Genomic DNA, 110796 nt, shown 5'->3' with positions numbered 1-110796 from the left:
CTTCGAGGAGGATGAACGATCATACTTGGTGGCGGATCAAGAATTAAACGGATCGCTTTCAGGCGAAGTCGTGTTTGGCGGCTTAGGAAACGACATCCTGAGAGGATTCGGAGGCAATGATCAATTAAGCGCGTTTTATGGTGATGATTTGCTAGATGGTGGTGATGGCGATGACGTTTTGTCTGGAGGATCTGGACGTAATACGATAGATGGTGGCGCCGGTAATGACACAATTTTGTACTATGGCACTGCCCGGAATTACTTGTCTTATTGGGATGGGTCATCTTTATACATCGTTTCTATCGGGTCAGATGTTCCATTTCTTTCAGACACGATTATCAACGCGGAGAGTATCCAGTTTGAGAACGATGGTTCTGTTTATAGCCTGCTAGATCAAGTCGTTACGGGAACAGCCGGTGACGACTTGCTTGAGGGGGGCTTCGGAAACGACCAAATTGGAGGCGGTGATGGCTCTGACGTCCTCATTGGAGGCCATGGAGATGACTCAATTTCGGGTGGCGATGGTGATGACTTTCTGACCGGAGGGTCGGGATACGACGTGCTGGATGGCGGTGATGGCTACGACACCGCTATATTCTCAGGATCATCAAACGATTATCAAATATATTTCGATGTCACCGGTTCGCTAAACGTAGTTAGCTTCCACAATATATTCGATGGAAATGACATTATTGCAAATGTAGAAGCTCTCTATTTTTCTGAAAACGACGTCACAATTTTGGTTTCTGCCATTCCCGACTTGGGCACGGAAAGCAACGACATCATTTCCGGCAGCAGCAGGCCAGATTACCTTATAGGCCTAGGGGGCGATGACGTCCTCTCAGGCTTAGACGATAACGACACACTTGATGGCGGTGAAGGTGCAGATACCCTCATCGGAGGCCTCGGCGATGACACTTATCTCGTCGATAATGCCGGCGACGTTATTATCGAGCTGTCCGATGAAGGCTACGATTTTGTAACGGCAAGCGCCTCCTACGTCCTCCCTGACAACGTAGAAGACATTGAGCTCGTAGGATCTACTAATTTAAATGCCACTGGTAATAGTCAAGACAACTACATTACAGGAAACGATGGGTCGAATATCCTCTCAGGTTTGGGTGGTAATGATTCAGTTGAAGGGTACGACGGCAATGATACTCTCTTGGGAGGCGACGGAGACGACTATCTATCTGGAGGCGATGGAGATGACATCCTAATTGGTGGCGACGGGAACGACTATATCAATGGTGGTCAAGGATACGATCGAGCCGTATTTTCAGGTTCTTCTGTCAACTACGCGATATCGCGTTCGAATGATGGTGGCATAATTGTTGAAGATCTAAGTACATCGGAAGGATTAAATGCGTTAATTGATGTTGAAGAGATTCATTTTGAGGTGGACGACACGACCATCTTAGTTAGCGATATTCCGGGATCGTTGGAGATGCGGCCAGGCCTCTTCGAGGCCGAACTTGGACGAAGGCAGCGACATATCGAGACATTATCTGATCGTTCCAGCGCTGCTTCTTTTCAAGAGCCCTCTTACGACGCGCAGGAAGAGTCCTCCGTCCCAACCGGTTCTTTGGTCGCCAAGGAATTTGCCGTATCTCGTGATCCAGAATCGAGCTATTCAGCGGCTTATGACGCACTTGACGATTCCTATGACGTTACCATTCACGTTGCTAATGCCAAGCTCGTGCAAGCCTTGGCTAGCTTTGGTGTCCCCGCTGCAATGGGTGCAAACTATGAGCCGAATTTGACCCATTCCCCAGCCAGTAACGATTGGCTTACAGTCGATAAGCTCCCCTCTGTCAGCAGAATGGCAGCATTATAATCGCAACGACGCGCGAGCTGCCGTCATGGCTGAATGGGCTCATTGAATCATAGAGCTAGTCTTGATCGTGAACGTACCCTTTAATTTGGAGCCGAAGTCGATGGCTGGTGGGCCATCGGCTTCTGCCGAGTGGCGAGCTGGGTCGGGGAATTTGCATCGGCTCGTGCGGGGGGAGGGGGATCACCCGGCCTGCACCGACCCCGGTCTAGAACCGGGGGAGGGAAGGTTGGGGATGCCGCCCGCACGACCAAGCGGAGGCGCGCAGCGCCGGAGACGGCCAGGGCGTAGCAAAGGGGGCAGGAACAGGCCCCGGAACGCGCGCAGCGCCCCCAGCACGGCCGTGGCAGCGGCCCCTAGCGTATCGCCGGCATTGTCCGGCGTGCGCACAGAGGATCTTCGGGCATCAAGGCCACGGAACGCAGCGCTCCCCCATAGCTGGCGAAGGGGAGTGGCCTGCCCAGCAACTTCACGCGAGGATCGTCACCCGCATGGGACGAGACGCCGGCACGGTGGCTCGGTCGGAGCGCAGTGGAGATAGAGCCGTGCCCGAAGGGTCGCGCAACCACCAACATAAGTATTTAGAATGTCACAGACCCGGCCTTGCCTTTCCCCACACTCAATGCAATGCATTTATATAAATATACTTGGGGAATTGGGGTTTGTTCTCAGCAAGTAACAATCGCACTGCTTCACGTCCGGGCTTTTTCGACCAGTGTTGACTCGTCGAACTGTTCTGGCCGCAAGTGCCATCGTGGTCTGCATCGCGGTGCCCGGCTGTGATACTCTAATAAGCGTCACATACCGCTATAGGCTGACGGTGGAAGTCGAGACTCCTGACGGGATGCGAACGGGTAGCACTGTCGTGGAAGTGAAACAGTGGGAAGCTCCGGCTTTCCCGAGTCCAGAGGCGGGCGGCCTTCGTAGCAGCTTTCGTGGAGAGGCCGTGGCAGTTGATCTGCCCGGCGGACAAACACTATTCATCCTGTTGAACACCGCGACGACGTTAGCGGAATATGCTTATCAGCCTCTCGTCATTGGCATCAAGGACCCAACAGAAAGAGCCAATGCAATTAAGAACAACAAGTTAATTGCAGAAGTCCCAATCGTTGGACTTACAACAGAGCAGGCGAGTGGCCAATACAGAATGTCTGAGGCGAGCCGATATCCGATCTTTGTGCGCTTCAAAGACATCCGTGACCGCATGACGATCGAGCGGGTAGACCCAGCAAACCTGTCTGCTCCCTTCGGGCAAGGGATTAGCCTTCGGCGAATGACAGTTCAAATAACCCGCGATCCCATATCTACCGACATGATGAAGCGCCTTCCTTGGTTGAAGACGATGCGCCCTGGCTCATTCTCAGAAAAGAACGTCAGGAGCTTCCCATTGCATCTCATAGACATCGTCGACACAGCTAGCTTTAGCACGGAAATCCCCCGATGACTGCGCGCGAAGATCCTCCAGTGGTTCGTCGACTTAGTGCTAGTGAGCCGGAGACAGACGAGTTTCGAGCAACACGGCCTGCGACCGCACGCGGTCATGACGCGCACGTATTGACACAACTGTCCGAACCGCCTTTCGCCTACCTGGCGACGTAGGAGCGCTGTCGACGATATCATTGATGGTCAATCGGTACTCGGGCAGTTCATCGGCCTCGGCGATCCGCTTCAGCGCGTGTTTGAAGCGCGGCGCCGTGTCATTGCTTCCGACTTGATGCCGCAGGGCGTCGATCTCAACCTCCCAGGCGTCGTCCTCTCCACAGTGCGATCGGGCGAGTTCGTAGAGACGGCGCTCGATGGGCCCCAAGGAAAAATAATCGTGGTGATAAGAGAGAATGCGCTGATCCATGCGGATTGCCCTATAGAGCCAATCGCAAAGCCGGACTTTCACCGCCTTAAGCCGACGCTCACCGGCTCGGCCGCGAGTGTAGCTGAGCCGGGCTTCCGGCAGCCATGAAAAATAGCCTTCCTCACCCTCTCCGCCGGTTTCGATGTTGGTCCGGATCTGAGTACCCTGCAACCTCTCGAGAGCCTCGGACAGCCGCTGATAAGAGCGCTTCGATTGGCTCGTACCAGTGACGCGAAAGAAATCGTGCGCGGTAAAGGTAAAGTCCTGACCCACCGGCACGCCGTCCTGAAGCTTAGCGATCATCAAACTCGCGATGTAGAGGACGATTTCCTTATCGTAGATCGTTGCGACGCCCATGGTGCTCGGGCGCACCTCGATCGACACATTGTCCGAGTGGAACTCGATCGGCTTCATCTGTGCGATTTTCGTCAAGGCAAAAAACGGGAAGGCCATGATCGACCGCTCGCCCCGCACATCGCCGTGCAGGGGGCTATCGAAAACGAAGAGGTCTCCTTGTTTTGCAGCCATGATGGAGTTGCCCGTTTAAAATCGCCGAAAACACGAATTAAGGTCGGCACTTCGAGTTTCAGAGTGTCGGTCGAGGCGCGAGGTGTAAACCCGTGACTGACTTTGAATCGGCGAAAGCACGAATCTTTGCGTGCCGTTGGGACCATTAGGCTCAAGAATCCGGTCCAAACTGTCCCAACGAGAGGGGATGAAGTATGCAGATTCGTGCTTTCGCCGATAAATGCTGCTCCTGTGCTGAGCGTTGGTAACGAGCCCACCACCGATTCGATTTGGCTGGGATGGGCGGTTCGTGTTTTCGCCGATTGGGAATTTCCGCTGCTCTCATTCAAACCTTTCTTTCATCATGACCTCGGACTGAGGCGTCATTTTAAGAACGGCGGGTGCCGCTTGCTCCCATTGGGGAGCATTCCGGCGGCGTAGCCGTCGGTTCTGACCTTCAGTGTTGGTTTTAGGGTTTCATGCGGAGTTTTGCGGTGAGGTTTAGGCTTCCCCGCTAGGGGTCAGCATGACCCGACTAGGGTCATTCCATCTTTCCTTCTTTATAGAATTAATATTCGGGTGAGGAGGAGTGCATGGATTGCACTCACGGCTCAAAGCCTCGTTGTGCTGCCGCTCGGCGGCCCTCTCCGCGGCGAGGATCAACGCCGCGCGTTGAGCCGGGTCTGCAGGCATGAACCTGCGACGCTCAACCGCTCCCACGGCAGCTAGCATTTGAGCATGTTCCTCCAGCGCCTCTGATCGGCGTTGAGCCTCGTCCGCGGGAACGGGGGCAAAAAGACCGATCAATCTACCGATCCAGGCAGGAAGCTGCGCACGATAAAGGTTTGATGTTTGTTCCGAGCGAGCACCCATCTCCTGATCCCGCGTGTAGATGTAGCGCCTGATCCATTCCACCACGCCGAGATCTCGAAGCCTTTGAATGCAGTAGTGGACGGCGCGGCGGCCAAGACCTGTCCACCGCATCAACGTCTCGTAAGAGGGATTGCACCACCCTTTGCGATAGTGAAGCTCATCGAGCATTCTGATGAGCATGTCGCGGCATGACCGCGTGAATAGCGTCAAGCGATGCTCCTCGGCCGTAAGCTCGCGACCAGAACGCGCTTCGGCCGCGAGTTTCCTCCCGTGCTCAAACATCCGGTAACATGCATGGGTGAGCTGCTTGCGCTGCTCAGTGGTAACCGGCCTAACAAACTCTGCCTCCGCAACGTCCCCAGTGCGCACGCTGCCGCCCCAGACCGGCCGACGCGTGATGTGCGTGCTGCCGTGCGGCTTCCGCGAGAGGGGGGGGGATCCCGCCAATCTCGATGCTGTCGCGCTCAGGGCGCCAGACATGCGGCGCTGAGGCTCCCTCACGCCACATAGAACTGCCAGCGGAAGGACCGGAACGCCTGCGGCTCGCTGGCGCTGCTGGAGGGCATGCGCCGTGCTGATGTCATCGTCGCTTATTCCGGCGTTACGGAGCTCGGCCAGCGCGGCCGAAGGCACATCTGCTATTCCAATTTGGGTATGGAACATCGTTCGGTCACTCCAAATCTGGAGCCCGTGAGGACGCAAAAAATCGCGGCGCAATTTGCGCTTTTGTGTTGCGAGTTTTGGGAAGTCAGGCTAGCGTCCGGCTGCAACACCTGGTTTGACGCTTGCGTTGATCCTCCAAAAAGCCCGGCCCTTGGCCGGGTTTTTTTATGTCCTCACTTGCCCCCTTTCATTTCATTACGGACGCGGCGGTCTCATTTGATCGAACGGTCAGACGCGGTGACGTCTCAGAGACCAAAACCGGAAAATAGATTCGACCGGGCGGGAGCATGCGCTTCTGTTCCGTTTGCGTGCCACGATTGAATCTCGTGCTTTCGCCGACGATACGGGCAAAAGAATCGTGGGATCGGCGATAATTGTCGCTGCGGACCGTGCACGACGCTTGCAAAACCGTTGGGCGATGGCCGAGCTTTGATGGACGACCATCAATACACTCGAACAATTTCAGCCCGCGCTGAGGCGATCGGCGCTCGGGAGGTTCTCTCATTCGCTATACCAGTCAGATGGTACCAATTCGCGAGAATGCGCCTGACGTAAATTTGGGTCTCTTCGATGTTGGGGATCTCGCGCTTCTTACGAACCCGACCTGGGCCTGCGTTGTAGGCGGCGAGCGCGAGGTGAACCTGCCCGAAGCTGTCGAGCTGTTGTTTTAGATATGCGGCTGCACCTCGCAGATTGTCACGAAGGTCGAAACTGTTGACGCCAAGCTGACGAGCCGTGTCAGGCATCAGCTGCCCTAAACCAAAGGCGCCCTTCTTGCTGATTGCCGAGTGATTGTACCCGCTCTCCTGAATGATCAGCGCATCCATGAGGCCAACCGGAAGACCGGACCTACAAGCAATGTCATGCACCACCGGATATATCATCTCGCGGCGCTTTTCGGCTGCTGCGTTGAGCAGTGCAGACTTCCGATATATTGGCGCTGCACATGATGTTGAGCTTGCCGACATAGCAATTTGCCGAGCAGATGAAGCCCTTGTCCCTTTCATCCAGAAGGGAGCGAGGACAAACGGTGCCACTGATGTTGGCCGCGACGCCTCGGGCGCTGGATGTTGGGCGGCTTCTGAGAAGCTCATCATCATGCCGGCTCGAATCTGGCTGGGAAGGTCCCCCTCAACCACCGCGCGCTCCCCAAAGGAAAGCACAGTCGCTTGCCGGCTCGCGTCAGCCCTAACAGTTTGAGGGGTGGCCGCGCAGGTTAGAATTACGAAAGGGAATAAGAGGGGATCGATACGACGTATCATCGCTCTCTCCTGGTTAGCGGAAAGAGATCAGGTTCGAGCGCGCGTGGTTGCTCTGGATTAGCTTGTGATGATCCCCGAGCAACGTGAGAATGCGATTGCAGAGCATCGCTACCTCACCATCATTGAGGTCGGGCATCACGTCAGAGTCTGGCTCGAATAACTCCCTCATCAAGGTCGACACGAGACGGCAGACGAGTGTGAGGCGCGGATCATGATAATGTTCAGGGTCGTTGAGGACTTCGACCGCCAGGAACGCTTCTAGGCGATCTACTCCGATCGCTCGCCCAACTGCGACGAGATTTTCGTATCGAGGTCTGAGGTTCCCACCAGGTTCGAGCAGGGCGGACAGGCTGCTATGGTGCTGGCTCACCAACTCGCTGATTTGGCGTAGCGAGAGTGAGCGACGCGCGATCACCCGTCCATATAGATTTCGGTACTTCTCGATCATCAGATCGCCTCACCCCAAAAGCCACTACGTCGCAGCATTGCAATGTTTGCAAACTGTGTCATGTTGGCACTACTGTTATTGTTGTCACAGCGCAACGCATGTTTCATCTGCGAAGGGATGGAAAAGAAGGTGCATCGACTTGTTTTGATGGTTGAACCGGAGCTGATGGAGCGCTTGAAAGCCTCCATGCTCCGTCGCGAGGTATTCTCGCGCTCTGAAGTCGTTCGCCAGTTGATCGATGAAGCACTTACGCGGGAAGAGGCCCCCCCCGCCGCGAAGTAGCCGCTATGGGCTGCAGTCTTCATTTTTCGGAAATACCCCTGTTTCGGTGACCCCGCTATCTTCGTGAGACCGGAGGCTTTGCGTCCCGCTGTCGCCAGCGCTTTGCCTTTTCGATCAGCTCATTGTTCCGAGGATGGGCTGTTCAGGGTTTCCTAACCACGTTCCCGGCTTATCGGTCAAGGTTACATCCGTGGCATACGCTTAAATTAACCTTGATATTCTGCCAAAGAGAACTTGCAACACAGTTCGTGGCTAGAAAACGCGCCAAACTGGCTAGAAAAATAGCCACTGCGGCTAGAAATCCCGCCATAGTGGCGAGAAAACCCGCCAGAATTAGAAATTTTATTGCGCAGAATTTGGCTCTCGATTCGATTTCTTGATATTTTTCGCTAGAAAATCATTTCTGGAGCTGAATCAGTTCAATTTTCACTTGCTGACTGCCTTCATGTTTTCCGATTTTGCTGCGGGGGTGATGAACCACCTCGCAAACATCGGAGAACTATATGGGCAAGACCATGTCCCGGCGCTTTGCGCGGGACAATGAACGTGCACTCAACGCGGCCGTCATGGCCGCGCTGCTACTTGTGGCACTGTTCTATCTGATCAATCCTGCTTTCGCAGGCACCGACACGACATTCGCGCCGGCATCCACGCTCTTTCAGAACATCCTTCAGGGTTCGGGCGGAACGTTGATCGCAATAGTCGCGACGGCAATCGGCCTGGTGAACCTCGCCCGTGGCGGCTTCCAGATGGCATCGGTCGGCGTACCGCTCGGCGTTGGGATCGGCGTGGCCACCGGCCCCGCAATCGTCACCAGCACGATCACCGCGATCATCTGACACTCTAGCCTGCCGGGCTTTTCGCGGCTCGGCGGGCAGGCGGGGCGGCTTATGAACCGATACACTATTCCCTCGAAGCTGGATGAGCCCGAGCGCATCGGCCCCTGGACCATCGACGAACTTGTCGTGACCGTGGGACCGTTCGTCGTGGGCATCATCACGCAGCAGTTCACGGTCGGCATCATTGCAGGGGCATTGGGCTGGTGGGGCTTACGCAAGGCAAAGGCAGGTCGTGCCGGTGCCTGGCTCATCAATGCTGCCTACTGGTATCTGCCGAGTGAGGTGTTGAAGCTCAGCGCCGTCCCGCCTTCCTACATTCGATTGATGGCGGGGTAAGGCATGGATCTGGAATATAGTCAGGGGCAGGCTCAAAGGGTCTTGCGCCAGCGTAATATGCTCGCGTTGACTTGTGCCGGCCTATCGGTGCTGACGGTCGCCTCGCTGATCGCCGCTTCGGTCAAGGACCGCGAAATCGTTCTGCAGCCGATCGCCGGACGATCAGTCACCATTTCGTCGCGGGCGATGGATCGCGATTATCTCGAACTGGTGACACGCGACACGGCGGTACTCATGTTCAACAGGACGCCGCAGTCGGCGGACTATTGGATGAACCAGGTCCTCAAGATCGCTCATCCTTCCGCCTACGGAAAGCTCAAAGGCGAGCTGATCAAGATCGTCGACGATCAGCGTGGGTCTAGCGTCGCGCAGTTCTTTACGATGGAGAAGCTGACGGTCGACCCCAAGGGCCTGAGCTCGACCGTAACCGGTGTTTTGCACACCATGGTCGGGCGCGAAGAGGTCTCGGCCATCCAGCGCACGTTCCAGTTCAAATGGACCTACACCGGTCTTGAACTGCGCCTGATCGGTTTCCGGGCCGTCGAACCCGCAACGGCGGGTCCCGCTTCGCAAAGCAACGCCAGTGGGGAGGCAACGCCATGACCGGTAACGTGACGAGATACTCCTGTGCGGGACTATGCATGGCTGCATTGTGCGCCGCATCTCCAGTCTGGGCCGATCAGCAGTTCACCGTCGAGGATAATGACAGCGTCCGCTGCACGGTGGCAGCGAGCGAGCTGACGCGCGTGAGCCTGGTCGATGACGCCTTCGCCAGTGTTTCCAAGACCGAAACGCTCGATCCTCGCGACGACTTCTCGGTGGTCAACGAGCCAACGCGCGGCGACATCTACATCTCTGTGCCCGATGGCTTTCGGCCCGGAACCCTGTCCTTCTTCGGCACCAGCAAGAAGGGCTTCGTCTACAAGTTCGCTTGCAAGGTCGAGAAGGTCGAGGCGCAGCAGATCTTCCTGACCAACAGCCGCGCCTTCGCGCCACCAGCCCAGGACGCGCAAGGGCTGGAGGATGAGGCGCCCGATCCGGACGAGGCGGCCGTTCGGCTGATCCAGGGCATGGCCGCACAACAGGTCATGCCCGGCTATCGGCTTTCCCGTTCGGCGCTCGCGCCGGTCCAGGTCGGCACGCTGACCGTGCAATTGATCGCTGAGTATCAGGGCCTCGATCAAACGGGCCGCGTCCTTCGTATCGAGAACAAGGGCGATAAGCCCGTGGTTCTCGATGAGAGCGCCATCGCGCCCGCCGGTGCCCATGCCGTGAGTATTTCACGGCCGCAGCTCGGGCCCCGTGAGGCAACCGCCGCCTATGTCGTGGTCGCGAACGCAGACCAACGCTGAACAAGATCGACCGGAGCAAATTCAATGGCAGGTATGCTGGATTTTCTGAAGCGGCGAGACCATCGGCCCCATAATGGTGCGGCGGGCGATACCATCGCCAGCATCGACATGACGGCCAATGATGGCGCCCTGCATCGTCAACGACTGATCCTTGCCGGGGGCAGCGCCATCGCGATCGCCGCCGCCATGTGGTGGCTGTTCTCAGGACGCACGCCGGCCAATCAGGACCCCAATGCGCAGGATCTCGCTTCCAGCGACGTGCAGATCGCGACCGGCGAGCTGGGAACGCGCAATCTGTCCGAGAAAGAATGGATCGCCATGAGCGAGAACCGCCTGCAAGCGCAGGCGGGGCAACTCGATCGCCTGCAGGGGCAGGGGGACCAGCTCAGCCAGCTTCAAGCGCAGGTCGAGGCGCTTCGCGCGCAGAACGCGTCCATGGAGAGCGACGGCCGACAGGTCCTGTCCGCCTATGAATCGGAGAACGCGGCTCTGCGCTCACAGCTAAGCGCCGCGCAGACCGCCCCGGCGCCCGCTGCAGGAACCTCCTCGCTCTACGGCCAAGGTGGACCTCAGGCCTATCAAGCGCCGGATGCCCCTGGGCGTCGCCCGGGCGAACTCAAGGTCATCAACTTTGGTTCATCGGCGGCCGCCTCGGGCGGAACACCGGCAGCGGGCGCCCCGTCGCGGCCCGGCGCCGTCCTGACCGATAGTCCCAACTATCTCCCGGCCAACAGCTTCGCGCGCGCGCGGGTGATTGTCGGTGTGGACGCGGCGTCCAACGTGCAGAGCCAGAGCGATCCCTTGCCCGTCGTCTTGCGCATCACCAGTCCGGCGCGATCGGTTGCCGACGGGCAGAAAGTCTTCAAGACCCGCATTGAGGGGTGCCTGGTCAACGGTTCGGCGCGCGGCGATCTCTCCAGCGAGAAAGTCTATGTGAAGCTCGCGCGGATGACCTGTCCGGATGCAAGCGGTCGCTATGCGGAATCCGAGGTCAAAGGCTTCATCGCATTTGGCGGCAAGACGGGCGTGCGGGGGAGGGTGGTCAGCCGCGAGGGCAATCTTGCCATGCAGGCCTTCCTTGCCGGCATCGTCGGCGGCGTTGGCCGTGGCTTCTCGATGAACACCAACAGCTATCTCTCCGGCACCAACACCATCGTCGATGGGAAGCGCCAGAAGCTGTCTCCCGGCGACATTGCGCAGGCGGGTCTTGGCGAGGGCATTTCAACGTCCGGCGACCGGGTCTCCAACTATCTGATCGAACGGGCCGAGCAATATCAACCCGTCATCGAAATGCCGACCGGCATCGATGTGGAAATCGTCTTTCTCGAAGGCGCCTTCGTGCGGAACTGAGGTATTTGAGCATGAAAATCTGGCAAAAATCCTTGATCGTCGGCGGCCTTGTCGGTGGCCTTCTGGGCGGCGGCGCCGTCCTCGCCGCAGGCAGCAGCAATGAGGCCGTTGCGGCGCGTCTGAAGGCCCGCCTGCCGAATACGCAAATCTCCTCCGTTGAATGCGGCAAGCTCTCGGGCCTGTGCGAAGTGGTGGCGGGCAAGACCTTGTTCTACACAGACAGCAGCGCGCGCTATCTCGTTGTCGGCCGTGTCTATGACATGGAAGCGCGGCAGGATTTGACCGCCGCGCGTCTCCTCGAAATCAATCCGGAAACGCTCCTGGGCGGCGCCGCGCGCAGCGAGCAGCAGAGCGAGGACTTTGCCGGGGCGTCGGCATCGCCTGTGCCAGCAGCAGCTGCGCCTCGGCCTGCAAAGCTCGATGTCTCCAAGCTGGGGCAGGCGGGCGCGATCGTCTGGGGGAAGGCCAACGCGCCAACCGTGACGATCTTTACAGACTTTCGTTGCGGCTATTGCCGCCAGCTCGTGGCCACGCTGGAGCAGATGAGCGTGCGGGTGATCGAGCGGCCGATCTCGATCCTCGGCAGTCGCGATCTGGCCAACCGGGTCTATTGCTCAAAGGACAAGGCCCGTGCCGTTCGCGCAGCCTATGCCGGCGAGGCGCTGCCTGAGGGGCGCTGCGACACTTCTGGCCTCGATGCCAATGAGGCCTTTGCGCGCGAGCATCGTCTCTCCGGCACGCCTGTCATCGTTCGCGCCGACGGCGCCATGCTGGAAGGGTTCCGTCCGCGCGAGGTTCTGGAGCGGTGGATTGCCGGAGGCGCGTCGTGAACGCGGCGCGCGTCTCGCGGGGAGCGAGCATCGTTCTGACCGGCATCGTGGCCCTGACGGCATTGTCGGGCTGCTCGCTCCTGCGCAACAATGTGAAGGGGAGCTTCACCTGCAACGCGCCGAGCGGCATGTGCGCGCCCACCAGCACGATCGACGATCAGGCGCTGGCTCTTATCTCAGGGGATGAAAAAAGAGCGCCAAACAGCTTGATCGCAGATGGCCCGCATTCTCCGGCCGCCATGAAAATCGTGTTGCCGGCGCGCATGGATCGGTTCGGCCGCTGGCGCGAACCTACAATCGTACACGCCGAACCGCTCGAACGTCCCCAACTTTCGGGCGCACCAGCAACAAATGGACCGGCAACCCGTCCCACCGGCCTGATGGACCTTGCCGTGCGGGCGCCGTCGATTTCGGCTGTCGGACCTGCTCAGGCCACAGCGCCGCGCACGACGCGTCGCGAACAGATCGACGCGCAGGTGCGCTCGGCGCTGGCGGCCTCGCATAGTGGCGAGAACAAAACACCCTCTTCGGCGGGCGATGCAAAGGCCCCCCCTGATGCAGGGTTGATCCGGGCACCGGCGCTCATCGTCGATCAGGACGGTCTCCAGTGAAAGGGCTCCTCGAGTCCGTTCTGGGCAATGTGCTGGGTGGTCCGGTCAAGACCGACCGCCCCGCGCGCGCGCCTGATGTCCCGATGCTTGCGCATTGGCTCCCCTATCGCAGTTACGATCCTGCGAGCGGTCTCTATTTCAACAGCGCCTCGCGCGGATTCGTGCTTGAGGTGTCGCCGCTGATTGGCGCTGACGAACGCACCGGCGAGATTATCGGCCAGTTCCTGTCCGAAGGCATCCCCCAGGGCGCCTGCATCCAGATCATGCACTGGGCCAGTCCGCGCGTCGCTGACGCGCTCGATCGCTGGTATGCGCCTCGCTACGCCAGCGGCGGCGTGTACGAGCAAATTGCGCGCCATCGCTGCGATCATCTCCAGGCCGGCGTATGGGAGAGCTTGTCGGCCGACGCGCCATTCCATCTGCGCACCCACAAGGTTTTCATCTCGCTCGCCGTTCCGGAAGGCTCATCGGTCGCCAATGACGAGCTGGTCTCGCTGCGCGATGCCATGAGCGCGATGCTCAAGTCGATCGAGCTGCATGTGCGCGCGGTTGAGCCTGCGCATTTGCTGGCGCTGATCGATGATCTGACCTCGCCGACCACGGCCTCTGGCGAAGATCCGACCGAGTATAATCCGTTCGATTCCATCGCCGCGCAGGCCGTGCGCCGCGACATGGAAATTCGGGTCGAGCCCGAGCGCCTGATCCTTCGAACCGAGCGGTTCCGCGCGAGTGGCCAATCACGGGCCGATACGCCTGCCATCGGCGAAATCCATCCTGACAGCTTCGACGTGCGCAGCTTTGCGGTGCGTAATCTGCCCAAGCATTGGGCGCCGTGGGATAGCGTCAACCTGATCGGCGATCTCTTCTCCGACAAGTTGCGGATGCCTTGTCCGGTCGCGACTGTGCTGTGCATCGAATATCCCGACGAGCAAAAGCAGGCCGGCAAGGCCAGCTACAAGTTCATGCGGACGACGAGCCTGACCGAGACGCGATCGGTTCGGTTCATGCCGACGCTGCGCGATCAGAGCCGCGAGTGGGAATATGTCCAGGATCAGATGCGCGCCGGCCAGAAGCTGGTTCGTGTCTTTTTCGGCGTCACGAGCATATCGCCGCTGGGCAAGGGCGATACCAACGAACGGGCCGTCAAGGCAGTGTTCAAGGGCGCCGGATGGGATTTGCTCGACGAGCGCTACATGCAGATACCGAGCCTGATGAGCATCATGCCCATGGCGTTCGGCAATGGCCTCGCCAGGGATTACGAACGCCTCAAGCGGATGCGCACGATGCTGACCTCGACGGCCGCACACATCGCGCCGATGCAGGGGGAGTTTAATGGCGGCCCGGTGCCGCACATGCTGCTCATCGGAAGGCGCGGACAGCCCTTCTTCTGGTCGCCCTTCGAAAACAGCGCTGGCAACCATAATGTCGCGGTGATCGGCAAGTCCGGGTCGGGCAAGTCGGTCTTCCTGCAGGAACTGACCGCCGCGATGGTCGGGGCGGGGTCCAAGCTGATCGTCATCGATGACGGGCGCTCCTTCGAGCATTCGGCCAAGCTGCAGGGCGGCGACTTTATCGAGTTTACGATGAGCTCGGGCTTCTGCCTCAATCCCTTCTCGATGATCGATCGCCAGCTCGCCGGCGATGATGAGGATTATCGGCTCGATGCCATGGGGATGCTCAAGGCGATCATTGCCCAGATGGCGCGGCACATGGATCGCCTCGACGATACCGAACGCGGTCTGATCGACGGCGCCGTCAACCTCGAATGGGATCGCCACGGCAGCGATGGTTCGATCGATGGCGTCATTGCGGCGCTGGAAGAGGATGGCCATCCCCGCGCCAAGGAACTGGCGATCTCTATGCGCCCCTTCTCAAGCGCGGGCACCTATGGCGCGTTCTTCAAGGGGAGGGCAACGGTGCGCATCGACGCCAATCTGACGGTCTTCGAGCTGTCCGATCTGGCGGCGCGCGAGGAGCTGCGCAATGTCGTGCTAACGGCGATCATGTTCCTTTCGACCAAGGCGATGCGGGCCGACCGCTCGACCCGCAAGGCGCTGCTGATCGATGAGGCGTGGCAGTTGCTCAAGGGCGGCGCCATGGCGGAGTTTGTCGAGACCTATGCGCGCACCTGTCGCAAATATGGTTCTGCGCTCATCACCGCCACGCAATCCCTTAATGACTATTATGCCGCTGCCGGCTCCAAGGCCGCGCTCGAGAACAGCGACTGGTTCGCGGTCCTCCAGCAGAAGCCGGAGACGATTGCCGATTTCTCGAACCTCCAGCGCTTCGATATGCGCGGTGGCACCGAGGCCCTGATGCGCTCGCTTAAGCGCAGCGGCGGCGATTATTCCGAAGTGATGATCAAGGGACCGGACTCGCTCGGCGTCGGACGTCTGGTCCTCGATCCATATTCCAATACCATTTTTTCATCCAGTCCGCAGGTCTTTGCCCGGATCGAGGAGCTGGTCGCCGCAGGCCATTCGCTGGCCGCAGCGATCGAGCGCGTCGCCTTCCCAGATGACCAAAGCAAGTGGCGGGGCACGCTGGGCTCCGCCGTTTATGATCGGGAGGCCGCAGAATGAGCGGGCAGATGACGTTGCGCCTTCACGGGGGTAGGGCGCCTCGCGGGATCGTCAAGCGCCTGTGCGTGCGCCTCGCGCGGATATTCACCATGACTGCCACCATAGCCCCTTGGGCAGCGCTCAATGCTCTCGCCGCGTGTGGAAGCATGGTGCTTCTCCTGTGGTCCTTCAGCGATGGAAGTCTGCTCGGCTTCTGGCACGAGGCGGCGAACCTCGGCAGGCATTACCTCTCTGCGGCCGCACCAGCGCGCGCGCAGTTCGATTTTCTCCTCGCGGCGCTGTGGTCGGCGCTGTTCCTCATCATTTGCGTGAGCCGCAAAGCCAGCTTGCAGACCCGTCTCGCGCCTAGCGGAGACGCAAACTCATGAACACTGAACTTACCGTCCCAGCGCCAACAAAGCCGCGCGGCTTTGCCGGCTTCTCGTGGCCGCAACTTTTCGGCGGGGTGGTCGCGGTGGGAGCGCTGGTGTGGGGTGTCTGGCTGACGCAGGAGGTCGACCAGCTCAAGGCGCGCCGCACAGTCTCTGTCAGCCTTTCGGCGATGATCAACGATTTCGTGATGGCGCAGGCGCGCTCTGGCAACAGCCCGGAGCAGGTCGAGCGCGAAACCGCGCATTTCATGGCGACCTTGCAGGGCATCCTCAAATCCCGCGCACAGGCGGGCGAGACCATCCTTGTGAGCGAAGCGGTGATTTCCGAATCTGTGCCGGACATTACGCCGCAGATCCGCGCGAAGGTCGGCGAAGCCATAGTCGCATCGGCGCCAGCACCGTTTCGCTCGTCACCGGTTATCCCGGCCATGCCGCAGGCGCCGCAGACAGCCATCGCTCCGGAGCAAGGCAATGCCGGCACGGCGCGCTGAGATCGGGCCTCAGCGCACTTGGCCGTTCTGGAAGATGGGTCTGGTCGTCCTTGGCCTGTCGGCGGCTTGGGCACAGGCCAACGCAACGGCAGCGCGCTACCGATTTCTGGTCAATCGCACGGAGAGCCTCCCCAATTGGGCGTTCGTCTTGGAGCGCGCCGGACAGCCGCAGAAGGGCAACACGATCTTTTTCATTCCGCCGCGCAATGCGCTGGTCGCTGCCCATTTCGGGACGGCGCAGCTCATTTTCGGCAAGCAAGTGCTGGGTATGCCAGGCGAAGAGGTCCGCCACGTCGGCCGAGAGGTTTATGTGGGTGCCCGTCATGTCGGCACGATGAAGCCCGTCTCAAAGCGCGGCGAAGCGCTGGCACCCGGGCCGACCGGCGTCATCCCCAAGGGCTGCTATTATGCCGGCTCTGCGCATCCCGACGGATTCGATAGCCGCTACGCAGCCATCGGCTTCGTCTGCGGTGGCCAGATCGTCGGCACCGGTATTGCGAGCGTCTTGTGATGCGCGCCCTGATCGTGTGCGCAACGCTCGTCCTCGCTGCGCCTGTGGCGGCGAAGGACTATGGCCAGCACGGCGCGCTGTTCGTGGTGACCGAGCCCGACCTTTTGATGTCGATCCAGTCCCGCCTCAAGCGCCTTGAAGCTGACGGGTCGCTTGAGCGGATGAACCGGGAGATGGCGGAACGAACCGAGCGCAAGGTGCGCCGGCCCGATCCGGTTGCCGGCATTACCAAGGCTCAGACCTTGCGTAGTTGGACCTACGATCCGGCGATCGTCATCGACAAGGACATCAAGGACACTGCCGGCAACGTCATCGTCCGCGCCGGGCAGCGCGCAAATCCGCTGGATTTCATTCAGGTGCGACAGGCGCTCGTTTTCATCGACGGCGACGATCGCGAGCAGCTGCGCTGGGCGCTGTCCTCATACACCGCTGAGAATGCCAAGATCATCATGGTCAAGGGCGCCCCGCTGGACGCCATGACCGCCTATCAGCGCCAGTTCTTCTTCGACCAGGGCGGCTATCTGGTCGATCGGTTCGGTATCCGCGCTGTTCCCGCAGTCGTTACCCAGGCCGGCAAGGTCATGAAGGTGCGCGAAGGCACGGTAAAGGATCTGTCACGGTGATGGGGAAGGGGGTTTTCCGCCGCACCGGGCTTGCCATGCTCGCGGCAATTCTGTTGGCCCTGGGCAGCGCCCCGGAAGCCCGCGCCTCGACGCCAGGCTCATGCACGGGCCGCTTCCCCAATCCGATCACGGACATTTGCTGGTCGTGCCTGTTCCCGCTCTCGGTGGGGGCGCTCAAAATCTTCCCTTCGGTTGCCGGTCGACCCGACACGGATAACCCGAACTCGCCAATCTGCGCGTGCGGATCGCCATTGCCGCGCATCGGTCTTGCGATGGGCTTTTGGGAGCCGGTTCGCATGGCCGACGTGTCGACCAAGCCATGGTGCTTCGTGAACCTGGGCGGCAAGAAGATCGCGCCGGGGTTCGACATCGGATATGGCAAAGCCAAGCGCGGACGCGATGGCCATGACACCGGCTCGAAGTGGCATGTCCACTGGTATGTCTATCCGCTCATGTATTGGATGGAGCTGCTGACCGACGCCGCCTGTCTGGAGCAGGCGAGCTTCGATATCGGCTATGTGACCGAGATCGATCCGCTTTGGCAGGACGATACGCTGACTGCCCTCATCAATCCGGAAGTCGCTCTGTTCGCCAATCCGATCGCGCAGGCGGCCTGCGCGGCCGATTGCGCGGCAGCGACGATGAAGCTCCCGCTCGATCCCCTGTTCTGGTGCGCCGGCTGTCAGGGGGCGATGTATCCGATGAACGGCAATGTCTCGGCGCATATCGGCCATGTCCAGGCCTCGCGCCTCGCTCTCTCCCGCTTTGCTTACAAGATTCATCGCCAGGGCATTGCCTGGGGGACGATGGGCGGCTCGGGCCTGTGCGGCAAATATCCCATGCCGATCCTGCGCAAGCAGCAATACCGCTTTCAGGCGGTCAACCCGTCGCCGATGGTGAAGGGGCGCTGGGCGTGCCCGGCGATCGGATCGTCGGACCTCAAGCCCGGTTCGGGTCAGGTCATTCCCGTTTCCGGTGAAGACATGGGCTACCTCGTGTGGCGCAAACGCAATTGCTGCGTGCTGTGATGGACATTCTCATGCGCAAATCGATCATCTGGGCGCTTTCCGGCGCCGCACTTCTGGTCGCGGGCTATGCGGTCGCTCAGACCGTGCAGGGCCTCGATCTTCAGGCCATTACCCAGCGCGCCAGCGGCCATGCGGCCGATGCTCAAGCACTTGCCGACGAGGTGACACGCCGCAGCCAGACCGTGCGGGAAGAGGCGTTAGCCGTTGCCGAGGCAGGACATGCCACCCTTGAGCAGAATGCGGCGTCCCTGCGGGGCGGGAGCAAAGGGCCGATTGATTTCGATGCGATTGTGGCCAGCGCGGCCGATCCCGACCAGCGCGGGAATGCGCCGCAGTTCATCGTCTTTGCTTCGCTGTCTATGCCGGCGCAAAGCCTCAAGCCCCTGATCCGCGATACGACAAGGGCAGGGGGGGCGGTCGTGTTTCGGGGCTTTCCGGGCAATAGCATGAAGGCGTTTCAGCAAGGGATCGCCAAGGTTCTCGAAGGCCGCTCGGACAATGTGAATGTCGGCATCGATCCGCGCCTGTTCCGGGCATTCGCCATCGAGGCCGTGCCGGCCTTCGTGGTGGTCATGTCGGACTTCGATAGCTGCGACGGGTTCGACTGCAAAACCGAGGTTCCGCCGTTCGACAAGCTGAGCGGCAATGTGACGGTCTCCTACGCTCTGGAAACCATGGCCGAAGGGGGCGGGCCGGGTGCGCGGGTGGCCCGATCCGCCCTTTCAAATCTGCAAAGGATCGGATCGTGAGACGTCTGGCGCTTCTCCTGCCCCTGATGCTGATCGCCAGCGCGCAGGCGCAGACCGGCTCGATGCAGGCTGCGCAGAACGATGGATCGCAGTTTGGCAAAAGCCTCGCGCCCACTGCCGCGACGATCCCCGACCAGGACGTCACGGCAGACGTGGTGCCCGGCTATCAGGGCACGCCCTCCGACTTGTCCGGCCTGATGGGCGGGAGCGACGACAAGCTGATGAACGCCAGCGGCTCTGCAGCGTCGAATGAAGCCTATGGCCTCATGCGCTCGGCCGACGACAATCGCGCTCAGATCGATCCCAGCGAAATCGAGAGCATTGCGGCCCGTGGCCGCGAGATCAATGACGATGCGGCGTCCATCGCGGGCATCGAGACCAACACCACGCAAGGGCAGTGCGAGCCCGTTTCACAGCAAGGGTCGCCGGCGACTTACGAAGCGACCTGCGACGTTGGTGAGACAATTTCAACATCAGAACCGACGACACACTATAGCTGCCCCGATGGCTGGTCCCTCTCGGGCACGACCTGCTCGCTAACGCAAACACAGCCGGCCAAGGCCACATATTCATGTCAGCTCGGTGAAAAACTATCAGGCACAAGCTGCACCTCCACACAGGCTCCGACCCTCACAGGCTATAGTTGTCCATCAGGCTTCGCCCTGTCGGGCACGAGCTGCACCAAAACCTTGAGTCAGGCGGCTTCCATCTCGGGCTATTCCTGCCCGGCGGATTACGCCTTGCAGGGCACGACCTGCAAACGCACCCTTCAGCAGTCCGCTACCCCGATCTACGCCTGCCCGGCGGACTATCAACTGACCGGAACGAGTTGCAACGCGACCAGAACCTATCAGGCGACGCCGACCTATTCCTGCCCCGGCGGCTTCTTTCTCTCAGGTGCGACCTGCCAGAAGACTGTGACGCAGCCTGCGACCGTCAGTGTGACCTGCCCCAGCGGTCAGGTGCTGAACAACGGCAATTGCATCATGCAGTCCACTTACGCTGCAACGGCCACAACAACCTGTCCTCCGGGGTGGGATCTCCAGTCAGGACAATGCGCAAAGGGCTACAACTACACCGCAAATGCAGTCTACACCTGCCCGGCGAACTATTTTCTCGATGGCACACTCTGCCGATCGAACCGCTATCAGTGTGGCGTCAGCGTGAGCTCAATTCGCTACACGGTCTATAATGGCCAGGAGGTCTGCGCGACCCGGAAAGCCGAAGTGTCGGGCGGATGTTCGAATGCTGCGTACTTCGGGGAAGCCAAATTATGGGGGCAGGCATACTGCCTTTCGCGGCCGCAGACGGTCTATCAATGCGCCAAATCCTGGACCGATGCACAAAACTCACTCTGCCCGTCGCTTTATCACGCAACCGCCACGGCCGCGGTCAACTATAGCTGCCCAAGTGGCGGCTCGCCCTCGGGCGGAATATGCTACGGCATCAACTATGTGGGGACGGAAATCCAATATTCCTGCCCCAGCGGTGGTAACCTCTCGGGCAGCAGCTGCACGGTCAGCCAGGTTTCGACGCCCACCACCAATTATAGCTGCAGCGCCGGACAGACGCTTTCTGGCACGTCCTGCTCCGCCACGACGAGCCAGAGCGCTTCGGTCACCTACGCTTGCCCGAGCGGCGGCACCCTGACGGGCACATCGTGCGCAGCATCGGACACGAAGCCTGCGGAACTGACATACCGGTGCCCGACCGACTGGCAGCTTTCAGGAACACAATGCACCTCGACGCTCAGTCAGACCGCTGATCCGAGCTACACATGCCCGGTCGGCTATGATCTCAAGGGATCGATGTGCAGCCGTCTCCAATCGCAGCCGGCGACGGCGCAATATACCTGCCCGACTGGTTACCAGCGATCGGACGAAGCCTGCTACCGCAACACGCAAGCGACCGTATCGCAGGTCTGCCCGGACGGCTTTGCATTGTCGCAAACGACATGCAGCCGGACCCAGACCCAGGATGTTGACGTTTCATCAGTCTGTTCAGAGCCGGAAGCGACACTGCAGGACGGCCAGTGTGTGACGCGTGAGAAGAAGACCGACTGCACGCAACTGGCCAGCAATGCCCAATGCACCTTCGTCCGAGATACCTGTCTCGATGTGTCGCCGGGCAGCACATGCCGCGTTGCTGAAAAGACCTATCGCTGTCCCGTGCCGGATTCCGCGCCAACCCAGACAAGCTACATCTGCAGCGGAGACATGTGGTGCATGAATGGGAGTTGCCAGACCGTTGAGCGCGAAGCGAGCGACGAGTTCAAGGACGCGCTGGTCGCTATGGGCGCGATCGACCAGGTCGGCGAGGATTTCGATCCCGACAACATGCAGCTCTTCGAAGGCACCGCCGAGAGCTGTCACAAGCCGATCTTCGGGGCGATCAACTGCTGCGCGGGCAAGTCTTCGGGACTTCTGACCGGCGCGGCCGGCATCGCGGCCAAGCTCGCGCTTGGCTCCGGTCCCGGTGCCATCGCCGCGGTCGCCACGCAATTTCTGACCATGTTTGCGTGCAGCAATGAGGAGAAGAGCCTCGATGTGAAAGACCGCATGGGGCTTTGCCACAGCGTCGGAAGCTTCTGCACCGAAAGCGTGCTGGGCGTCTGCACCACCAAGCGTTCGTCCTATTGCTGCTATCAGTCCAAGCTGACCCGCATCATTCAGGAACAGGGCCGTCCACAGATCGGCAAGGATTGGGGTAAGCCCGAGGCGCCGATGTGCGGCGGCTTCACACCAGACGAGTTCGCAAAGCTCGACCTCTCGCAAATGGATTTCACGGAAATCTATGCGGACATGCTCGAAGCCGTGCAGCTCCCGGATCAGGCCCAGCAGGCGAGCGATATCCAGAACAAGATCCGCGATTACTACGAACAGACGTCTTCAGGGGGCACGCATTAATGAGTGGGGGGAGCGGCGCTGGCCGCAACCGGACTTCCAAAGGGAAGCCGGAGCGCGATGCGCTGACACAAGAACAATATGACGCAATTTTGCGAACACATTCCGGGCTCGCGCAGATCAGCATACCCGAGCTGGCCATCCTGCTGCGCTGCCGCGCCGATCGCCCGGTTGAGGGGGAGGAAGTCGTGGCGTCGCTGTTGACCTGGTTCGACCGCCCGATCTCGGTCGACGAGGTGATCGGGTGGCTCGACCGACTGATGGCCCTGGGCTGGCTTGAGCAGATCGGCCAGCGCCAGATCTACCACACCACCGCGCTCGGCCGCGAAGTGGTCGAACAGATGCGTCGGCCGATCATGAAGGCGGGCATCTGGACCCTCACGGGGGGCAACATATTGCAGGACAGGGAGGCAAGTGATGAAGGCGAGTAAGTGGCTGGGCGTTCTGGCGCTGGCGTGCGCCATGCCGCTTCAGGCTCAGACGACCGAACCGGCGCAAGGGCTCTCATCGGCGCCGCAGGATGATCTCTATTGCGGGCAACGCAAGCTCGGCACCTGGTTCTACTGCGAGCGACCCAAAGTGCCCGAGCCCGAGCAGTCGTCGGCGCCGGCGATGTCGGCGGCTCAGAGGCTGGCCATGATCCGTGAAAAGCTCGACGAGATGAAGGCCCGCGCGATCCTCGAACCGACCGAGCAGAACATCACGGCCTATGTCCGCTTCCAGCGCGAGCAACTCGATCGCGCCTCGACCTTCTCCGATCAATGGCAGCGCTCGATCTGGCAGAACCCCGAACTGGACTACACCCTGCAGCGGCCTGTCTCGACTCTGGGCAAGCGGGCGTGGCTCGATGCCCGCAAGGCCGATCAGGACGCAGCGCTGCGCAATCTCTCGCGGCGCTATGGCATTTTCTATTTCTACGCCCAGAACTGCGGCGCCTGTGAAGTCTTCGGCCCGATCCTCAAGGCCCTCGCAGATCAGAGCGGCTTCCAGGTCGTCGCCGTCTCGATGGACGGCGGGCCGAACCGCTCTTTCCCCAACTATGTCGTCGACGTCGGGCAGCATCAGAAAATGGGCCTGACCTCACGCGCCACGCCCGCGCTGGTGCTTTACGACACGCAGGCCCGTCGCCCGATCCCGATCGGAACCGGCATCCTCTCGGCCGACGAGATTACCGAGCGGATCTTCACGCTGACACACACCAAGGTCGGGAGTGATTTCTGATGCGCAAATCCACAATTGCACGCTTCGCACGCTCGACCTGCGCGATCGCCGTGTCGGCCGCCATGGCTCTCGCCCCGGCGCGCGCCGGCGTTGGCTCGGACATGACCGGATTCTTTCAGGAGATGGGCGGCTCGGCCAACGTGACCGGGCCAACGGCCTTCCAGGGCCAGTCGGCGGGCTATTATTCGCTCGGCTCGGTCTGGACCCGCTTCCCTCAAAAGACGGTCTACCCCGCTAACCTCCAGTTGCCACAGGTCCGCGCCGGCTGCGGCGGCATCGACATGTTCACGGGCAGCTTCAGCTTCGTCAATGCAAGCGAGCTGGTGGCAATGATGAAAGCCGTTGCCAACAATGCGCTGGGCTTTGCGTTCAAGCTCGCGATCGATGCGATCTCGCCGCAAATCGGCGGCGTCATGGACAAGATGCAGCAGATCGCGCAGCAGGCCAACGACATGAACCTGAGTTCCTGCGAGGCCGGCGCTGCGCTTGTCGGAAGCATGTTGCCCCGCGACCAGCTCGTCACAGATCGGGTCTGTCAGACGATCGGCACGTCCAAGGGCATCTTCTCGGACTGGGCACGCTCGCGTCAGGGTTGCGGCAATGGTGGCCAGCAGACCAGCACGCTCAACGCCAATACCGATCCCGCGCTCGCCGCGCAGATGGCAGGCCCCAAAAACTATGCCTGGGATCTCATCAAGGCTTCGCCGCTCGGCGCGCAAAGCCAGGAGATGCGTGAGCTGGTCATGACCATGGTCGGCACGATCATTGTGCCCAAGCGCGCCAACGATACCGACCAGCCCAACATCCAGTTCATCGGCGGTCAGGTCGGACCGGTCCTCGATGCGTTGCTCGATGGCGATAAGCCAGTCGCAATGCTGGGCTGCGTCGACACCACTGCCTGCCTGTCCACCAGTTCGCGCACGCTCTTACCCTTGGGCGATTCAGCGCTGGTGCCGCATGTCCGCAAGCTGATCCTCTCAATGAGCGACAAGGCTATCGCCGATCAGGCACTCACGACCGAGGAGCGGCAATTGCTCTCGATCGCCAGCGTGCCGATCTACAAGATCATCGCCGTGCAGGCCGCGTCCGGCTTCCGCCTGTCCTCCAGTGAAATGGACTCGCTTTCCGAGATCGTGGCGCTCGACATGCTGAACGCGATCGTGGGCCAGATGCTCGAACAGGTCTCCAGCGCCCGCGGTGGTCTGGTCAATGCCGGCGATGCGGAAAAGACCAATCAGTTCCTCGCGCAGCTGCAGGACGTGCGCCAGCGCGTCGCCAGTCGCGATGCTAAGATGGAAGCGCGGGTCTCGCGGACCATGGCAATCATCGAACGAACCATGGCGATCGAGACGACCCTGCAGCATCGCATGGCGCCCTCGATGGCCGCATCCTTGTCATTCAGCCGCGCGCTCTCGGCGCAGGGCCTGCGCTAAGTCAGGGGAGGGGCAGGGGGATGCTCGAAGTCTTCACGGTCGGTGGCGGCGAATATATCGTCAATACGCTAAACGCCGTTGCGGCCTGGACCGGAGGCGGCGGCTACCGCGCGATGTTGCGGGCGGTGATGATTATGGGCCTTGCCTATGCCCTGCTGCTGATGGCGTGGAACCTCGACTATCGGGCGCTGCTCAACTGGTTCCTGCAGGCCACCCTCATGTACATGGTGCTGATGGTGCCCACGATGACCGTGAAGGTCACGGACCGCACCAACCCCAGCCTTCAGGCAGCAACCGTCGCGAATGTGCCGGTCGGCCTCGCGCTGATGGCCAGTTTCACGAGCCAGGTGGGCGATTACCTCACGCGTTCGGCCGAAACCGTCTTCGTGATGCCCGGCGCCCTTAATTACAGCACCGGCGGCATGATCTACGGGGCCAGATTACTCGAGGCGACACAAGGCTTGCGGATCAACGATCCGGTGCTGGCGACAAACCTGCAGGAGCATTTTCGCCAATGCGTATTCTATGACGTGATGATCGGCCGCAAGACGGCCGCCACGCTCATGGACAGCCCTGACATGCTGGCCGCCATGGGGCCAGGCGCCGTGTCGCTTTCGCAGGTCTGGCTCGCAGCCGACGGATCGCAGGAGATCATCAGCTGCCGCGATGCCTATACCAATCTGCAACAGAGCTGGTCATCCTACTACAACGCATCCCTCCCAAGGATCGCCCGCCAGTTCTTCCCCGATCTTCCCGCGGCCACGGCACAGAGCAAGATGGGCGAGATTGGACAGGTCGGCGCGGCGAGCCTGGGCGGGGCCGCCGCAACCTCGGAGGGGCTGGTGAGACAGGCGATGTTGGTCAATGCGCTGGTCCAGGCTTCGGCCGCCTCCGGAAGCGCTTCAAGCGCGACCGACACATTCGCGCAGATCCGCGCGGAGACGCAGACGCGCAACACCTATGCGACGATCGCCTCGGGGGCGATGAAGTGGGTGCCATTGCTCAACATCGTCCTCACGGTCGTGTTCTACGCCATGTTCCCGATCATTTTCCCGCTCATGCTGATGCCGGGGCAGGGGACCGGCGTTGCCAAGGGATACATGCTCGGGTTCTTCTATCTGGCGAGCTGGGGGCCGTTGTTCGTGGTCCTCAACATGATCTTCATGACGCGCTGGAACGCTTCGGTTGGCGCGTGGCAGGGTGGGGGGCTCACAGCCGCGAACTTCGAGGGCGTGTCGGCCATCAATCAGGATATCGGCGCGCTGGCCGGCTACATGATCATGTCGGTGCCGTTCATCGCTGCCGGCATGGCCAAGGGCGCTATGTCGATTGCCTCTCATTCAGCCAGTTTCCTGGCGCCAAGCCAGCGCGCGGCCGAGGAAGCGGCCCAGGAGCAGACCACGGGCAATTACAGCTATGGCAATGTCAGCCTGGCCAACCGCACCATCAACACGGCGTCCAACGATCAGTGGAACACGGCGCCGAACATCGCGACCGGCGCCGGCGTGGTCAGCAATCGCCGCGAGGACGGGAGCTGGGAGCGCCAGATGTCCGGTGGGGGCACTGTGTTCGATAGCAGTCAGGGCATTTCTCAGTTGCCCGTGGCTCCAACCATGTCCAGCGGGTTCCAGGCTGAGGCTCGCAAAAGCGCCGCCGAATATCAGAACATGGGCGCGCAGAAGCGCGAAGCCGCAAACCAGACCTGGTCGGCGGCCCGTTCACAGGCGACCGAACTGTTCAACACGGTCCAGCATAGCGATAGCTTCAGCCGCGACCAAGGCAGCGGCGCGAACAGCTCGATCGAGCGCATGTCTCAGCAGCAGCAGGCCTGGTCCGAAAAACTGCAGAGCGATTTCGCGTTGAGTAAAGATGTCGCGGATCAGGCTTCGCGGGACGCTTCTTTGACGGGCAACGCAAGCCTATCAGGAACCCTAGGACTAGGCGGCAAGTTCGGTCCGGTAGATGCCTCGGTATCTGGCGGCATCGGAGGGAAGTATCAAACCGGCCAGACGTCCAGATCGTCTCTTTCAGCAGCCCAACAGAGAAAACTGTCCGATGCCGAAGAATGGCTGCGCCAGGAGTCGAACAGCGAGGCCGCGCGTCAAAACCGGGACAGCTTCTATCGAGAGACCAGCTCGTCACAGGATAGCCACATCCGCGGACTGACTGAGCGCACCAGTGCCAGCATTACGGAAGCACGGTCGCTGAGCCGTGAGGCCTCGCGCTATGAAGATGCAGGCAAGCGGTTCGAGAGCGTGCTTTCCGAGGCACAAAGCAACGGGTTCAACTGGACGCGCAACATGAGTCAGGACTTTGTCCAGTGGTGGCAGGAAGAGAAGATGACCAATCCCATGGTCTCGAACAGCGGATGGGACCCGGGCATGGTCGCGGTGTCGCCGACGCAAGCTGCTGTACGGGATGGCGCGATGCGCCGGTTCGAGGAGCATTACGTCGCCCAGATGAAGAACGATCTGCCGCCGCTGCCATCGCCGCCAGCTTCCACGCTGACTGGCCCTGCTTCGTCGACGCGTGAGGCCGTCACTTCATGGGGCAATGGCGCGCGAGCAGGGATCGCTTCTCAAGGCCCATCAATAGGGTCCGACAGTGGTCGTGACGCGGATCTGGAGAACAATGTAGCCACGCGCCTTGACGCAGGACGCGAGTTCACGACAGGAAGGCATGATGATCTGCGCAATAGGCTGTCTCACGCACGTTTGGAAGGTCGAGACATGCAAGACCGCATCGCCGATGAGCAGTGGGAAACTGTGTCGGGAGTAGACGATCTACGCAAACGCGTGAAAGGCATCGACCCCGCAAGCGGGCAGTGACGATCGCGGGCATTTCAAGCTCTCGCTCGCGTTAGAGAACACCAAAAAAAAGATCTAGACCCATCACAATGAAACCCGCAGCAACGAAGATCACGATTCCTAACGCGATCCGAGGATTATCGGAACGTTCAAATTGCTCAGCAGCAGTCGCAGGGTCGAATTCACCCGGGAGCCCATGCATAGATGCGTAGGGTTCAATACCATGCAAAGCTAACGATCGGTCAATGCCGCTGGAACCGTGCCAGTCATTATCGAGCATCGAAGACATTGGAACCTCCTCCATTTGGAACATATCAGAAACTTGCGGACCTCACAATAACGCCGCTTCGCGCCCCGAACAGGCAGCGGCGTTTTGTGAGTCAAGCGTGACAGGTCTATTTCAGGATGGTTATGGCAACAGCCGCTGACGTGATAAGCCATTGATATTTAACATAATTCCTGTTATCGCACCTTTCTGAAGATTGTTCTGCGCATCTGCAAAATGCGGCGTATCGGCTCGCTCCCGGTGAGTGCGATGGCGGCTCCCGACCAGAGCCAGTCACTGAGATCGGCCAACGTGAACGTCTGCTGCTGACAATAGCGGTCACTCGGATCACTTCAGCCCGTCCGGCGAGACCGCCGACCTAGCCGACATGCGACCGTTCGAAGTGGCTCCCTAAAACGTGCCCTTTGTTCCTCAGGCTTAAGTGCGAGAGGAACAGACACGGGCTGGGACATTCACGCCATTCTCCAGCTACGTTTTCGAACGGCAGATCTTTCCAAAATCGGACATCCGGGCGCATGCCCTACCTACACACGACGAAATAGGCGGCAAACTAAGGTCTTCCTCGACTGGACTCTTAACTTGCCCTGTTTATTGATTGGCCGATGAACGGCACTCTCGCCCTATGGTATGAAAGCAAATCGGATCCTGGTCTCCCCGTGCAGGTAGATGACTGCCCCGCAGTGGACACTGGCGCCGAAGTTGATGTCCAGGACAAGACGGCTGCGGGCGAACCCATTGATTCCGAAGAGAAGCACGGAAGCGAGGAGCCGGGTGCGAGTGAGGAAGTGGGCAGACCCATAGTTCCGCCGCTGGTTCGACTGCACGTCAATCTGTGGCGTGACATCGGCAAGAAGTTCAATTTCCTCGATGTAGGCTTCCAGCTGGAGGAGACAGCAGACCTCGACCGGCTCTATCTCTATTTGCCCGCCCAAATCGAGATTGCGTCGATTTTCGATCTCAGCAGTGCGCTCAAGGACGGCGATACGCTGAACGCCGTCTTCAACGAGGTCGCCGCGATCGAGCGCGAGGCGGACGAGCATTTCATCGTCAAGACCGACACAGGCCGGCGGATCATCCATCACGTGGATCCGGCGCGGGACATTTCCGTCCTTCCCGTGCCCATTCCAGGTCGGCCCTGCGGAACGACGGTCACTCTCAAAAGTGCCTTGTGCGCCAGGATAAACGACCCGACTAACAGGACCGCGCAGCATTATGTCCGGCTACGCATTTTCCTGCACGGCGATGCGCAGAATCTCTTCACGACCGATGACGCAGCGACAAGCCTCGGCCTGTCGCTCACGCAGGATACGCTCGAGACGACCGAGTTCCGTCTGAACGAACGCCGCAGCTTTCCGCATGTCATCCTCGAACGTGCGGCGAAAGGCCAGGTCAGGCTCTATTCGGTACATTATTTCCTCATCCGCAGCAAGAACCACCACTTGGGAAGCCAGCACCAGAATTTCAGAAAGGTGCGTCATCTCGAGCCCGATATCTGGACAAGCTATCTCCTGGTTGGACAACCCGCCGCGCGCCGTTGGACCCGCAAACCCCGCGCCGATGGGATGATCATCTATCAATGGCGAGCCATCGCCCGCAAAGACAAGGTGACGAACAAGACGGTCTTCCTCGACGATTTCATTGCTTACGCGAGCTTCCGCATCGCGAAAGACAAGATCCTCGCCTATTTTGTGGCCGCACTTGCGATTGGCGGCGTCGGTAGCGCACTTCTCAACGTGGGCCTGACCGGCTTGGCACGGTTTCTCAAGATCATCGGACAGGGTCCGCTCGGCGTCGGCTGGTCTAACTTGGTTACAGGTATCATCCTCGGGCTGGCCGCGCTCACTCCGATGTGTGTCTCGAAGCTGAAGCGATGGTGGAGGAAACGATGACGATGGAAATAATCGCGCTCCCCTTTCCAGTTCGCCCTTGCATCGCTACCATTGAGTCAATGTCCTGCACCCATCCCATTGCGCCCTTCATCGCCAACGCCCATGCGCGCGATCAAGGAGTTGCGGCATGGCAGGAAGCCTGCGCGGTCTGGCCGACTCTGGCCCCGCTGAAAATGACCTATCCGGGTTTCAGTAGCTGGTACTGGAGCAAGGTGGTGCCCGGAATCCTTCGAGGTACGCGCGCCATTCTCCGGCAGGGGTCGCTGAATGCCCCTTCGGGCCTTGCGATCGTCAAGCGCGACGTTACCGAGAACAAGATCTGTACCTTGTGGGTTTCCGAAGAGGGCCGTGGCCGAGGCCTTGGCCGGGAGCTGCTCGAAGAGGCGATCGACTGGATCGGCGACGATCATCCGCTCTTCACGGTTTCGGCTCAGCGCTATGAAGAGTTCCAGCCTCTGATGAAGCGGTTTCGCTTTAACGAAACCCAGCGCCTGAATTCGCTCTATCGTCCGGGCGTAGTGGAACATATCTACAACGGCCAACTCAGCGCCCAACTGCAATCGTGAAAGGCATGACTTCGAGCGAGGCCCGGCGCGCAGTCGCTGCGCGCGATGCAGAGAAGGCGCTGCTGATCAGCATCCACAGTCATTATGCCAGGCTGATCCTTTCGGGAGAAAAGCGCGTGGAACTCCGACGGCGCTTTGATTCCGAAGCCGCCGGGAGCCGGATGCTGATCTACGCGACATCGCCCACAGCGGCGGTCGTCGGTCATGTCGTCATCGACAACGTCGAGTGCCTGTCTACTGACCAAATCTGGCGCCGTTACGGTAAGGATGCCGCGATATCGGCAGAAGATTTCCGCAGCTATTTTGCAGGCGTCCAAGATGGATGCGCCGTGTTGCTCAGCAACCCGAGGACGTACAAGGAACCTGTGCCGCTTCAGGACTTGCGGAGCACGCACGGTTTGACGGCACCGCAATCCTATATCTTCCTGCGCGATGCGCATCGCGAGCTCATCGAGCATGAGCAAGACTAGGGCGCTGATCGATACGAATGTTCTGATTGCGCTCGAGGATCCCGGGCGTACCGACCCCATCGCTGCCGAGCTTTCTCGCCGGTGTCAGGCGGGCAATGTGACATTGCATATCCACCCGGCGATGCACGACGATTTCAATCGTGATCGAAATGCCGTCCGCCGCCTGGTCTCGTCGTCGCGCATGGATAAATATCCTTGCCTCGCATCAATCCCACTCCCTCCTTGGGAAGTGCTCGAAGAACGATACGGACCCGTGCGAAACGACAACGACCGGGTCGATATTGCTCTGCTTCATGCCTTGTCGCTCGACGCTGTCGATGTTCTCGTCACGCAGGACGAAGGGATACACCGCCGTGTCCGCGGCTCGGAGCTCGACGATCGTGTTATGACGATCGCCGACGCGGTCGCATGGCTCAAAGCGTTTCAGGATACCGTCGATGACGATGACGCCTTGGTTGGCGATATTCCTGCGTACGCCGTCGATGTAGAGGATCCGATTTTTCGCAGTCTTGAAGAGGATTACCCACCGTTCAGAGACTGGTGGCGCAACAAATGCGTTGCAGAGCATCGCGACTGCTGGATCATCCGCGGGCGTGACGGGCATATCGATGGGCTGATCGTTCGCAAGATTGAAAATGGATGCGAGATCGGTCTCGATCCATCGATGCGGATACTCAAACTATGCACCTGGAAAGTCGCAACGCGAGCGCAAGGTCACAAGGTCGGCGAATTGCTGCTGCGAAAATCGATCTGGCACGCGCAGCTCAACCGTATCGGCGCTGTGTATCTTACCACCTTTCCGAAGCAGACGATGCTGATCGAACTTCTGGAACGATATGGGTTCGAGATTATCGGCATGAATGCGGGAGGAGAACTGATCCTCGTGAAGCGGCTTCCGTCAGCCAAGCTCGACGCTTCTCCGGAACCCATTTCCGCCAGCCTCGTCCGGACGCGATATCCGAGGTTCAGTATCGAAGAGCCTATCGGCCTCTTTGCAATCCCCGTTCAGTGGCATTTTCACCGGCAGTTGTTCCCTGAGGCAGCGAGGCTGGTCCCGATGCCGCTCTTCAATGACGACAGCCGCGACGATCGCGACGCAGGACGGGTGCAAGGAAACACCATCCGCAAGGTCTATGTCTGTCGCTCGAGGATTGCGTCCCTGCGCGCCGGCGACGTCATCTTCTTCTACCAGTCGAAGGACGAAGCCGCCCTGAATTCGCAGTCCCTGACGACGGTCGGCGTCGTCGAGCAGTTGCGGCGCGCGAAAGACACACAGGAACTGATCCGGTTCACCGCCGGACGCTCTGTCTATTCGGAACAGGATCTACGCGCGATAGCGGAAGAGTCGCCCGGCGGAGTCGCGGTTATCGATTTCCTCCTCATCCGCCATCTCGATCCGCCGATCGGCCTTGCCGAGGTGACCCGGTCCGGCGTTCTGAAGGCTGCACCCCAATCGATCACGCGAATTGACCGGGCGCGGTTGGCTCATATCCTTCCATCGATGAATTTCGGATTCGCGCTGTGACCAAGGGCCCGGTGATTGCGATCCTTGGCCTCTCCGGATCGGGAAAAAGCTATCTTGGGCGCAGCATCGTTCGGGCACGGCCCGAATATTTACGCCTGAGCGCCGGCGGACTGCTGCGCCGTTCATTCCACACCACCGGCGAGAAGTTGCGAACCGCAGAAGGTGGCGATGTCCGCGAGAACCAGACGGAATTGGTGGGAGCACTGGCCGAGGCCAGGGTTGGGCAATGGGAAAGGCCCGTCCTGCTCGAAGCGCACAGTTTTATCGATAACGATCGCGAGCTCGTCGACGTTCCAGTCGAAGTTATGGCATCGCTGGAGCTTGCGGGCATCATATTGGTCGATGTGCCTGCCGAACAAATTGCGACGCGGCGCAATACCGACAAGCGCAAGCGTCCGCAGCGCTCGCTAGCCGAACTCAAGCGTCAATGTGTAAGATCGAAGTCGCTCGCGAATGGCTACGCCTCCGACCTCGGCATTCCTCTGGTCGCAGTCAATTCGGGTGAAAAGGAGCGCGCCCTAGCTTTTCTTGATGCGTTGGAGGCGCTACAGTCACCTAAAGTTGGGTAAAAGATGCTTATAGTTAAGGTGATTGCTTTAGCCGCGCGAACACAATCATCAAATATGCCGCGCTTAACAAATCCCCATCTTGCAGACGTTTTAAACATTTTGACTGAAACCTGAATTCATCCTTCTCGAAATTTCTGAAGGCAATTTTTGGAATTGTTTGCCTGTGGCCCTAACAGCGACGATCTCAATGATCGGCGGAAGGTGCTAGGCCGACCGGCTGCTTCTGCCAGTACCGGACACTCACCGGAGCAGATATATACGATCGGCTCTGGTCGACGGCAGCCGCCAAGGGAGCTGCCGTTCCCCGGCGCGAAACGACTGCCTAAAACTTGCGTTCCGGTCATCCGGGCCTTGCAAGGGAGGGGGCGACCAACTCGAGAGTTTACGGCCGTTTTCCAACAATGCCCCGAGTGCAGGTTGTGCAGCAATCGGTCGCTCCGCCTTGCTGGCGCGTTTCGCAAAATCGGGCGTCCGAGGGCCCCCTCGATTAGTCTTCGCGGAGCCCTTGGCGGTGGGGGTAGCGCGCCGCAGTCTCCTCCCACGATCGAGAACGGCGTTCTGGCCGGTCTCAATCCGCTCGGACACCTCCCAGATCCGGGAGTGTCGCTTCCACCCCGTGGATAAGCCCACGGGCTTCAAAGATCGACTTGATTAGCTCAGTCTTGCACGACACTCTCTAAGCCAAGTATCGAGTGTCTCCTCGCTGTCAACGGGCAGCCGCTCCCCTCCGAACCTTTGCAAGAGTAGCAAACGTCTTCTCGTATTGTGGCTTGATTAGGTCATTATAGATTTCGCTGCGGCCGCCAAATCAGCGCTGTGCCGCTAAATGGCTGTTGCCTTTATATCATTCTCTTGGATAGGCTTGCAAAATCCACAGAGGAGGGGGCTATGGGTAGCAGCGGATCTGGAAATTTCAGTGATTATTCCGGTTCTCCTAAATCGGATTTGGGTGCTGGAGCTTCAGGCGGGGCAAGCGGATCCGATAAATGCGGCCAAGCCTTTGCCGCGATTCTAGAAGATGTGGCGAGCCATCAATTTTATGCAAATCACGGAAGTGTTCCTCCCGTTGGTACCCAACTGCAAATTGAGGTTAGAGGGCGAGTTGTAGCTGTCGCAGGAACGGAAACCGTTGGATCGATTCCTACCCGATTCAATTATCTTGCTCGCTGCATCGAAGATGGTTTCACTTATACCGGTGTAGTGACCAACTCGTCAAATGGCGCAAACCCGAAGGTTCACGCAGATTTTGTCGCTAACTAAATGCCGGCGTCGAATTCCATCATCGTCGGTGAAGTCACGATCGACTTCACCATGCCCAGCCGAAACGTCGAAGCAAAAGTTAGACTAGGCGGTATTGTGCACGCGGCACGGGGTCTTTGGGCAGCCGGCCGACCGTACTCCGTCGGTGCATTTTGCCCCACATATTTGGTAGAACAGGCACGAAAATATCTCTTGGATCATGGCTGCGAGGAGTTTGTTCTCCTTGGCGAAGTGACCGGCGCGCCCAATCTAATTGCAATCGCTGACGTCCAAGAAGTGGGGCATCAAGGATACGAAGACATTCTTCGTAGTGAACGAAAAGTCTCTTTCATCCGTGATGTTGCACCGCTGATGGAATTCGAGCGGATTGTGGTATTCCCGGGTCGCTACGATCTCAACAAGGTTTTGCAAGCGGTTGGCCCCAATGCGTGCGTCACCTTGGACGCGGCCTACGACATGGGAGAGGCCAGTTTACGGGAGCTCGCAAAAGGGCGTGTAAGCCGTCTCGTCCTTTCCACTTCATCCGAGCTTTTCATGGGGCTAGCGTCGAAGGACGTATCCCTCCTTCTCGAACTCGCGCGACAGGTCGGAGTTGCTCATCTTCTTTTGAAAGAGAATCGGGGTGGAAGCAGACTTTTCGACCTTCGAAGCGGCGCAGTGGAGCGCATAACCGCAACGCTCGATGTAACGGTCAACTCCGTGGGGGTGGGGGACGCGTTCACGGCCGTTTTCGGTTGCTTCGACGGCACCGTGCGCGATGCTGCTTGGCGCGGCATGCAAGTTGCAACGGTCTACTCCCAGACAACTTGGCCTGACGACCTCCGGCGCGACGTGCGGCGCGAATTGAGGCTCACCGTCGACAATGTGCGGCAGCTGGGAGGCGTGACCTTGCCATGGCATGTGCGGCCGATGCACCCGATATACCTCGCCGCACCGGATTTTTCGTACGCCAGCCATAGAGAAATAGATGTCGCCCTTTCCGCGCTGAAATATCACAATTTCAGAGTGAGGCGTCCTGTCCAGGAGAATGGGGAGGCCGCCCCTAACGCACCTCTAGAATCCCTCGTCCCTTTTTTCTTCAAGGATGTTGAATTGCTGCGGGAATGTGCCGCGGTTTTCGCGATCCCCATTGATCGCGATCCCGGCACATTAGTGGAGATGGGAATGGCCATGGAAATGGGTAAGCCCGTCATCACATACGACCCTCGTCACGAAAATCGCAATACGATGGTCGTGCAGGGTAGCACCTCTTACTCAGCTGATCTCGATACTAGCCTCAATGGAGTCTTCGAATCTCTGGGGCGGATCGGCAGAGGTTGAACCGGATGAATAGAGAAGTAATGCTTCTGGCGTCAGGTGGATTGGACTCTACCACCGTTGCTTATTCGCTGCATGCAAGCGGAAAGACTGTTTATCCACTTTTCTTTGACTACGGCCAGCACTGTGTGGAAACCGAGTGGATCCGAGTTAATGAGGTCCTTCCTCGCGATATGAGATGTCCCGAAAGGGTCGACGTCTCCGATCTCTTTCGGGGATCCAAGTCACGTCTGATTGAAGAAGCTAATCTATGGCATGACGATGTTAAGGATGACGATCTCTACGTCCCATATAGAACGTTTTTATTTTATGCTGCGTCGGCAGCTAGAGCCCAGACCCTAAATATCGTCGATGTATTTACCGGGTTTATAAATAGCAATCATGCCAAAGAGATTGACTGTACGGCAGAATTTATGAACAAGCTTGACGGGCTGACTGAGAACATCGGGCCAGTGCGCTTCACTTCGCCATTCCGCTATGCATCGAAAGCTGACGTCACGCGAGAAGCGTTACGGCTGGGCGTTCCGATCGGCCGGACTTTCTCTTGCCAGGCGGCCAGTACACTCCCTTGCGGAGCTTGCCCGAATTGCGTTGAGCGCCTAGGCGCCCTCCAGCAAACGGGACTATCGTAGTGACTCAAGCGCGGCCCAATCGACACACAATCTTGCAGGCGGCGCGTCAAGTCGCTGATTTCGCTTCGAACGAAGGAGCGGGCTCGGCCTTTGGCGCGCGACGCCCCGATTACGGGCATGTAGGCGCAGTTCTCGCCGATTCGATATTGCAGGCGGGGCTGAACTATCGTGCTGTCGTCCTGCCGCGCGTGGAACGCATTTTGCGCTCGTTTCCGAACGTCAACACAATTAGCGCGCTCTTGCCGCTCGTTGACGGTGAGCGCAGCGGTGACTTCCTGGATTGGCGACATCCCGTGAAGATATCGCGTTTCGACCAGCTCGTCAGATTCATGCACGGCGAAGGGCTGGATACAACAGCAGATATTCGCGAGGCCCTCGAATCGGCGCAATTCAGAAGCGATTTGCGATCGCTAAGCGGTGTCGGGCCGAAGACGGTTGACTATATGTGCTGTCTGGTTGGCATTGATTCCATCGCCGTGGATAGGCACATTAAAACGTTCGCTGCGAAAGCTGGCTTGCGAGATAGCGATTATGAGTTCCTGAAGCTCTCGTTCTGTTTTGCGGCTGATCTCCTCTCAATTTCACGAAGAGAGTTCGATGCTTGGGTTTGGTCGCGCGAGTCTGGAGCAGTCCGACCGCAACTTGAGCTGACCTTTTGAGATTGCGTTCGCTGAACTGCACGTGTGGGCAAAGGTGCAGCCATAGCGCAAGTTGGAGACCATATGAGTTGGAATGAGCGGCGTGAGACCTCTCCGCGTCAGGCTGACGACTCCCGCAGCGATGAGGAAATTGACTTTGCGCGGGTCGTGCACTCGGCCTCGTTCCGCCGGCTACAGGGTAAGACTCAGATCCTCAATCTCGGCGATAGCGACTTCTATCGCACTCGCCTGACTCACTCGCTGGAAGTGGCGCAGATCGCCAGCGGCATCGCCAAACAGTTGGGCTTTTCCTTCCCCCAGCATCCGGCAAGCCGCCTTCTGCCGGACCGCGCTCTCATTCAGGCCATCGGTCTGACTCATGACTTCGGTCACCCGCCATTCGGACATGGCGGCGAAGTCGCGCTCAATTATTGCATGCCCGCCGATCAAGGCTTTGAAGGCAATGGGCAAACCCTACGTATCCTTGCTCGGCTTGAGGATTTTTCCAAGGGCGCCGGCGCAAACCTAACCCGCCGAGCGATGCTGGGCATCCTGAAATATCCTGTGCCCTTCTTTCAGGCTCGCAATCTCGATATAATTCCCAAACTGGCCGAAAGGCCAACCACGCTGCGGATCATCGATACCGATGCCAGCAAGCCTCCGAAGTGTTATCTCGACAGCGAGCAAGAGGTTGTAGATTGGATCCTCAAGCCGCTGACTGACCATGACCGTCGCGAGTTCCAGACGTGGAACGTGGACAAAGGTAAGCATAACAAGCCACGCCACAAATCGCTCGATTGCAGCATCATGGATGCCGCTGACGACATTGCCTACGGCGTCCACGACCTTGAAGACGCCATTGCGCTGCATCTCATTTCAAAGGAGCGGTTCGTTTCAGCCGTGGAAGGCAAATGCCCGTCGCTCCTCGAAGAGCTGAAAAAACGGTATCCAGACGAAAATGAAGACACCGTCTTTTCGCGTATGGTCCAAGGGCTATTTGGCGAGAGCGGGCAGCGCAAACGCTATATTGGCAGGCTGGTGCACCACTTTATCGCTGCCGTGGAATATGATGAGCGAACGGAATTCTTCGAGCCGCTCCTGAAATATCGCGCTAGAGTTCGTCAGCCGGAACGCGCTTTCTTGGATGTCTTGCAGAAGCTGGTCGTTGATGAGGTCATCAAAAGCCCCAATGTGCAGCACCTCGAATTCAAGGGACAAGGCATGGTGGTGGCGGTCTTTGAGGCCTTGCAATCGGATCCCGAGCGCCTGCTACCTGCCGATGCGCTGAAGAAATACCAGCAATCGGGAGGCGACCTAAGGGTCATCTGCGATCATGTTGCTGGAATGACTGACAACTATCTGCTCAAGACCTACGAACGGTTATTTGCACCCCGTTTGGGTTCCGTTTTCGACAAGCTCTGATCCAATGACGACGCCGACCCTTGTTCATTCCGGTCCAACGTTTGTGACGATCAATGTATGGCAGGTTGGCCAGATACAGGGCCCAAAGTAGACTAACGTGACTGTCCAACACCGCGGCCATTATGAGCCCGCGAATTAACGTCGGCTTTTGGCCGAGCCTGCCATTTCACTGCTGACCCGTGAATGGCGGGTAAGTCCCAAAGACTGCCCTTCCCAGAGAGACAAACGAAGGTCCGCTTTCGTGGCAAGCAGTGGCACTCATCCTGATCAGGACACCTCCACATGCAGCTCTTCGAGCGCCTTGCGGAGCAGCACCACGGCCTCCATCAGCACCGCGGGATTGGCGGGGCCATCATGAGAGGCCAGGCGGCTCAGCAGATGTTCGACGCGCTTGAGCGACTGGGCGATCTTGGCGCGGTCGACACATTGCCCGTCCACGGTTGCGGCCTGGGCGCCGAGCGCCGAGAGCCGTTCTTCCAGTCGCATCCGCTGCGCGATCTCCCGCGTGAGCCGGTCTTTCAGTTCGCGCCGTTCCAGCGCGCCGGTGGACTGGCGCCGGTCCATTGAGGCATATTCACTGCGCACGGCCCGGGTCGCACGGGATGCCTGCAGCTGCTTTTCGATCCGCGCCTTGAGGGCGATGAAGTCGATGGGCTTTGGCACATAATCATTGGCGCCAGCTTCCAGAACATCGACGATCGTCGTCGCTTCGGTGCGCGCCGTCAGCATGATGACCGGCAAGTCGGCATAATGGGGGTTGGACCGCAATTCGCGCAGGACAGCGAGGCCGGTCAGATCCGGCATCATATAATCCAGCAGCACGATGTCGGGCCGGGAGGCGTAGATGGCGGCCAGGCCGCTGCGGGCACTGTCCGCCGATTCCGGCATATAGCCCATGCGCGCCAGGTGGCGGCAGACGATCACGCGATTGTCCGCGACGTCGTCGATAACCAATACGACCGGCGCCTGCTCCTGGGCCGACGCCACATCAATCTTAGTCGAGTAGGACATGATGCATTCCATCATCAAAGGGTTGATCGGTCCGGACGCGCGCCAGAGCCTCGCGCTGGTCTTTGACCAGCTTCACGGCAGCCTTGACGAGGGCTTCGGGCGCAAAGCTTCTCGGATCGAGAAACGCATCCCCGCCCAGCCGGCGCAGAACGTCGTCTTCGGGCCGGCGTTCCCCCATCACCAGCACTGCACTGGCCCGTCGCGTGCGCGTCCCGCGATGAACATGGTCGCTGGCGATCTGGGCAAGGTCGACCACGGCCAAGTCGGGCCGGTCGTCCGCCATGCAGAGAGTGAAGCCAGCCTGTTTCAAACTCCGCTCCAGCTTCGCGCTCATCGCCGCATCGAACCCGGAGACGCAGACCCGCGCCGCAAGCTGCCGCGCCTCGGTATAGAGCCCGAGCAGAGACAGCAGCCGGTCCCGCTGCAGCGGCTTGGGAAGATAGGCAGCCGCACCCAGGGCAAAGCTGGAGGCTTCCATATCGTGGACGCTGATGATGAAGCAGGGGATCGCCGCCAGCGCTTCGTCTTCGGACAGCTGACGCAGCACGGCGCGCCCATCGGTGCCCGGCATCACGAGATCGAGCAGAATGGCGCACGGGCTGGTCTCCCGCACCATCTGCAGACCCGCCTCGCCGCCGGACGCCAGCCGCAGGTCATATCCGGCCGGGGAGAGCCAGCGATCCAGAATAGCAAGACAGGCCGGATCATCATCGATAGCGATGATGTGATCCGGCTTCACCCCGGCAGGCGTCATCTCTTCGATGGACAGGACGCCCGACTGCGCCTCCCGCTCGATCGGGATGGCGACAGTGAAGATGGTGCCCAGCCCTTTTTCGCTGGAGACGCTGATGGTGCCGCCCATCAACTCGACGAACCGCAAGGTGATGCTGAGACCGAGGCCCGTGCCGCCCGCCCGGTAGGACGCTGTGCTGCCCTGCACGAACGGCTCGAACAGACCATCGATCTGCTCGGCATCGATGCCGATGCCGGTATCCGCCACGCTGAGGATCAGCAGAGTGGCTGCGCCCTCCTCCTTGAGCGAGGCGCTGAGCACGATATGCCCCTCGTCCGTGAATTTGCAGGCATTTCCGCCCAGATTGAGCAGACATTGGCGGATCTTGAGCGGGTCGATCCGCATCGGCGTGGGCGGAACGTTGATCTGCAAGGCCACGCTGTTATTGCGGCGTGAGGCAATCGGCTCGAGTGTCGCGAGCACGTCGCGCATGATGTCGCCCAGATCGATCATCTCGAGATCGAGGGTCATCCCGCCCGCTTCGATCTTGGCGAAATCGAGCACCTCGTTGATCAGGGTGAGCAACTGGAGCGCCGACCGGTGGATGACCGTCACGTCGGCAAGGTTCTCCTTGTCGTCGAGCGCGGCCAGTTCCTCTTTCACCAGTTCGGCATAGGCGATGATGGCATTGAGGGGCGTGCGCAGTTCGTGGCTCATGCTGGCGAGAAACTCGGACTTGGCGACATTGGCCGCCTGCGCCTGATCGCGCGCTGCCTGCAAATCCGTCAGCGTCGCCGCCAGCGCGCCCTCGCGGCGTTCGATTTCGGTCAGCATCCCATTGAATGCCTTCACGATCCGGCCGAGTTCATCTCCGATCGACTGCGGCATACGGGCCGAATAGTCCGCCGTCTGCCGGATGCGCTCCATGGCCTCGACCATCCGGTCCATCGGGAAGAAGAGCAGCGTGAGCATCCTGCGGGCGATGAGCCAGGCGACGAGAAACGCAATGCAGCCAAAGGCACTTGCGATGCCCAGAGTTCGCAGCATCATTTCGGTCAGCGTCTCGGTTTGGGTGGAGAGTTTGAGCCACCCCACGGTGTCCCCGGCCACCATGATCGGCGTCACGACCTGCAGGCCTGCCTGGTCCGCTTTCGATCCGACGAGAGCGGCAGGTTTATCCTGATTACCCGTCTGCGGCGGTTGCCCACGGACGGCGATCCGGCGCTGCTGCTCGTCATAGACCTCGATGGAGCGGATCGTCTTGATGGTCGCCATGGAGGCCAGCGTTTCCTGGATCGCCTTCACGTCGTTGAAGACGAGCGGCGCTCCCAGCGTGGCAGCGACCACTTCGCCCAGCTCGCTTTGACGCTCGGCATTGGCGGCGCTCTGGACATGATATTGCCAGGCCGCCAGACCGGCGCAGCTCAGGAGCAGGGCGACCATGCAACTGCTGAGCACCGTCGCGATCAGGCCGCGGCGGAAGCTCCAGGGGGAGAACCATGGCATGCGCCCTCAATCCCTGACGGCGCGTGCGAGGCGGAGCAGGCGTGAACTGAAGACGGCCCCGCCGCGAGCCCCGGCCTTCAGGTTCACCTCGAACCCGATCTGCCTGCCGAAATTGACGAGCGCGACGCTCCCCTGCCGATCGAGAAAGTCCGATCCTTCGCCGATGAGCAGCGGTGGCGGGGACGAGGTAACGAGCGGCCCGGTGCTCGTTCCGGGGCCGACATAAGCGATGCGGCAATCGACGCTCCACGTCGTCCGCTTCACGATCCGCACCTCAAGCCGGCCGCCGGCAACATTGCGGCCTTCATAGACCTGCAGGGCGCCTGCGAGGGGCTCGTCACTGGAAACGCACAGGACCACGCGGTCGCGCGGTGGGCGCAGGTCGACGAAGCGGATGATGTTGTAGATGATCGCAGCCTTGAGCTCGCTCTGCTCGTCAGCCGCGCGCGCGGGCGCGCAGGCCGCGAAGAAGGCCAGAAGCGCGATGAAGGGGCCCGTGAGGAGATGAACGAGGCGCATCATCTCAAAAATCCACCGAGAGACGCAGGGCGACGGAGCGACCGACATAGCTGCGGGGCGCGGGATAGAGCTGCTGCGCGAACTCGACCCGCCTGTCGGCCAGCAGGTTCTGGCCGATCAGCGACAGATTGAGGCGCGGCATCAGCGCATAGTTGATGCGAAGATCGAGGTCTTGATAGGCCGGAATATCGCTCGCCGGCAAAGCGCTGACATGGCGCAGCCACGCATCGACTTCCAGATTGGGTGCCACATCGTAGCTGACCCGCATGCCGGCCTGAAACTTGGGCGAGAGGCCGGCGAGCGCATGGCTGATCGATGTCGGACTGTCCGTCTCAAAGGAGAGATGCTGCATCGAGGCATTGGCCTGCACCTTCAGATTGGGCGCGGGACTGAAGGTGATCGCGGCTTCCACGCCATAGGTCTGCCCCTTGCCGATATTGGCGCTCTGATAATCCAGCAGCAGAACAGGCGTGGGTGAGAAGACCATGGACTGGCCGCGCGCGGCGTAGCCGATGAGGTTGCGATAGCGATTGTAATAGGCCGCGATGTCATAAGTGAAGGAACTTGAGAGGCTGCCGCGAATCCCCAGCTCAAAGGCGTCGAGATTTTCAGCGGCCAGGTCGGCTTGCCCTTCGATGCGCGCGACCATGGGCATCGGGGTCGGATTCATCGGCGTTCCGGCGGGGATCCCCAGATTGACCCGGACGGCCTCCTCGAACCGTGCCGGCGTCCGCACCGCGCGGGAGGCGGCGGCCCAGATGGTCATTGAGGGCGTGGGCTTGGCGAGCAGGCGAACGCTGGGCTGAAGGGCAAAGCCGCTGATCGTGTTATATTCCGCCTTGGTCCCGGCCGAGAGCCGCAGGCGATCCGGCACCAGCCAGAGATCCTGCTGCGCGAAGCCACTCACCCAATGATGGGTTTCGCGCGGTACGGTGAAGGAGACGAAGCGGTCCGAAGAGCCCAGAGAATCGGTCGTCCGCCGGACGTTGAGACCGAGGACCAATTCCTGCCTGTCGCCGCCCAGGCGCAGACTGGCGTCAAGGTCATCCACGGTGCGGGAAATGTTGACGCCGAATTCACGGCGCTGAACCCAATCATGATAGGCCTGCAGATTGAACTCGCGCTGGCTATCCCAGCGATGTGACCAGCGCCCGAGCAGATTCATGCCGGAGAAGCTGCCGTCGAACGAGTACATGCCGGTCTGCTGGACCTGCGGCGGCGTTTGCAGCAGGTCCGCGACGAAGGTGCCATGCTGCACATCGCCCTGCAGCGTGATCGTGTCATTCTCGTCCGGCACCGCGTCCAGGCGGAAGCCAGCCTGCACGGCGCGCGAGCCGCTGTTCCAGCTGTCGCCATTCGGCTGCTCGAGCCCATCGATATCGCGTGCGGTCACATAGGCGCGATAGCTAAGCTTGTCCTTGCTTCCCCCGTAGCGCACCGTGCCGTTGCGCCCGTCGGCGGAGATGAACGCATTCGCCTGCCAGCCCTGGGTCTGGATGCTGTCCTTGGTGATGATGTTGATGACGCCGTTCACGGCGTTGGATCCCCACAGGGTGGCGCCCGGTCCCCTGACCACCTCGATCCTCTCGATGTCGGACAGGGGCACGAGCTGCTGGTCCCACAGCACGCCGGAGAGGCTGGAGACATAGAGCGAGCGGCCATCGATCATCACGAGCAGATTATTGGCAAACCGCGTGCTGAAGCCGCGCACGGAAACCGCCGTCGAGACGCTGTCGATTTGGCCCACTTCCACGCCCGGCACCAGCCGCAACACTTCGGGAATGCTCTGCGCCCCGGAGCGCAAAATGTCTTCCTGAGTCAAGATGGTGACAGCGGCAGTGCTGTCACTGAGGCGCTGCCTGCGCTTCGCGACGGAGGTGGATTCGGTGGTCAGCAGGTCTTCGAGCGAATAGCTGCTCAGATCCTGAGCATGGGCGCTCCTGACGCCGGGAACGCAGGCGCTGACCAGCGCCGCCGCTGCCATCAGCCGCCAACGGGAGGCCTTGACGCTCATCGGTCGCTCCCGGCGACGGGCAAACCGGCCATGCGCGGACAGCGCAGCCAAGCCAGCGCGTCCGCCTCATTGAGGGGCCGCGCGATGGCGTAGCCTTGCAGCGCGTCGCAGCCCATCTCCTTGAGCATCTCAGCCTGGGCCGCCGTCTCCACGCCTTCTGCCACCACTTCGAAGCCGAGACCGTCCGCGAGGCTGACGAAGGTGCGCACGACCGTTTGATAGTCCCTGCGCGTGGCAAGGTCCGTCACCAGCGAACGGTCGATCTTGATGCAATCGATCGGGAGAAGCAGCATTCTGGCCCAGTTGGAATAGCCGGTACCGAAGTCGTCGATCGCAATGCGGATGCCTAGCGAGCGAACCTCCAGCAAGCGCTCGACGAAGATGGGCGAGTCCTCCATCAGCATCGATTCCGTGACTTCAAACTCCAGAAGCTCGGGAGATGCGCCTGTCTGCGCCAAAGACGCCCGCACGAAATCCACGAAATCCGGCTGGCGGATGTCCTGCACCGTGATGTTCAGCGAGAGCAGGCAAGGCATGTCCTGCCGCGCCCAGTCTGCGGCGACCCGCATCCCTTCCAGAAGAGTCCAGCGGCCGATCTGCACCAGAAAACCGGCCTCTTCCGCCAGCGGGAGGAAACTGCCGGGCAATAACATGCCCCGCTGCGGGTGGCGCCACCGGACCAGCGCCTCGACAGAGGGACGCACATCGGGTCTGGTGGGCAGCTTGGGCTGGAACGCGAATTCCAGCTCGCCCCGGTCCGCCGCGAGCCGCAACTCGGCCTCCAGCCTTGCACAGTCCTGCGCCCGTTCGATGATCTGCGGATCGCATAGGCAGACCTGATTGCCGCCTCGCGCTTTTGCCTGATGCATGGCCATGCCGGCTTTCGCCATCAGTCGCTCATAGATCCTGGCGTCGTGCGGCATCCGCGCGGCGCCAGCGCTCGCGGTGAGCGTGGCCGGAAGCGTCCCGCCATCAAGGTCGAACGGTTCTGCCAGTAGGCGCAGGCACCGGGTCGCCAGTTCCTCCAGATCGTCCGCTGTCAGCGCGCCCGAGCAGAAGATGCCGAATTCATCGCCCGCGAGGCGCGCGATGATCGGCGCGGGGCCAGTCGGCCGCAACTCCCGGCACCAGTCCGCGGCCAACCGCAATCGCCCCGCAATCGCCTGCAGCAGCCGGTCGCTTTCCCACAAATCGAGCCGGTCGTTGATCTTTCGGAACGAGTCCAGGCCCAGATAAATGATGGCGCCGACCGGGCTGGTCGCACCGCTTTCGTGGATGGCGGCCTCGACCAGACGACGAAAGCCGACACTATTGTCCAGAGCCGTCGCTGGGTCGGTGAGCGCCGCCCGCTCACTGGCGCGCAATAATGTGGACACCCGCCTCATCAGTTTCGCCAGGGCAAGTCTGAGTTTTTCCGGCTCGGCATCGAGATCGGTCTCGGGGTTAAAGGCCCACTCCCCAAGCGCGGTCGCCTCGATCATCTCGCAGACGCGATCCAGCCACGTCTCATCCACACGCTCCCCTGTGGCGCGAGGCGTGAAAGCCGAAGGGCTATCGCCGCTATGGGAGGGGATTGGATCGTGCTTCACCAGTCGCCTGCCTTGCAGGAGAGAAGCAGCTTCTGTCGCATGGGGCCCCTGCCCCCGCGTCGCAGCGGCCGGCATGAGGTTAGATTTTGGGGGCGGGATTTCGCAGGCACGACAAGGGATTGCGCCACACGAAAACGATCGATGAACATCCGCACGAGCCTTTCAATCCAGCGCGGCTCAGCGAGACCGCGACCGATGGTCGGCCGTGACAAAACAGGGCAAGCCGCCGAGGAGAGAGAAGCGGCCTGGCCCTATCTGTTGCCAATCATCGAGTGCAAGCGGCTCATTCCCGCCCCCTTAAGACAATGATTGGCACAACTATTCGAGAAATTTAAGTTTCTTCTTGTAACATATTGAAAGCATCTACAGCCACACAGTATTAATTTATGTTAACTAAGTTATTGTGCTGGATAGTTCTTCAATAAGCTCATGAAGAGACTTTGACGCCCGCTTGAAACGGTCGATATCCTCCGCCTCCTGAGAATCGCGAATTTCTGTCGGCGGATGCATGAGTTCGAACGTTCCATCCATGACGCCTAATTTGTTCCGCATCTTGTGCTGCAGCTCCCGCACACGCGCGACCGACAGCGTCGTGGGTGAGTCCAAATTTTTCGGCTGTTCCATCATGACACCATATAAATTTGTCGCAGATGATCGTCTGCTATTGATTGCACGATAGGGAAGGCTTTTAAACGGGGGAAAATAAGCCCGCCGTTCGGCTTCAGGCCGTTCGCACTGGATAGGGTAAAGACATGCCGCAGGTCGCAAGCGTCGAAAAATCCACCCAAATACTCTATGCAGACGATGAGGATGATCTTCGAGTCGTCGTAACGCGTCTGCTGGCCCGCGTCCCTGACTTCGAGGTGCAGGACGTGAACAGCGGCGCAGCGCTGCTTGCACGGCTCGCCGATCCGGCGTGCAAGCCGGACGTCATTCTGCTCGATGTCATGATGCCCGGCCTTGATGGCCTGGAGACAGCCCGTCGGGTGCGGCGAACAGACCAGCAAACCCCGATCATCTTCTTCACCGCCAATGCCGAACTCACCGAGCAGTGGCGCGCCAGCGATGGGCCAATCCTCGGCACGCTCAAAAAACCCTTCGATCCCGACATGCTGGCGCTGGATATTTTGCGGATGCTGGGCCGCCAGCTGTCCTCAGACCCAGCCGCGCCATTCCCTGACTGAAAGAAGAAGGCACGGACACTGTTGCGTCCGTGCCTTCTGGCTGGATTGCCGGGTGCCCCGTCAGCGCCGGATGAAGCGCAGACTTGGCGAGATCACCCGATTGGTCGGATAGGGGAGACCACTTCCCTTCACCGTGACCCTGCAATCCTGCTGTTCGGTTCCGCTCTTGCAGACCAGTTCTTCATCGGACGAGGCCTCGACTGTGCCCTGCTCGCTGCTCTGGCCATTCCCGTTCGTCGCAGCGCCATCGGCATTGGCGACGCCGGTGCGGCCAAGTTCACCCGGGCCAGTGATGGTCTGGCCGGCATCGGCCCATCCATCGTTATAGCCGACCTGCACGTTGACGGGGATCGTACCGGGCAACTGGTTCGCACCGCCCCAGCCGAACACCGCGCCCGGATCGAACCCGGCGCCGCCCCGCACGGGTGCGGTCGAAGCCGACGTGTTGCTCGGCGGGGTGCTCTGCGAGGCCGTATCGGCCGCACCATGAGCTGCATCGATAACGGTGGAAGGCAGCGGGCTTCCGCCGTTACCCGAACCGCCATTGCCGGACCCACCGTTGCCAGACCCACCATTCCCGGTTCCGCCATTACCGGACCCATTCCCACCGGAAGCCGATGCCAGGATCGCGAAATTGCCCGGCGTGACGCTCAGCGCATAGTTGCCGCCGGCCGACAGCGAACCCAGTCCGATGGCGTAATTGCCGACCGCTTCACCTGCGACACGCGATGCACTGCCGGTGAGGTGGTCACCCGCGACCATGCCCTCGCCGCCGAGCGTGTAGGTGAAGGCGGGATCGACCGCGCCGCGCACCTTGCTCTGATCGGCGAAGACGATGCTGATCTGGCGCTGGTTGATCGTACCCACGGCGCCGGCAAGAGCAGGGCTGACCGTGTAGTTGCCGGCATCCGCACCATTCAGGGCCAGATCGGCAACCGAGACCATCTTGACAGTGCCAGCGTTCCGGTCGGCATAACGCGCCGTGCCGTTCGCAACCACTTGGTCGCCGGTGATCAGCCCATCGAGAGCCACGTCGCTGGCCGAGAAGCTGGCCAGATCGGCGCCATCATAGCCCTTGACCAAAGTGCCAACGAACCGTGCCGAGAGGGCCTTGGGCGAGATGGCGGCCACCAGCGGCGCGATGGTGTCGAGCACATAGTTGCCGGCATCCGCACCGGAGAGCCCGGCACTCGACACCGTGACCACCTTGCCGGTTCCCGCATTGCGATCGGCAAAGGTGAAGGTGGCGCCGGTCAACGCGACATGGTCGCCCGTCACCACGTCGGTGAGCGGATCGAACTCGCCCGTGCCGGCGGTCGTGCCGTCATAGACCTTGTCGTTGGCATGGGCCACCGTGGCAATCAGCCGCTGGGCAATGGTGCCGGTCGCATCGGTGTCGAAGCCCACGATATAGTTGGCGCCGCCATTGCCGTCGTCGAGGGTCCAGTTGTTGACCCGCAGCGTGCGGTTGCCGGCATTGCGGCTGTCGAACGCCTGCGTCGCCTGAGCCATGTCACCCTGCACCAGCCCCGTGATCAGCACTTGGCCGGAGGAGGCATCGGTGCCGTCATAGGTCTTGCTATCGGAGACAGTGCCGAGCGTCAGAGCCGCACGAGTGATGTTCGCGATGCCAAGGGCAGAGCCATCCGCCAGCACATAATTGTCGTAACCGTTATTGGTCAGGGCGTAACCCGAGAGCGTGACCGCCTTGCCGGTGCCTGCGTTGCGATCGGCCAGCAGGCCGGTCACGCCGGAGGTGTCGAGGAACACGCCATCGGCGCTCAGCAGATCCTGGGTTACCGTGTCGCCATCGGCGAGCGTGAACCCGATCGTGCCGAGCTGGTGCGTGCCGAGCAATGTGGTGCCGTCATAGGTTTTGGTGCCCGCACCGGAGACCGTCACCGTGATGGCCCGCGGCGTGATCGTGCCAATATTGGCTGCGGCATAATCCTGCAGCAGGACATAGTTGCCGGCATCCGCGCCGTTCAGGGTCATGCCGCCCACCGACACCATCTTGTTGGTGCCGGCATTGCGATCGTCATAATGAGCGCCAGCCGTGGTGAGCGTCAGCGCATCGCCGGCGATCACCCCATCGAGATTGATCGGCAGCACCGTGGCGTTGTCAGTCCCGTCATAGACCTTGGTGACGGTCCCGGTTAGTGCGCCACTCAGCATCTTCTGCGTGATGTCGCCCGACGCCGTGACGATATTGCGGATATAGTTATTACCGTCATTGCCGTCGTTGATCGTCCAGCCGGTGACCGTCAACGTGCGGTTGCCCGCATTCTTGCTGTCGAACGACTGCATGGCAGTGGCGGTATCGACATCGACGAGGCCGGTGATCGTCACGGTCCCGGTGGACCCGGTGGTGCCGTCATAGACCTTGCTGTCGCCAGAGGCTGTCAGCGTCAGGTTCGCCTTGAGGATATTGGCCGTGCCGTTGGCGACATTGCTCAGCACATAGTTGGCTGCATCCGCCCCGGAGAGGCCAAGGCCCGAGACGATCACGCTCTTGCCGTTGCCGGCATTGCGGTCGATGAAGGCCATGTGCCCGTTGCTGTCATCCAGCGAGACCAGATCATTGCCGATGACGCCGACAAGGCCGTCGAAGCTTCCCGCGAGGGTCGTGGTGCCGTCATAGACCTTGTCATTCACGATCGCGCCGGCGTTCAGCACCTTTTGCGTGATCGTGCCGCTAGCGGTCGAGCCGAGCGAGACGGCGTAGTTGTTACCACCATTGCCGTCATAGACCGCGTAGCCGTTCTGCACGGTGAGCGTGCGGGTGCCCGCCTGACGCTGGTCATATTCCTGCGTCGCGATGACGGTATCGCCCGCGATGAGACCGACCGCCTGCACGAGGCCGTTCGACAGCGTGGTGCCGTCATAGACCTTGCTGGCACTGGTTGCGTTGAGCACCAGGCTGGCCTTGTAGATGTCGGCCGTGCCGTTGGCGATGGAATTGAGCGTGTAGTTCGCCGCATCCGACCCTTTCAGCAGATAGCCGGTGGCGACCACCGCCTTGCCGAAGCCCGCATTGCGGTCGATGAATGTCAACCGGCCATTGGCGTCGTTGAGGTGAACCTGATCCGTGCCGATCACCCCGTCCAGATCGGCGAAGGTGCCGATTGCAGCGGTGGTGCCGTCATAGACCTTGTTGCCGACCGTCGCCGTGGCGGTGATCGTCTTGGGGGTGATGGTGCCGGCCGTGGCCGATCCGATCACGACCGCATAGTTGTGGCCACCATTGCCGTCCTGCACGCTCCAGCCATTCTCGACCTGCAGCGCCCGGACGCCCGCGTTGCGGCTGTCGAACGACTGGGTCGCGGTGACGAGGTCGCCACTGATGAGGCCACTGGCCACAACCGTTCCGCCAGAGGCGTTCGTGCCGTCATAGACCTTGCTGTCTGCGCTGGCGGTGAGCACCAGATTGGCCTTGAGGATGTCGGCGGTGCCGTCCGCCACCGGATCGAGGATGTAGTTGCTGGCATCCGCACCGGTCAGCACCGGGTTGGAGACAGTCACCGTCTTGCCGATGCCGGCGTGGCGATCGGCGAAGGCCAGTGTCCCGGCTGCCTCGACATGGTCGCCAGTCACCAGATTGGTGAGCGCGCTGAACGTGCCGGTGGCCGTGGTGGTGCCATCATAGACCTTGTTCTGGACGGACACCGTGGTGCTGGTCGTCCGGCGGTCGATGATGCCGTTGGCCGTTCCGAAGTCGACCAGATAGTTGGCCCCGTTGTTGCCGTCATTGATGACATAACCGTTCTGTACGACGAGTAGACGATTGCCGGCATTCTTGCTGTTGAACGCCTGGGTGGCGGTGGCACTGTCTCCCGCAATAAGGCCGACGATCTGCACCACTCCGTCCGAACTTTCAGAGCCATCATAGACCTTCTGATCGGAGACAGCATTGAGCGTCAGGGCGGCGCGGGCAACGTCAGCGACACCAAAGGCCGAGGACGATGCGAAGACATAATTGCCGAAGTCATTGCCGGTCAGCGTATACCCGCTCAACGTCACGCTCTTACCGGTTCCGGCATTGCGATCAGCCAGCGCTCCGGTCATCCCCGAAAGATCGACCCCGATCCCGTCCGCAGCCATCAGATTCTGGGTCGCACTGTCGCCATCGGCAATCAGCAGGGCAATGCTGCCGAGCTGGTTATTGCCCAGAATATCGGTGCGATCATAGGTCTTCGTGCCGAGGCCCGTCGCGGAGACGGTGATCTGGCGGGCGGAAATCGTCCCCACATAAGCGGAGGCATTGTCGCTCAGCAGATCATAGTTCGCCGCATCGGCGCCGCTCAGCTGGATGCCGGACACGGTGACCAGCTTGCCGGTGCCGACATTTCTGTCCGCATAGTTCGCCGTGCTGGCGGTCACCGCGACGGCATCGCCCGACACGATATCGACGAGGTTGCTCGGAAGCAGGATCGCCGTCGTCGTGCCGTCATACACCTTGCTAACGGCGCCGGTGAGCGTGGCACTGATCTGCTTGCGCGAGATGGTGCCCGCAGCCGTGTTGCGCACCACAAAGTAGTTGGCGCCGTTATTGCCGTCATCGATGGTAAAGTGGTCGACGACAAGCTGGCGATTGCCGGCATTCTTGCTGTCGAACGCCTGGGTGGCGCTCAGGCTGTCGCCTGCAAACAGACCGTTCCACTGCACCACGCCGTTCGATGTCGTCGTGCCGTCGTAGATCTTGCTGTCGGATACGGCATTAAGTGTCAGGGTCGCCCGAGCGATGTCGGCCAGACCCAAGGCGGATGTCGAGGTGAGGGCGTAATTGCCCAGGCTGTTGTTGGTGAGCGAGAAGCCGCTCAGCGTCACAGCTTTGCCATTGCCGGCATTGCGGTCTGCAAACGCTGCCGACAGGGTCGAAGAGTCGAGCCCCAGGCCGTCGGCGCTCAGCATGCCTTGCGTCGCGGCATCACCATCGGCGAGGATCAGCGCCAGACTGCCGAACTGCGAGAGCGCGAGGTTGGCGTTGCCGTCATAGGTCTTGCTGCCATGGCCGGTCACGGTCACGTTGACCTGACGCGGCGTGATCGTGCCGATGTCCGCAGAAGCCGAGGTGGCATTCAGCACATAGTTGGCGGCATCGGTGCCCGTGAGCTGCATGCCTGAGACGGTGACCGTCTTACCGGTGCCGACATTCGCATTGGCGAAATCGGCGCTGGCGGTGGTGACGACCAGATCGTCCCCGGCGATCACGCCGGCAATATTGACAGGCTGCAGCGTCGCGCTGGTGGTGCGGTCGTAGACCTTGCTCACCGTGCCGGTCAGCGAGCCGGAGAGCAGCTTCTGCGCGATGCTGCCGCTGGCCGCCGTGCCAAGGACGACGGCATAGTTGCCACCGCCATTGCCATCCTCGACCGTCCAGTGATCGACCTGCAATGTGCGGCTGCCCGCATTCTTGCTGTTGAACGCCTGGGTCGCGGTCACGCTGTCGCCGGCGATGAGGCCGCTGGAGAGGACAACGCCCGTCGAGCCGGTCGTGCCGTCATAGACCCGTGACTCCGACACCGCCGTGAGGTTGAGCGTCGCCTTGGAGATCGTCGCCGTCCCGTCGGCAATGTCGCTCAGCGTGTAGTTCGCCGCGTCCGCGCCGGAGAGCGTTGCGCCCGAGACCGTCACGGTCTTCCCGACGCCGGCATTGCGATCATAGAAGGCAAGGGTCGCGCCGCTGTGATCCAGCGATACATCGTCTCCCGTGATGGTATTGCCAAGGCCACTGAAAGTGCCCGTGGCCGTCGTCGTGCCATCATAGACCTTGTTCTGGACCGCCGCAGTCGCCTGCAGGACGCGCTGGCTGATCGTGCCGTTGGCCATGGCGCCATAGCCCACCAGATAGTTGCCGCCGCCATTGCCGTCGAACACCGTGTAGCTATCGACCTGCAGCGTGTGTGCGCCGGCCTTGAAGCCGTCGAACCGCTGCGTCGCCACAAAGCCGTCGCCCGCGATCAGGCCGCTGGCCTGCACCGCGCCCGCCGAAGCGGTCGTGCCGTCATACTGGCGCATGTCGGTCACTGCAGAGAGGACGAGCTGCGCCTGGCTGATCGTCGCGCTGCTGTTGGCAATGCTGCTCAGCGTGTAGTTGTGCGCATCGGTGCCGCCCAAGGCATAACCGGTAGCAGTCGCCGCCTTGTTGATGCCCGCATTGCGGTCATAGAAGGCCAGGCTGCCATTGGTCTTGTCCAGCAGCACCTGATCGGTGCCGACGATCCCGCCCAGCGAGTAGAGGTCGCCCGTAGCCGTCGTCGTGCCGTCATAGACCTTGTTGTTGACGATGGCCGTCGCGGTCAGCACCTTGCGAGCGATCGTGCCGGATGCGGCCGAGCCAAAGGTGGTGACATAGTTGTTGCCGCCATTGCCGTCGTTCACGGACCAGCCGGCCTGCACCTGCAGGGTGCGCGACCCCGCATCGCGCGTGTTAAACGCCTGGGTTGCCGTGAAGCTGTCCCCGGCTGCCAGGCCAAGCGCCTGGACCGCAGCGGAAGAGGCGACCGTGCCGTCATAGCTCTTGCTGTCGCTCACGGCGGTCAGCACGAGATTGGCGCGGGTGATGTTGGCCGTGCCGTTGGCGATCGGATCGAGCACATAGTTGCCCGCATCCGCACCGGTCAGGACGGCGCCAGCCACGCTGACTGCCTTGCCGTTGGCGGCGTTTTTGTCCGCGAAGCTGAGCGTGCCGCTCGCCGCGACGATGTCGCCGGATATCACACCCGAAAGCGGGTCGAACGTACCGGTGGCGCTCGTCGTGCCGTCATACACCTTATCATTGGCGTGGACCGTCGTGCTGACCGCGCGCTTGTAGATCGTTCCGGCTGCGTCGATACGGCTGACGATATAGTTCAGACCGCCATTGCCATCGTTGACGACATAGCCATTCTGGACTTGGAGCAGGCGGCTGCCCGCATTCTTGCTGTCATACGCCTGCGTGGCCGACGCCGTGTCGCTGCCCTTCAGGCCGGAAATCGTCACCGTGCCGATCGAGCTGGTGGTCCCGGTATAGGTCTTGCTCATGCTCGACGCGGTCATGGTCAGCGCGGCGCGTGCCACATCCGCAATGCCGTTCGCCGAGGTGGAGCTGAGCACATAGTTGCCCAGCCCGTTGTTCATGAGGCTGTAACCGGAGACCGTCATCGACTTGCCGGTGCCGGCATTCTTGTCGGCCAGCATGCCGGAAATGCCGCTGCTGTCCAGCGTGACCCCGTCAGCGGACAGGAGCGCCTGCGTTGCGCTGTCGCCCTGCGCCAGCGTGAAGCCGACGCCGGAAAGCTGCGCACCGGTGAGCCCAGTGGCGGCATCGTAGGTCTTGCTGCCATGGCCGGTCGTGCCCACCGTGACGGTGCGCGCCGTGATGGTGCCCACATAGCCGGAGGTGCTGGTGCTGCCGAGCGTGTAGTTGGACGAGTCCGCTCCGGCCAACGCCAGACCGGTTGCGGTGACCAGCCGGTTCGTGCCGACATTCTTGCTATCATAGCTGGCGGACGTCGACGAGACGGTGACCGCATCGCCCGCCACCACACCATTCAGATTAGTACCTGAAATGGTTGCCGTGGCGCTGCCGTCATAAACCTTGGTGACAGGGCCGACGAGCGAGGCCGAGAGGGTCTTGCGGGCAATCGCGCCAATGTTGCCGGTGACGGAGCCCGCAATCGTGTAGTTCGCCGCATCCGCGCCGGTGAGGCTTAGGCCATAGGCCGTGACCGACTTGCCGGTGCCGGCATTCTTGTCGCCATAGAGCCCGACCAGACCCGCGGCTAGTGACACGGCGTCGCCCGAGACGACGCCGGTCATGGCGACATTGGACGCCGTGATCGAAGCCAATGTGTTGCCGTCATAGACCTTGTTGGAGGCGCCGGTGAGCGAGGCCCCCAGCTGCTTGGCCGAGATCACACCGAAGCTGGCCGTGGCTGCCGTATTCACCGTGTAATTCGCGGCGTCGGCCCCGGTCAGCGCCAGGCCGGAGACGGTCACCGTCTTGCCGGTGCCGGCGTTCTTGCTGTCATAGAGGCCGGTCGTCGGCATCACCAGCGACACCGAGTCACCGCTTACCGCATTCGCCAGCGCATAGTTGGAGGCGCTGAGCGAGGCGGTGGTCGTCCCGTCATATGCGCGGGTGATCCCGCCCGTCAGGCTGGCCGTCAGCGCGCGCGGCGTGATGCTGCCCATGACGGCGGAGGCCGTGTAGTTCGCCAGACCATAGCCGTAGATGCGGATAGCGCCATCGCGCACGACCACCGCCATCTCGTCCGCCATCACCGTCTTGGAGGCGCCGACATTCTTGTTGTCGAAGCTGCCGAGCGCATAGACCGTTGCCTTGTCGTTGCCGAGCAGGCCTGTCACGAGGAAGTTGGTCTGCGTCAGCAGGGCGTCGGTCGTGCCGTCATAGACCTTGGTGACATTGTCCTTCAGCGAGATGCTGAGCAGCGGCATCTGGTTGTACATAACGCCATTGCCGGTGGTCTGCGCCGGAGCGGTGATGCCGTATGACGCGCCATATTGGCGGAAGCTATAGGAGAGGCCGCCGACATCGTTGGTCGGGTCCTGCAGCCAGACCAGCCAGCGACCATTGGCGGCGGAGAGCGCGCCTGCGCCGCCATTGTTGAAGAACTTGCCGTTCGTCGCGAGTTGCAGCGAGGTGTTGGCCCCGCTTGCCGACACGCTGCTGCCCGCCGTCATGGTCAGGTCGCCAACCGAGCGGATGACCGCGCTGCCGGTCGTCACGGCGCCGTTGATCTCCAGCGCGCTGCTGGTGAACAGGTCCAGCTTGTTGGTGAGCGACATCGGGCCGAGCTTGCCGATGGTGTTGCCGCTGTTGTTGAACGAGACGGTGCCCGCGCTGCCGGTGAGCTGGCTGGCGCTGATGTCCACGGACTGTGTGAACAGGCCACTGCCGGCCAGCGCCAGGCCACCATTGGCGATCAGCGGCTTGTTATCGGTGTCGCCGGTGACGCTCACCGTGCCAGTGCCCGCCAGGGTGACCGGGATCGCATAGATGCTCGCGCCGGTCTGGGTGTAGAGCGTCAGGCCCGTGCCGGTGCCGGTCGATCCGCCGAAGACGATGCCGCTATAGGCGCCGGTCAGCACATTATTGTTGATGAAGCCGGCGTAGATGTCCGAGCCGAGCGTCAGATTGCCGCCATCCTCGGCGCGCAGGGTCAGCACGCCCTTGGTCAGCAGCTTGGCGGCGACCGGGGTTGCGCCGTTCTTGGCGTTGAGGAACATGCTGTTGGCGACGAGCGTCAGATTGCCCGTATAGGCTGCGGTGCCGAGCGTCGCGGCGCCGGTGTTGCCCTGGTAGATGCCATAGCTGTTAGCGTTGCCCGCCCGGCCGGTGAGGGTCACTGGGCCGGAGCCCGTGGCATTGACCACGGCGACGTTGTTCGCGCCGTCGAAGAAGATGCCGCTATGGGTAAGCGCCGCGCTGCCGGCGGCACCGCCACCGAAGCCGGTGAGGTTGATCGCGCCAGCAGCCGTGGAGCGCACGGCGGCGCCACCAGAGATGGAGATGCCGGTGCCGTTGGCGGTGGCCAGGCCGCCGCGCCCGTTGATCGTCAGCGCCTTGGCGCCCGAGACGGCCACGCTGGCGTTCGTGTTCATCAGCACGCCGTAACTCGATGTGGCGGAGGAGGCGCCATTGCCGACGCCGCTGATGGTGATCGCGCCGCCCGTGCTGCTGATCGCGCCACCGTTCAGATAGACGCCCGCATCGGCCCCGGCATAACGGCTGGCGCCCATGACGATGAGGTCGCCGCTCGCGATGCTGAGGTTGGTCGTGGAGCTGGTCTGCACCGCATATTGGTCGCTGGCCCGTCCCAGCGCATACAGCCGCAGGCTGCCGGTGCCGGTGGTGGCAAGCGTCTTGCCGGTGAGGTTGAGGCCCATCGAGCCGCTATTGCTGCCGATCGCGCGCATCTCGATGTCGCCGCCGCCGGCCGTGAAGGCTGCGCTGGAAGAGCTGATATTGATGTTCGCGCCCGTCGCCAGCATCGCCGCCGTATAGGCCGCCAGATCCACCGTCGGGTCGAGCAGCGGAGACACCGCCGCCGATCCGCCGCGCAGCAGGATGTTGCCGCCCTGCGTGCTGATGGTGCTGCCCACCGAGATGATGCCCGTCGCAGCATCGGCGGAGCGCGCGATCAGTGTTACGTCCAGCTTACCGGCACCAGATGCCGCGATGATCCCGTTGTCTGCGTTTACGCCGCCCTGCGACTTGGCGGTGAAGCTGGATGCGCCCGTCGCCGAAGCCACCTTGTTCACGATCGGAACAAACAGGTTGTTGACCGACGACATTGTGACAGCGCTGCTGCCGTTCAGGGTGATCCAGCCAGTCGAGAGTGTTGCGCCAGAGGTGATGTTGGTCGCGTCCGCCGTGGCGAGCGAGATGTTGCTCGTCGTCACATTGCCGGCGGCGCTGATCGCCACCGCGCCGCTCGTGCCGGTCTGGTTGATGTTGCTGGTGTTGACGGTGGTGGTCGCGGAAGAAACAGTCAGCGCGCCAGAGACGTTGATTGCACCGGCGACACTGAGGTTTACATTGCTCTTCGCCGTCAGGGCACCCTTGCTCACCGTCAGCGCTTGCGCGGAGAGGTTGCCGTCCTTCGCCTCGACCAGCAGGTCGTTGGCGTCGATAGTGACGTTGCTGCCCAGCGTGACCGAGCCGCCATTGGCGACAATGCGGCTGGCCCCGCCGGCCGTCTGGGAGACGGTGCCGGCAATGTTGATGCTGGCCGCGCTAGTGATGTCGATCACGCCGCCCGACCTGATCTTGGAGGAGGCATTGCTGGATTGGAAGCCATTATAGCCGCTGCCCGAGCGCGGCGCCGAAATCGTTACGCCGCCCGCGCCCGCCTTCAGATCGACCGGAGCGCCGAAGTTGATGCCAACGCCGGCGCTGTCCCCGAGCAGGGTCACACTGTTTGTGCCGTCGATCGTCACGGTGCCGGCACCGGAGAAGTTGGTGCCCACATTGACGCCGGAGGTCGTCTGGCCAGTCATGACCACGTCATTGCCAACGAATATGCCGCTCGAGTTGCTGCTGCGAGAGATGCCGGCCAGGTTCTGGGCCGATCCGTTCAGCGTCAGCGTGCCGGCACCTGCGTTCATGACGGACATCACGTCGGTGCCTAACATGATACCATGGCCGGAGACCGACGTGCCCGTGAGGGTGATGCCGCCGCTGCCGGAAACCAGGCTGCTATTGCCAAAGTAGATGCCCGAGCGCTGATCCGGGGTTGATCCACCAAGCGCCCCCGAAGCGCCAGTGAGCGTGATGCCGCCCGTGCCTGCCGTGATGATGCTGGAGCTATCGCTGAGGGTAATGCCATTGCCGGTCTGACCGGGATTACTCACGTTCGCCACGCTGCCGAAGAGGCTGACATTGCCGCCTGCCGTCGTACCGCGCCGCGCGTCGATCGCGCCCGATCCCGTCACTCGCACGCCGGGACTGCCGGTGTTGCCCAATGCAAAGCCGCCCAGCGTCGACGTGCCATAGGCGATCACGTCACCGCCTTGGGTGGTGATGGCGGAGGCGATGTCGATATAGCTGGCGCTGGAGTTGCTGTCATCGAAATTGGTATTCAGCGTCACGTCCATCTTGCCTGCACCGGACGCGGCCGTGATGCCGTAATTGACGGCGACTCGTTGTCTGGTGCGCACGATCACCTTGCTGGCGCCAGTGGCGGATGACGTCTTGACGATCTTGCCAATATTGCCGCCGCCGTTCGGCGCGAGGACGTACAGGTCGCTATTGCCGCTCATGGTGGTCGAGTTGTTCGCGTCAAAATCCCAGCCCAGCGCGCCACTCAGCGTGATGGCATCGTTAGTCGCGGTGGTCAGCGCGCCGAACTTGATGACCTCATCGCTGGCGATGGATACGGTGCCGGTGGGGCCGGTCTGCTGGATACCGAGGTTGACGGCGTCCAGATTGACGAAGAGGTTGCCATAGATATCGATGGCGCCGGCGCTCTTGATGGACGACTTTGGCGACGTCCCATCTGTCGTCCCGGTCACCAGATCGATGCTTTTGGCGCCCACCGCCGTGCCGTTGGCGCGGATCGTCAGCCCGCCCGTGCCGGCGCTCAGGTTCAGCGTGGGGTAGATGCCGCTGCTTACGTTGCCCGCCTTGATCGTCGCCTTGGTGCCTGGAGGGCCGAGCGCAGGGCTTGCGCCATTGGCGGCGGAGGTGCCGACGAACGACAAGGCGCCGGTGCCCCCGGTCGAAATCGTGATGTTACCGGCACCGAACAGGATCGCTTCCCTGGACAGCGTGCTGCTGGTGCTCGCGCCGATCATGCTGATATTGCCGCTGGTCGAGGTGATCGATCCCGAACCGGTGTCGAGGAACAGACCGCCCGCCGTGACGCTGGTGCCCTTGAACGTGATGGCGCCCGTCGTCGTCGAGATCGTTCCGCCGACCACACGGGTGCCGTAGCCGACATTGTTCGTCTGTTCAGTAATGTTGCTCGTGGTGCCGTCAAAGCTGATGCTGCCGGTCCCGGTCGTCGTCGCCCGCGAAACGTAGAAATCCAAGCCAAAATAGCCAGCCGAGCTATTGGTGTTGGTCCCCTTGATCGAAATGTCGCCATTGACCGACGTAAAGCCGGTAGAGTAGCTCGAAATACCGGAGCCGTAAGCACCAGACGAGGTGCCCGTGATGGTCATCGGGCCATTGCCGCCCGCAATGTTGAACGGACCTGTGGCATTCCGATCAACCCTGATCCCATGCCCGCTTACGCTCGTACCAGTCATGGTGATCGCGCCACCTGCCCGGATGTTCAGATTGTAAAGGCTGATGCCGGTGGTCGCATCGCCGCCATAGGTGGAGGCGATGTTGCTGCCGGTCATATTGAGCGAACCGCTGCCCAGGTCGATCAGCCCGTTGGGGGAAACGAAGTGTACCCCCCCAGTGTCACCGAGGTTGCTGATCGCCGCACCGCTGCCTACCGCGCCGCTGCCGCCCCAGATGTTGAGGTCGCCGCCATTGGTGGCGATGTCGTTGGTGATCTTCACATAGCCGGTGGCGGCATCATTGGCGCGGCTGTTCAGGTTGACGGTCAGCTTGCCGACGGTCGAGCTGATCGCGCTGTTCAGGATGATATTGCCGTCCGCCTTCAGCGTCAGCGCGGCGTCGCCGCCTGCCGTCTTGCTGATGCTGGCGCCTGAGGCCAGCGTGATGTCGCCCGTGCCGCCCGAGACGCCGGCACCGCCGGTCGTGATCGTCACATTGGTGCCGCTGTTGAGCCGCCCGTTGAGGTTGGCGACGTTGATCGTGGAGGTGCCGGCAGTCGGCGTGTAAGTGCCGCCCGCATAGGTGGCCGAGGCATCCGCCGCCGTGGAGATGGTGACGCTGGCAGGATCGAGCAGCCACTCGCCCGCCTTGCCGCTGCCGGCCTTGGCATCGACCGTGCCGACGGCCTGGAGGACATTCTTGGACGAGGTTTCGACCCGGCCGCCGTCGGTGGCGCCGCTGGCGTCGATGGTGCCGTGGAAATTAGTGAAATTGTCGGACCAGAGCACGGCCTTGCCGCCCGCGCCGGCAGAACCGGTCACGTCGATCTTCGCGTCGGGTGCAACGACGACGGCCTGCGCGCGCTGGATGTCGCGGTCGAGCAGGCGGGTGTCGGCATTATGGCCGCCCTCCCAGTCGCCGCCGACGAGCACGGTGCCGCCGGTCGTGCCGGAGGCATCGAGCTTGGCGCCCTGATCGAGCAGGATGTTCTTGCCGGTCACTTCGATGGCGCCGCCGGTGGCGTCGGCCTTCTTTGCGGTGAGCGTGCTGGCGATGGAAACCTCGCCGCTTTCACCGGCGGTGAGGAAAATGCGCCCACCTTGCGCGGACACACCTTGGGCGTTGATCGCGCCGCTGGTGCCGGCGAGGGCATAGATATTGCCGCTCTGCGCGCGCAGCTCGGCCTCGGCGGCCTTGAGCTGGCCCGCATTGGTGACGGACGTGCCGGTGCCACCGACGACGACCGAGAACTTGCCGTCCCGGTCCGCCTGGTCGCGCAGCATCACCTGATAGCCGGCGAGCAGACCCACCGAGCCGTTCGCCGCCTCGATGGCGCCCTGATTGTCCACCTTCGCGGCGACCAGCACGACGTCGCCGCCGAGGCTGCCGATCTTGCCATAGTTGACGATGGAAGCCTCGCTCGCGCCCGCAAGCGTCTGGCTGCCGCCGGCCATGAAGCTCTCGTTGCTGATGTCCTGCGTGGAGCCGACGAATTTGCCGCCCACATCGACCTTGCCGCTCTTGCCGATGACGATGCCGTTGCGGTTGATGAGGTAGACCGATCCCGTCGATTGCAGCAGCCCGTCGATGCTGGAGGCTGCGGCGCCGGTCACGCGGTTCAACGTAGCGCCCTTGCCATTGTCGATCGCGACGGTGCCGCCCTGGCCGATGGAAAAGTCATTCCATTCGATGATGGCCTTGCCACTTGTCTGGCGGATGTCCGTCCGTCCCGCGCCCGTGTTGATCGTCGCAGAGCCGGTCACAACTGTGCCGCCAGAAGGCAGCGTCTGCGCGTAGACAGGCGCCAGCGGCACGAACGCGCACAGCGACAGGCCGAACAACGGCTTGGAAATGAGTGCGGCGCGGCGAGCCTGAGAGCGAGTGGTCATCGTATCAATCCCATCTTTTGTGAGCGCAGTGGTCCGGCCGCCGAAAGGGCGGGGAAGATCGCTCTGGTTTCGGTGCCTGCTGCGGGCCTTCCCGGGCGGGCGTTTCATGTGCGGGCCGCTCTGGGCGGCGGAAAATCCGGTGTCGCGTAGCGCGGCGGAATTCAGCGTGCTGCGTGGCGCAGCGGAAATCTTCTGGGGCGGATGGCGGCCGGCTGGGGATTGTGCCGGCCGCCATCCTTCGGGGGATCATGGGTGGTCAGGCGGCCCTTCTCAGGCGGCTTCGGCCACCGGCTGTTCCTCGGCCTGGCGGCGCGCCGCGCGGCGGGCGATGAGATCGTCCCAGCGCTGCAGCGAGACCAGGTGCATGTCGATCATCGCGTGGGCGCCGCGCTTGACGAGGTCGGCGAGCACCGGATCGGGCAGTTCGCGGAGCGTCTCTTCGGCGACGGCATAATAGTCCGCCAGATGCTCGGGGGTTTCACCCGGGATGAACGTGTTCTTGACCTCGAACAGGCCAGCAGCCTCGATCATGTCGATGAAGGTCTGCGTGCGGCGGCGCTCGGATTCGAACTCGTCGAGGAATGCGATGGCGTTCTTGGTGAATTCGGTCGGTTCGCCGCCGGAGAACAGGGCTTCGCCCTCGTCACCCTCGGTGAAGCCGGGCGCTGCACGGTCGATGCAGACGACGAACTGTTCCTCGCCGGCACCGGCCAGCGTGAAGGGGTAGCGGCGCAGATAAGCGGGCACATAAGCGCCGGCCTCGAACTGGCCGTTCGTCATGAACAGGTTCTCGCCCTCGGCCAGGCCCATCACCGCCAGCGGCGTGCGCTCGGCACCCGCGAAGATGATCGGATAGTGGCGCATCGCCTGCGGAAACTCGCCGACGAGCAGCGGCACCAGATGCAGTTCGCGCGCGTAGGGGAAGCCCGCTTCGGTGCGCTGAAAGCGCAGGGCGCCGTGAACTTCGGAGTGGAGAGCCTCAGGCTGATCGTAGAGAAGCTGCGAGCCAGAGAGTTCGATGTCGTTGTTAACCGTGGTCATGCGAGTGGTCCTTCGCTGTTAGTCGGGTTGTGATTTAGAAGCTGGCGGTGACGCGGGCCTGGAGGCGCCAGTCGCCGGAACGTGTGCTCATCCCATCCTTGAGAGCCCAGGCCGAATTGATGCCGGCGGAGAGGTGCCGGCCGAAGCGGTAGTCCGTACCCACGCCCGCCGATGCCACGGTCGTGTTGCGACGCGCGGCAAGGTCGCGCCCATGCGCGACGTCGCTGAAGAGGTAGGGAGAAAGCTGGTCGTCCTTGCCGGTCAGGGCGAAGGGCGGCAGGCGCAGCTCGTTGCGCAGCACGAAGCCGCGATCGTAGCTGCCGTCATCTGCCGTGTAGCCGCGGGCCAGTCCCTCGCCACCGACGCCAATCTGGGCAGGCAGCGGCAGCGGGCGGCGGGCATATTGGAACGCGAACTGACTCGTCAGCGCGAAGTTCTTCGGCAAGCGCACCGCGCCGGCGACGTCCAGCGTCGCATAGGCGTAACGGTCGGACGTGACCCGATCGTTGGTCAGTTCCGCTAGCCGCGCGCCCGAGCTGCGGGCGCTCACCCCACCGGGGCTGACATGGAGGTTTCCGCTGATCGAAAGCTGGCGTCCATTGCCCGTCCATCCCTTCGAAAGGCCGAGCAGGCCCTGCCACATATCCGCAGAGTCGGAGAGCGCGGTCAGCTGGCCGAAGAAGACCTCACGGCGCTGGCGCTTGAACTCGACGCCGGCGAGAACATCCCCAAAGCCGGCAGGCAGCCCCAGGTTGGACAGCGCCGAGCGATAGCCGAGCGTGGCCTCACGGGTGCGCTGGCGAACCGAGAAGTCCGCGTTGATGACCTGATTGGTGAGCGCATCGCTCAGCGTCAGTTCGATATTCTGGCGGGGGGCCGTCGGAATATAGAGGCGGCCACCTTGTGCGACATAGCGGGGCTGACCGCGAAGAATGCTGCCATCCTTGTACCAGAAATCCGTGCTGCCGGTGATCTGGTAGGAGGCGTAACCCCCTTCAATGAGCGGCAGACGGGCCATCGCACCGAGGAAGAACCGGTTAATCCCGGTGGAGTCCGAGCCGCCATTGCTCCAGCCGCCATAGACCCGCACAGGGCGGTCGCGACGCACGGCCAGTGTGAGGTCTGTGACGCCGTCCTGGTCCACCGCCGGCGCGAAGCGCGCACCGACTTCGCCCATCGGCGTGCGATTGAGCCAGTCGAGATCTTCGGCAAGCGGGGTCGCTTCCACCGGGTCGCCCGACTTCTGGCGGATGCCATCGCGCACGGCCTTGGCCGCCTTGCCGTCAGCGCCCTGCACCTTGATGTCGCCGACGCGGAACTCGGTCACGCGGATTTGCAGGACACCAGAGGTGATTTCCTGTGCAGGCGTGGAAAGAGAAACGAACGGGCGTCCGACACTGCGCGCCTTGCGCGCGATGCCAGCCTGGATCTGCGCGATCAGCTTGCGCGAGAGCGGCTGGCCGATGAACGACTGCAACGCCCTTTCGATACCGGCGCGATCGAGATTGGGAACGCGCGAGGCGTCGACCCCATTGGCAGGCACCACGTCGGAGGCGAGCGGCTCATCCGTGCCGGAAAGAAGAACGATGTGGCGCAGCGTCGCGCCAAGCGGGGTCTCGTCCTGCGATGCCGGGACGATGTCTGGCGCCGCAATGGGCGCGCCCGGCGCCACCGGAACCGGCGGGAGGCTGCGTTCGATTGCGGTCTGCGCAGTAGCCGCCGACGCACCCAGAAGGGCAAGGCTCGTCGAAAGCATTAAGATTGTGGTCTGTTTCATCATTCCAAGCCAATTACAAAGAGACATCAAGTCACGTCTGAAAGTAAATCTGTGGCCTGTAATGAGTAATTCTGATTAATAATTAGTTAAATTGGCTTGTTACATAATATATGTAACGCTATGTTACATATTTCACTATGTATCATCTAAGATGTATTTGAATAATGATAATGGCTTTTGCGTATTAGGAAGCTGAAGCATGAGAGGACGGCTTCCTGTGGCTGCGTGCAAACGGGATCTACGCGATCCACCCGCTTCCCCGGCGGACGATGATCCAAGTGACAATGTCGATAAGGAGAGGACTAGGGATGCAGATCCCGCCGCGCATACCTGCAAGGCCCGGAGAACCCGGCTCGCGTCACCGCCAACGACGCACTGCCGAGGCGCCCCGAGCGAGGTTCAGGATTCAGGCAAAGGATACAAGAGGAGCGCGGTCATCCATCAAATGGATCATCGACCGGCGAAAAAAGCGGCGCGCGGAAACCGACACCGCGAGAAAATCATGCTCAGTTCAATATGGCGCCTTGGGAGATATATACTCCCCGCTCGGGCCTGGCTGCGCCATTCGGGCGTGCAGTTCAGGCCCGGGGATGATCGGTAGCGGTGACGACATAGCCGGTCCCCCGCGCCGCGCGGACCGGAAATGCCATGCCGGTGAAATCCTCCACCCGTCGGCGCATCCGGGAGATCAGGACATCCAATGCGCGGTTGTCCGGGTCCACATGGGTTTTCCCAAGGTTCGCATTCAACACATCACGAGAAACCGCTTGCCCGGGCGTTTCCAGCAGCGGCGCCAGTATCTGGCACTCCAGCGAGGAGAGCTTGACCGATTTGCCGTTCGGCGCGGTCAAAAGCCAGGCGCGCAGGTCGAGATGCCACGAGCCCTTTTCGCCAACAGGATCTTCCTGGCTTGTCCGACTCTTGCTGACACGCCGCGCCAGATTTCTGATAACGCTCTCAAGCTCGCGCAGATTGACGGGCTTATGCAGATAATGGTCGACCCCCATGGAGAGGCTAAGCAGCTTGTCTTCTTCCGCGGTGCGTCCGGTGAGGATGATGATCCCCACTTGCGACCATGACCGAAGCCGGGCCGCGGCCATGATGCCATTCTCGCCCGGAAGATTTACATCCAGAATCACGACATCGGGCGGATCAGCCCGCCAAACATCGTCAAGATCAGCCGTATTGGCAAAGGGAGCGACCTTCATCCCGACGCCGGACAAGAACCGGCTCAATATACTCCTTAGGTCATCATCGTCTTCCACGATGCTTACCAAGACACTGTCTGGCATAATGGCTCCTATCTCTCGCCTTTCAATGACCCATGCCCTCGCTAAACCCTTATGCTTTCTCAGATATTACCAAAATTACCGTAAGTCCCAAACGCCGCTTCGGTCGGGTTGGTTGCTGGCCAGCCATAACCGGGTGTGCGCCACCCTGACGGGTTGAGGTCTCTTTTCTGATGCGTAAAAGCGCGAGGACCGTGTCGCGAAGCACCTCAAATATTGACGACCTTGCGAATATGCTGAGCCAGCGTGATCGGGTTGAAGGGTTTCAGGATGATGTCCGCCACCCCCAGTTTGCGATAGCTCGCAAGGTCCATTTCCCGCCCCATGGCCGTGATGAAGATGAAGGGCTTGCCATGAAGCCCATAGTCATGGCGCAGGGTCCCCATCAACTCCGGACCGCTCATTTTCGGCATCATCACATCCAGCATGATCACGTCCGGTCGCCAGTCACTGGCATCCAATAACGCCAGAGCCTCTGCCGCGCTCCCCGCGGCGCGCAGGTCCATCGCGCGATCGAGCGATACCGCAAGCTTCACGATATGCCGGATGTCCGCGTCGTCATCGACATACAGCAAGGCAAGGGGTGCCTGACCGCTCACAGCCGGAGCCTGACGTGACGTTCTGCAATCACCCGGCGAATGGTCGCCTTGAGATCGGGCATGGACGCACGAGATTTCAGGAGCACCGCATCGACCGGAGTAAGATCGTCGAACCGCAAGTCCTGCGCGGAATAGATGATAACTGGAATTGCGATACCATCTGCGGTGAATAAGTCAGGCAGTAGATCGAGCCCCGTTCCGTGCTCCAGATGATAATCGAGGATTACCAGATCGGGTTGGCGCCTGGCAAGCAGGGTGCGGGCCTGCTCCAGCGAGCGGGCCTTGAAGATTTCGGCTTCACCAGCCAACGCCATGGCCGTGACGTCCAGCGTATCCTGATCGTCATCGAGATGGAGGACGGTCGGCCGCTCTCTCGTTCCGAACGGGACACCGGCGGAAACAGCGGCCTTCAATCGCGGGACATCGACGGGCTTTTCGATCCAGTCGACCAGGTCCAGCGAGAGACGGGTCGCAGGCGCGTCCATATTCTGTGGAGACACCACCAGAATCGAGAGGCTGTCAGGCCCCGTCTGCTGGCGCAGATCACGCGCGATCTCGAAAGCGTTGGCATCTTCCAGCGCCATGTCCAGCAGCAGCATCGTGTAACCATGCTCCGCGATGGCTTCGCGGGCTGCCATGGCATTAGTGACGAGGTGGCTGACATAGCCCTCACTTGCGAGGACGGATTGCAGGGACAGCCCCACTTGCGGGTCGCTCTCGCAAATCAGGATGCTGGTCTCAAGGTCCAGACCGCCGGTGACGGTCGCCGACTCAGATGCAGGGAGCGAGAAGACGAAGCGCGTGCCGGCCGTCGGAAGATCCTCAAACCAGATCTTGCCGCCATGACGGCTGACGATCTCCTGCGCGATGGCGAGCCCGAGACCGGTGCCTGCAGTCCCTTCATGCTCGATCGCGCGCTCGAAGCGGCCGAAGATTCGCGAACGGAATTCAGCAGCGATGCCCGGCCCTTCGTCGTCCACCTGCACGATCGCCTCGCCATCGTGCCGCCCGTGGCGCACGGTAATCTGCACACGGCCCTGCCCCGGCGTATATTTGAGCGCGTTGGAAACGAGATTGCCGATCACCTGAAGAATGCGATCGTCATCCACTTCAACGATCACCGGCGCCTCCGGCACATGACACGTCAATGCGGCGCCTTGCGAGCGGGCAAGCCCGTCAAAATTCTCGCAGGCACGCAAAGCGATATCGCGCAGATCGACCTGGGCCATCGACATTTGGAACCGCCCGGCTTCGATCCGATCAACATCGAGCATGTCGTTGATCAGCCGAATCAGGCGGCGGCCGTTATTTTCGGCAATGCCGACCAGCTCGCGCGCGCCTTCAGGCAGTTCCCCGCCCGCTTCGGCGTTCAGGAGCGACAGCGCGCCGATGATCGAGGTGAGCGGCGTGCGCAGTTCATGGCTGACCGAGGAGATGAGGTCGTTTTTCTGCTGGTCGAGACGGCGGCGCTCGGTGATGTCGCGCAGGGACATCACGAGATGGTCTCCATCCGGCAAGCGCATGGTGCCAAGCGCGATATCGAACGGGATCATCTTGCCGCTGCGGTCGCGCACAAGTTGCTCATGGAAGAAGCTGACCTTCAACACGCCGTCGATCAGGCCGACCCGCTCGTGAAAGCTGCCGCTTCCCGGCGCGATATCGGTGACGACACTGATGTCACGACGATCGAGCTCGTGCCCCTCATAGCCCAGCGTGCGCGTGACGGCGGGATTGATCATCTCGATCGTTCCGCTTGGGTTGATGATGAGGATCGGATCGGCCGTGCCATTGAGGATTGCCTGATTGCGCTTGGCGGCATCGTAGCTCGCGAGCGCGATACGGTATTGCGCTTGCCGTTGCCGCCACAGCAACCAGAGCATGACGGCTAACACAATGCTTCCGATGGCAAGGATGATCCACATCGCCCGCTGGATGGTCGCGGATCGCGCCTGCACGGCCTGGACGCGCTGCGCGCCCGTGGCGATCTCGCGTTGCATCAATTGGCCCGCCAGTTGTTCAAACCTGGCCATCAACCGCTGGCCCTGCCCATCGCTGATCCGACCAAGCGCGACGGCAGTGCCCTGCGTGTCACGCAGATGGATCACCTCCTCCATCTCGGCGAATTTCGCATCTGCCGTCTGATCGAGGTCGGATAGCTTGGCTTGCTGGACGACGTCACCGCCATACGCCCTGTGCAGCTCGCGCAATAAACGGCGCGTTGCGCGCTCGCCCTCGACAAATCGGGCTCGGAGCGCCTCATCGCCACTGATCGCATAGCCCCGCTGGCTTGTCTCAGCCGATCGCATGATGGACAGCAGATCGCTGACCTGGTTTCTGCGGGAGTTGGATGCGAGAGCTTCCAGACGCAGCGTTTCCCAACGGTCATATTCGCTCTGCAGCCAGGTCAGCGTCGACGCCAGCAGCAGCGGGATCATCAGCGCAGGCAGCAGGAAGAGCCATACAAGGGGTCGGCGCGGTTGTAGCCGATTCATCCGGCCGTTCCTCCTCGCCCGAGGTTATCGAGCCCCAAAAGCATCATCCCGATAAATCGAAAACTGACGAATCCGCTCAATCTTCGTTTACTTGCGAGGCAGCGCACTCAGATTTGTCCAAATCGCACGGCTTTTTGGAAATCAAAGCTCATTAGACCAAGCCGCAACACGGGTTCCATCAAAGCTCTCCCGAAATCGAAGCCTCTCAGCACGCCCCCCCTCCTTGTACTAGCAGAGAGTTAGCTCCCTGCTTGGCAGGGTGCTCCCGGCCTAGCTTCACTTTCAATTTTTGCTCCTCTGCATAATGATTTCCGAAATCAACTTTGTCTAGATTGTAGATACCAGCGCGGTCTCCTCAATTGAATCGTCGAGCCGTTGACTGTAGGAGCGCTTGCGAAGTTGATGTCGGAAAAGTCGAACATGCACTCTATGCGGTGCTGCTTATAGTGCCTCCTAATCCGACTCCGTAGCCAGGGCGGTTCAAGCGACTAGGAGAATCGGGGCTCTTATTTTCTTCGATCCGCCGTGAGCTCGACGAAGCCCGTCTGACTACTTTTCGCGTGACGGGGCCATTTTCGTAAACCTCGCCCATGAGGCCGCACTGACCGTCGACTAGTCAACAATAGCTCTGATCAAGGCCTGATCGATGTCATTCCATCACGGTGCAAATTTACCTCATCAACGAAGCGCAAGCTTCAGGGAGCCATTTCGACCCTTCCAATGCCCGCCGTGGCGACCGCTTCCGACCAAACAACGACATTTTGATTGGTCGCTGGGAATGTCTCTTTAAGCCGAAATTTGCCGTTAGCAGTTTTGACAGTCGCGGACGCTGCATACCCTCTGATCGAGGCTCGCCAATGGCGACGATCCCGCTGGTAAGTCATTACATCCGCAAGGCTAGAGAAGCGCGCGAAGACCATGGTGCGGCCCTCTCATCAAATCTCCAAGGCGTCATCAAACAAAGGGATTTCGATGGCAAGGATAACCCCCTCAGCGGCATAATCGATTTTGGCTGCACCACCCGTATCGCGCGCCAGAACGCGTTCGATCAAGGTGGTCCCAAACCCAGTCCGATCAGGCGCCGATACGGTTGGACCGCCACTCTCGGACCAGCGCAGGAGCAAGCGCCTGGCCCCGGAACTGCTGTCAATCTCCCACACAATCCGTACTTCACCGGAATCGACTGACAGCGCGCCGTATTTCGAGGCGTTGGTTGCCATCTCGTGCATGCCAAGCGCGAGTGACGTCGCGATGCGGGGGGGAATTTGAACGTCGGGCCCAGCAAGATGAAACTGCGCTCCGTCCTTCGCACCAAACGGGGCCAAGGTGCGCTGAAGAAGCTCGCGCAGTGAAGCGCTTTTCCAGCTTTGTTGAACCAGTATATCATTTGCGGCAGCCATGGCTAACACGCGGGCCTGCAGCGTCTCACCGGCTTCCTCAAGCGAGCTTGCTCGACGCAGGGTCTGCGAAATGACAGCCTGGATCATAGCAAGGCTGTTCTTCACGCGGTGGCTCAATTCGCCGGCAAGAAGTGCTCGATGCTCCTCGGCACGCTTCCGGCCGGTGATGTCCTGCGACACGCCGATCATCGCAAGTGGCGTGCCGTCAGCACGGTAGTTTGCCTGTCCTCGAACCTGGACCCAGCGCTCCTCGCCGCCTGGGGTGAGAAGTCGATACTCAACATCGAGCAACGAACCACTGGCTATCGCAGCCGCCACCGCCTCATCCCTCATTGTCCTGTCATCAGGGTGGACAGCCGCCATTAGGTCTTCATAGGAAAAAGGCTCGCTGATGGGCCTGCCGAAATTCTCCTTGCATCCTTCAGACGCGATCATGCGCTGAGACTGGATGTCGAGGCTCCATGACCCCATCTGCCCTGCCTTCAAGGCAAAGCGAAGTCGCTGCTCGCTAGCGATCAGTTCGGCGTCACGCCGGGCAACCTCGGATTCCAGATCGAAGCGCTCTTGCTCCAACCGGACCAAACGCTCACGCTCGAGCGTGACGTCAAACTGGGAGGCAAAGAAGTAGGACAGCGTGCCATCGCCATCGAAAACAGGCGACACCAGCACACGATTCCAGAATGTCGCGCTGTCCTTTTTGTAATTGAGCAGGTCCAACTCAATTGGCGTTTTCGCGGAGATCGCTTCGCGCAGCCGCGCAACCTCATCACGATCTGTCTCCGGCCCCTGCAAAAAACGACAATTGCGCCCCAAAATTTCATGCCGGGCATACCCGGTCAGCCGCGAGAAGGCATCATTGACGAACACGATGGGGTTGTCGGGTTGGTTGGGATCGGTGATCAGCATCGGCATCCGCGTCGCGCGGACGGCGGATGCGAAAGGATCAGGGCCGCTCCCCGCTCGGGTAAGCTCTGCAAGAATGCGAGCGTCTTCGTTGGCATCTGTCACGCGCTATTCCGCTCAAAGTCTTTCGCTGCCATATAGATAGAACGAAGTGTGAACGCCACTACATTTGCACTGGGGACGGGATGGCTGAGCTGACTTAATCGAGATGCGGGAAAGGGTACTATTCAAGCGCTAAAGGCCGTGCGTCCGCCCCTCCCGCCCATCGCTCTCGACGGTTAACGCTTGCTCTCTGGGAACCCACGTCCGTCCGTCCGGGTTTTGGTGGCACCGCGTCTAGCTGTGTCAAAACGAAGGAACTGAAGATGGGCGAGCTCACCGATAAATTGAACGCTGCAGGCAATAAGGCTGTTGGCAGTGCGAAGGAAACGATCGGCAAGGCGACCGATGATGAGAAGCTGGTCGCCGAGGGCGAAGCGCAAAAGCTGAAAGGCACGGGTCAGGATGTGAAGGGCAGCGTCAAAGGCGCGCTCGGCGACAAGATTTGAACTGTTGATGGGATCGCTGCAGAGACAGCGGTCCCGCGACTGCTCTCGAACATATTTTCCCCGCCTCCTTTCCGAAATCAGCAATTTCCGTGCTTCGGTGTACGCCGGAGCGACAGCGGGCCAAAGCACTTGAAACAAACGATAGGGCGCCGCCAAGATGAAGAGCTTTGATCTACCCGCGCTGGAGAATGACGCCACGCTCAAGGCGATCGCGGACTTTGCCTCAAAATTGTGTGACGCCCCGATAGCACTGGTCAGCTTTGTAGAGGCTACGCGGCAATGGTTTCCCGCCCGCACTGGTCTCAACGCACGAGAAACGCCGCGCGAGCAATCTTTCTGTGCCCATGCGATGCTTGGCGAAGACATCATGGTCGTTCCCGATGCGCAGCGGGATCCTCGCTTTAGAGGCAATCCGCTGGTTACCGGCGAACCTCATATTCGCTTCTACGCTGGCGCCCCGCTGGTGTCTGACGACGGCATCCGTCTGGGCGCGCTTTGCGTCATTGACAGTGAACCGCGCTCGGGCCTCACTGTGACGCAACGGCAAGGCCTCAAGGTCCTCGCGGCAAACATCATGCTGTTTCTCATATCACGACGCTCGAGCCGTCGTAGCGATCGAGAGCTGCATGAGCGCGAAGCCAAGTTTCGGGTGCTCGCCGATACGATGCCGCAGATGGTCTGGTCAACGAGGCCTGACGGCTTCCACGACTATTACAATGCGCGTTGGTACGAATTTACCGGCGTCGAACCCGGCTCCACGGACGGTGAAGGCTGGAACGGCATGTTCCATCCCGATGACCAAGAGCGAGCATGGTCGGTCTGGCGACATTCGCTGGAGAGCGGCGATCCCTATGAAATCGAGTACCGCCTTCGGAACGCACATGGCGAGTACCGATGGACGCTCGGTCGGGCACTTCCCATTCGCGATAACAGCGGGACAATCACGCGGTGGTTTGGTACCTGTACGGATATCCACGACCAGAAGATGATTCAGGCACAGCGCGAGGTGGTGGCGCAGGAACTCAGCCACCGGATCAAAAATATATTCTCGGTAATCACCGGTCTGATCAGCTTTTCCACGCGGCACCACCCCGAGGCTCGGGACGTGGCAAACGACCTGCGCGATCGCATCATGGCGCTTGGCCGCGCCCACGACTTCGTGCGGCCTCACAGCGAGGCGTCGCGGCCCGAAACAGGGCAAAACAGTCTTCTTGGCATGCTGCGCGAGCTTTTGGGCGTCTATGTCGAGCGGGTACATATCGAGGGTGAGGATGTCACTATCGATGACCGATCAGCGACGCCGCTCGCACTGGTCTTTCATGAACTGGCGACCAACGCCGCCAAATATGGCTCGCTGTCGGTGCCTGAAGGTACAGTGCATCTCCGGAGCGAATCGGATAACAAGTCGGTGAGACTGGAATGGCATGAAGTCGGTGGACCGGCTATTTCCCAGCCCGCAAATTCCGGGTTCGGGACACAGTTGATCGAACTCAGCGCGATCCGGCAATTGAGCGGTAAAATCGAACGTGACTGGAACTCCAACGGACTGCGACTCGAGCTGACAGTACCGTGTTCATCGCTACATCGCGCGCCAGTGTCCGCTCTCAGAGCCTGAGAATAGCCTCATGGCCGGAGGCAAGTACGCCGCCCGAGATCGCTTGGGCCGCGGCAGCCAATATGGCATCCGGCGTAAAAGGCTTACGGATACAGCCGATGGCCTCCGGCGCCGGCTCGCCAATCTGAGATGGATTGGCTGTGACATAGACGACCCGAATGCCGTGACGAGATGCGAGTTCGTGCGCGATCTGCGGCCCCGTCGGGCCGTCACGCAGATTGAGATCAACAAAGGCCAGTTGGGCGGTTGGTCCCACCGACAACGCCTCCGCGTGGTCAGCCGCTATGGCAACGACATTGTATCCGGCTTCCTCTAGAATTCGCTCGATCTCCATCGCGATGAAAATCTCGTCTTCCACAATAAGCACGGATGTCATTGGTTTCGCCCTGTTACCGGACACTAAATGTTGCACAGAGCACATCGTTCCAGATCATGCAGCGAGTCGACACCGGCCGAGACGACAGCACGGTTCGCCGATGACGACCACATCAAGACGTTCGGCCGAGCCGGCCGGACGACCGATTTCGGCGTGAGCAGCTATTCGAGGGTAACGACTCTGCCGGACGGGAGGCGACCACTTAAGGCCGTTCCATCGATCTGCGTGTCCCCCCGAAACTGGCCATTCGGCGGTACGTTGGGTTGCGCTGTCGAGGGCTCCTGATCGGAGAGCTCCACCGGGTACTCGCTATATACGGATGCCGTTCAATTTCTCGACCCAATGCGCATGCAGGCTTTTGAGCGCGGTGGTGCGGGTGTAGCCAGGATAATCCCCGTCGACCAGTCTCGCGACAACCTCGAAGGTGAAAGCCTCGCTCCCATAAGATGCCCACGCCTCTTGAAGAGAACGATGCGAATTGCTCCCCTGCCGTAGCGTGAACCACAGGCGGTTCTGGATAGTGGATAGATCGGGAGCACTGCCGACCCACATCCGATCCGTTGGCCCGCATCGAACAGCGTAGATGCCCGATTCAACTTCTCTCTCCTTATAGGCCGCAACAGCCGCCCTTCGATCTTCCCCGTGCATGCGCCATCCTCCTGCTGCTGCGTCAGCCCTACAACGATGGAGCAGATCGCGCAATATTGTCCGGATGAATTGACGCACGATTATACCCGGCTATAAAGGCGCATGTCCGAGTATCTGTCCGCTCCCTGTACCGCCTTCGCCGGCACCAAGCGCCTCGCGAGCGGGGCGCTGATTGACGTGGCGTTGGCGATCAAAGCGTGGGAAGGCCAATCGCAAGGTTCGATCCTCACCTTCGATGATGCTTCTGGTGCCGTGATCGACCTCGATCTTCGAGGCACCACAGCAGAGATCGTCACGCGATTGACCGAGCATGGCGAGCTTGAGGCCTTGGCGGCTAAGTCTAACCGATCGAGAGGCCGGCCGAAGCTGGGCGTGGTTGCGCGTGAAGTGACCCTGCTACCGCGACATTGGGAATGGCTTGGAAGGCAAACGGGGGGAGCCTCGCAGACATTGCGTCGTCTCGTTGACGAAGCGCGCCGCGCCGATGGTGGTCAGGCCGACCGTAAGGCAGCACACGAGCGTACCTATCGCTTCCTGTCGGCGCTGGCCGGCGATTTGCCAGGTTACGAAGAAGCGATCCGCGCCCTGTTCGCTGGTGAGGATGGGACTTTCGCCGAGCGAATGGCGACGTGGCCGCAGGACATTCAGGACCATGCGCTGGCACTCGCCCAGCCGAACCCGAGCAAGGCGCAATCATGATCACCGTGGATGAGCGTAAGCAGCGGCTTGCCGCTTTCATACGACAGGTTTGGGATGGCGGCGATGCAGACGCGGCTGATGGCTATGTCGCGGAGACATACACCATCCATCACGATCCCGGCGATCCCTGGGAGGGCAGAACGCTTGATCGCGCCGGTTTCAAAGATCGGGTTCGAAAGTCGAGAGCTGCTTTCCCCGACCAACGGTTCGACACTCAGGGATTGTTCGCCGAGGGTGATAATGTCGTGATGACCTGGCTTTGGAACGGTACGCATCGAGGTGACTTGGCGGGGTTCCCGGCAACCGGCCGGGTGATCCGTATGTCGGGCGCGACGGTCTACACGTTCGACAGCGAAGATCGGCTGACAGGCCATTGGCAGATCACGGATCGGCTTGGCGTGTTCCAGCAGCTACAGCGCTCAGGCTAAGAGATTTTCGGGGAGGCTGACGCTTTCCCAGTTCCGATCTGCGGTCAGTCAGATTGGCAGCTATCTTTGCGAATTCCCCGAAACCCACCTGGCGGCTTCCCACCAGACTTTCGCGTAGGCGGTCCAAGGAGCGGTCTGCCGAACGGCCGAATCTGGTGATAGCTGTCGTTCAGCGGACCTTGCGGGAATAACGGGTTTGTCCCATTAATGGTCGATTGTTATGCCGCGACGACCTTGATGACCTTATGTCAGGTTTTAAGGGGCGGCCCAGTGCCCGCCAGGGACGCGATTATTGCCCGTGGTAAGGCTCGCAACCGATACCGTCTCCATCGCCGTCCAAGCGCTCGGAAAACCCTCGCTCGTAGCTTCGAATTGGCGCGACGCCTGCCGCGCGGACTTGGTCACAGCCCGAGTAGGAATATCCAACCGGTAGAGCATCGAGGATCGCTTGACGCTTCTGTGCCGCCTCCCATGTGTGAGTGGCGAAAGCGATGCCGACACCGGAAGCAGCGGCGATGATGCTATAACGGATGGCCGTCTCAAGCGTCGTTTCCGGTCGTGAAGGACGCCGCTTTCCGTGCCGTTTGTTGAAGTTCCGACGGGGATACTGCCGAGACATCATGCGATTCTGCCACCCAAGTGTCAAAAGCAGGTTAAGTTTCGAGACAGCCGCATTGCGACGCTGAACATACGGCCGGTTTCCTGCTGCCTCCACGCGGACTGGAATGTCCGCAACAGCGGCGAGGAGCCGGCGTTCTCCGGCCCCCCTCTACCTCTCAATTCGGATCGACTGTTTTATCGCCCTCCCCCGGCGTAATGCGCGGGCCATCTTCCCAGGGCGCACCCACGAACTCGGGCTGACCTTCGACATAGGTGACGGTGGCTCCCGTGTCGGTCCGGACGCGGCGCACAACGTCGAGGATGGTCTTGTTGGTCCAGTCGTCGGGCTTGCCGACCACAGCCTGGCCAAGCGCGCGGCCGAGCCGGGCCGATAGTCCCCCACCCTGCTCCTTGATGTCGACCGCGTAGACGTTGAGCTGATAGCCCTCGACATAGGGGAACAGGCACATGGTCATCATGAGCTGCTGAGATCCGCGCACCTTGCGCACGGCCGAGCTGATCCAGACCGCGCCATCGCAGCGCGCCTGCTTGACGCTCGCCATCTGGGCGCTGGACACCATGCCGGCGAATGGGCTGTTCTCGAACGGATTCACGAGACGGAACCGAGCCGGCTTCTCGGGCGGTGGCCCCATGACGAGCGGCGTCGTCGTATCCGAGTTTGAGATGTTCGGATTGAGGCCGTCCTGCAGCGCCTTGATCATCGGCGCGCGCTTGGCATCGGTCTTGAAATCGAAAATGTGGTAGAGTTCTGTAACACGCTGGGAGTCCTGCGCATTGGCCGCTGGCGTCGTCGCGATCGCGACCGCGCCGATCGCAGCCAGCCTCAGTGCATTCATCTTCATTCGATTGTCCCCTTTCTTACGACAGTCATCGGGCACACCGTCATGATGCGGTTGCCGTCATCCCATTGGGATTTGTAGGTCGCGCCAGCCTCCAGCATGGCGCAGCTGAGGTTTTGCCCCTCGGGAGTCTCAACCACGGCGACGAGGCGGCCGTAGCGATCCTTCTTGATCGGACGCACGAGCAGGTCGCCGGCGGCCGCGCGCCTGAGCGCGCGATGCTGGGCGTCCGGATCACCGGGGGCACAGTCGCGCCCGCGCCGGCAGTGCCCGGGCAGCTCGGCGGCATCGATCCCGAGCAGGCGGATGCGCCGTCCTCCGCATCGCAGCGTATCGCCGTCGATCGCGTGGCAACCGCTCACCCGCATCGCCGGCGTCGGGTCGAGAAAGGCCTGCGGCGACTTGATCCCGAAATTTCGGTCCAAAGACAGCACGAGGCCGATCAGCACGAGCAGGATAAGGATGAGGCGCATGGTTGGTGGTCCTGGTGGCGTTGGGTCAGAGTTCGAGCGATCTGGATCGATCGCGCTGCGGTGCCGGTGCAGGTGCAGGTGCAGGTGCCGGAGCCTCCTGCTTCGCGCCATTGGCGCCCATAGGCGCAGCACGGTCGGACAGCCCACCAAGATCGAGCTTTGCCAGATCGGCAGTCGCCTTTGTCCCGAGCCCGCCCTGCCCTTTCAGGATGCTCTCAACCTCCAGCTTGCCCGTAACCTCAAGCGCTGAATACTTGTCGCCGGCATTGCGGGAGAGCTGGGCAATGAGCTTGCTCTTGTCGTCGGTGAAGAGCCGCACATCATATTGCTGGCGGGTCATGTTCACGAGGAAGGCGCGGGCATTCGACAAATTGCGCTCGGCCGCGCCCATCACCGCAAAGACCGTGTGGTTGGTGATGCCCTGCGCCATATGCGTGTTGATCGCATAGGCCAGATCGATGCGCTTGAGCATCGGATCGCCATTCATCAGCACCCGGCCCTCGCCACTGGAAAGGCGCACCGTGACGGAATCGGCATCCACCTTCGTGACCTGCGCGATCGTGGCGTTGAGCATCCCCCGCCCTTCCCGCTTGTCGCTGTCGGTCCAACGGATCGTCTCGCCATCGTGCAGGCGGATCTGTTTCTCCTTGGCGAGCTGCAGGCCGTCATGCCGATCCGTCGAACTGATCGCGCGTGGATCGATGCGGTGCTTGCGCCCCCTTTCGTCGACGAGCCCGACGCGGCCGTTCTCGTAAATGCGTGCGATGCGATATTCGCCCTTGGCCAGGCCAAGCGGATTGCGGGAGGCGCGGACCTCCAGCACGCTTGCCTGTTCCTGTTTCCAGAAATGGGCATAGCGCAGCTCCTCATGGGTCAGGCCGATGCGCTCGCGAACGACGAACGCGCGGCCTTCGCCGGTGAGCGTGCCCTCCTCCTTCAAGCCGGACTGGATGATCTCGTTGATCTGGGCGCGGGCATCCTTGCTGGAGGGCAGCAGCGTCGTGCGCGTGCGATCTTCGGGCGACAAACCGAGCCAGGCCTCGGCGGCATCCGTTACACGGTCCTTGGTCTCTACGACGCGGTTGCCCAGTACAGACACGGCGCCCAGCATATTGCCGCGATCGGCAAGATCGGCGACGAGCTGCATCGTCTGCGTCTTCTGGCGCATGTTGATGTTGACTTCGCTCACCCCCTGCTCATCCCGGATGCGCCGGGCTTGCATGATCGCGAACGGCTTGCCGGCCTCGATCGCACTGAGCTGCTTGCGGTCGCCGATGATCGCGAGGCGGCCTACGTCCATGAGATTGGCGACGGCCACGAGCTTGCTCATCTGCTCGGTCGAGATCATCGATGCTTCATCGAGGATCAGATATTTGCCGGCGAGGTCCGCTTTGGCCTGCTCCAGCTTCACCGGATCGGCATCGGGTTTCAGGAACCGCTCGGTTTTTGAGAGGAACCCGTGAACGGTCGAGGCTTCCATGCCGGTGTCAGCGCGAAGATCCGCAACCATCTTGTTCTGGAACGCCAGCGCCTGCGCTTCGCCCTTGGGATCGCTCTGGAGAAGCAGGATCTGCATGCCCTGCGCGCTCGTGGCACGGATCGCGGTATCCATGGCTTCGGCCAGCGCCACGGGCTGCAACATCGTCGACTTGCCAGCGCCGGCGCGGCCCTGCACGAGAACGAACCGGTCCGGACTGGAGACCAGATCGATCGCGGCGGCGAGCTGCTGATGATTGAGCGCGCGATCGCCGGCGAACTGCTGCAAGGTGTGGGCTGCAACGCCCGCATCCATGAGCGGACGGCCCCTGCCCTGCCCTTCGTCCATGCCGGAAAGGATCGCCTGCTCCTGAGCCAGCGCCGTTCTTGTCGTGAGGAGATCGCCGCCCTCATCGAGGCGCCCCGACGAGCCAGCAATCAGCTCGCCCTTGGCCGTCAGCGCGGCGACGCGCGCTTCGACCTCTTCGTGGGTCACATTGGCAAAGCCAAGATCAAGCGCCGTCTTCAACACGTCCTGGGGCTTGAAGGCCGCTTCCCGCTCGGTCAGCACGTGAATGGCACTCGCCACCGCATGTTGGGCGCTGGCGACAGCGGGGTCGCGCGTGGCCCGGGCCAGGTCGCGGTCGATGAGAGGATCGCCGGCGCGCGCGGCTTTCTCCCCAAGCATCGCAATCGCACCCCGAATAGCGTCCGTGACGGCCTGATAGCCGCGCGCAATGCGCCCCGGCTCAGCCTGGCGCAGCGACTGCGCGTAAACCGCATCGCCATTATAGGCATATTCAGCGCCCTCGGTGCGCCACTTGTCCAGCAGCTCGGCGCGGTCGCCGGCATCGAGCTTGGGATCGCGGGTCCGCAAGGCCACGGCCAACATCCCCTCTCGCGACTGGATGCCCAGCTCATCCGCGCGCTCCTTGATGTCAGCCCGGCGCTTGGAAAAGCCCTCCAGGGATTCCTTGTTGACCCCCTCGATCTCGAACGCGCCATGCTTGCCCTCGAGGCGGGTCTTGTAGCCCAGCCCTTCGATCTCCTTGCGGAGCGTCGCATGATAGATAGAGCCGAGCGTCGTGTTGGCGTTCCACATCGCGCCATTGTGCCAGGCCCGCCACCCGTCATCGCGGACCACCTCTCCGGTGGCCGGATCGACCTTATCGGGCGCACGATATTTTTCGGGGATCTGCGTCATATTGGCGATGACAGCATGGATATGCGCCTGCGGGTCGAGGCTGCGGCTCGTGTCGTGCGGAAACAGCGCATAGACGAGGTTGCCGGTGCGCACGGCCACGTCCTTGCCGTCAATCTTCACCCGCGCTTCAGCAAGGTTCTTCTCGGCCCATTTCATGGTGGCTATGACCGCCTTGCGATTGGCATCGAGCAGACGCTTGTCGCCCGAGAGATAGGCCAGCAGGCTCGCGCTCTTGGGCATTGAGAAAGTGAAATCCGAGCCATGCGCGTGCTTGCCCGGCGTCCCGACCTGTCGGCCGTCTGGCAGCTCGCCGTTCAGCAGCTTCTCGAAGGTCTTGTGCTCGACCTGGCCGTCGAGGCCAAGCGCAGCCGAACCCTGCCCAGCCCATTGCGAGGATTCCACCGACTGTTCGGCAGTATAGTAGTTGTCGCTGGCGAAATATGTGGCAGCGCCGCCGGCGGAGCGGACCGTTCCCATGGACAGCATGTCGCTCAGTTCCCTTCGGCGGCGCGCCGATCACGCCCGCTCACAGATCCAGATCCAGCGCGGAGTCGCGATCACGCTCCTCTTTTCGGAACGACATCGCCATTTCCCGTTTGGCGAGCTTGCTGGCGGCCAGCTCATCGTCCTTGCTGACGGGTTTGGCAGGCTCGTGTCCTGTGACCGCCTTGTCTGTGGCAACGTCGTGCTGGACCTGATCGGGTTGCGCAGAGCCAGCGCCCTGCATCCCGAGCTGGTCCTGCAATGGAAGGCCATCTGGCGGGACGACCGCTGCATCTGGCGACGCCGGTCCCTGATCTGCAAGATCGGTCGACAAACTGTCAGCATCGCGCTGCGCAACGTCTGGTGATGAAGCCTGCTGCGCACCGCGACCGCCCTCCCCGCCCTCGCTCTCTTCGTCGGCATCGTCGCGCGGCGCCACCAATGGCGGCGGCGGCGCTGGGAGATAGCCCTGTGCCTGCGCCGGATAGGCGACATAGGGAACCTGCACATAGGCTGCCGGGAAACCCTCACGAAACCGCAAATAGGCATGGAGGTTGGGCAGCGACATGATGTCGTCGGGAAACACCAGCGGCTCTTCGCGGCGGCTCGGGCTGATCGTCGACGCGTCGCGCGCTTCATGCGCGCCATAGGAATAAGCCTCGTCCATGGTCCGCACCTGACGGGTGCCGATCAGTTTGGAGCATTCATCGGCCGTCTCGGCGTCGCCGGTGGCGAGGATGACCTTGGTGAAGGCGAGGCTCGTGATGTTTCTCGCGCCCTCCTCGCCATAGGTCATGCGCAAGCGGGCCAGGCTGTGAACGCCAAGCACGAACGCGCCACCGAACGAACGGGCCGTCTGCAGACCGTCCTCCAGGGCCGGCAACTGGTGGAGAGCGCCAAGCTCGTCGAACACATACCAGGTCCGCAACCGCGCCGTGTGCGGCATGGTCATCAGCGTATGGATCGCGATGTTCATCCAGGCACTGACGAGCGCGCGATTGAGCGGCATATCAACATGTCGCGAGGTAATGAACAGATTGGAGCCACCCCGGCTTTCGTCGCGCACCCAGTCTCGGATCGAAAAGGCTGGGCCTTCCGTAGGCAGGAACCGCAAAGCATCACCGTGGGAGTTGAGAACGCCCCGGATCGAGTTCGCCATCCGCGCGGCATCAGGCGAGGTCAGAGGATCTGCAACCGTGCCCTTAAGCTTGGCATAAATGTCCGTGAGCTTCGCAGTCAGCAGCTTGTCTGAGAGAGCCTTGTTGGTCCCCTGCCCTTCGGCCTTCAGCTTCACGCACATTTCGACGAACAGCATTCGTGCTGCGCGTTCCCAGAAGCCGCCATCGGCGCCGTCCTCATCGGGAATGAGCGCGCTTGCGGCGGCGACAAACTCAGCCTGTGTGTCGCAATCATGGAACACCGACCAGTTGCGACAGCGCTTGTCGGTCAGGTTCAGGATATGGTCGCGGTTCTCGTCATAGAAAGCCTCGACATAGTGGCCGGTCAAGTCGAAAATGACGCAGTTTTGCCCTCGCTCGACGGCCTGAGAAATCAAGTCACGCAGGACCGTTGTCTTGCCCGCACCGGTGGTGCCGAACACCATGACATGATTCTGTTCGCGACCATGGGGAAATGGAACCGTCGCGATCGAATACGGACGCAGGAGGTTACGCCGCGCGCGCTCGTCGCGGGGGAGATCGAGCACTTTTGAAAAGCTCATTCCGGGATATTCCCGCGCAGCAATCTTGCGCACTTGCTGCTCGTTATGTCGTTCGATAACGCTCACGAGATGTGCGCGCGATGTCAGCTCGCTACCCCGTTCATGATGCTCTTCCATCATCGCCTTCGAGCGACTTCTGGCGTGCATCACGAACCACAAAGTGAAGAGCGCGGCGATAGCTGTCGCGATGATCGCGCTGCCGACAAAGGCCCATACAAACTTGTTCCACGCTTCCTGTACGGGAGGCATGAAGGGCACGTAACCCATATAGGTCTGCTGCACGCTTCCGTCGGCCAATGTGACGTTCACGCGCTTCATCGGATCGAAGCCGATATGATCCCAGAGCCACGACAGCGAGCGCATCGAAACCATGCGAAACTCATGATCGTCTAGGATCAGAAACAGGCGTAGCCACAACAACCCCAGGAAGGTGCCGGCCCACGCCAAAAACGGCATCCGCCCTGCCCGCCACATCATCGACCATTGATGACCGATCAGCTGCGAACCGCGCGTGAAATGGGTCGAGTTATGACGTGGCTCACCCTGCCCTGATCTTGCCTTGATCCGGGGTGCCGGCGCGCGCTTATCCGCCATGGTGCCGCGCCAGGCGCTCGCGCGCAGCTTCCAGCAGTTCGTCTTTCTTCTCGGGGGCCGTCGTCATCAGCCAGTAATCAAGGACCAGCTGATTATATTCGCATACCAGCGCTAGACGGGACGGATTGGCACCCCTTCCTGCATTCAGATCGAAAAACAGTTCCACCGCAGCCCGGATGATTTCGGACTTCGTTGCCCCAGTTTCCACCGAGCGAATGGCAAGACGTTCCGATAATTCATCGGTCAGCTTGACTGTATGTATCGACACAACCCGAAACTCCGTTCGGGCTGGTGGTTCTTACGCAAGGCAAAGCGCATATCCGCTCTACAAGAACGGCCTCAGCATGTCAAAAGTCGCCTCGTCTCCAAGAGCGGGGTATTGGATACCAATACCGGGAATATTGTAATCCAATACGCCGGCCCCACCAAAACGCACCCAAAAACAATGCAGTAAGACGGTATTGGATACCAATACCACGCGCTGGGGGTCTGTTATTGGAAACCAATACCCATAATGAAATCCAATAACGCCGTAATACCTTATAAATAGGGCATTTCTTGGCATTTAGGTTTCTCGCACCGCGCATACGGTGTGCAGACCTGAAAGGTCATTCTAGGGGTGGGCATGACCCATCCCCGGCAACATGGATTTTCGGCCTCGGCCGTCTATTGAACTCCGGCAGGCACCCCCTGCCCTGCCGGGCCTGAGCGAGAAGCGTGCGCGGATGCGGTCTATCTAGTGAGGCGACATTCATGCCGCCGAGAGCGCAGCGGCAAGGGCCTCCAATGATTGTACATATGGACAATCGTCATGCCGCTGAAAGGAGGCCATCAGTCGTGGCGCTTGTCGCCACCAGCCCTGTCACCGATGCGAAGTCGGCGGGGACGGACCACCAACGCCGCAGGTTATCCATAGGCCATAGCGCTGACCCAAGAGCTGGCGGAGGCCTGTGGGTAACGTGTGTCCTTTGACATGGGCCAACCGTCCCCATAGGGCTGTCGCAGATGCCCAAGCAGGGGCGAGAGCCAAGGGAGGTCCTATCACGTCATGGCAAGGCCCAAAAAGATCGCGAACAGCCTTGAGGCCATTGCGGCCCAGCGTGCCGAACTTCAGGAACGCATGGCGGCACTCGATGCCGCGGAACGTGCGGCTCGCGAGGCGGCCCAGGACGAAGGCCGGGACGTACTGATGAAGGCATTGGAGCGGGTTAAGATTCCTGCAATGGATCGCTCGAACGCCAAAGCCATTGCCAAAGCGATCGCAACTCTCGAAGCATCTGAAATCGTTCGTCGCATCGGCGCCTGATCGCTCGAAAGATGGTGGCGGAGCTGGCGAAGCGCATGAGGGACTTGGTCCCTCTTCGCGGTTTGCCAAAGGGCGCTGAAGAATGACAACGAAGGCCGACCTTCTGGAGTGCGGCCTTCGCGGCGATCTGATCAATCGGACCAGTCATAGCTCAGCGACATCTGATCGGCATAGAAGTCGATCTCCAGCGCAATTTCCGCCGATTCATTGAGCAGCCTTTCTTCGGCGAGTGCAGCCCGCGCGGCCTGCTCGTTCGAGAGAGCAGCCCAGTCGATGGTTGCGGAATAGTGCTCGTGGCGCCGCAGTTGGCGTTCGATGAACGCGGCCTGATTGTCGAGCTTTGCAATGGTGCTGATATGATATTCTGCGTACATGATAACCTCCATCAAATGTGAATTGATGGACCGTCATCGGAGGGGGTTTGTAGTCTCGGTCAGGGACGGCGAAGCCGCCGCGAAGCGGGGCGTGGGGGTGCAGATTTTTCAAAGAAAAATTTGGGGGAACCGTGCATCCTTGACGGAGACTGCAAACCGCCTCCAAAATCGGCGGATAATGGAATAAAATTTATTCCCCCTGATGCTGGCAATGCGTAGCGGTGCACAGGCCGAATGGCCTGTGCGGTACGCGAGCGAGGCGGCAACGGTACCGGTTCTGCACTTGCGCTATGCCCTCGCCCGTGCTTTCCTTCTGGTAAATACTCGGTCGATAACTGGATCAGAACGCCGGATTTTGTGGGGGCGATTTGTCATGCAGCGCTACAGCATTTTAGGTCAGATTATCGACGCTGACGATCCGGGTTTCGAGCCTCTATTAGCCCGTGCCTATACGCTGAAGGATCGCCCGCTATGCCTGTGTCACCCGGATGATAGTCTCCCGCTCTACATCGCTATTAGAAACGGAGCGCATCTTCTCGCGCGCTGGCCTTATTCAGGCCCGCGACACGCGCCCTGGTGCGACCATTATGAGGCTCCCGATTCTCTGACCGGCCTGGGACAAGTGAAGGGATCGGCCGTCGTGGAGAATGAGGAAACCGGCGAAACATCTCTGCGCTTCGCCTTCCCTCTCTCGCGCGGGGCAGCTCGCGCCGCGCCAAGCGCGTTCACCAACGACAAGCCTACCATCAAGTCCAATGGTCAGCGCCTCAGTATCCGGGGCACGCTTCACTATCTCTGGGACCGAGCGCAGCTCACACACTGGCACCCGAAGATGGCTGACAAGCGCTACTGGGGCCTCATCCGGCGCGAGCTGCTGCAGGCAGCGCATGGCTGTAAGGCACGAGGCGCGAACCTCTCAGAAGTCCTGTTTATTCCAGAGCCGTTCCGGCTCGATGCTAAGGATGAGATTGCCAAGCGGCGGCGTTCGGAACTTGGACACGCCTACGCCTCGCGCGACAACCTCATGATCATGATCGGTGAGGTGAAGGCGTTCGATCGGGACCGCTTTGGCGAACGTCTGATCGTAAAGCACCTTCCCGATTGGCCGTTTCTGCTCGATGATGACATGGCCCGCCGGGTTCACCGCCGCTTCGCCGCTGAGGAGGAGCTATGGCGGCTGCACGGAGAGGATGGACATCTGGTTGTTGCCGCCACCTTCTCGATCAGCTCTGCCGGTGCCCCTCACCTCCACGAAATCAGCCTGATGCCTGTTACAAGGGAATGGCTACCCTATGAAACCATGATGGAGCAGGAACTGATTTCCTCGGCGGTCAGAGCGCGTAGGCGCTTCGTCAAGGGAATGCGGGTCAACCTGGCAGAGGACAAGCCCATAGCAAGCTTGATGTTCACTGATACCGGCGCACAGGCAACGGCGGTGCATCTCGTCCACAATCTCGCCGGCCCGCGCAGCGACGAGGATCTCGCTCTCTTGATGAATGCGCAAGGTGTGGCACATGTCACGTGGCAGTCGGGCATGGCGTTGCCGCCGGCTAGCCACCGACAAGACAGGCCTGATATTCCAGGTTCCCTACATTGACACTCAGCGAAGGTGCATTGGTTCTAATCTAATGGTGGCCCGCCGAATGGACTGATGAGCCCTATACCGCTACTTTGTTACCTCCGAGCGCTGAGCTACTAGCGCTTTCAGCGCCAGCTCCAGGACGGCGCCTAGCGGTTGATTCAGTTCGTCAGCCACGGAATAAAGAAGATTGATGGTCTCCTCGGTGGCCTTGACATTGATCTGGCGATTTCTGCCCGTTGTGTAACGGCGGCCCTGTCGAGGTTGTGCTTGGGTCCACTCTTTGTCCCCCGGCTCTTCGCGAGCGGACCTGCTCGGGAACCCATTCTCCTTGGCGATCTGATCCAAGGCCTTCGGGTCCATTCGAGCTGATGATTTACGTGGTGTAAAATCACCTAGATCACCGAATACTGGTGCTCGCTCCGACATTATGCTGCCTCCCCTGCCCTAGCCTGCTTCGACGCCCTCAGGCGATCTACGACCTCCATTGTGAACGCGTTCGCGTTTGCGATTGCCTTATCGAGGTTGGCGACCTCTTCGTCTCTTAGTCCGTCCAACGTCTGCCGGAAGGAAAACATTGCGCGATAGGCCTCGCGCTCATGGAGCTGGGTGTCGAAAACAGAAATCGCGTTGTTCCCTAGCCCCTCCATGATGTGGCTCGTGGTGCGCGTACGGATCGCTGGATTCGTGCGCGTTAGCAGCACGCCATAATCCACCTTGCTTCGCGACATTTTTTCCTGCTGATGGATCACCTTGAGCGCCCTGCCCGCCTGCTCGGCATCAAGCTGTGAGCCTTGGGTTGGGATAATCACGAGGTCCGCCTGACTAACTGCCAGTACCACGATCTTGGCCGCAGTTCCCTCAAGATCTACAATCACGAATGGCGTGGCGACCGCAGCTTCCTCGATCTTATCTATGATGTTCTCTTCGTCAGCATCGGCGACGATTTTGAGGTTTTCCGGCGCGTTTCCTCCCCTCTCCCATGATTGGAAAGGCCGGTTCGGATCGGCATCGATCACGGTGACCGGAGCCCCTTGGCTCAGTTGGTTTGCGAGGATCATTGCGGAAGTGGTTTTTCCGACCCCTCCCTTTGGACTGAGAAATACGATCGTGGGCATTGCGACCCCTAGCTCCCTTTCAAAGGTATCCAGTAGCTACTGGATAACGAGGCGTATACGATAGCTATCATTAAGCCAAGTGGTTTCACATAGCTTTCTGCTACGGTGTAGCTTCCCGATACTGGGTAGCTACTCACTATCTGTTAGCGTTCCGCTAGCCGATAGCTTTCTGCTATTCCCGGAGGTATCCTTCCGATAGCTGGTAGCTACTTATTACCCAAATCCAGCCATTCAAGCAAAGCGACACTTCCCAGCGCCGAAAAAATCATTCAACGGCACTGCGACGCGGTCATCACGAACCGCCCAAAAACAGGTCGCCGCAACTCCACAAGGGGGTTGCCACAACGGCCGGCGTCATGCGGGGAGGGGGCTCGCTGACGGTCAACTAAACGACCGGTTTGTTGACCTTAAAATGAGGGAAGGGGGGTTAGGGTCGAACGCTATCAATCGTAGGCCCAGAGGCCGTCAGCACGTCGAAAAACTCCTCGACATGCTGAGGCCGAACGGAAATTACCCCATACCAATTGACCTTTTCCCGCTCTCCTTGAAGGTCGACCATGAGCAAGTCTGGCCGCTTATCAGCGAGCTGCTTCAACCACTTGGCATTGTTATGCTTGAGCGCATTCACAAGCAGGTGGAGGTCGCTCAGCTTTGCATCGACGGGGTACGGAATGGCCTCGACCATCGCTACGAGGCCCGCGTGTTTCAACTGGACCTTATCGACCCACTGCAAGGCTGACCGTTCCCAGTGGTGATACATGGCGATGCAGAAGGCTTTGCGAAGTTCCTTGGCTGCTTCCTCTGCATCTCTGACGTTGTAATCTAGGACCGATTGCTGATCCCATATGACGAAGCCATCCTCGTCACGCTCGCCGATCCACTCGACCGTGCCTTCCTTCAATCCCTCCTGGTAGGCAACGGCCTCGTCCATCGCTCCTTCTCGTTTGGTATGCAGCGCTTCCTGAGCAGCCTCAAAGCTATTGCGCAGAATGCTGATCCCGTCCTGATACGAGTAGCCCTGTAAATTGAAGCGCAACGGAGCCATGGCTTCCCTTAGCGATAGGGAGGATCGTTGAGCGCAGACATCCAAGATGGACAAACTTTCTCAGCGTGGCCCCTGAAATCATCGTTGAAGAATGCCCAGAACTCGCGGGCAGCGTCCCGAGCGGTCATTGACTTAGGAATGCGGTAGCTGGCGGCCACCGCGTCTCCAGCAAACCCATGCCACCCTACAACTTCGGTATCACGTTGCATAAACATCTGGACGAGCCAGAGAAAGTCTTGTCGCTTGGTTGTACCGTTTGGCTCCGTCAGCTCGCAACTCACAATCCGACTCCATCGTAATGACGCGATCTAAGCGTCTATATCATTGATTCAGGAAACATTTAGGCATAAAAATGAGTTCTTCAACCCATTCATTCGAATGAAATAGAATTTTAACTTTATGTTGAAAAGTATACCCGGATTTTTTATTGTTTTGATTTCTAATTTCTAACAATTCAATTCTATTTTGATCCAGACATCTTGCGGCCACTTCTGGAGATAATTGGCGCTGTTTTGCATGAGAATGACGTACCAGCTGAAGGTTGCTAGCTCTCAGACAGTGACGCAGATCACATGGCGCGTTATCGACCATGCGCCTTTCAACGGAGACATCAGATATGAACAATGCAGATCTCGCACAAAAGGTCGCCGATGCGACCGGCGTCACTAAGGCCGATGCCCGCAAGTATGTCGACGCTGTTTTTGCGGAGCTGGCGGCAGCGGCAAAGAACGGCGAAGAAGTGAGCATCAACGGCTTCGGCAAGTTTAAGGTCAAAGACACTCCGGCTCGCGAGGGCCGTAACCCCGCGACAGGCGCAGCGATGACGATCGCGGCGTCGAGAAAGGTTTCCTTCTCCGCCGCCAAGGGCCTCAAGGACGCTCTGAACGCGTGAAAAGAAGAGGGCCGGTGGATCAGATCCACCGGCCTGAATTTTCCAGATGACGGGTCACTTCTCAGCTGGGTGCCATTCCATTATCCGCTCTAGCCCTGCATGACCAGATTCCCCTCAGGTCATCGTATTTGATCGACAGAGTTCTTGACCCGAATCGAATGTTGTTCCTATTTTGTTCTTATGGAACAGCCCAGCACAAATGACCTCGCCGACGCGTTGCTGTCCGCCCCCGGATGGGCTCGTGTCGGCCTTACCGCTCCTCGCGATACGTTGCGCATGGCGGCCGCGAAGGAACTCGCTCTGCAAATTCAGAGTCTGATAGACGGGGAGGAGGGAGTTCCAGACCCTCGACAAGCGAGACTCCCTTTCTGATGCGCCCGCCCGACCCTGAAAACGAGGACGAACCTCTCGACCTGGGCCTGTTTGAAATGATGATGGGCATAACGCCGCAGGAGTGGGATGCCGCAATGTCGGACGAAGACGATAGAGCGGTGCCGACTTTGCACAACCCATAGTCGTGCATCTCTCGTGGACCAGGCAAAGCACTAAACCAAAAGTGGAAAGAAATGGGCCGGTGGATTGCTCCACCGGCCCTGCTTCCCAACGTGACGATTTCGCCTTCAGCCACGCTGGGCGGGAAAGCCCGATATTTAGCTGCTTGGCTTGCGGATTGCCAGAATAACCGTGTTCACCTGTGTTCCGGCATGGGCGAACGATCCAGGGGGCAGATCATGCCACTTGCGCCAGCCATAGGCCGGTTTGCAGCGCTCAACCAGATCGTGCAGCGCCTTGTGCCGGCGATCCTCGCCATGTTCGGCGCGGGCGCTCATGACAGCGATCAGGACGCCGCCTGGTTTCAGGAATTGGTAGGCGTGCCGGACATGATCGCAGTCGCGGCCGCGATCAAAGGGAGGGTTCATAATGATGCAGTCGAACAGCTCTGTGCCAGGCTGAACGGTGAGGAAATCGGCTTCGCGTACATCGTCAAAGCCGTGCAGCACGCGCAGCTCTTGCGCGAGGCCGGGCTGGATCTCAATGCATGAGACGATCGCGCCCCTGTCTCGCGCGGCCCGGGCCAGAACGCCAGTGCCGGCGCTGGGCTCAAGCACGCGCTGCCCTGACCCAATTTCTGCATAGCGCATGACTTCGCCGGCAACGTCCTCGGACGAATTGAAGGCCTCGAAATTCTTGGCACGGGTCAGATGATATCCCGGCGAATCATCGGCCTTGGTGCTGTTGTAAGCATCGCCAATGACGTCGCCATAATACTCCGCCAGCAGCTTGTTGACCTCCTGCAGCAGGTCCTTGCGCTCGAACCACAGATGAAGATTGCCGTTGCCGAACACGCGCACCCGGAAATAATCGCCCTTGATGACGCACGGGGTCTGTCCACCAAGGCCCGTGACTTGGTTCGTGATGCTCTGATGCTCGGGGCAGGGGCCAAGGCCGTCCAGCTCGCGAAAGACGCGCTCGACATCGCGAAGGGTATCGCGGCGATTATAGACACTCCACCAATGCAGGCTCTCGCTTAGCGCCCGCTCGATGATGAGCCGCGACCCGATTTTGAAGCCGTCATGACTGCGGAATCGGCGGTCCAGCGCCATAAACGTGTTGGCGATGCCGCGAAGATAGAGCGTGCGGCGGTTCTCCCAAATGTTGCCGAACGTCGAAGCGCAGTTTTCGGACGTGAAGGCGGGCGGGGTGCCCTGTAGGCTGGCATAGAACTCCTCGCGGGCCTGACGGTCCAGCAGTTGGTCGAAACCGACCGAGTCCAGCAGGTGGCTCCAGCAGCGCCGGTCAACCGCGGCCGTTATCTGCTCGCTGAAATAGTCGCGCGCCGGCGTTGTCTCCCATGCGCCCGTCTCGCGGCAACGTTCTTCATGGTCCTTATCTGAAAGGAACGCGCGGGTTAGCCCGGTATCGTTATAGCGGTCGCCCATGTGCGCGGGGAGGGACACGGCGCCGCCGACGCAGAGTTGTGCGGCCTTGGCGGTCAGCGAGTGGAAATTGTCATAGGCGTCCATCCAGAGGGCGATTGCCTGGGCGCGGCCAGCGGTGATCTCGTCGATCTGGACGCGCTGCATGAGATCGTTGCTCATGAGGCCACCTTTTCAGGGGTCAGGATGACGCTTTCGGCACCGGTTGTGAGAATGGCATCGAGGATGATTTCGAGTATGGACGCGCGTTCGCCTCCGAAGAGCTGAACGGCCTCGTGAAGTGTCTCGATATCCAAGCGATCAAGCTTGATTGAGTTTGACTTGCTCATTGGTGGGTCTTTCCAATGATAACGGGGAGGGGAGGGGGCGACCGGTGAAGTCGCCCCGCTGGCGATCAATATTCGTCGGTGCGCAGGATCGTGAGAACGCGCGCCGTCTTGTCGGGATCGGCGGGATCGGCTGACCCGAACTCAAGGTCCGTGTCGTAATAGTCGATCTTCCACATGCAGCTTGTTCCCTCCCAATCGAACAGGCCAAGGCTGCGGTGGCCGTCGGGATCGTTGTCCTCGTTGAAGGTGTCGAACTGGCGGACCTCGCGCAAAAGCTGAGCCCGGCGCCCGTAGCCCGGCCAACGCTTCGCATCGCCGATCATGGCATCAATCCCAGCGGTCACGACGACGCGGTTATGGCCGGTGGCCTGCGGCAATGCCTTGCGCATGGCGTCATTGAGCGCTGCGATCTTAGCGACTTTGTTCTCAGGCTGTCCGGCGGTCTGGATGGTCATATTTTTCCCTTTCTTAATTGGAGCCGAAGGCGATGGCTCGTGGGCCATCGGCTTCTGCCGAGTGGCGAACTGCGGTCGGGAATTTGCAGCGGCTCGTGCGGGGGGAGGGGGATCACCCTGCGCGCAGGGACCCCGGACGTAGATCCGGGGGACCGAGCGTTGGGGACACTCCCCGCACGACCAAGCGAGGGCGCGGCACGCGCCCGAGACGGCCGGGCCGTAGCAGAGGGGGCCCCAAGAGGCCCCGGAACGCGCGCAGCGCTATTGAGACGGCCGCAGCAGCGGCCCTAGCGTGTCGCCGGCCCGGTCCGGCGCGCGCACAGAGGATCTTCGGGCGTCAAAGGCCACGGAACGCAGCGCTGACCCAAGAGCTGGCGAAGGGGAGTGGCCTGCCCGGCAACTTTACGCGAGGATCGTCACCCGCATGGGACGAGACGCCGGAACGGTGGCTCGGTCGGAGCGCAGCGGAGATAGAGCCGTGCCCAAAGGGTCGCGCTCAAATTCATTCCTCAGTGGAACTAGACCGCGATTCGGCGGGGTTGTAGAATTGCCCGATGGCAGACAAGATCGACCGGATTTTCCCCCGCTGGGCGCAGACCCTTGGCGCTTTGCACCATTCAAATGGGCTGGCGCGCTCGCAATGCCGGCGGTGCGGCGTGCAATTGCGCGTCGATGTCGAAGCGCTTGCGCTCAAGCACGGCGCGATTGCCAGCCTGATTGATCGTTCAGATCGGTGCAGCATGGTCGCGTGCCATGGCAGCGTCTTTTATCTGGCTGCGCGCACCTATGGGCGGCAATGGCTGAGGCTCGTCAGCCGTGAAGATCTGCTGCGCGATCTCGAAACGGCGGCGCCGCCCTGCAATGCGCAGTCGCTTGAACTGCTCAGCCCCGAGAAGGCGACGCGCCGGGGTCGCTAGACCCGGCGATATTCGACGCCAAGGCGGGCTTTCGCGCTGGCTCGTCTTGCGAGGAGCTGGCGGACGAACCGCGCGCCGCGATCGCAATCCTCGAACGAGACGCGCCGGGCTTGCCCGGCTCCGCTGCCGATGCGGCCCCAGCTATAGTCGACAACGAACGCGCCGAAGAGATCGCGCTGGGCGTGAATCTCGTAGCGGCGAGCGATGTTGCGAGCCAGGTCCACGGCCTGCAAGCGGATGAGCTGATCGTCGTCGGTGAGCATAGCCGCACTGTCCTCGCCCGCGCGCGCGAGGTCCAACCGGAAATCTGAATCAGTGCGCCAGGACTGATTCAGATTTCCGGTCAACGAACCAAGTCGGCCGAGCTGGGGCCTTGGCGCCAGCTCGGCCGTCATCACCAGGGCAAATGGAACTGCTGGCCGATGCGCGGTGCCGGCGCGGGTTGCCGGGTCGGCGAGGGCATGTCCGCCGGAGGGACGGGGAGGGAAGCAAGAGCGGGCGGCGCGCTCTCGGTAATACCGGGCAGCGCGGTCAATCCGTTCGCTTGAAAAATGCCATAGGCGGCCAGGGCGATCAGCTCGGCATCGTCATTGCGGTGCGGTGCAGGCATAGCGAAGTCCAGGGCAAGCGACCACGCCCCGGTGTAAGACCGGCTTTGAACGACATAGCTGGTTCGGTCCCGACGCCATTTGGTAGAGTTATATTCGAGGCGCCAGCGGTCGCGGCCTGCTTCACGCACATAACTGCCGATCCGCGTTCCCATGGGAAGCGCCTCGATGGCGCTCACAATGGCCTTTGCCCGATGAACGGGGCAGAGCGCGGCGAGAGCCGCGCGAAAATCTTCATAGGTCATTGCCACCTCGTCGTTGATGGGGGGAGGCCGTGAAGCCTCCCCAGCGCGGTCATGCGGCCTTGAGGCGGGCCATGCCTTCAGCGAGGGTCCAGAGCGCACGGTTGACGCCGACATTCTGATCTATGCCGTTGATGGCGCGGGTCGTGCTCCGAATAATCCTACCGTCGGCATTCTCACGGGTGCCCTTGAGGCCGCCGCGAATGATGTTCTCCTGCACGCGATTGAACACGGTCCACAGATCGGCGCCGATGTCGGCCTGACGCCGCGGCCGCAAAACCTGCTCGGGGGTGATGGGGCTTTTCGCTTCGTCATAGCGAGCGACAAGCGCGGCCTCTGCAAACACGCGCTGTTCCTCGGGGCGCAGAGCGACGCCTGCCATTTCGCGCGACGCATCGATCAGGCGGGGGAAGTCCTGCGCGACCGTGTAGGCGCCTTCGATGATCTGATCCGCAATATTGCCCTTGTGGGGAACGCGCACGTCCTTGAACTGCTCGCCCGCGATCATGGAATTGGTGCAGACAAAGCGAATAAGGCCAGCGAACATCTGATAACTGGTCGTTCCGTCATGGCTGTTGACGATCACCACCTCGGCGGCCTCGGTCGCGGCGATCTGGCCGGGCCGTCGCATCCGCAGCATGTGCTTGGCGTGGCCGAACCGCGAACCGTCGCGGGGCTGCCCCTGCACGGCAAAGAATGGTTGGAACCCTTCCTTGCGAAGAGCCTGCACGATCTCGATGGTGGGCACATAGACATATTTGGCTGACCGGCTGTCATGGGCTTCCTCGGCGAAAATCGAGGGCACGACTTCGCGCAACTGGTCATCGCTGAGCGCTTCGCGCGCGGAAATCTGACGCGCATTGCGGCGGCTAAAGCGGGTGGCGAGCGTGTGATACATGGACTTTCCCTTTCTTAATCGGAGCCGAAGGCGATGGCTTGTGGGCCATCGGCTTCTGCCGAGTGGCGAACTGGGTCGGGGAATTTGCATCGGCTCGTGCGGGGGGAGGGGGATCACCCGGCGCGCAGGGACCCCGGACGTAGATCCGGGGGACTGAGCGTTGGGGATACCGCCCGCACGACCAAGCGGAGGCGCGCAGCGCCGGAGACGGCCAGGCCGTAGCAAAGGGGGTAGGAACAGGCCCCGGAACGCGCGCAGCGCCACCGGGACGGCCGCAGCAGCGGCCCTAGCGTGTCGCCGGCATTGTCCGGCGCACGCACAGAGGATCTTCGGGCATCAAAGGCCACGGACCGCAGCGCTAACCCAAGAGCTGGCGAAGGGGCGGGGCCTGCCCGGCTATTTCACGCGAGGATCGTCACCCGCATGGGACGAGACGCCGGAACGGTGGCTCGGTCGGAGCGTAGCGGAGATAGAGCCGCGCCCGCAGGGTCGCGCCCGTCTGTCTGTATCAGATTACCACCTTTCGGACTCGATCTGGTGGGATCTATCGCCGATTATCAACGCTCTGACGAAGGTTTTACTCAGGCTCGACGCTATCGGCTTCTCCTGGAGGAAGCCCTTGCCCGCGCTGATTCTTGGCTTCATCTAGAATCCGTGGCTCATAAACCCGCCAGACCAACAAGGCAGCAAACACACGGTCCCACAAATCCGCTGAGTTCACGCCGTTCGTCTTTCGACGCGCGTAGGTGAACAACGATTCCGCGCGCGCGTAAAGCGCTGCAGCCTGGATGATGTGGATCGCCAGAACGTCGGTATCGATGTTCGTCCCAGAAACCAATGGTCTGGTCCGCGCAGAAAAGACCTGAGCTTCGCGGAGAATGCTCTCGATGCGTTCGGCCACGTCTTCTGCATCCGTCAGTTCGACGATCCTCTCAAGCGAATCCAGAAGTTCGTATGGAAATGACGGTATGTCGGCTTTTACAGATTGTACGGAATGTGGGTCGTGGTCATCTGGGTAGACCTTCGCTGCTACTGGCCAAGCGGCATAGAGCGCTTCGCCAGCCTCTTGAGCATACTCGCAAATTGAACTCAATGTCGTCGGCAACGATGCACGGGCCGCTCGCAACTTCGCGGCGCGCTCTTGATCGGCCTGCTCCTTCACAGCCGCGATCTGTTCGCGCGCAACCTCGATCTGCAAATTTGCCGCGCCAACCTGCTTCTGCGCGAACCTGGCCGCATAAAGCGCGGCTCCAACAGCGAGAATTCCGGCAATCAACGTCTGAAAATCGTAAATCCATTGACCAATGATGAGAAAGTAACACCCCACTCTACCGCCCCATTCTAATGCCCCGCGCGAGAGCTTATCACAATCTAGCGCGGTGCGCACAAAGGGTCTTCGGGCATCAGGGCCACGGAACGCAGCGCTGACCCAAGAGCTGGCGAAGGGGAGTGGCCTGCCCGGCCTTACAGCAGCGCTGGAGCGCTCGGCGGGCGCTTTACCCAAGGAATGGCGGTGCGCTCGACCTTGATCCTGTCAGCGGGATAGGGGCGGTCGAACTGATAAAGCATATCGAGCGGCGCGGTGAGCCACGTCTCCCAATCGGCGGGGTCGAGGATCACGGGCGAGCGATCATGAATGTCAGCCAGCTCAGGAGCATTGTCGGTCATCACGCCCGTGTAGCAACGGCCCCATTCAGCGCTGTCCGTCCAGAGGCCAGCCCATGCAAACACCGGCTGATCGGGGAGGGATAGCCATGCCTCTGTCATGCTGCCCTTCGGGCCGATGGCTTCAGCGAACCGCGCCGTCGGGATCAGGCAGCGGTTCGCAACACCGGTCCACCGGCGCCAGAAGCCGCCAAGCTTGTCGAACCGGGCATTGTTAACCGGCTTGGGTTTGAGGGGCAGGCCGGTCTTCGTGCTCTTGAGCGAGACCGGGAAGCCCCATGTCATCTGATCGACCACGCGCTGGCCCTCGTGCTGGAGGACGACAAGGCCGGGGTCTTTAGGATGGACGACGAGCGGCCCCTCGTTGAACTCACGGAACATTCGCGCGCCGAAGGTGGCGCGGATCGTTTCGGGTTCACCCCTTTGAGCGCGATTGCACATGGCTGATACTTCGTGCCGCGCGCGGCAAAGTCAATGTGCGGAGCCGGCGCTCCGGCTCGTTGCTGGGCTGGCGAAAGCGTGCTTGCGACGAACGGTGTAAAATCTCTGTTCCCATTATGTTCTAGTGCGCATTACAATTGCGTGATGTCCTTCGCCTTCGCCTTGTCCTCCGATCACCCGATTCCCTTGATCGATGTGCCGGTAGATCTGCGCCTGCAGATCATCGGCAGCGCCGGCGCGGGCTTTCCATCGCCAGCGCAGGATTGGGAGGAATCGGGGATCAATCTGGTCGATCTGCTGCGTTTAGATCGGGCCGCGAGCTTCGTGTTCGAGGTGCGCGGCAATTCGATGATCGATGCCGGCATCTATGACCGCGATATCGTCGTGGTGGACCGCGACAGCCGCCCATGCAACGGGCGTATCGTCATCGCGGTTGTAGATGGCGGGTTTGTCGTGCGCCAGCTCTGCACGCGTGGCGGGACCGCCTACCTTCAGGCGCGCAACAGCCGCATGAACTATCGCGAGACGAGCGCCGAAGGCGTCGAGATTTGGGGCGTGGTGCGCGCCAGCGTGCGCAACCTTCAGGGCTGATCGCGATGTGGGCGATCCTCGATATCGAGAACTTCTACGTCAGCGCTGAGCGATTGTTCGATCCGAAGCTGCGCAACGTGCCGGTCCTGGTGCTGTCGAACAATGACGGCTGCGCCGTTGCGCGCAGCGCCGAGGCCAAAGCCCTTCATGTCAAGATGGGGGCGCCGGTCTTTTTGATCCGAGACACGATCAAGCGGCATGGCATCGAGCTGCGATCCTCCAATTACGAACTCTACAGCGATCTCAATCGCCGGTTTAACATGGTGATCGGGGAGTTTTCCGATACCGTGGAAATCTACTCCATCGACGAATCCTTTTTCGGACTGCCGGTGCTGCCTGACGGGATGGGCGACGTTGCCACAGCGCATCGCGTGCGCGAAGCGGTCATGCGATCGGTCGGCTTGCCGACGCGGATCGGGCTTGGTCCGACACGCGCGCTGAGCAAGGTTGCCAATGCGCTCGCCAAGGCATCGGAGAAGGTTTGGGGCGGCGTGGTCGATCTGCACGACATGGAGCTGCGCAAGCGTCTGTTTGCAGCGTGTCCAGTCGAAGAGGTCTGGGGGATTGGGCCGGCCCTGGCCGCGCGGCTGCGTCCGCTGGGGGTAGCGACCGCTGCGGACCTTGCCGCTCTGCATCCTGACATTGCGCGAAGCGTCGGCACGGTCGTTCTCGAGCGCCTTGTCCTCGAACTCAATGGGATCGAATGCGAGGGCTTTCAGCCCGAGCCGGAGCCATTGAAGGCCACCGCCGTAACACGCTGCTTTGGCGAGCCGGTGAGCGACGCCACGACAATGCGCGAAGCGATGGTGCGGCGCGCTGTGCGCGCCGCCGAAAAAATCAGGACGCAGGACCTGGTTTCCACCCGGCTGATCGCGTTCATGCACGGGAGCCGGTTCAAGCCCAACTCGCCCTCAGCCTCCCGCTCCGCGCGCCTCTCGCCGGCGACGAACGATCCTCGGGTGGTCGCGCGGGTTGCGGGCGCATTGTCCGACGCCATGTTCGCCAGTGGCTCGGTCTATACCAAATGCGGCGTGATGCTCGAAGGGCTGCACGCGGCTGACGCGATGCAGGGCGATCTCTTCGCTGCTGCCGATCCGAAAGCGGGCGAGCTGCTGGCCGCGCTGGATGGGCTGAATCGACGCTTCGGACGAAGCACGGTCCGCCTCGCGGCCGAAGGGCAGGGCGCGCGCAGCTATGAGACCAAGCGCTCGATGAAAAGTCAGGCGTGGACGACGCGGATCGGGGAGGTTCCGATAGCTCGTTGACCTTCAAGCGGCCACAGCGAGACGGACGCCAATTGCCTTCATGATGTCGAGAAGGCCAGCCAGTGAAGGATTTCCGCCTTCGCCGAGAGCCTTGTAAAGACCGGACCGAGACATGCCTGCTTTCGCCGCAATGTCGCTCATGCCGCGCGCCTTTGCGACGTCGCTGATTGCCGCGACGATAAGGGCCGGGTCGCCCTCTTCAAAAGCCGCATCCAGATAAGCGGCAATCGCGTCCTCATTTGCAAGGAACTCGGTCGGGTCCCAAATTGTCGTTTCAGCCATGTCTAAAACTCCTTCGCCAACTCGAGTGCGTCACGAATATCGCGTTTCTGAGATTTCTTGTCTCCGCCCGCCAACAGGATCACCAGAACATCGCCCTTTTTGATGAAATAGACGCGATAGCCTGGACCGAAATCGATCCGTAATTCACCAATGCCCTCAAAGAACTTGGCGTCTCCCAAATTGCCCATGGAAACACGGCGAATGCGAATTTCCACGCGGGCGCGGGCATGATGATCAAGGCCACCTAGCCACTTTCGGAACTGGGCGGTCTGACGAACTTCGATCATGTGTCTACCATAGTGGACAAGTGAAATTGCTGCAATAGAAATGTTCACTTTAGTGGAAAATAAGCTTGGTCCTACCTCCGGCGGGAGGGCGGGGGACTTTGCATCCCCCGCCGCCATCATGCCGCCTCATCCAGTTCTTCCAGTTGGTCGGCATCCTCGGCGTCATCGAACGCCTCGGGTTCATCGATCTTGACGGGGAGGGGAGGGATGGTCCCGGTCTCCATGAAATCGGGAAGCCAGTTTACCGCCTCGGCAATATCGTCGGGATGCAAGCCGAGCAACTTCGCGTCTTCCTCATCGCAATTGGCGATCCGGGCACAGAAAGCGGCTGTTTCGCTGGCCTTCATTCCCTTGGCACGATCTGCCAGCCCCCAAGTGTCGAGTAGAGCAATGCGAGCCTTGTGGGATAGTTTGGCAAAGAACGCCTCATCCAAAACGACGGCATCGCGCCAACGTCCAAAGCTCGGTTCGCTCTCGATGATGTTCGCCAGTTCGCACACCATGCGGGGCGTGCGGCCCTCGCTATAGGCAGAGGTGGTCGCCATAAGCATGTGACTGGCGACCAGCGCGGCGACCTTGTTCTTGTCGAGGTCGGACAACTGGCGGAACAGCGCAAAGCCCTCAATGGGATCATGCGCGGTCCTCCATGTTGCGGAGGCCATGTCTTCCTTGGTCGTGAGCCATGCCGCTCTTTCCGGTCGCCCTTTCACCAGCTCGGCAATCTTGCTGGTGCCATCCTCATCATGGGGAAGGTCGTTGATGCCCTGATCCTCGCCATGGAAGTAGACGGTGTTGCCATAGGCCAGTGTCGGCATGAGGATCGTACGTGCCTGAGTGAACAACATGAAATCGAGCGCGAGCGACGAACCTGCGACGGCCGACTGCGTCAACTCGGCACGGATCATGTCGCGGCGGATGAGCATCATGACCTGCATATTTTCCTTGGACAGGCCGAAGCGGGCGCGCTCTGCCTCTGCCGGGCTCAACTCCGCCTTGGGGCCGCGCTGCTGGGTTGCACCTTTGGGAATCTCTGCACCCTTCGCGGCGCGATCCGCGAACCAAAGCTCAACCTCGAAGCGACCGTCATTCTCAATCGACGCCACGCCAACGATAGCGCCCTTCTTGGGCAGGATGATGGGACGGCCCCCGTCCAGTGCGCGCATTTCGGCGAATAGCATTTCGTAGGCTTCTTCCTGATCGGGCAATGGTTCGTCGTCCTCGTCGATCATATCGACAAGGCGGGCCTCCATGGAGGCATAAATGCCTGCGAGGTCTTTGGGCAGGTCACCCAGCTCAGGCCGGAAGCGAAGTTCACGATCCGTCGAAACGTAGCCATGTTGCTTGATCTGCGGAGGCGACGCGGCCCATGAAAATTGCAGGTCGGCAAGGCCCCACTTCTCGCCAAGCATACGGCCATTGCGGACGATCTTGTGTGCAAAGCGGTCTTTATCATCCGCCATGCGCTTCGCAGCGAGGTCACGGAGCAAATCGGAGTTCTGCACGATGCCCTCGCCCTCCTTGGCGAACAGATCGGCCTCAAAAACGCCCCCCGCCTCGCGATAGGCCTCGATGCCAACGTAGCGGATCAGCTTCGATAGTTCATGGTCGCCCGAGTTCATCGCCTTGCGAATGGCGCTGGCATTCTTGTGATGGTCATAGGTCGCCTGCTCTTCCAACTGCCGATAGACGGCGATCTGGAGGGATTGGTCCTCGGTCGCGGCATAAGCCATGGCCTGCGCGTCGCTGATCTCGCCAGCGCTGTAGAGGTCCATGATTTCCGGATGCAGGTTTGCAATGCGCATGATGCGGGCCGTTCGGGCCACGTCATAGCCAAACATCGCGCCAAGCTCTTCAAGGGTCGCCTCGGGGCGCTCGGCTCGGATCGCGGCAAAGCCTCGGTAGACGTCGGGGAGAGACATGGCTTCCCGGGCACGGTTCTCGGCCATGCTGATTTCCGTGACTTTCGAGAGGTCATCGACCTTCATACAGAGGAAGGTCAGCGCTTTGCGGCTCGGGTCGGCCTCTGCCAGCGCCGTCAGCAAGCGGCGGCGGCGATTTCCGGCAATCACTTCATAGCCGCCACCCTCGCGGTCGATAACGACCATCGGCTGAATGAGGCCAACCGAGAGAAGGGAAGCGGAGATTTCAGCATCGCTAGCAGCGCTGGATGGGGTCTTGCGCACATTGCGTTCGCTCGGATGAAGCTGCTCAACCGTGAGGTGCAGGATTGTTTGCTTCGCGGGCTTGCTGATCTTGGTCATACTTTTCCCTTTCTTAATCGGAGCCGAAGGCGATGGCTTGTGGGCCATCGGCTTCTGCCGAGTGGCGAACTGGGTCGGGGAATTTGCATCGGCTCGTGCGGGGGGAGGGGGATCACCCGGCGCGCAGGGACCCCGGACGTAGATCCGGGGGACTGGGCGTTGGGGATACCGCCCGCACGACCAAGCGGAGGCGCGGTTAGCGCCGCAGACGGCCAGGCCGTAGCAAAGGGGGCAGGATCAGGCCCCGGAACGCGCGCAGCGCCACCGGGACGGCCGCAGCAGCGGCCCCTGGCGTGTCACCGGCATAGTCCGGCAGGCGCGCAGACCATCTTCGGGCATTGAGGCCACGGACTGCAACGCTGATCCCATGAACTGACGAAGGAGAGTGGCCTACCTGGCTTTATCGCGCGCAGATCGTAGCCCTCGTCGCCCGGCAGCCTAAATGACCGCTCAATCACCAATTACACTCGAAGAAACCTTCCCATGGCGATAAGTAAGTCGGATACTTGGGTCGTCGAGCTATGGAGATTATTCGATAGGCTGTCCGCGGCGTGACCAGTTTATGTGAGGTCCTCATTGAAATGACTTCCAAATGATGTTTAAAACTCATTGACCTACGCAACAAATTTCTCTGGGAAGAAGCACTAGCTCTTGTTAACGCAGCCGTGAAATAAGGGGGGATATGTCTAGCACGGTACCGAGCGGTTCACGCAAAATGGATTCTGGCCTGCTCGCTATGCTGCATCTGCTAACTGCTTTAGGAGTACATGCAGACGCCTCGCAAATTGAGCACGAAAGAGGCACCGGAACGGGGGCGTTTTCGGTGAACGATATTGTTCGGTCTGCCAAGCGCCTCGGTGTCAGGTGCCGCGCCATCAGCGCAAATACAGACAAGCTACGACGCCTGCATCTCCCGGCTATTGGACAGTCGCATGATGGATCCTTCTTTCTGATAGCAAAAATTATCGACCAACCGGCCGCAGCTGGAGGACTGGTAACAACGCGCATTCTAGTCCTAACATCGGAAGAAAATGATCCAAAAGTTTGGACAGTCGACGAGTTAGAAAGCCGTTGGTCTGGCATTATTATTTTGATGACTACTCGAGAAACTCTAAGCGGCTTAAAGCGGCATTTTGGAATAAGTTGGTTTATTCCATTTTTAGTCAAGTATAGAAATCCGCTATTGCAAGTCTTGATAGCGACATTTACGATACAGATCGTGGGGTTGGTATCACCGCTCTTTTTTCAATTAATTATAGACAAAGTCCTAGTGCACGGGGCGCTATCTACCCTAGACGTGCTGGCGTTCGGATTAGCATTTGTCTTCGTTTGGGAGGCCCTTCTGGTCGGAGGGCGTCAGTGGCTCTTGAGCCATACTACGTCCCGCATCGACGCCGAGCTCGGCTCCTCCCTGTACCGACACATGTTGAATCTGCCTCTGGCGTACTTCGAGAATCGGAGGGTCGGAGATACAGTAGCTAGAGTCAGGGAGCTAGATACCATCCGCCAGTTTTTGACGGGCCCAGCGCTCGCCGTTGGATTAGATCTTCTATTTACATTAGTATTTATATGCGTAATGTATCTTTATTCTCCGGTTTTAACTCTTTTAGTAATAATCTCCTTTCCGTTCTACGCTATTGTCACAGCGTTAGTAGTCCCGCCTTTGCGGAAAGGTCTCGACGAGAAATTCAATCGTAGCGCGGACAACCAAGCATTCTTGGTAGAAAGCGTCAGCGCCGTAAGAACCCTCAAATCGATGGCTGTTGAGCCTCGAATGCGAGATGACTGGGAGCGCAAACTCGCTGGATATGTGCAAAGCAGCTTCGCCGTTGCGCGAATGGGGATCTTTGGCTCTGGGGCCATTCAGCTCGTGTCGAAACTAACTACGGTACTCGTGCTGTATATCGGTGCCAAGCAGGTGATTTCAGGCGATTTGACGGTGGGTGGTTTGGTAGCATTCAATATGCTGGCAGGCAGGGTCGCGGCACCGATTCTTCGCTTGTCCCAACTTGTCCAGGACGTGCAACAAGTCAACGTGTCCATTCAACGCCTTGGAGATGTGTTGAACGCAAAAACGGAACCGGAAAACGATCCCAGCAAAACAGTGTTACCTCCGATTAAAGGCGAAATCACGCTGGAAAGGGTTCGGTTTCGATACGGGCCGGATCTCCCGGAAGTACTGCAGGGGATTGATCTATCGATCAAGGCAGGTCGCGTGATCGGAGTGGTCGGTCCTTCCGGTTCAGGAAAATCGACCTTCACTAGCCTCATCCAACGACTCCACGTCCCGACGAGCGGGAGAATATTGGTGGATGGGGTTGATCTCGTGCTTGTCGATGGAGCTTGGCTACGGAAACAAGTGGGCGTTGTGCTGCAGGAAAACGAACTGCTCAATCGCAGCGTCCGGGAAAACATCGCCTTAAGCAATCCTAGAATTTCTATAGACGAGCTCATTAAAGTCGCAAAATTAGCCGGCGCACATGAATTCATTTTACAAATGCCATTCGGGTATGACACTAAAATTGAAGAACGTGGCCGCAACTTGTCGGGAGGGCAGCGTCAACGCCTCGCGATAGCACGTGCGCTGATTGGTGACCCGCGGATTCTTATCTTGGATGAAGCGACGTCGTCTTTAGATGCGGAATCTGAGGAAATAATTCAAAAAAACCTGAAAAAAATTTCGGCAGGTCGAACAGTAATTATTGTAGCACATCGGCTTTCTGCAGTTCGGCAGGCAGACTTGATCGTCACGATTGACCAAGGATTAATTTCCGAATCCGGTACTCACACTGAGTTAATGACTAAGAATGGGCGTTACGCCAGTTTGTATAAGAAGCAAATGGGGCAAAATGATGACCAATATCTTTGAAGAAAACAAATGAAATTATCTGCTGTAGAATGCTTCAGAGTGTTATCATCTGCTTGGTCTCTCGACGTCCAACAGCAAAAAAAACGAAAGTGTTACTCCGAGACCGAATTCCTTCCTGCCGCCCTAGAAGTTATAGAAACCCCCGCTTCGCCCATAGGCCGCATCGGGCTTTGGACGTTAATGCTCGGTGTCATGATCACAATCATATGGGCTCTCGTGGGGAAGCTCGATGTCGTGGTCGTCGCACCAGGGCGAATTATTCCCGCTGATCGGGTGAAAATAATACAACCAACTGAACTCGCGGTGATAAAATCGCTTCCTGTTCAGGATGGGCAGATGGTTAAGGCCGGGGAGCTCCTCATCGAGCTAGACGCCACCACAGCGGGCGCCGAGGATGCACAGGCATTGCTCGGACTACAGGCAGCGCAAGTCGATCGCGCTCGAAGCCAAGCCGTCCTTTCCTACCTTTCCGGCGCGGCCGCAAAATTTACACCACCTCCAGGAACATTGAGCGAGGACTCGCAGGTTCAGCAACGTCTCCTAGCAGCGCAAATCGAGGAATTTCGCGCCCGTCATGCGATACTCCGGCAGCAGCAATTAGAGCATCAAGCTGAATTAGATGCAGCCCAGGCCGAGCGAGCTAAACTGGAAGAAACACTTCCACTTTTTGATGTCCAAATAGAAGGTCGGAGGCAACTCGTCGCGGCGGGGTATTTCCCCCGGCTGCGCCTCCACGAACTCGAGGAACAAAGGATTGAACGCGTCCGCAACATGGATGTGCAAAGGTCCGCTGCTGCTAAAGCGCGAGCCGGCATCGCTCGGGTGCAAGGGCAAATCAAACAACTACAATCGGAGCTTGAACGTTTGACGGCGAAGGAGCTTATCGATGCCGAAAATAACAAAAGACTGAGAGAGAACGAGATAGCAAAGACGGCCCTCCGAAATCACCAAATGCGCCTTACTAGTCCGGTCGACGGGATAGTACAGCAACTCTCAGTTCATACAGTCGGAGGCGTGGTACAGCCAGCACAACCGCTAATGATTGTCGTTCCAAGCGATGGAAAGCTAGTCATTGATGCCAAGGTTTCCAATAAGGATATAGGCCTCCTGAGGAATGGACAATTCGTCAGGATAAAAATCGACGCCTTTCCATTTTCTGACTACGGCACGGTCGACGGCATCCTGAAAGACATATCACGTGATGCGATTGAAGATGAAAAGCTGGGCCTAGTGTATAACGCGCGCGTAGAAATTCAAAGAAGTCCTCGTTCCACGAAGAGATCCGAGATCGTACTTTCTCCAGGCATGACAGTCACGGCCGAGATAAAGACTTCCAGAAGGCGTATCATCGATTACTTGTTATCGCCGCTTTCAAATAGGATCGATGAAGCTGCTCGTGAGCGGTAGTGCCACGTACGTCATTCAACATCTTGCTAATTTTTTCTCGCACCTGGCACGCCAAGATTGTGGTCAGCATCGGTAGGTCGTGAACCCATAAATCGGTGATGATTGAAGCAGGCAAGATGCCGGATTAGCGAGCTTTGGACGACAATGCCTCCGACGCGAGCTTCATCTGCCCAGCACGCCAATCCGTCTACATAGACTTCGTGGCTGTCGTAAGATGCGTCGGTGTTGGCATAGCTGGCTGCGTATCGACCATCAGGGCTGGCTTGGAAAAGCCTCAGAGGCCGACCGTCGACGTCGCTAACCCTCTCGACGCAGGTTTGGCACAGATAACGCGGATACCGAGCGTTTTCAGCCACAATTGTGCGACAAATCGGGCATTCTTGGCTGATAGGCAACCTACATACCCGCGCAGACCAACGGCAGCTATCCCTTGATTGATAGCCATCTTTCAAATCGTACCGAAATCTGATTCAGGCTCCACATGAGCCGATACGATCTGACCGACTTTGAATGGCGCGTTATTGAGCCGCTTCTGCCAAACAAGCCGCGAGGCGTCCCGCGTCAATAACCGCCGCGTGCTGAATGGCATCTTCTGGGTGCTACGATCCGGTGCGTCCTGGCGCGACCTACCTGAACGCTATGGCCCCCGCACGACCTGCTACAACCGTTTTGTGCGATGGCGGAAAGCAGACGTGTGGAACTGGATGATGGACGCCATCACCGCCGCACATGATGGCGATATCCAGATGATCGACAGCACTTCTATACGAGCGCATCAACAGGGACGACGGCAAAAAGGGGGATCAAGATCATTGTCTCGGTCGCCCCCGAGGCGGGCTCAGTACCAAAATCCACGCTGTTGTCGATGGGCAAGGCCTCCCGATCCGGCTAAGCCTGACCGCTGGCGAAGTCATGACGGCCAGGCGGCCGACGATCTGCTCGACCATGTGGGTGCCGGAACAATCGTGCTGGCCGACAAGGCGTATGATGCCGACCGCATCCGTGTGTCTCTGCGAGGGAGGGCCTCGATCGTCCTTTGATCGAATCGGCGCGCATAGTCACAGAATCCTAGGTCCCACCGGCGACCAAAACATCCGACATGAGCTTGGGCGGTCGAAGCGTCATAGGTCTTGCAGCCTGCCGCTTCGCCGCCTGGCAGGTGAAAGGCGATCATTCCTCCTAGATCATCCGCCGGTCAGGGAAGCCATCTGATGATCCGACTAGATAGGCCAGAAGGCTTCATGAACCCGTTGCTGAGACTTGGGCACGGAGCGCCATGCTATCGATGCTCAACCGCCGATGTCGGCCATAATCTCCGCCACCGTGACAACGACGGCCATCCAGATTCCGTCCTCGCTCCATCGGCGGGACCGACGATAGAAGGGGTTGAAACATCCGTCCTTGGGCGCAAAACCATGACACTCGCCGCAGCCGATCTCCGGCCGCTAAATTGTCCAGGCTGCCTAGATACATGCCTTTCAATTTTTAGAAAGCTCTGCAATTTGCTATTCTCTTTTCCTCAAAATACAGTACCTTCTTCCGAAGGTAATGCAAAAATTCGTATGAGAATGCTCGGCTGTCTCGAAGGCGCTTGATCAGCCCAACGAAGCACTTATTGGATTCATTACGAACTAACGATTGGTGGGTCCGCGGCAAGAAAACAAATCATTAAGGGAGCAGCGTAGACATGAATAACGTCCATTTCTTATCCGTTTTTGCTGCTCCATTTCTACTCGCTGCTGCCGGCAGCAGCGCGGAGCGTGCGCCCGTCGCACCCGACAAAGCCGGCTCTATCCAAAAAATTGTTGGCTCATGGACTGCCGTCGCGAGAAAAGATGTCATAACCAAGGCTGGCGTTCAACTTCTGCGCAAGAGCGAATGCTCGATAGAAAATCGAGTTATGTCCTTAACCTTTTACAACAATGCGACGCCGCAGCTGGACTTTCGAGTAATCAGAAGTGATGGCGGAGTACTTCGTAGTGATCTTTCTCAAATAGATCTGCGAAGGTTATCGATCGATGGAATAGATTATAGTATCACGTTCGTCGATATTGGTACGATGACGGTACTCTCTCGATCAAATTATCGTTCATCAGATGAGCCGAGTGATGTTGTTGTTGGTGACCATTATATGTCCGCAACAACATTCGACGGTACAGAAATTCCGGTTGTAGGCTTACTTGATCGCATTATCAACTCTAACAAAATTTCCCTGACATTTAACGATCCCGATTCAGGGGAGTTCGCACAATTCTCTTTTGACGCGTACGGCTTAAAAGAACTTACTATATGGTGTGGGGAACGAATCAGAAATAATCAGTAAGGTGATTTACTTTATATCTTAGAAAGTAATGAGGGGAAATGCCATGGCAAGATCACATGCAGAGAAGATTGTGGGTCCGGTATATACTGGCCCTGACGTTGAATCTTCCACCGGCGCCACGAAAATTTTAATTGGTGATGGCGTTTACATGACCGCAGGTCATGCGGCATTTGAATATAACTTTGCCAATATAGCAAATCCCTCACTGATCACTATTGATGATATTGTCTGGCAAAATTCTAAATCCGATAGTTATTCTATTGTTCTGGACATAAACGGCTATCGAGACCAATATCTTCAGCAGGTAAAGGCGGAATACAGTAATCCAAATCCTCGGGAAAACAGCCTTATAGAAGGAAATGTATCGTTAGTATCAAGAGATGCTGTTTTAATTTCGGGAAGCAAAAAAGCTAATAATAAAACTTACGGACTGGCTTATTTTGTCAATTCAAATGACATGATGACAGCAAAAAGTACTATTGAAGGATTGGAATATTATTACGACGGAGAAAGAAGTGGCATAAGAACTGGTGATGTTGTGTCAGCATTCAGTTCAGGATACTTGGGATTTAGTGCTCGAAATCAGGCAGGAGATAGCGGAGGCGCGTTTTCCATAGACTATCAAAATCGCCAGTACATATTTGGAACGATGAGCGGCCATGACGCAACCAAAACTTATGGTCCTTTTTTTCAACTAGCGGACTGGCAGTTGATCAATAGCACGCTTTACGCCGCGCAACTCGTAAGTCAGGGCGTTAGTGGCGGGCAGGGAATTAACATCACATTCAGCGAGCCGCAGAATCTCATCATTGGATCTTCGCTGGGTTATGCAATCGAGGGTACCTGGCGCGCTGACCTCATCCTCGGGGGTGGCGGCGACGACTCAATCAGCGATGGTGACGGATCTGGGAAATATCTTTGGGGTGACGATATCCTCGTAGGAGGAGCCGGCGGCGACACATTCAAAGCGTATCAGGGGAATGACGTAATCTGGGGCGGATACCAGGGTGCCGCACCCGATTACGCAGACGGGAACGACACAGTCGACTATTCCGATCATACTCGGATCGACATCGTTTATGATAGTAGCACGGTTGAACTTGGTCGATTGACGGTCAAAGATGGCTTCAATGATAGTGACACGCTTCACTCCATCGAGAATATCATCGGTACCACAGGCCGGGACTCCGTAACGATTATTGGTGCCATACACGTTGGCACCAATCTCACTATTAACGGGAACGGCGGGCAGACGCCGGATGCGCTCCAGTCCATCAATCTATCCCAATCCGCCGGATCGACCGTCGAAATCGATGCTAACGGTGTAGGCTTCATCGAAACTACTGGCGGTGGAAAAATCAATATCACGGGATTTCATACGCATTTGACAGGTTCTGCGTTTGATGACGTTATTATCGATGAAAGTGCCGGTGCAAAGTCGATCCATGGTGGTGCGGGTAACGACCAAATCTCCATCGAAGGCGTGGCAGCTGGATCGTTCCTTTCGGGCGGAGATGGAGACGATGAAATTACCGGTGGCGACGGGGACGACGTAATCATCGGCGGAACCAAATTACCGTACTGGCAGCCCCCTTTGTATCAAGAAATAAATATCCTGAGGGGTGGCGACGGCAACGACTACATCATTAGTAATAGCATTAACGACAAAGTTTACGGCGGTGATGGAGATGACTTCATACACACAATCGGAGGTAACAATTCACCCGGTGTTGCGATTGCAATGGGCGAACCTTATCTTTTGATTGACGGCGGCGCTGGGAATGATTTCATTTATCGGGATGATAATAATACTGGTGGAACAATTCATGTAGCGTTTGGCGTTGGATCTGGTCATGACACAGTATACGATTATAGGCCACTTGGCGTAAATGGTCCCCATCCTGATGTTAACATCGAACTTCAAGGCGTTAATTATTCTGATTTAAAATTAATTTGGGATGTAACTCCCACTGTTGGAACCTATTTTAACACGTTTACTGGCGTCGGGGACGCTGTTCTTATAAATGAAGTGACGGGCGATACAGTCTTTATCAAGGATCTGTATGGGTTTCAGGTACACGACACTGAACTGGTCGACGGCTATGGAGACACCAGTTTATTGATCAACGGGGCCCAGTCTTTGTTCACAGACTGGGGAGAAGGCATTCGGTTCGAATTTGGTAGCGTGAGTGGCTATGATTACGCCAGCGGCGCATATGCACTCGCTACGGAAATTCCAGTTGGCGAGCGTACGGGGACGTCCAGCGATGATCAGCTGCGCGGCGGAGCGGGTGATGACACGCTCGATGGTGGGGATGGCGACGACTTCTTCACCACGAGCTTTGGGAACGATACGATCATTGGCGGAGACGGCCATGATACTATCAGCTTTACGGGTTCCCGATCTGATTATTCAGTTACGGCACAAGCGGCCGGCGTCCTTGTTTTCCAAGGATATGACATCGGAACACTCACTGTCTCCGGGGTCGAAGAATTCCGCTTTGTAACGGATTCACTGTCGGCGAACGTCGAGGACTTTACGGGATATGAGGTGACCTCGGGGAACGATGTCGTCTACGGCAGTTCTTATAGCAATGTCATCGACGGCCTTGGAGGGAATGACGAACTCTTCGGGCTGGACGGCAACGACACACTTTATGGCGCAGACGGCGACGACAAATTGTTTGGCGGCCGCGGCGACGACGTGCTGTGGGGAGGCGATGGAAATGACATCTTGGATGCTGGTGAAGGTGAGGCAGACATCCTTCATGGCGGAGATGGCGACGACATTCTGATCGGTCAGGTCAGAGGTGGTTCTATGTACGGCGGTGCCGGAAACGACATGGCCCGATTTAATGGGAGTATCGCCGACTACGACTATTGGGGAACCAGTTCTGCGTTTTCAATGTGGGCTTTAGGTGCAGATCCTGCAGGCCCTGTGCAGTACATCGAGGATGTTGAGGAGTTATT

General features: G+C 60.0%; 88 protein-coding genes, 1 pseudogene and 1 riboswitch. Of the genes and pseudogenes, 49 read left to right on the top strand and 40 right to left on the bottom strand.

The window, feature by feature from the left end:
• Both M2337_RS17245 and M2337_RS17240 read left to right on the top strand, forming a co-directional pair.
• On the top strand, window positions 1-1837 hold a 1837-nt coding region (locus tag M2337_RS17245; RefSeq protein WP_319801328.1), incomplete at its 5' end, for a calcium-binding protein.
• Between the two features lie 943 nt (window positions 1838-2780).
• Entirely contained in the window at window positions 2781-3278 is a 498-nt protein-coding gene (locus M2337_RS17240; RefSeq protein WP_264572371.1) for a hypothetical protein, read from the top strand.
• 39 nt (window positions 3279-3317) lie between these two features.
• Here M2337_RS17240 and M2337_RS17235 read toward each other — a convergent pair whose 3' ends face one another.
• From M2337_RS17235 to M2337_RS17220, 4 genes are all read right to left on the bottom strand, one after another.
• Window positions 3318-4211 carry a replication initiator protein A gene (locus M2337_RS17235; protein ID WP_264572372.1) on the bottom strand — a complete coding sequence of 298 codons (894 nt, stop codon included), beginning with the start codon at window positions 4209-4211 and terminating at the stop codon, window positions 3318-3320.
• 480 nt (window positions 4212-4691) lie between these two features.
• A complete protein-coding gene (locus M2337_RS17230) occupies window positions 4692-5273 on the bottom strand; it encodes a helix-turn-helix domain-containing protein (RefSeq protein ID WP_264572373.1) in 582 nt (193 codons plus the stop codon).
• A gap of 896 nt (window positions 5274-6169) precedes the next feature.
• Entirely contained in the window at window positions 6170-6865 is a 696-nt protein-coding gene (locus M2337_RS17225; RefSeq protein WP_264572374.1) for a lytic transglycosylase domain-containing protein, read from the bottom strand.
• Between the two features lie 136 nt (window positions 6866-7001).
• Window positions 7002-7436: a hypothetical protein gene (locus M2337_RS17220; protein ID WP_264572375.1), complete on the bottom strand. Its 435-nt coding sequence runs from the start codon at window positions 7434-7436 to the stop codon at window positions 7002-7004.
• Between the two features lie 60 nt (window positions 7437-7496).
• On the opposite strand from M2337_RS17220, the gene M2337_RS17215 reads away from it, so the two are divergent.
• From M2337_RS17215 to M2337_RS17120, 20 genes are all read left to right on the top strand, one after another.
• On the top strand, window positions 7497-7718 hold the full coding sequence (locus M2337_RS17215; RefSeq protein WP_264572376.1) for a hypothetical protein: 222 nt from the start codon (window positions 7497-7499) through the stop codon (window positions 7716-7718).
• A 42-nt stretch (window positions 7719-7760) separates the two neighbouring features.
• Window positions 7761-7835: riboswitch (cyclic di-GMP riboswitch) on the bottom strand.
• A 386-nt stretch (window positions 7836-8221) separates the two neighbouring features.
• Window positions 8222-8557, top strand: coding sequence for a hypothetical protein (locus tag M2337_RS17210; RefSeq protein ID WP_264572377.1), 336 nt, complete (start codon window positions 8222-8224; stop codon window positions 8555-8557).
• Window positions 8558-8608: 51 nt separating this feature from the next.
• Window positions 8609-8893, top strand: coding sequence for a type IV conjugative transfer system protein TraL (traL, locus tag M2337_RS17205; protein WP_264572378.1), 285 nt, complete (start codon window positions 8609-8611; stop codon window positions 8891-8893).
• Window positions 8894-8896: 3 nt separating this feature from the next.
• Window positions 8897-9496, top strand: a complete 600-nt coding sequence (locus M2337_RS17200; RefSeq protein WP_264572379.1) for a type IV conjugative transfer system protein TraE — start codon at window positions 8897-8899, stop codon at window positions 9494-9496.
• 38 nt (window positions 9497-9534) lie between these two features.
• Window positions 9535-10245, top strand: coding sequence for a type-F conjugative transfer system secretin TraK (locus M2337_RS17195; RefSeq protein ID WP_264572380.1), 711 nt, complete (start codon window positions 9535-9537; stop codon window positions 10243-10245).
• Window positions 10246-10269: 24 nt separating this feature from the next.
• Entirely contained in the window at window positions 10270-11595 is a 1326-nt protein-coding gene (locus tag M2337_RS17190) for a TraB/VirB10 family protein (protein WP_264572381.1), read from the top strand.
• Between the two features lie 11 nt (window positions 11596-11606).
• Window positions 11607-12425 (top strand): DsbC family protein, encoded by an 819-nt coding sequence (locus M2337_RS17185; protein ID WP_264572382.1) that lies wholly within the window; start codon window positions 11607-11609, stop codon window positions 12423-12425.
• Window positions 12422-13036 (top strand): hypothetical protein, encoded by a 615-nt coding sequence (locus M2337_RS17180; RefSeq protein WP_264572383.1) that lies wholly within the window; start codon window positions 12422-12424, stop codon window positions 13034-13036. Before M2337_RS17185 ends, M2337_RS17180 begins: the two co-directional genes overlap by 4 nt.
• A complete protein-coding gene (gene traC / locus M2337_RS17175; protein ID WP_413716249.1) occupies window positions 13033-15618 on the top strand; it encodes a type IV secretion system protein TraC in 2586 nt (861 codons plus the stop codon). The genes M2337_RS17180 and traC overlap by 4 nt, the downstream gene beginning before the upstream one ends.
• On the top strand, window positions 15615-15986 hold the full coding sequence (locus tag M2337_RS17170; protein ID WP_264572384.1) for a hypothetical protein: 372 nt from the start codon (window positions 15615-15617) through the stop codon (window positions 15984-15986). Before traC ends, M2337_RS17170 begins: the two co-directional genes overlap by 4 nt.
• Entirely contained in the window at window positions 15983-16480 is a 498-nt protein-coding gene (locus M2337_RS17165; RefSeq protein WP_264572385.1) for a type-F conjugative transfer system protein TrbI, read from the top strand. The genes M2337_RS17170 and M2337_RS17165 overlap by 4 nt, the downstream gene beginning before the upstream one ends.
• Entirely contained in the window at window positions 16461-16991 is a 531-nt protein-coding gene (locus M2337_RS17160) for a S26 family signal peptidase (protein WP_264572386.1), read from the top strand. Before M2337_RS17165 ends, M2337_RS17160 begins: the two co-directional genes overlap by 20 nt.
• Window positions 16991-17614, top strand: coding sequence for a type-F conjugative transfer system protein TraW (gene traW, locus M2337_RS17155; protein WP_264572387.1), 624 nt, complete (start codon window positions 16991-16993; stop codon window positions 17612-17614). Before M2337_RS17160 ends, traW begins: the two co-directional genes overlap by 1 nt.
• On the top strand, window positions 17614-18642 hold the full coding sequence (gene traU, locus M2337_RS17150; protein ID WP_413716250.1) for a conjugal transfer pilus assembly protein TraU: 1029 nt from the start codon (window positions 17614-17616) through the stop codon (window positions 18640-18642). Before traW ends, traU begins: the two co-directional genes overlap by 1 nt.
• A gap of 11 nt (window positions 18643-18653) precedes the next feature.
• Entirely contained in the window at window positions 18654-19391 is a 738-nt protein-coding gene (gene trbC / locus M2337_RS17145; protein WP_264572388.1) for a type-F conjugative transfer system pilin assembly protein TrbC, read from the top strand.
• Window positions 19388-22297 carry a conjugal transfer protein TraN gene (gene traN / locus M2337_RS17140; RefSeq protein WP_264572389.1) on the top strand — a complete coding sequence of 970 codons (2910 nt, stop codon included), beginning with the start codon at window positions 19388-19390 and terminating at the stop codon, window positions 22295-22297. The genes trbC and traN overlap by 4 nt, the downstream gene beginning before the upstream one ends.
• A gap of 89 nt (window positions 22298-22386) precedes the next feature.
• Window positions 22387-22725, top strand: coding sequence for a hypothetical protein (locus tag M2337_RS17135; protein ID WP_264588617.1), 339 nt, complete (start codon window positions 22387-22389; stop codon window positions 22723-22725).
• Window positions 22712-23515 (top strand): conjugal transfer protein TraF, encoded by an 804-nt coding sequence (locus tag M2337_RS17130; protein ID WP_264572391.1) that lies wholly within the window; start codon window positions 22712-22714, stop codon window positions 23513-23515. Before M2337_RS17135 ends, M2337_RS17130 begins: the two co-directional genes overlap by 14 nt.
• Entirely contained in the window at window positions 23515-24948 is a 1434-nt protein-coding gene (locus M2337_RS17125; RefSeq protein ID WP_264572392.1) for a conjugal transfer protein TraH, read from the top strand. The genes M2337_RS17130 and M2337_RS17125 overlap by 1 nt, the downstream gene beginning before the upstream one ends.
• 20 nt (window positions 24949-24968) lie before the next feature.
• Complete coding sequence (locus tag M2337_RS17120; RefSeq protein ID WP_264572393.1) at window positions 24969-27776, top strand: conjugal transfer protein TraG N-terminal domain-containing protein; 2808 nt, start codon at window positions 24969-24971, stop codon at window positions 27774-27776.
• Between the two features lie 31 nt (window positions 27777-27807).
• Here M2337_RS17120 and M2337_RS17115 read toward each other — a convergent pair whose 3' ends face one another.
• Entirely contained in the window at window positions 27808-28044 is a 237-nt protein-coding gene (locus M2337_RS17115) for a hypothetical protein (protein ID WP_264572394.1), read from the bottom strand.
• 599 nt (window positions 28045-28643) lie between these two features.
• On the opposite strand from M2337_RS17115, the gene M2337_RS17110 reads away from it, so the two are divergent.
• From M2337_RS17110 to M2337_RS17070, 10 genes are all read left to right on the top strand, one after another.
• Window positions 28644-29930, top strand: a complete 1287-nt coding sequence (locus M2337_RS17110; RefSeq protein ID WP_264572395.1) for a hypothetical protein — start codon at window positions 28644-28646, stop codon at window positions 29928-29930.
• Window positions 29912-30496, top strand: a complete 585-nt coding sequence (locus tag M2337_RS17105) for a GNAT family N-acetyltransferase (RefSeq protein ID WP_264572396.1) — start codon at window positions 29912-29914, stop codon at window positions 30494-30496. The genes M2337_RS17110 and M2337_RS17105 overlap by 19 nt, the downstream gene beginning before the upstream one ends.
• Before the next feature lie 5 nt (window positions 30497-30501).
• Window positions 30502-30966: an ASCH domain-containing protein gene (locus tag M2337_RS17100; protein WP_264572397.1), complete on the top strand. Its 465-nt coding sequence runs from the start codon at window positions 30502-30504 to the stop codon at window positions 30964-30966.
• Complete coding sequence (locus M2337_RS17095) at window positions 30953-32491, top strand: hypothetical protein (RefSeq protein WP_264572398.1); 1539 nt, start codon at window positions 30953-30955, stop codon at window positions 32489-32491. The genes M2337_RS17100 and M2337_RS17095 overlap by 14 nt, the downstream gene beginning before the upstream one ends.
• On the top strand, window positions 32488-33060 hold the full coding sequence (locus M2337_RS17090; protein WP_264572399.1) for an ATP-binding protein: 573 nt from the start codon (window positions 32488-32490) through the stop codon (window positions 33058-33060). Before M2337_RS17095 ends, M2337_RS17090 begins: the two co-directional genes overlap by 4 nt.
• 888 nt (window positions 33061-33948) lie before the next feature.
• Window positions 33949-34320 carry a hypothetical protein gene (locus tag M2337_RS17085; protein WP_264572400.1) on the top strand — a complete coding sequence of 124 codons (372 nt, stop codon included), beginning with the start codon at window positions 33949-33951 and terminating at the stop codon, window positions 34318-34320.
• A complete protein-coding gene (locus M2337_RS17080) occupies window positions 34321-35640 on the top strand; it encodes a nucleoside 2-deoxyribosyltransferase (protein WP_264572401.1) in 1320 nt (439 codons plus the stop codon).
• A 5-nt stretch (window positions 35641-35645) separates the two neighbouring features.
• The gene (locus tag M2337_RS17330; RefSeq protein WP_413716271.1) at window positions 35646-36269 is read left to right on the top strand and encodes a 7-cyano-7-deazaguanine synthase; all 624 of its coding nucleotides are present in this window, start codon (window positions 35646-35648) and stop codon (window positions 36267-36269) included.
• A complete protein-coding gene (locus tag M2337_RS17075) occupies window positions 36269-36928 on the top strand; it encodes a hypothetical protein (RefSeq protein ID WP_264572402.1) in 660 nt (219 codons plus the stop codon). Before M2337_RS17330 ends, M2337_RS17075 begins: the two co-directional genes overlap by 1 nt.
• Window positions 36929-36991: 63 nt before the next feature.
• Window positions 36992-38329 carry an anti-phage deoxyguanosine triphosphatase gene (locus M2337_RS17070; protein ID WP_264572403.1) on the top strand — a complete coding sequence of 446 codons (1338 nt, stop codon included), beginning with the start codon at window positions 36992-36994 and terminating at the stop codon, window positions 38327-38329.
• A 267-nt stretch (window positions 38330-38596) separates the two neighbouring features.
• On the opposite strand, the gene M2337_RS17065 is transcribed toward M2337_RS17070, so the two are convergent.
• Genes M2337_RS17065 through M2337_RS17045 form a run of 5 tightly spaced genes read right to left on the bottom strand, consistent with a single transcriptional unit; the run spans window position 38597 to window position 45626 of the window.
• Window positions 38597-39340: a response regulator transcription factor gene (locus tag M2337_RS17065; RefSeq protein WP_264572404.1), complete on the bottom strand. Its 744-nt coding sequence runs from the start codon at window positions 39338-39340 to the stop codon at window positions 38597-38599.
• Complete coding sequence (locus tag M2337_RS17060) at window positions 39324-41579, bottom strand: ATP-binding protein (protein WP_264572405.1); 2256 nt, start codon at window positions 41577-41579, stop codon at window positions 39324-39326. The genes M2337_RS17065 and M2337_RS17060 overlap by 17 nt, the downstream gene beginning before the upstream one ends.
• A 6-nt stretch (window positions 41580-41585) precedes the next feature.
• Window positions 41586-42101, bottom strand: coding sequence for a YfiR family protein (locus tag M2337_RS17055; RefSeq protein ID WP_264572406.1), 516 nt, complete (start codon window positions 42099-42101; stop codon window positions 41586-41588).
• 1 nt (window position 42102) lies between these two features.
• Window positions 42103-44112: a TonB-dependent receptor plug domain-containing protein gene (locus M2337_RS17050; RefSeq protein ID WP_264572407.1), complete on the bottom strand. Its 2010-nt coding sequence runs from the start codon at window positions 44110-44112 to the stop codon at window positions 42103-42105.
• Window positions 44109-45626, bottom strand: a complete 1518-nt coding sequence (locus tag M2337_RS17045; protein ID WP_264572408.1) for a putative bifunctional diguanylate cyclase/phosphodiesterase — start codon at window positions 45624-45626, stop codon at window positions 44109-44111. The genes M2337_RS17050 and M2337_RS17045 overlap by 4 nt, the downstream gene beginning before the upstream one ends.
• A gap of 827 nt (window positions 45627-46453) precedes the next feature.
• On the opposite strand from M2337_RS17045, the gene M2337_RS17040 reads away from it, so the two are divergent.
• Window positions 46454-46885, top strand: a complete 432-nt coding sequence (locus tag M2337_RS17040) for a response regulator (RefSeq protein ID WP_264572409.1) — start codon at window positions 46454-46456, stop codon at window positions 46883-46885.
• A 60-nt stretch (window positions 46886-46945) separates the two neighbouring features.
• Here M2337_RS17040 and M2337_RS17035 read toward each other — a convergent pair whose 3' ends face one another.
• From M2337_RS17035 to M2337_RS17005, 7 genes are all read right to left on the bottom strand, one after another.
• A complete protein-coding gene (locus M2337_RS17035; RefSeq protein WP_264572410.1) occupies window positions 46946-61510 on the bottom strand; it encodes a YDG domain-containing protein in 14565 nt (4854 codons plus the stop codon).
• Window positions 61511-61780: 270 nt separating this feature from the next.
• The gene (locus M2337_RS17030) at window positions 61781-62551 is read right to left on the bottom strand and encodes a SapC family protein (protein ID WP_264572411.1); all 771 of its coding nucleotides are present in this window, start codon (window positions 62549-62551) and stop codon (window positions 61781-61783) included.
• A gap of 34 nt (window positions 62552-62585) precedes the next feature.
• Window positions 62586-64307, bottom strand: coding sequence for a ShlB/FhaC/HecB family hemolysin secretion/activation protein (locus M2337_RS17025; protein ID WP_264572412.1), 1722 nt, complete (start codon window positions 64305-64307; stop codon window positions 62586-62588).
• Window positions 64308-64906: 599 nt separating this feature from the next.
• Window positions 64907-65620: a response regulator transcription factor gene (locus M2337_RS17020; RefSeq protein ID WP_264572413.1), complete on the bottom strand. Its 714-nt coding sequence runs from the start codon at window positions 65618-65620 to the stop codon at window positions 64907-64909.
• A 206-nt stretch (window positions 65621-65826) separates the two neighbouring features.
• Window positions 65827-66216: a response regulator gene (locus M2337_RS17015; protein WP_264572414.1), complete on the bottom strand. Its 390-nt coding sequence runs from the start codon at window positions 66214-66216 to the stop codon at window positions 65827-65829.
• Window positions 66213-68708 (bottom strand): ATP-binding protein, encoded by a 2496-nt coding sequence (locus M2337_RS17010; RefSeq protein WP_264572415.1) that lies wholly within the window; start codon window positions 68706-68708, stop codon window positions 66213-66215. The genes M2337_RS17015 and M2337_RS17010 overlap by 4 nt, the downstream gene beginning before the upstream one ends.
• Before the next feature lie 935 nt (window positions 68709-69643).
• The gene (locus M2337_RS17005; protein ID WP_264572416.1) at window positions 69644-71116 is read right to left on the bottom strand and encodes an HWE histidine kinase domain-containing protein; all 1473 of its coding nucleotides are present in this window, start codon (window positions 71114-71116) and stop codon (window positions 69644-69646) included.
• Between the two features lie 260 nt (window positions 71117-71376).
• Between M2337_RS17005 and M2337_RS17000 the strand changes: the two genes are divergently transcribed.
• Together M2337_RS17000 and M2337_RS16995 are read left to right on the top strand one after the other, a co-directional pair.
• Window positions 71377-71559, top strand: a complete 183-nt coding sequence (locus M2337_RS17000) for a CsbD family protein (RefSeq protein WP_264572417.1) — start codon at window positions 71377-71379, stop codon at window positions 71557-71559.
• Between the two features lie 157 nt (window positions 71560-71716).
• Window positions 71717-73174 carry a sensor histidine kinase gene (locus M2337_RS16995; RefSeq protein ID WP_264572418.1) on the top strand — a complete coding sequence of 486 codons (1458 nt, stop codon included), beginning with the start codon at window positions 71717-71719 and terminating at the stop codon, window positions 73172-73174.
• Here M2337_RS16995 and M2337_RS16990 read toward each other — a convergent pair.
• Window positions 73164-73550, bottom strand: coding sequence for a response regulator (locus M2337_RS16990; protein ID WP_264572419.1), 387 nt, complete (start codon window positions 73548-73550; stop codon window positions 73164-73166). The two genes, M2337_RS16995 and M2337_RS16990, sit on opposite strands and share 11 nt — an antisense overlap.
• 309 nt (window positions 73551-73859) lie before the next feature.
• Window positions 73860-74198 (bottom strand): GIY-YIG nuclease family protein, encoded by a 339-nt coding sequence (locus M2337_RS16985; protein ID WP_264572420.1) that lies wholly within the window; start codon window positions 74196-74198, stop codon window positions 73860-73862.
• A gap of 102 nt (window positions 74199-74300) precedes the next feature.
• Between M2337_RS16985 and M2337_RS16980 the strand changes: the two genes are divergently transcribed.
• On the top strand, window positions 74301-74897 hold the full coding sequence (locus tag M2337_RS16980; protein ID WP_264572421.1) for a DUF2239 family protein: 597 nt from the start codon (window positions 74301-74303) through the stop codon (window positions 74895-74897).
• Complete coding sequence (locus M2337_RS16975; RefSeq protein WP_264572422.1) at window positions 74894-75325, top strand: ester cyclase; 432 nt, start codon at window positions 74894-74896, stop codon at window positions 75323-75325. Before M2337_RS16980 ends, M2337_RS16975 begins: the two co-directional genes overlap by 4 nt.
• 289 nt (window positions 75326-75614) lie before the next feature.
• Here M2337_RS16975 and M2337_RS16970 read toward each other — a convergent pair whose 3' ends face one another.
• From M2337_RS16970 to M2337_RS16945, 6 genes are all read right to left on the bottom strand, one after another.
• On the bottom strand, window positions 75615-75944 hold the full coding sequence (locus M2337_RS16970) for an excalibur calcium-binding domain-containing protein (RefSeq protein ID WP_264572454.1): 330 nt from the start codon (window positions 75942-75944) through the stop codon (window positions 75615-75617).
• A gap of 157 nt (window positions 75945-76101) precedes the next feature.
• On the bottom strand, window positions 76102-76788 hold the full coding sequence (locus tag M2337_RS16965) for a hypothetical protein (protein WP_264572423.1): 687 nt from the start codon (window positions 76786-76788) through the stop codon (window positions 76102-76104).
• Complete coding sequence (locus M2337_RS16960) at window positions 76785-77258, bottom strand: thermonuclease family protein (RefSeq protein ID WP_264572424.1); 474 nt, start codon at window positions 77256-77258, stop codon at window positions 76785-76787. The genes M2337_RS16965 and M2337_RS16960 overlap by 4 nt, the downstream gene beginning before the upstream one ends.
• A 25-nt stretch (window positions 77259-77283) precedes the next feature.
• Complete coding sequence (gene mobF / locus M2337_RS16955) at window positions 77284-80424, bottom strand: MobF family relaxase (RefSeq protein ID WP_264572425.1); 3141 nt, start codon at window positions 80422-80424, stop codon at window positions 77284-77286.
• Window positions 80425-80464: 40 nt separating this feature from the next.
• A complete protein-coding gene (locus M2337_RS16950) occupies window positions 80465-82735 on the bottom strand; it encodes a type IV secretion system DNA-binding domain-containing protein (RefSeq protein WP_264572426.1) in 2271 nt (756 codons plus the stop codon).
• Window positions 82725-83003, bottom strand: a complete 279-nt coding sequence (locus M2337_RS16945; RefSeq protein ID WP_264572427.1) for a hypothetical protein — start codon at window positions 83001-83003, stop codon at window positions 82725-82727. Before M2337_RS16945 ends, M2337_RS16950 begins: the two co-directional genes overlap by 11 nt.
• 780 nt (window positions 83004-83783) lie before the next feature.
• Between M2337_RS16945 and M2337_RS16940 the strand changes: the two genes are divergently transcribed.
• Complete coding sequence (locus M2337_RS16940; RefSeq protein WP_264572428.1) at window positions 83784-84041, top strand: hypothetical protein; 258 nt, start codon at window positions 83784-83786, stop codon at window positions 84039-84041.
• Window positions 84042-84172: 131 nt separating this feature from the next.
• Here M2337_RS16940 and M2337_RS16935 read toward each other — a convergent pair whose 3' ends face one another.
• Entirely contained in the window at window positions 84173-84415 is a 243-nt protein-coding gene (locus tag M2337_RS16935; RefSeq protein ID WP_264572429.1) for a hypothetical protein, read from the bottom strand.
• Between the two features lie 373 nt (window positions 84416-84788).
• On the opposite strand from M2337_RS16935, the gene M2337_RS16930 reads away from it, so the two are divergent.
• The gene (locus M2337_RS16930) at window positions 84789-86012 is read left to right on the top strand and encodes a DUF1173 domain-containing protein (RefSeq protein ID WP_264572430.1); all 1224 of its coding nucleotides are present in this window, start codon (window positions 84789-84791) and stop codon (window positions 86010-86012) included.
• 69 nt (window positions 86013-86081) lie between these two features.
• Here M2337_RS16930 and M2337_RS16925 read toward each other — a convergent pair whose 3' ends face one another.
• The 3 genes from M2337_RS16925 to M2337_RS16915 all read right to left on the bottom strand — a co-directional run bounded on the left by M2337_RS16925 (window position 86082) and on the right by M2337_RS16915 (window position 88157).
• A complete protein-coding gene (locus tag M2337_RS16925) occupies window positions 86082-86342 on the bottom strand; it encodes a hypothetical protein (protein WP_264572431.1) in 261 nt (86 codons plus the stop codon).
• Between the two features lie 80 nt (window positions 86343-86422).
• Window positions 86423-87112, bottom strand: a complete 690-nt coding sequence (locus M2337_RS16920; protein WP_264572432.1) for a ParA family protein — start codon at window positions 87110-87112, stop codon at window positions 86423-86425.
• Window positions 87113-87539: 427 nt separating this feature from the next.
• The gene (locus tag M2337_RS16915) at window positions 87540-88157 is read right to left on the bottom strand and encodes a hypothetical protein (RefSeq protein ID WP_264572433.1); all 618 of its coding nucleotides are present in this window, start codon (window positions 88155-88157) and stop codon (window positions 87540-87542) included.
• A gap of 616 nt (window positions 88158-88773) precedes the next feature.
• Between M2337_RS16915 and M2337_RS16910 the strand changes: the two genes are divergently transcribed.
• Both M2337_RS16910 and M2337_RS17275 read left to right on the top strand, forming a co-directional pair.
• The gene (locus M2337_RS16910) at window positions 88774-89049 is read left to right on the top strand and encodes an HU family DNA-binding protein (protein WP_264572434.1); all 276 of its coding nucleotides are present in this window, start codon (window positions 88774-88776) and stop codon (window positions 89047-89049) included.
• 180 nt (window positions 89050-89229) lie between these two features.
• Window positions 89230-89421 carry a DUF6771 family protein gene (locus tag M2337_RS17275; RefSeq protein WP_319799464.1) on the top strand — a complete coding sequence of 64 codons (192 nt, stop codon included), beginning with the start codon at window positions 89230-89232 and terminating at the stop codon, window positions 89419-89421.
• Window positions 89422-89699: 278 nt separating this feature from the next.
• On the opposite strand, the gene M2337_RS16905 is transcribed toward M2337_RS17275, so the two are convergent.
• From M2337_RS16905 to M2337_RS16895, 3 genes are all read right to left on the bottom strand, one after another.
• The gene (locus M2337_RS16905) at window positions 89700-91148 is read right to left on the bottom strand and encodes a DUF4942 domain-containing protein (protein WP_264572435.1); all 1449 of its coding nucleotides are present in this window, start codon (window positions 91146-91148) and stop codon (window positions 89700-89702) included.
• Complete coding sequence (locus M2337_RS16900; protein ID WP_264572436.1) at window positions 91145-91315, bottom strand: hypothetical protein; 171 nt, start codon at window positions 91313-91315, stop codon at window positions 91145-91147. Before M2337_RS16900 ends, M2337_RS16905 begins: the two co-directional genes overlap by 4 nt.
• Window positions 91316-91380: 65 nt before the next feature.
• Window positions 91381-91770, bottom strand: a complete 390-nt coding sequence (locus M2337_RS16895; protein WP_264572437.1) for a DUF3768 domain-containing protein — start codon at window positions 91768-91770, stop codon at window positions 91381-91383.
• Window positions 91771-92324: 554 nt separating this feature from the next.
• On the opposite strand from M2337_RS16895, the gene M2337_RS16890 reads away from it, so the two are divergent.
• Entirely contained in the window at window positions 92325-92687 is a 363-nt protein-coding gene (locus M2337_RS16890) for a hypothetical protein (RefSeq protein ID WP_264572438.1), read from the top strand.
• Here M2337_RS16890 and M2337_RS16885 read toward each other — a convergent pair.
• The 5 genes from M2337_RS16885 to M2337_RS16865 all read right to left on the bottom strand — a co-directional run bounded on the left by M2337_RS16885 (window position 92684) and on the right by M2337_RS16865 (window position 96541).
• Complete coding sequence (locus M2337_RS16885) at window positions 92684-92950, bottom strand: WGR domain-containing protein (protein WP_264572439.1); 267 nt, start codon at window positions 92948-92950, stop codon at window positions 92684-92686. The two genes, M2337_RS16890 and M2337_RS16885, sit on opposite strands and share 4 nt — an antisense overlap.
• A gap of 131 nt (window positions 92951-93081) precedes the next feature.
• Window positions 93082-93540, bottom strand: a complete 459-nt coding sequence (locus M2337_RS16880) for a hypothetical protein (protein WP_264572440.1) — start codon at window positions 93538-93540, stop codon at window positions 93082-93084.
• A 49-nt stretch (window positions 93541-93589) separates the two neighbouring features.
• Window positions 93590-94435, bottom strand: coding sequence for a DUF932 domain-containing protein (locus M2337_RS16875; RefSeq protein WP_264572441.1), 846 nt, complete (start codon window positions 94433-94435; stop codon window positions 93590-93592).
• Between the two features lie 577 nt (window positions 94436-95012).
• Complete coding sequence (locus tag M2337_RS16870; RefSeq protein WP_264572442.1) at window positions 95013-95762, bottom strand: hypothetical protein; 750 nt, start codon at window positions 95760-95762, stop codon at window positions 95013-95015.
• Between the two features lie 137 nt (window positions 95763-95899).
• Window positions 95900-96541, bottom strand: coding sequence for an SOS response-associated peptidase (locus tag M2337_RS16865; RefSeq protein WP_264572443.1), 642 nt, complete (start codon window positions 96539-96541; stop codon window positions 95900-95902).
• Between the two features lie 144 nt (window positions 96542-96685).
• On the opposite strand from M2337_RS16865, the gene M2337_RS16860 reads away from it, so the two are divergent.
• Window positions 96686-97132, top strand: a complete 447-nt coding sequence (locus M2337_RS16860) for a LexA family protein (RefSeq protein ID WP_264572444.1) — start codon at window positions 96686-96688, stop codon at window positions 97130-97132.
• Between the two features lie 5 nt (window positions 97133-97137).
• On the top strand, window positions 97138-98397 hold the full coding sequence (locus M2337_RS16855) for a Y-family DNA polymerase (protein WP_264572445.1): 1260 nt from the start codon (window positions 97138-97140) through the stop codon (window positions 98395-98397).
• 3 nt (window positions 98398-98400) lie between these two features.
• Here the strand turns inward: M2337_RS16855 and M2337_RS16850 are convergent, their stop codons facing one another.
• Genes M2337_RS16850 through M2337_RS16840 form a run of 3 tightly spaced genes read right to left on the bottom strand, consistent with a single transcriptional unit; the run spans window position 98401 to window position 101227 of the window.
• Entirely contained in the window at window positions 98401-98679 is a 279-nt protein-coding gene (locus tag M2337_RS16850; RefSeq protein ID WP_264572446.1) for an addiction module antidote protein, read from the bottom strand.
• 2 nt (window positions 98680-98681) lie between these two features.
• A complete protein-coding gene (locus M2337_RS16845) occupies window positions 98682-99086 on the bottom strand; it encodes a type II toxin-antitoxin system RelE/ParE family toxin (protein ID WP_319799463.1) in 405 nt (134 codons plus the stop codon).
• Window positions 99083-101227, bottom strand: a complete 2145-nt coding sequence (locus M2337_RS16840) for a ParB/RepB/Spo0J family partition protein (protein ID WP_264572447.1) — start codon at window positions 101225-101227, stop codon at window positions 99083-99085. Before M2337_RS16840 ends, M2337_RS16845 begins: the two co-directional genes overlap by 4 nt.
• Before the next feature lie 715 nt (window positions 101228-101942).
• Between M2337_RS16840 and M2337_RS16835 the strand changes: the two genes are divergently transcribed.
• The 5 genes and pseudogenes from M2337_RS16835 to M2337_RS16815 all read left to right on the top strand — a co-directional run.
• Window positions 101943-104096, top strand: a complete 2154-nt coding sequence (locus M2337_RS16835) for a type I secretion system permease/ATPase (RefSeq protein WP_264572448.1) — start codon at window positions 101943-101945, stop codon at window positions 104094-104096.
• A gap of 9 nt (window positions 104097-104105) precedes the next feature.
• Window positions 104106-105503: an HlyD family type I secretion periplasmic adaptor subunit gene (locus tag M2337_RS16830; RefSeq protein WP_264572449.1), complete on the top strand. Its 1398-nt coding sequence runs from the start codon at window positions 104106-104108 to the stop codon at window positions 105501-105503.
• A gap of 481 nt (window positions 105504-105984) precedes the next feature.
• Window positions 105985-106531, top strand: a pseudogene (locus M2337_RS16825) (IS5 family transposase); the annotation flags it as partial.
• 659 nt (window positions 106532-107190) lie between these two features.
• A complete protein-coding gene (locus tag M2337_RS16820; RefSeq protein WP_264572450.1) occupies window positions 107191-107826 on the top strand; it encodes a hypothetical protein in 636 nt (211 codons plus the stop codon).
• A 43-nt stretch (window positions 107827-107869) separates the two neighbouring features.
• On the top strand, window positions 107870-110796 hold a 2927-nt coding region (locus tag M2337_RS16815; protein ID WP_319801327.1), incomplete at its 3' end, for a calcium-binding protein.

This window comes from Sphingobium sp. B2D3A, from assembly GCF_025961795.1.
GTDB lineage: Bacteria > Pseudomonadota > Alphaproteobacteria > Sphingomonadales > Sphingomonadaceae > Sphingobium.
Note: the sequence above shows the minus strand (reverse complement) of the source record. Positions and strands in the feature narration are given on the sequence as shown.

Excerpts from the sequence above, each read along its gene's own strand:
- M2337_RS17235 (WP_264572372.1), bottom strand. The coding sequence starts at position 4,211 with ATGGCTGCAAAACAAGGAGACCTCTTCGTTTTCGATAGCCCCCTGCAC.
- M2337_RS17220 (WP_264572375.1), bottom strand. The coding sequence starts at position 7,436 with ATGATCGAGAAGTACCGAAATCTATATGGACGGGTGATCGCGCGTCGC.
- M2337_RS17215 (WP_264572376.1), top strand. The coding sequence starts at position 7,497 with ATGTTGGCACTACTGTTATTGTTGTCACAGCGCAACGCATGTTTCATC.
- M2337_RS17210 (WP_264572377.1), top strand. The coding sequence starts at position 8,222 with ATGGGCAAGACCATGTCCCGGCGCTTTGCGCGGGACAATGAACGTGCA.
- traL (WP_264572378.1), top strand. The coding sequence starts at position 8,609 with ATGAACCGATACACTATTCCCTCGAAGCTGGATGAGCCCGAGCGCATC.
- M2337_RS17200 (WP_264572379.1), top strand. The coding sequence starts at position 8,897 with ATGGATCTGGAATATAGTCAGGGGCAGGCTCAAAGGGTCTTGCGCCAG.
- M2337_RS17195 (WP_264572380.1), top strand. The coding sequence starts at position 9,535 with ATGGCTGCATTGTGCGCCGCATCTCCAGTCTGGGCCGATCAGCAGTTC.
- M2337_RS17190 (WP_264572381.1), top strand. The coding sequence starts at position 10,270 with ATGGCAGGTATGCTGGATTTTCTGAAGCGGCGAGACCATCGGCCCCAT.
- M2337_RS17185 (WP_264572382.1), top strand. The coding sequence starts at position 11,607 with ATGAAAATCTGGCAAAAATCCTTGATCGTCGGCGGCCTTGTCGGTGGC.
- M2337_RS17170 (WP_264572384.1), top strand. The coding sequence starts at position 15,615 with ATGAGCGGGCAGATGACGTTGCGCCTTCACGGGGGTAGGGCGCCTCGC.
- M2337_RS17165 (WP_264572385.1), top strand. The coding sequence starts at position 15,983 with ATGAACACTGAACTTACCGTCCCAGCGCCAACAAAGCCGCGCGGCTTT.
- M2337_RS17160 (WP_264572386.1), top strand. The coding sequence starts at position 16,461 with ATGCCGGCACGGCGCGCTGAGATCGGGCCTCAGCGCACTTGGCCGTTC.
- traW (WP_264572387.1), top strand. The coding sequence starts at position 16,991 with ATGCGCGCCCTGATCGTGTGCGCAACGCTCGTCCTCGCTGCGCCTGTG.
- traU (WP_413716250.1), top strand. The coding sequence starts at position 17,614 with ATGGGGAAGGGGGTTTTCCGCCGCACCGGGCTTGCCATGCTCGCGGCA.
- trbC (WP_264572388.1), top strand. The coding sequence starts at position 18,654 with ATGCGCAAATCGATCATCTGGGCGCTTTCCGGCGCCGCACTTCTGGTC.
- M2337_RS17130 (WP_264572391.1), top strand. The coding sequence starts at position 22,712 with ATGAAGGCGAGTAAGTGGCTGGGCGTTCTGGCGCTGGCGTGCGCCATG.
- M2337_RS17125 (WP_264572392.1), top strand. The coding sequence starts at position 23,515 with ATGCGCAAATCCACAATTGCACGCTTCGCACGCTCGACCTGCGCGATC.
- M2337_RS17120 (WP_264572393.1), top strand. The coding sequence starts at position 24,969 with ATGCTCGAAGTCTTCACGGTCGGTGGCGGCGAATATATCGTCAATACG.
- M2337_RS17115 (WP_264572394.1), bottom strand. The coding sequence starts at position 28,044 with ATGTCTTCGATGCTCGATAATGACTGGCACGGTTCCAGCGGCATTGAC.
- M2337_RS17110 (WP_264572395.1), top strand. The coding sequence starts at position 28,644 with ATGAACGGCACTCTCGCCCTATGGTATGAAAGCAAATCGGATCCTGGT.
- M2337_RS17105 (WP_264572396.1), top strand. The coding sequence starts at position 29,912 with ATGGTGGAGGAAACGATGACGATGGAAATAATCGCGCTCCCCTTTCCA.
- M2337_RS17100 (WP_264572397.1), top strand. The coding sequence starts at position 30,502 with ATGACTTCGAGCGAGGCCCGGCGCGCAGTCGCTGCGCGCGATGCAGAG.
- M2337_RS17095 (WP_264572398.1), top strand. The coding sequence starts at position 30,953 with ATGAGCAAGACTAGGGCGCTGATCGATACGAATGTTCTGATTGCGCTC.
- M2337_RS17085 (WP_264572400.1), top strand. The coding sequence starts at position 33,949 with ATGGGTAGCAGCGGATCTGGAAATTTCAGTGATTATTCCGGTTCTCCT.
- M2337_RS17080 (WP_264572401.1), top strand. The coding sequence starts at position 34,321 with ATGCCGGCGTCGAATTCCATCATCGTCGGTGAAGTCACGATCGACTTC.
- M2337_RS17330 (WP_413716271.1), top strand. The coding sequence starts at position 35,646 with ATGAATAGAGAAGTAATGCTTCTGGCGTCAGGTGGATTGGACTCTACC.
- M2337_RS17070 (WP_264572403.1), top strand. The coding sequence starts at position 36,992 with ATGAGTTGGAATGAGCGGCGTGAGACCTCTCCGCGTCAGGCTGACGAC.
- M2337_RS17065 (WP_264572404.1), bottom strand. The coding sequence starts at position 39,340 with ATGTCCTACTCGACTAAGATTGATGTGGCGTCGGCCCAGGAGCAGGCG.
- M2337_RS17060 (WP_264572405.1), bottom strand. The coding sequence starts at position 41,579 with ATGCCATGGTTCTCCCCCTGGAGCTTCCGCCGCGGCCTGATCGCGACG.
- M2337_RS17055 (WP_264572406.1), bottom strand. The coding sequence starts at position 42,101 with ATGATGCGCCTCGTTCATCTCCTCACGGGCCCCTTCATCGCGCTTCTG.
- M2337_RS17050 (WP_264572407.1), bottom strand. The coding sequence starts at position 44,112 with ATGAGCGTCAAGGCCTCCCGTTGGCGGCTGATGGCAGCGGCGGCGCTG.
- M2337_RS17040 (WP_264572409.1), top strand. The coding sequence starts at position 46,454 with ATGCCGCAGGTCGCAAGCGTCGAAAAATCCACCCAAATACTCTATGCA.
- M2337_RS17035 (WP_264572410.1), bottom strand. The coding sequence starts at position 61,510 with ATGACCACTCGCTCTCAGGCTCGCCGCGCCGCACTCATTTCCAAGCCG.
- M2337_RS17030 (WP_264572411.1), bottom strand. The coding sequence starts at position 62,551 with ATGACCACGGTTAACAACGACATCGAACTCTCTGGCTCGCAGCTTCTC.
- M2337_RS17025 (WP_264572412.1), bottom strand. The coding sequence starts at position 64,307 with ATGCTTTCGACGAGCCTTGCCCTTCTGGGTGCGTCGGCGGCTACTGCG.
- M2337_RS17020 (WP_264572413.1), bottom strand. The coding sequence starts at position 65,620 with ATGCCAGACAGTGTCTTGGTAAGCATCGTGGAAGACGATGATGACCTA.
- M2337_RS17010 (WP_264572415.1), bottom strand. The coding sequence starts at position 68,708 with ATGAATCGGCTACAACCGCGCCGACCCCTTGTATGGCTCTTCCTGCTG.
- M2337_RS17000 (WP_264572417.1), top strand. The coding sequence starts at position 71,377 with ATGGGCGAGCTCACCGATAAATTGAACGCTGCAGGCAATAAGGCTGTT.
- M2337_RS16995 (WP_264572418.1), top strand. The coding sequence starts at position 71,717 with ATGAAGAGCTTTGATCTACCCGCGCTGGAGAATGACGCCACGCTCAAG.
- M2337_RS16990 (WP_264572419.1), bottom strand. The coding sequence starts at position 73,550 with ATGACATCCGTGCTTATTGTGGAAGACGAGATTTTCATCGCGATGGAG.
- M2337_RS16985 (WP_264572420.1), bottom strand. The coding sequence starts at position 74,198 with ATGCACGGGGAAGATCGAAGGGCGGCTGTTGCGGCCTATAAGGAGAGA.
- M2337_RS16980 (WP_264572421.1), top strand. The coding sequence starts at position 74,301 with ATGTCCGAGTATCTGTCCGCTCCCTGTACCGCCTTCGCCGGCACCAAG.
- M2337_RS16975 (WP_264572422.1), top strand. The coding sequence starts at position 74,894 with ATGATCACCGTGGATGAGCGTAAGCAGCGGCTTGCCGCTTTCATACGA.
- M2337_RS16970 (WP_264572454.1), bottom strand. The coding sequence starts at position 75,944 with ATGTCTCGGCAGTATCCCCGTCGGAACTTCAACAAACGGCACGGAAAG.
- M2337_RS16965 (WP_264572423.1), bottom strand. The coding sequence starts at position 76,788 with ATGAAGATGAATGCACTGAGGCTGGCTGCGATCGGCGCGGTCGCGATC.
- M2337_RS16960 (WP_264572424.1), bottom strand. The coding sequence starts at position 77,258 with ATGCGCCTCATCCTTATCCTGCTCGTGCTGATCGGCCTCGTGCTGTCT.
- mobF (WP_264572425.1), bottom strand. The coding sequence starts at position 80,424 with ATGCTGTCCATGGGAACGGTCCGCTCCGCCGGCGGCGCTGCCACATAT.
- M2337_RS16950 (WP_264572426.1), bottom strand. The coding sequence starts at position 82,735 with ATGGCGGATAAGCGCGCGCCGGCACCCCGGATCAAGGCAAGATCAGGG.
- M2337_RS16940 (WP_264572428.1), top strand. The coding sequence starts at position 83,784 with ATGGCAAGGCCCAAAAAGATCGCGAACAGCCTTGAGGCCATTGCGGCC.
- M2337_RS16935 (WP_264572429.1), bottom strand. The coding sequence starts at position 84,415 with ATGTACGCAGAATATCATATCAGCACCATTGCAAAGCTCGACAATCAG.
- M2337_RS16930 (WP_264572430.1), top strand. The coding sequence starts at position 84,789 with ATGCAGCGCTACAGCATTTTAGGTCAGATTATCGACGCTGACGATCCG.
- M2337_RS16920 (WP_264572432.1), bottom strand. The coding sequence starts at position 87,112 with ATGCCCACGATCGTATTTCTCAGTCCAAAGGGAGGGGTCGGAAAAACC.
- M2337_RS16915 (WP_264572433.1), bottom strand. The coding sequence starts at position 88,157 with ATGGCTCCGTTGCGCTTCAATTTACAGGGCTACTCGTATCAGGACGGG.
- M2337_RS16910 (WP_264572434.1), top strand. The coding sequence starts at position 88,774 with ATGAACAATGCAGATCTCGCACAAAAGGTCGCCGATGCGACCGGCGTC.
- M2337_RS17275 (WP_319799464.1), top strand. The coding sequence starts at position 89,230 with ATGGAACAGCCCAGCACAAATGACCTCGCCGACGCGTTGCTGTCCGCC.
- M2337_RS16905 (WP_264572435.1), bottom strand. The coding sequence starts at position 91,148 with ATGAGCAACGATCTCATGCAGCGCGTCCAGATCGACGAGATCACCGCT.
- M2337_RS16900 (WP_264572436.1), bottom strand. The coding sequence starts at position 91,315 with ATGAGCAAGTCAAACTCAATCAAGCTTGATCGCTTGGATATCGAGACA.
- M2337_RS16895 (WP_264572437.1), bottom strand. The coding sequence starts at position 91,770 with ATGACCATCCAGACCGCCGGACAGCCTGAGAACAAAGTCGCTAAGATC.
- M2337_RS16890 (WP_264572438.1), top strand. The coding sequence starts at position 92,325 with ATGGCAGACAAGATCGACCGGATTTTCCCCCGCTGGGCGCAGACCCTT.
- M2337_RS16885 (WP_264572439.1), bottom strand. The coding sequence starts at position 92,950 with ATGCTCACCGACGACGATCAGCTCATCCGCTTGCAGGCCGTGGACCTG.
- M2337_RS16880 (WP_264572440.1), bottom strand. The coding sequence starts at position 93,540 with ATGACCTATGAAGATTTTCGCGCGGCTCTCGCCGCGCTCTGCCCCGTT.
- M2337_RS16875 (WP_264572441.1), bottom strand. The coding sequence starts at position 94,435 with ATGTATCACACGCTCGCCACCCGCTTTAGCCGCCGCAATGCGCGTCAG.
- M2337_RS16865 (WP_264572443.1), bottom strand. The coding sequence starts at position 96,541 with ATGTGCAATCGCGCTCAAAGGGGTGAACCCGAAACGATCCGCGCCACC.
- M2337_RS16860 (WP_264572444.1), top strand. The coding sequence starts at position 96,686 with ATGTCCTTCGCCTTCGCCTTGTCCTCCGATCACCCGATTCCCTTGATC.
- M2337_RS16855 (WP_264572445.1), top strand. The coding sequence starts at position 97,138 with ATGTGGGCGATCCTCGATATCGAGAACTTCTACGTCAGCGCTGAGCGA.
- M2337_RS16850 (WP_264572446.1), bottom strand. The coding sequence starts at position 98,679 with ATGGCTGAAACGACAATTTGGGACCCGACCGAGTTCCTTGCAAATGAG.
- M2337_RS16845 (WP_319799463.1), bottom strand. The coding sequence starts at position 99,086 with ATGATGGCGGCGGGGGATGCAAAGTCCCCCGCCCTCCCGCCGGAGGTA.
- M2337_RS16840 (WP_264572447.1), bottom strand. The coding sequence starts at position 101,227 with ATGACCAAGATCAGCAAGCCCGCGAAGCAAACAATCCTGCACCTCACG.
- M2337_RS16835 (WP_264572448.1), top strand. The coding sequence starts at position 101,943 with ATGGATTCTGGCCTGCTCGCTATGCTGCATCTGCTAACTGCTTTAGGA.
- M2337_RS16830 (WP_264572449.1), top strand. The coding sequence starts at position 104,106 with ATGAAATTATCTGCTGTAGAATGCTTCAGAGTGTTATCATCTGCTTGG.
- M2337_RS16820 (WP_264572450.1), top strand. The coding sequence starts at position 107,191 with ATGAATAACGTCCATTTCTTATCCGTTTTTGCTGCTCCATTTCTACTC.